Here is a 114,267-nt window from a genome sequence, read left to right as displayed (position 1 = left end):
ACGCCCCTGCCACGGCGCGCGGTCATGCCCGCGCGCCTGCTCCGTACCACCCCGGCGCGCTTGAGGCGCGGGTCGATCTGCATCAGATTACATCCCCTTACGATTATGTCGTTAGCAGATATATAGTGATGGCAGGCCCTGCCCCGTCTGCGCGATCCGCAGTCGGCGACCAGCGGGGCCCTCGATGCTCACCTTCGGGATGAGGAAGCCATGGCCATCTCTGACCCTGACCTTCGCCGCCCGCGCGGCTGGGCGCTGCTCACCTGGGAGCGCCCACGCCCCGACCTGATCCGCACCCGCCCCTGGGCCTGGCGCCTGGCCGTGGCCACCGTCTGCTTCGGCGCCTTCATGGGGCAGCTCGACGCCAGCATCGTCACCCTCACCTACCAGGCCCTGCGCGGCCAGTTCCACACCCCCCTGGCCGCCGTGCAGTGGGTCTCCCTGGCCTACATGCTCGCGCTGGTCGCGCTGCTCATCCCGGTCGGCCGCCTGTCCGACGCCCACGGCCGCAAGCTGATGTACCTCTACGGCTTCGCCCTGTTCACCGCCGCCTCCGCCGCCTGCGGACTGGCCCCCACCCTGACCCTGCTGATCGTCTTCCGGGTGCTCCAGGCGGCGGGCGCGGCCATGCTCCAGGCCAACAGCGTCGCCCTGGTCACCACCAGCGCCCCGCCGAACAAGATGCGCACCGCCCTGGGGATGCAGGCCGCCGGCCAGGCCATCGGCCTTGCCCTTGGCCCCACCATCGGCGGCGCCCTGGTCGACACCATCGGCTGGCGCTGGGTCTTCGGCATCAACGTCCCCGTCGGCATCATCGCCCTGATCGCCGGCCACTACCTGCTCCCCCGCACCCGCCAACGCTCCACCACCAACCGCGTCGACCTGCCCGGAATCCTCCTGCTCGCCACCTCCACCACCGCGCTTCTGCTCGGTCTGTCGGTGGCCTCCGGACTGGGCCTGCCCCAGTGGGCCACCGCCGTCCTGCTCACCCTGGCCGTGACCGCCGGCTGGGCCTTCGTCCGCCGCCAGGCCCGAACCACGAACCCCCTGGTCGACCTCGCCCTGCTGCGCAGCGGCGGGATATCGCCGGGGCTGTTCGGCGGACTGTGCGCCTACCTGGTGCTGTTCGGACCCCTGGTCCTGGTCCCGATCGGCCTGGCCCGCCAGGGCGTAGGCGCCCTGACCTCTGGATTGATCCTCACCGCCCTGCCGGTGGGCTTCGCGGTCGCGGCCACCCTGGCCGACCGCGTCCTGCCCCCGGGCTGGGGCAACCGCGCCCGCAGCCGCACAGGAGCCCTCGGCTGCGTCCTCGCCCTCGGCCTGATGGCCCTGCTCCCCCTGCGAGAGGCACTCCTGCCGGCACCGCTGGTACTCCTGGGCCTGTCGCTCGGAGTCTTCCTGCCCGCCAACAACACCGCCGTCATGCGGGCCATCCCCACCGCCGCCTCCGGCACCGGCGGCGGCATGGTCAACATGACCCGGGGCCTTGGCACCGCCCTCGGCGTCGCCGCCGTCACCCTCACGCTGCACCTCGCACCAGGCACCGCCGGGCTCACCGCCGCCTTCGCCGTCCTCGCCGCCTTCGCCCTGCTCGCCCTGGCCACCGTCGCCCGCCCGGCCAGCCCCGAGAGCGGCAGCGGCGGCAGCAGTGGCGGGGCAGACGCATCATTCGAGCTCTGACCGCACAGCCCCTGAGGCCACCTGCCCCGGATGGCCCGGGTGCGGAAGTCCGCCCGGCGCATATCGCATGCGTCTTCGCCAGTCGCTCAACCGCGGCACGACTGGATTCGCCGATCCCCTCCCAAGGGCGGTTTACCCAGATATCTCGCATACAGAGTAGTTGCCGATGGACATATATCTGCCAACGACCAGTTCATCGGGGTCGGATCAACAGAGCCAGCAGCCTCCTGCGGGGGCTGGGCCGAGAGGGGTACACATGTCCGTGTTCAAGTCGGCAAGCGTGCGTGCGACGAGGTGGGCGGCGCTGGCCGCCGGAGCCGGGGTACTGGTGGCGATGGGAGCGGGAACAGCCGCTGCCGACGACGGGCAGGTGGGCGTCGCCCCGTTCGGGGCGGTGACCGCGAGCGGGCAGGTGACGCTGAGCGGAACCTACACGTGCGACCCCTGGCAGGGGCCGTACGCCCAGATCGAGGTCTCCGTCTCCCAGCAGCAGTGGGACGGAACCCAGGTGGACGCCGTCACCTACGACCGCGTCGCGTGCACGGGTTCGCCGCAGCTGTGGCAGGAGACCGTGACCGCGCCCGCGGCGTCCGACGCCTTCACGCCCGGCCAGGTCCAGGCCGACGTCGCGGTCTGGACCGCCGGCAACTGGAACGGGCGGGTCGAGAGCTGGCAGCAGGTCGGCGTCTCCTGACCAGACAGCCGCCCCGGCGACTGGGCTGGGCCCCAGGGTCCACGCCGTGCCGCCGGGGCGGCACTGCCGGAAGTAGTGCGCCGCAGTCCGGGGCCGAGCCAACGCCGAGCCTTCGGCCCGCCACGCCCCGGCCACTCCTGCAGGCCCCGGGCCGCGTGAGCCCCGCTGCGGCATCGACGAAGGAGCCGACCCACGTGACAACCTTCTCCGTATCCGGCGTCGTCCTGCTCGCGATCCTGCTGACCATCGTCATCAGGAACAAGCGCATCACGTTCAGCTACGCGCTTCTGGCAGCCCTCTTCGGATTCCTGCTGGCGAAGACCTCCGCAGCCGCGCCCATCGGAAGCCTGCTCGACGAACTCGCCGGCACCGTCAACAGCATCGCCAGGTGAGCGGTCAAGCACTCGGTGCGGCAGAGCCACCGTCCTCGGCCCCGGGCGAGCCCTGCGGGTCGCCCGGCTTCCCCGTGGCGGGCAGCCGGGCGGAGTAGATGGAGTAGCCGTCGATGTGTCGGGCGACGGCGGTGGCGGTGACGGTCGCGGCGATCATGGGGATCATCAGGCCGAAGCTGGTGTGGGTCAGTTCCAGGACCAGGACCAGGCCGACCAGAGGGGCCTGCATGCCCGCGCCGATCATGGCGGCGGCGCCGACCATCGCGTAGGCCCCGGTCGGCGAGCCGGGCCACAGTTGCGACCAGGCCGCGCCGAGGAGGGCGCCGAACACCGCGCCGGTGCTCAGGACCGGGGTGAACAGGCCACCCGAGGCCCCACTGGCCAGACACAGCGAGGTCAGCAGCGGCTTGAGCACGAACAGCACAGCGAACAGGGACATGGTGCCGGTGCCGACGAAGGCGTCGTGGGCCATGTCCTTGCCGTTGCCGAACAGCTGCGGATACCAGATGCCGACCACGCCCAGGACAGCGAACGCGGCCAGCGGGGCCAGCAGGGCCCTGCGTCCGGCCGGCTGGTGGTGGGAGACCCAGCCGACCAGGCGGATGTAGCCGGCGGCGGCCAGTCCGATTACGGGCCCGGCCAGCAGCGCCCACACCAGTACCGCCGCGCCGACACGGTAGTCGGGCACGTCGAGGTAGGTGGCCTGGCGGGAGAGGTAGACCCACGCGGTGAGGGTGGCGATACCCGAGCAGGCCAGCGCGGGCAGGATGACAGGCAGGGTGATGGTGCCCAGCAGGATCTCGGCGGTGAACAGCGCCCCGCCCAGCGGGACGTTGTAGACCGCCGCCAGCCCCGCCCCGCCGCCGCAGGCGACCAGCAGCCGCCGCTGGGCGGTGCTCAGCCGCAGCCGGTCGGCGAACACGCTGGCGGCAGCGCCGCCCATGGTCTTGGGCGCGGCCTCACGCCCAAGGGAGGCTCCCATGCCGATGACGACCTCGGAGATCAGCGAAGTGCCCAGGCTGCGGCGGAACGCCAGCCGCCCGTCACCGCGCCAGATGGCGTCATCCACCTCGGAGTGCTCGCCCCTGGTCGCACGTCGCAGCAGGTACCAGGCGACGCCACCGAAAGCCCCGGCCACCAGCAGTGACAGGATCCGCCTGACTACCCCCGCAGCCTCCACTCCGGCCTGGAAGGTCCCGGAGTGGTAGCCGAACGCCGCGTACTGCACCTCGAACAGGATCAGCATCAGCAGCGCCCCGAGCAGCCCGGCGGCCACTCCGGTCGCGGCCAGGGCCAGCCAGAACGCGGGGGTGAGAGCCGTCTCGCCGTCCCCGGTGACATTGGGCTGCTCCGTGGCCCCGCGCCCCGAGGGGACCCGGCTGCGGATCAGCGGCTGCGGAACGCGCAACCGCTCACTGGGACGCTCGCCTTTGCCCATGCCGCCATTATCGACACAGCAGACCAAGAGTTGAGTCTGCTTCAGATCGTGGCGGCATGAACGGTTCCCGAGCTCCGCACGACGGTCAGAGCAGCGGTGATGCTCCGCAGTCGCGGCCGACTCGGCGGGTATCGGGTCCGGCCCGGCAACACCTACCTGCGATACGCAACGCCTTGGGTCGCGGGATGTGGTTGATCCCAGACCGCACGGTCGGAGTGCGTGGCACGGGTCCAGGTGATTCCCGCCAGCGCAAGCCTCTGAGCGGGAAGAACGGGCTCACCTACAGACCAGCCCAACCCCTCTGGAATCGAATAGATCTGTGTCCGATACATTTGTGCACGGGATCTGCGGAGTCGATCAGGGCACGGCACACGGCCCGCCGGACGGGTAGGGATGTGGGGCAGCGGTGATGCGCATGGAACTGGCAGCGGTCTACTGCGGACCTCCGCAGTGGACCTTGGGGCGGGCCTTCACCCTGTGGCAGGCCGACCCCGTGGTGCTGACGATCGTGGTTGCGGGGACGCTCGGCTACCTGTTCGGCCTGCTGCGGCTGCGCAGACGCGACGAGCGCTGGCCCATCGGGCGCACGGCCGCCTTCCTGCTCGGCATGGCCCTGTGGGTGTTCACCGTCTGCAGCGGACTGGGCGTGTACGAGCGGGTCCTGTTCACCGACCGGGCTGTGCAGGCCGTGCTGCTGCTCATGGTGGTACCGCTGCTGCTGGCGATGGGCGCCCCGGTGACGGTACTGGTGGAGGCCGCCCCCCAGCGCAGCCGCGAACGTCTGAGTGCTCTGCTGCGCGGACGCGTCTCGCAGGTGCTGATGTTCCCGCTGGTGTCCACAGTGCTGCTGATCGTGCCGCCGTGGCTGCTGTACTTCACCCGCTGGTACCAGCTCTCACTGGCTTCCGAGCACTACGACATCCTCTTCCACGTCTCCTTCGTGCTGTTCGGACTGGCGTACTTCTGGCCCCGCCTGCAGATCGACCCGGTCGGGCGCCACTACCACCCGATGATCGGCGTGGTGATCACCGTCACCGAGGTGATGTGCGACGCCGGCCTGGGCGCCATCCTCGTGTTCGGCGGGCACCTCCTGATACCCCACTACTGGGCCGCCCTCGACCGCCCCTGGGGCATGTCACCGCTCGCCGACCAGAAATGGGGCGGCGCGGTGCTGTGGGGGCTGGGCGACATCGCCGGAGTGCCGTTCATGGTCGCGCTGGTCGCCCGGGTGGTCAAGGAAGAGCGTGCGCGCACCGTCAAGGTCGACCAGGAACTGGACGAGCAGCAGGCGGCCCGCGAACTGGCACGGCTCGGCACGGCACACCAGCACCTGGCGGGCACGGGCGAGACTGCGGCAGCCAGTGCGAGGCCGACCCCCTCGGCCGCCGCCCTGCAGGAGGCCCAGGAACTCTCGGCTCCCTGGTGGGAGACCGACCCCCGGTTCGCGCACCTGCACCCGCGAAGCCGCACACCGGACTGATCCTCCCCCGTGGACCGTGATCTCCGCGGCTCAGCCCGAGACACGCCGCGTCAACGCGCCCCCGCCGTCCTGCCCGGCGACCGGCTCCGGAGCGGCCTCGCCGGTCGCGAGGCCAGTCGGCGGCTCGGCTGCCGACTGCTGGTGGCGGCGCTGGAGTACGGCGAACCAGACGAGCGCGGCCAGCGTGATCACTGAGGCGATGTAGAAGTTGAGCCGCAGGCCCAGGATGTACTGCGAGTAGTCGACCCGCAGCGTCTCCTCGAACATCCGGAACGCCGAGTACCCCGCGACGTACAGCGCGAACAGCCCGCCCGGGGCGATCCTGCCGCGACGCCCGAGCCACACCAGGAGGCCGGCCAGCAGCAGGTCCCAGATGAGCTCGTACAGGAACGTGGGGTGGAACGTGGTGTCCTGCAGATACCCCGGCGGACGGAACTGGGGAGCAATCCGCAGCCCCCAGGGCAGGCTGGTCGGGCCGCCGAACAGCTCCTGGTTGAAGTAGTTGCCGATCCGGCCGATCCCCGAGGCGACCAGCAGGCACGGCGCCAGGGCGTCCATCATGCCGGTGACGCTCGCACCTGCCCTGCGCAGCCGCCATACGCACACGGCAGTGGCTAGCGCCACGCCGCCCCAGATACCCAGGCCGCCGTCCCACACCGCCAGCGGCCCCCACCAGTGCGGCGGGATCTGCGCCGGGGTGGTCAGGTCGAAGTAGATACGGCCGCCGAGGATGCCGAAGGGCACCCCCCAGATGGCGACCTCCTCCACCATCGCCGGGTGGCCGCCGGCCGCACGCCAACGGCGCCGACCGATCATGACCGCGAGGCTGATCCCGACGATGTACATCAGCGCGTAGAAGTGGACGAACAACGGCCCCACATGGAAACCGTTCACCGACGGGGACGGTATGGAAGCGAGCAGCATACCCACGAGCGTACGCAACTCCGTCATGGTTTCTGATGCCCCAAGGCCGAGAATCGGGGCACAGCCGTGATCAGCAGGAGTCGCGCGGCACGCAGTGCTCCGGTGGCGGGCAGGGTGCGTCCCGCCGGGCACGTGCGAGCCGCTGCTCAGCCTCGGTGGCGAGGGTGCGCAGCCGTTCGGACTCGGCACGCAGGGTATCGCTGCCCAGGTCGGTCAGGCAGAACCGGCGATGGATGCGGCCGCGGACGGTCTCCTGGTGGGCGACGCGGACGAGTCCTCTGCCGACCAGTCGGTCGAGGAAGCCGTAGAGCGTGCTGGTGCTCACGAAGGCGGTGCTGCCGGGGACGGTGTCGATCTCGTCCATGAGGGACTGTCCGTCGAGGGTCGCGTCGGCCAGGGCTATGAGCAGGACAAGGGCGGGCTCCGGGAGGTTGGGCCTCGGCATAGGGCCTCCGCGGGGTCGGTGGGGGTCAGGCTGCCTGCGCCGGGTGTACTGCCAGCGCAGGCGAGGGCTATTCGGCGTGCCTGCGGGCGTAGGCGGAGATCGCCCGTCCGGCGAGAATGAGCAGCAGGACGAAGCACAGCAGGAGCAGGGCCGCGTCGTAGGACAGGGCGTGGGCGGAGGCGGAGGGCTGGTTGTAGAAGGTCCAGATCGGATAGGTCAGGTAGCCGACCGGTGAGTTGGTCAGTGCCCCGGTGGGTGCGGTGTCCGACCAGCCCGCGGTGAACAGCAGCGGGGCGGTTTCACCGACGGCCAGGGCCAGGGCGACCAGGACGCCGGTGACGATGCCGGGCAGGGCCGCTTTGAGGATGATCCGGCGCAGGGCCCAGCCGGCCGGGATGCCGAGGGCTTCGGCTCCCTCTCGGTAGGTGGTGGGGACCTGGGCCAGGGCGCTCTCGGTGGACTTGGTGATGTAGGGGATCGCCATCACCGACAGCACCAGGATCCCGGCGAGCAGGGAGAAGCCCCAGTGGAAGTCGACGACCAGGGCGATGTAGCCGACGTAGCCAAGGACGATCGAGGGGATGCCGGCCAGGACCTCGTAGGCGCCGCGCAGGATTCCCCGGGTGCGGCGCGGGGCGAACTCGGACAGGTAGACGCCGGTGGCGATGCTGACCGTGCCGCCGACGACCAGCACGCCTGCGGTCACGACGGCGGTGCCGATGATGGCGTTGGCCAGTCCGCCGCCGTTGCCGCTGGTGGAGTGGGTCAGGACGCTGAAGTGGAAGACGGGCACAGCGCGGGCCACCACGCCCGCGAGCATCCACACGGTGGGGATCACCACCAGTGCCAGGCACAGGTAGCAGGCACTCCAGAATGCGAGGTTGACGGCACGCCGGCGAAGCCCTGCACCGCCGCGCCCGCTGGTGGTCTGGATGGTCATCGCTCCTCCGGGGCGGGCATGGGGGCGGGTGTACGGGGTCGGGTCATCAGGTCACACTCCCCGGCCCACAGGCAGCGCGGTGCCCGAGACGCGGCGTACCAGGAGGCGGGCGACGATGTTGGTGGCCAGGGTGATCAGCATCAGGACCAGGCTGGCTTCGGCCAGGGTGCGGACCGCGAAGCCGGTGTAGTCGGTCAGGGCCGAGTCCAGGGTGGAGACGACGGTGGCGGCGATGGTGGTCATCGTGCCGTACAGGTTCCCGGGCATGGTGCCCAGGACCACGCCGGAGACCATCGCGACGGCCATGGTCTCCCCCAGTGCCCGCCCCAGCCCGAGGACGACGGCGCCGATGATGCCGGAGGCTACCCAGGGCAGGCTGACCCGCCGGGCGGTCTCCCACTCGGACATGCCCAGGGCCAGTGCACCCTCGCGGGGCAGCAGCGGGACCTGGCGCAGCAGGTCCCGGGTGGTGGCCGCGACGATGGGGATGACCATCACGGCCAGGATCAGGCCGGAGGTCAGCAGGCCCTCGCCGTTGCCGACCGGGCCCCGGAAGAAGTCCAGGACCGGCACGTTCGGGGCGTGGTCGGCCAGGAACGGGGCGATGTGCTTGGCGATGAAGGGGCCGAAGGTCAGCGCGCCCCACAGGCCGACGATCACACTCGGGATGCCCGCGAGGAGTTCCAGGAGCAGGCCGAGCAGGTCGGCGAGGCGCTTGGGCAGCCGTTCCACGATGATCAGCGCGGTGCCGATGGAGACGGGGACCGCGACCAGCAGGGCGATCGCGGAGGTGGCCAGGGTGCCGGTGATCAGCGGCAGCGCGCCGTAGTAGGCGCCCGGCGGGTGCAGGGTGCCGCTGGTGGTGACGCCGTCGCCGTAGAAGTTCCCGGGGCGCCAGGCGGTGCCGGTGAAGAAGTGGGTGCCGTTGGCCCCAAGGGCGGGCAGCGCCTCGATCAGCAGCGTGACCAGGATGAACAGCAGGGCGAGCAGGGGGATGGTGGCGACCGCGCCGCCCGACCAGCGGGCGAGGGTGCCGGAGCGCGGCAGGCGGCGGGCCTTGCCGGGGAGCGGGTTGTGTCCCGCTCCCCGGAGGTCCGCGGCCGACGGGGGTGGTGTCGGTGCGGAGGTGGTCATGGTCAGCCGGTGATCTTCGCGATCTGGGCGTCGGACAGCTGCACGATGGCCGACGGGAGCGGCTGGAAGTTCACCTTGTCCAGGTAGGTCGCGCTGTTGCCGGTGGTCAGGGCCCAGTTGAGGAACGCCTGGACGGCCTGGGCCTTGTCGGCGCTGGCCTGCTTGGCCTCGACGATGGCGTACTCGTAGTTGATGATCGGGTAGCCCTGGGCCGCAGGGCCGTTGATCAGCGACAGGGTCTCGTTGGCGGGGGTCTGCGCGGTCATGGCCTGGGCCTCCGCCGAGATGGTGGTGGCAGTGGGCAGCAGGTAGTTGCCCGAGGCGTTGGCCACCATCGCCTCGCCCAGGCCCTGGGCCTTGGTCTGGCTCAGGTAGCTGATGCCGATGTAGGCGACGCAGCCGGGGGTCTTGGCGCAGCCGCTGACCATGCCGCCATTGCCCTGCTCGCCCAGCGCGGCCGCCACCGACGGGAAGCTGATGGTGGTGCCGTAGCCGATCGAGTTGCCCCAGCCGCTGGCGTCCTGCTTGGACAGGTACTGGCTGAACAGGAAGGTGTCGCCGGAGCCGTCAGCGCGGTGCAGCGGCACGATCTTCAGGTTCGGCAGGGCGGCACCGGGGTTGAGCTTGGCGATGGCCGCGTCGTTCCAGTTGGTGATCTTGCCCTGGTAGATCTGTGACAGGAGCTGCCCGTTGAGCTTGAGGGCGCCCTTGTAGCCGGGGATGTTGTAGTTGATCTGCTGAGCGGAGATCGCCAGCGGGATGTTCAGCAGGCCGGGGGTCTTGGCGACCTGGCCCTGGGACAGGTAGGCGTCGGAGGCGCCGATGCTGACCGCCCCGGCAGCGGCCTGGGAGATGCCGGTGCCCGAGCCGGTGCCCTGGGCGGTGACCGTGATGTTGGAGTACTGCTGGTGGTAGGCCGGGTCCCACAGGTTGAACAGCGGGTACAGCAGCGTGCTGCCGGTCTCCGACAGCGAGACCGTCGAGGTCGGAGGGGCGGTCGCCACAGTGCCACTGGAGGCCGAGGAACTGGCGGGGCTTCCGGAGGCCGACGCACCGGCACCACTCGTCGAGGAGCTGCTGCAGGCGGAGGTCAGTGCGACGGGGACGAGCACGGCCGCTGCGAGCAGCGCGCGGAATTTGGTGGACACTGCGGATCTTCTTCCTGGAAACGGTGCATGGGATACGGCGGGCTGGTGCGGGTGAACCGCCGAACGGGCACACGGACATGGACCGGGCTCGCGGCGGGGTCAAAGGGGGCGGGGGCACAGCCCCGTGGGTTCGGCAGGCCGGTCAGCCGATCCGTCCGCTGAGGTAGCGGGCGGTCTCCTCCTGGGCGGGCGCGTCGAACATCTGGGCCGTGGACCCGTGCTCGACCAGGCGGCCCTGGTAGAAGAACGCGGTGCGGTCGGCCACCCGCGACGCCTGGGCCAGGTTGTGGGTGACCATCACGATCGTCAGCGCCGGGGCCAGCGCGCGGATCAACTCCTCGATTGCCTCGGTCGCCAGCGGGTCCAGCGAGGACGTCGGCTCGTCCAGCAGCAGCACCTGCGGATCGACCGCCAACGCCCGGGCTAGGCAGAGCAGTTGCTGCTGACCGCCCGAGAGCTGGAACGGCGAGCCGCCGAGCCGGTCCTTGACCGCGTCCCACAACCCGACCTCGCGCAGCCGGCGCTCGGCGATCTCCTTCAACTCCGAGCGGCGGGCCAGCCCATGGGCGCGCACACCGGCGACCACGTTCTCCTGGATCGACATCGGGAACGGATTGGGCCGCTGGAACAGCATCCCGACCCTGCGGCGCAGCACCATCAACTGCGCACCGCGGTCCCAGATGCTCGCGCCGTCCAGCAGCACCTCACCGCTGTGGCGGAACCCGGCCACCCGGTCGTTCATCCGGTTCAACGTGCGCAGGAACGTCGTCTTGCCCGAACCCGTCGGCCCCAGCAGCGCGTTCACGGTAAAGCGCGGGAAGTCCAGGCTGACCCCGGTCAGGATGTCGGCGTCGCGGAAGCCGACACTCAGCTGCCGTACCTCGATCGCGCTGTCGCCGGCCACGGCGGCGGCTGCGGGACCGGCCGTTCCAGTCTCCACGCTCATCGCCGCCGCCCGGATCCGCAGCGCCGTACCGCTCGTTGACTCATCATGGGACAGTTGTAGGAGTCAAGAGTGGCGTAGGCGTGTACCGCCAACCTCCTACAGCTGTAGGAGTTCAGTCGCGCAGATGAACAACGGGCAATCCTCTGGGAAAGACAGAACCGGCAACGCTCCGACGCCCGTCGGAATCCGCAGGTCGCGGGACCCCCTGTCAAGGATCCGAGCCATGGATGGTCCGCCTGCCAGGTGAACAACGGCGTGCAGCATCAAGCCGATTGGGACAGGCGCCCTGAACGCAGCCGTTCGCCCTTCACGCGTTTCGCGTGCCGGGTGGTGCGAGATCGCCTGCATCACCACCGACATCAGGCAGCCGGGCCCGACCTGGCAGGATGCCGCCATGACCACGACTCCATCCGCAGCATCCGCGGACACCGCCCGTCTGCTGCGGCGAGGCTTCGCCCTGGAATACACGACCCTGACCTGGAACGTCGTCGGTATCGTCGTGCTGGCCTTCGCCGCCCTCGCCGCGCGCTCGGTGGCCCTGGCCGGCTTCGGCCTGGACTCCCTGATCGAGATCGGCGCCTCCACGGTGGTGATCTGGGAGCTGTCGGGCACCGGTGAGGACCGCCAGCACCGGGCCATGCGGCTGATCGGCTGGGCGTTCACGGCGCTGGCGCTCTACCTGCTGGTGCAGTCGACCTGGGCCCTGTCCACCGGTTTCCACGCCCACCACAGCGCTACTGGGATCGTCTGGACCGCGGTCACCGCCCTGGTCATGTTCACTCTGGCCGCGGGCAAGGCCCGCACTGGCACGGCACTGGACAACCCGGTACTGAAGACCGAGGGCCGGGTGACGTTCATCGACGGCCTGCTGGCCACTGCCGTCCTGCTCGGCCTTGTGCTGAACGCCTGGGGCCTCTGGTGGGCCGATCCGCTGGCCGGATACGTGATCGTCTACTACGGCGTCAAGGAAGCACGAACCGCCCTGACTCACTGAAGCCGGGGCCAACGCTCAAAGTCCCGCCACACTCGCGGTCATCGGACCAGGTTCCCGCGCTCAGCCAATGACCGCGAAGCAGTGGGCCAGTGCGGATGTCACGTCGCTGAACAGGCACGCTGTCAGCAACAGCACGCCCAGGACCGGCCACACCGCACTCCAGCGGCTGACCGTACGCTCCGTGCGCAGGGCCTCGACACGGGCCGAGACCCGCAGCCCGACATAGGCCAGCGCCGGTCGGCCCGGCCCGTGCGCACCCCCATCTGGGGACTCGGCCACCGCCAGGGCAGCGCGGGCCAGCGCACGGGCAGCCAACGGCCGGTCCCCCACCACGTCCGCCGCATCCTCGTCCGCCCACCGCTCCAGGACAAACGCGATCCGCGTGGCCACCCGCCCCAGACAAGGGCACAGACACACCGCCATCTGTGCCACAGCGAGGTAGATATGGTGGCGGTGCGCGAGATGGGAGCGCTCGTGCGCAAGGACAGCCAGCCGCTCCTCCCCCTTCAAGCTGCCGAGCATCCCCGTGGTCACCACGATCCGGCCCGGACGCCGAAAACCACCGGGCACGGCGTAGGCGTCCGGAACCTGATCATCGAGGATCAGCAGGTCGCCAGCAGCCGTCAAGCCGACAACCACCCGGGCCACCGCCCGCACGCCACGAGCACGCCGCACCACGGCCACAGCCAGATGCAGCAGTACAAACCCGAGCAGGACGACCGCCAGGATCCCCACCTTGCGTGGCACCGGGTCGGATGCCGCCAGAGCCGTCTGGTTGCTGTGCAGCCAGTACTGCAACCCACTGGTTCGACTCAGGCCGCCCACACACAACACCACCAGCGCCCAGAGCACTGAGCAAGCCGCGAGGACGCTCAGCGCCGTCAGCGTGCGAGCCGCCGCCGCCGGACTCAGCCACCCCACCAGCGGCGGCCCCAGCCAGGCGAACAGCACCGGTGCAAGCAACAGCAGGTACACATCGATCCGCATGCCCGTCGCCCTCAGTCGCCGCGCTCAAGCAGGTCGCGCAGCACCGCCTGCTCGTCCGGCTCCAAGCGACCCACGAAGTGCTGCAACACCTCAGACCGCTGCGGACCGGCCCGAAGAGCGGCATCCATCCGCTCCGCCGCCAACTCCGCCGGATCCCGGCGAGGACTGTAGGCGTGCGACCGACCGACCGGCACTCGCTCCAGCAGTCCCTTCGCATGCAGCCGGGTCAGCACCGTCAGCACCGTCCGGTACGCCAGATCAGCGGACAGCGCCTGCTGCACCTCGCTAACCGACATCGCCTCCCCATGGCTCCACACGACCGTGAGCACCTCGGCCTCCAGCGCACCGGCCGGACGCCGGGAACCGCTGGAGCCGTCCGGCTTACCGGGCCCCGTGCCCCGGGACAACACCACGAGAACTCCCTCGCCCCACTCGGCCGGAAAGTCCGACGCGCCAGTTCGGGTTCATTTGTGCCACACCTATGGGCCCTGGCGCCAGCCCGCTGCCCTACTAAGAAAGCTCTAGGGAAGGTCCGCCAGACGCGCAAGAAGACCTGCTGAGGTGGCCACCGCAGCTACCGCGTCAGCACGCGTCCAGGTGAAGTGCTCGGTAGTGCCCTGGTCGTCGTGCGGCGCGCCGCTAAACAGCTGGTAGGCGCTCTGGATGAGAACCGCCCAACGCTCCTCCTGTGTACGCTCCTTCGCCTTACTGCCGCCGTTCATGACCCGGTTGTAGATGACCTCCGTGTTGCAGGCTGGCCGCACAGCATCCAACGCAGAGCGTGCCTCGCCCACTGCGCCTTCGTAGTCGCCATTGCGGATCGCCAACTGGGCCTCACGGATGCGCCGTGCTGCGATGGCACGTCCTTCAACCTGGGTGATGGGAACCAGGACATCCACGTATGCCCCGGCGTCAAGCTGTTCGACCTTCTTTGACCATTCGGCATGCGGAATCGAAACCCGGACCTGGCACTGACCAACCGGCCAGCTCGTGCCAGTTGCGTCGAGGCGTACCCCAACGAGATCTGCGCGAAGGGTCAGGTCCCGGCACGCGCGGGCCTGCTCCAGGCGCCGAAGCTGTTCGTCAGTCACACTAGCGTTCAGCCGCAAATTGTCGCCGCCGTAACGGGTATTCAGGGGCTCTGGCTGGGTGAGTGGGCTGATCCACCCGAGTGTGCCGGGGATGTCCTCCGCCCACAGTTCCCCAGAGAATGAGATGAGCGGTCCGTTGTCGCCCATCTCCCGTGTAGTGAAGCCCAGGGTCAGTCGGTGCACGCCGATGCTGGGAAACAGGTTGATGGGATCGCGCTGGGGCGTGATCGAGTGCATGAAGCCGTCGAGACCGATCGGCATGATTCTCCCCGCAAGGCTGGACTGACGCGGCAAGTCGTCCTCGCTTGAGGGTAGCCACAGCAAACGAGATACGTCCCCGGTTTTATGGGAACCCCCCAAAGTCGACCGGCGTCGGGCACCAACCGGACACTGGCTGGCTGTCTCCATCCGCCCCACCTCATCGCACCCAGCGCGAACCCTCCCAGTCCACGCTCTGCACGCTCTCTGCACGCTCGTCCACCGAATGTCCACCGGGGGAGATCATGTTGCCTGCAAAGCCCCTTATACGGCCACGAGATAGGTATCGGAATGGCAAAAGGCCCAGGTCACGGGCTATGTGACCTGGACCTGCCTGGAGCCGCCTTCGGGATTCGAACCCGAGACCTACGCATTACGAGTGCGTTGCTCTGGCCAACTGAGCTAAGGCGGCGAGCCGGTCTTGCGATCGGCAACGGTGGACAGTCTACACAGCTGGCGGGGGTGGTCGTGACGGGTGGGGTCAGCCGGCGGATGCGGTGGCGAGCTTGGCGGCGAAGCCTATGAAGAGGGCGGCGACGCCTGTGGTGAGGGCGGCGGAGAGGCGGCGACGGCGGCGGAAGGCGTTGGCGAGGTAGGTGCCGCCGAGGATGAGGGTGGTGAGGTAGAGCACGCTGAAGCTCTGCAGGGTGGCGCCGAGGATGGTGAAGGCGAGGGCCGGGGTGTGGTCGGCGGGGGCGACGAACTGCACGAAGAAGGAGAGCAGGAAGAGGATGGCCTTCGGGTTGAGCAGGCTGACCAGCAGGGCCCGGCGGAAGGGGCGCTCGCGTTCGTCGTCGGGGGTGGCGGCGGAGGCAGCGGAGGCAGCACCGGAGGAAGTAGCGGCGAAGGTGGCAGTGACGGGGGGGGTGTGCCAGAGGTGGCGGGCGGACTGGAGCATGCCGTAGCCGAGGAAGAGCAGGTAGCCCGCGCCGAGGAGCTTGACCGCGTCGAAGACCAGCGGGGTGGCGCGCAGCAGGGAGGCGGCGCCGAGCGAGGTGAGGACGATCAGGGTGGTGTCGCCGACGAAGACCCCGGTGGCGGCGCGGAAGCCGGTCCTGACCCCCTTGCGGGCGGCGACGGCGAGGACGTACATCGAGTTGGGACCGGGCAGCAGGATGATCAGCAGTGCGCCTGCCACATAGGTGCCGTAGTTGATGACGCCGAACATGCCACAATCCCTCCGCCGCACCAGCCATTGGTGCGATGGAAGGATTGTGGCACTTGTTCGGTCCTTACCGGAGGGCCCCTACCGGCAGACGGTCCCCTTGGGCGGGGTGCGTCCGGTCAGCAGGTAGGTGTTCACCGCCGTGTCCACGCAGGAGCTGCCCCGGGCGTAGGCGGTGTGCCCGTCGCCGTTGTAGGTGAGCAGGGTGCCGGAGTCGAGCTGGGCGGCCAGGGCCTGCGCCCAGGCGTAGGGGGTGGCCGGGTCGCGGGTGGTGCCGACCACCAGGATCGGGGCGGCGCCCCGGGCCGGGATGGTGTGCGGCTCGCCGGTGGCCTTGACCGGCCAGTACGCGCAGGTCAGGCCGGACCAGGCGAGCGAGGCGCCGAACTGGTGCGAGGCCGCCTGGTAGGCGGGCAGCTGCTGCTCGACCTGCTGCGGGTCGGTGGCGGCGGTGGGCAGGTCCAGGCAGTCCACGGCGGCGTTGGCGTACATCAGGTTGCTGTACTGGCCGGAGGGGTCGCGTTCGTAGTACTGGTCGGAGAGGGCCAGCAGGCCCGCGCCGTTGCCGCGCTCGGCCTGCGAGAGCGCTGCTCTCAACTGTGGCCACTGCTCCTGGTCGTACATGGCCGCGATCACCCCGGTCATGCCCAGGGCCTCGTCCAGCATTCGGGGCTGGCCGGTCGGCAGCGGACGGGCGCTGAGCGAGGTGAAGAGGGTGTCCAGGCCGGTGTCGGCCGCGGCGGCGGTGCGCCCCAGCGGGCAGCCGCTGTGGCTCACGCAGTCGCGGGCGAAGGCGTTGAACGCGGTCTCGAAGCCGCCCGCCTGCTGGCTGTCGAGCTGCAGCGCGCTGAGCGAGGGGTTCATCGCGCCGTCCAGCACCATGGTGCCGACCCGGCTCGGGAACAGGCCGGCGTAGGTGGCGCCGAGGAAGGTGCCGTAGGACTTGCCCAGGTAGTTGAGCCGGGGATCGCCCAGGAGCGCCCGCACCACGTCCATGTCCCGGGCCGCGTCGACGGTGCTGACGTGCGCGAGGAGCTTGCCGGACTTCTGCTCGCAGCCCTGGGCGAACTCCTTGTCGGCCGCGACCAGCCGGTCGATCTGCGCCTGCGTGGTCGGCGTGGTGTCCACCGCCGTGAACGCGTCCATCTGCCGGTTGGTCAGGCAGGTCACCGGCGTGCTGCGGCCGACCCCGCGCGGATCGACGCCGACGAAGTCGTAGGCGTCGCGGACCGGCGCGGGGTAGGTCTGGGCGGCGTACTCCGCGTACTCGACCGCCGAGCCGCCCGGGCCGCCCGGGTTGATCAGCAGCGAGCCGAGCCGCTTGTGACCGTTCCCGGCGGCCGGGCTCTTGGCCAGGCCGAGTGTGATGTCCCCGGCCGCCGGGTCGGCGTAGTCCAGCGGGACCTTCATCGTCGCGCACTGGAAGCCGCTGTCGCAGGGGCTCCATTGCAACTTCTGCGTGTAGTAGCGCTGGAGGTCCGCCGGGATGGCCGCGGGCAGCGGCTGAAGCACCGCGACCGAGGCCGAATCGCCCGAGGGCGGGGTGCCGCCGGACGTCGAACCCGAAGCGGCGGACGGGGCGGACGCGGAGCTGCAGCCGCTCAACGCCAGACCCGCGACCACCAGTACCGCCGTCGCGGCGCGCCGCAACCTGCTCATGGTTTCTCCCACTCCTTGAATACGCAGAGGGTATACAACGCTGCGGACAGTCACGGACGCGTGTCCGTGGCCATCTGCTCCGCGAGGTAGGCGGCAGACAGCCGCGCCAGCCGGACTCGTTCGCTCTGGTCGGTGAGGTCGCGCACGGTGTCCGACAACCGTACGTCGGCCTGCGGAACCGAGGTCAGCGCCCGGCGCAGCCGCGCCGCCGACTGCTGCCCGGCGGTGTCCCGCTGGGTGTCGGCCAGCAGCAGCCGCACCCCGGAACCGCCGGCGGACAGCAGCCCGGGCGGGAGGGCCTCGTAACGGCCGTCGACGCCCACGCCGGCCGCGTACCAGTCGGGGTGGGCCAGGTCGGCGGCGACCGCGCCGCGGGCGTCCGCATCCAGGCCGAGCACCGCCCAGCCGTGCGCGGAAGGTTCCACGTGAAACGCCTGCAGCATGGCGGCATGCAGGCGCGGGGCGTCCGGCTGCGCCGAGCCGTCGGCGGCCGGGGCGCTGCCCGGGGCGGATTCGGGCGCGACCACGACCAGCGGATTGGCCCGGCCCTCGTCCACCGCGGCGGCCAGCCCCGACAGCAGGTCGGGGAGGTCCTGCTGGTCGGCCAGGACGACCAGGGTCTGCAGCGGGTGGGTCCGGCGGGCGTACTGCGGCGGCAGCCAGATGCGCAGGCGTCCGGGGCAGCCGGGCAGGGTGCCCTCGAGCAGCTCGCCGCCGGCCGGGTGGCCGACCACGGTCGGCGGCGCGGAAGGAGCCGACAGCGCGGACGGCGCAGAAGGCGTCGAGGGCGCGGACGAGGCGGACGGCGGGACGGCGGTGGACGGGCGCGCGGAGCCGGGAAGCGAGCCGGGCCTGGCCGGGTCCGCGTCCTGGGCGACGCTTCGGCCTGCGGCCATGGCCGAGACCGCCGATCCGGTGCCGGGCTGGTGGCGGGCGTCCAGGTACTGCACCCCGCCGGTCAGCGCACACCCCACCGCCGCCAGCGCGGCGGTCAGCCGCACCGCGACGCCGGTGTAACGCGGCGTCAGTTCGTAGGCCAGCACGGCGCGCTGCTCCCGCCAGGAGCGCAGCGCGCGGACACCGAGCCAGACAGCCGCCGACACACCTGCCACCAGCAGGACCGCAGAGATCACTTCGGGGGCATCCCCGCACCGGCCCGCCGTGCCCACGTCGCAGGCCAAGTCTCACCCGATCGGGGGATCAACCGCTCCCCGGCGGCCACACCTCCGCACGCGGTTCACCCTGCGCGCAGGGCCACCGTCATCGCCTCCACCGCGAGCAGCGGGGCGACGTTGCGCTCCAGGGCCTCGCGGCAGCCGAGGACCGCCTCGATCCGCCGCAGGGTCGCTTCCGGGGTGGAGCCGGACGCCACCCGCTGCACCGACGGGCGCAGATCCTCGCAGGTCAGCTCGCCGGTGGAGCCGAACTGCAGGGCCAGCACATCGCGGTAGAAGGAGGACAGGTCGATCAGCGCCCGGTCCAGGCTGTCGCGCTGGGTACGGGTGGCCCGGCGCTTCTGCCGGTCCTCCAGCTCCTTCATCGCCCCGGCCGTACCGCGCGGCATCCGGCCGCCGACGCCCGCCGCCGCGCCCAGCGCCGCCCGCAACTCCTCGGTCTCCTTGGCGTCGACCTCCTCGGCGACCTGCTTGGCGTCGGCGCCGGCCGAGTCCACCAGGCTCTGCGCCCCGGCCAGGCAGGCGCCCAGGTCGGCGACGCGCAGCGGCAGGGCCAGCACCTCGGCGCGGCGCTCGCGGGCGGCCGCGTCGGTGGCCAGCCGCCGGGCCCGGCCGATGTGGCCCTGCGCGGCGCGGGCCGCGAAGGCCGCCGTCTCCGGGTCGATGCCGTCCCGGCGGACCAGGGCGTCCGCGACCGCCGCGACCGCCGGAGAGCGCAGCACCAGGAGTCGGCAGCGGGAGCGGATGGTCGGCAGGGCGTCCTCCACCGACGGCGCGCACAGCAGCCAGACCGTGCGCGGCGCGGGCTCCTCGATGGCCTTGAGCAGGACGTTGGCCGCGCCCTCGGTGAGCCGGTCGGCGTCCTCCAGGATGATCACCTGCCAGCGGCCCACGGCCGGGGACATGGACGCACTGCGGACCAGCTCGCGGGTCTCCTTGACGCCGATGCTGAGCCCGTCGGTGCGCACCGTCTCCACGTCCGCGTGGCTGCCGATCAGCGCGGTGTGGCAGCCCTCGCAGAAGCCGCAGCCGGGGACGCCGCCCAGCTCCAGGTCGGGCGAGGTGCACTGGAGCGCGGCGGCGAAGGCCCGGGCGGCCGTCGAGCACCCCGAGCCGGGCGGGCCGGTGAACAGCCAGGCATGGGTCATGGCGGAGGCGTCGCCGCCGTCATCGGACAGCACCGCCCGCGCCGACCTGGCGGCGGAGACCAGTGGCTCCACCACCGCGTCCTGGCCGATCAGCTCGTCCCACACGCTCACGTCGCCACTCCGGTTCTGCTTCTCTCCCTGCTGCCACCGACCCTAGCGGGCGGCACCGACAACGCGCGCCGGTCAGCGCCGCGAACGGCCCCGGCCCTCGGGCTCCGGGCCCTCCTCGCCGTTGTCGTGCCACTGCGCCCACTCGTCGCGGGAGCCCAGCAGTTCGTCGGTGAGGCTGGGCAGATTGTCCAGCGGGGTCTCCTCGGCCCAGTCGTAGCGGGCCCGGGGCAGCAGGGTGGTGGCGTCGGGATCACCGGCGGCCTGCGGGGCCGCGCCCTCCTGGGTGACCTTGGGCAGCTCCCGGGTGCGATCGACCGGGGGCGCGGCGGTCTCGACGGTCTCCTCCTGCGGCTCCTGCGGCCGGAACAGCCAGTCGGGGACCTTGTCCTGGACGCTCTCCTCACTGCGGGGCCTGGCGATCCGCCAGGACTTGGGCAGCTGCGGCAGCACCGCCGTCCGCTCGTTGGGCGACACCTGGGCGGACGCCGCGCCCGACGCCTGGGTGGACGCCGCGCCGGAGGACGCACCGGGGGCCGAACCGGAGGACGGGCCGGACGCGCCGGGCGGGGTCTTCGGCGCGTGGTCGGGCCTGGGCGGGACCGGCCGCCGCGACGGCTCGGCGGGAGCGACGGCGGGGATCACCTGGGTCGGGGCGTCCGGCGGCAGCGCGCCGCCGGGGCGGACCACCGGCGTCTCCACGGTCGGCGCGTCGGGTGCGACCGCGGGCATGACCGTGGTCTCGGCCAGGTCGGCGTCCGGGGAGTCGTCCGAGGCGCCGCCCGAGCGGTCGTCCGTGGCGTCGTGAGCGGCGTCGGCGGACGGCTCGTCCGTGGCGTCGTCCGTGGCGTCGGCGGACGACGCTGCCGCCGCCTGAGCCGCCGCCTCGGCGGCTGCGGCCTCGGCGAGCCGGGCCTGCTCGGCGCGGAGCAGCGCCTCCTCCGCGCGGCGGCGCTCCTCCAGCCGCCTGGCCTCGCGCTGGCGCTCCAGCTCGGCCAGCCGGGCCTGCTCCTCGGCGCGGTGGCGGCGCTCGGCGGCTTCGGCCTCGCGGCGCTCCCGCTCCTGCGCGGCCCGGCGGTCGGCCTCGGCCTCGGCGGCGAGCCGAGCCTCCTCGGCGGCCTGGCGGGCGGCTTCGGCGGCGCGCCGGTCCTCCTCGGCCTGTCGGGCCTTGGCCTGCTCCTCGGCCTCCAGCCGGAGCCGCTCCAGCAGCGCCTGCTTCTCCCGCTCGGCCTGCTCCGCTTCGGCCTTGGCCTTGGCCTCGGCGGCCAGCCGCGCGGCCTCGGCCTCGCGGGCGAGCCGTTCCTGCTCGGCCCGGGCCGCCTTCTCCTGCTCGGAGAGCGGCAGTTCGCGGTCGAGCCGGTGCCGGATGGCGGCGGTGACCTCGGCGACCGGCTGTCCGGCGTCCACGACCAGGTAGCGGAAGGGGTCGGCGGCGGCCAGCGCGAGGAACCCGGCGCGCACGCGGGCGTGGAACTCGACCGGCTCGGACTCCAGCCGGTCCAGGGCCTCGGTGAAGCGCTCGCGGGCGGCCTCGGGGGCGACGTCCAGCAGCACCGTCAGATCGGGGACCAGGCCGTCGGTGGCCCAGCGGGAGATCCGGCCGACCTCGGCGCCGGAGAGGTCGCGGCCGGCGCCCTGGTAGGCGACGGACGAGTCGATGTAGCGGTCGGTGATGACGACGGCCCCGCGCTCCAGCGCCGGGCGGATCACCGACTCGACGTGCTCGGCGCGGTCGGCCGCGTACAGCAGCGCCTCGGCACGGTCCGAGATGCCGGTGTTGCCGACGTCCAGCAGCATGGCGCGCAGCCGCTGGCCGACGGCGCTGCCGCCGGGCTCGCGGGTGACCACGACCTCGTGGCCCTTGCTGCGGATCCACTCGGCGAGGGCCTGGGCCTGGGTGGACTTGCCCGCGCCGTCGCCGCCCTCCAGGGCGATGAAGAAGCCGGTTCCGGCGCGGTGCGGGACGGGTCGGCCGCCGCCGCGCAGGGCGTCCCAGACGTCGCGGCTGAACGGCGCGACCCGGCGGCGGTCGTCGGAGCGCAGGAACACGACCACGGCGAGGACGAGCAGCAGCAGGCCGACGACGGCGACGGCCAGGCCCGCGCCGCCGTGGTCGAAGCTGACCGAGCCGTCCTGGTACTGCTGCCGGCCGATGCCCGCGCCCAGCAGCGGGGTGAGCACCAGCGCGGCGCCGACGGCGACCCGCAGCATGGCGTACAGGTGTTCGGCGACCTTGGGCTGTCGGGCCTCCTCGGTCTCCTGGTCGAGCAGGGTCCGGGCGGTCCGGGCGGCGACGCCGGCGGCGGTGCCCGCCACCGTGGCCAGGACCAGGGCCAGCACGAAGTCGACCACCAGGCCGCTGAGGATCAGCGCGACGGCGGCGGTGCCGAGGGCCAGCGGCAGCAGTCGGCGGCGGCCCAGCAGCGGCAGCACCGAGGGCGCGACGCGCAGGCCGAGCAGCGGACCGGCCACGGCGGCCAGCACCAGCAGGCCGAAGCCGACCGGCCCGGCGCCGAGGCTGTACGCGTGCGGCAGCGCCACGGCGGCGAACGCGGCCATGGCGGCGACGGCGCCGGTGGCGGCGAAGCTGAAGACGACGGACGTGCCGGTGCGGCCCCGGGGGCCGAGCCCCAGCGCGGTGTCGGCGGGGGCGCGCAGGTCGGCCAGCGGGGAGCGGGGGCCGGCGGCCACAGCCGGGGCGGCCGGCAGCTGCTGCCGGTACAGCAGGACGGCGGCGGCCAGGAACAGCCCGGCCGCGCCGAAGGCGGGGAGCGCGCCCAGATGGACGTTCAGCCAGCCGACGCCGGTGGCCAGTCCGTTCTCCACCAGCATCAGCACCACCAGCGCGGCGGCGGCCGACGGCACGGTGGCGTAACCGGTCCAGCGGTCGATATGGCGCAGCGCCGGGCGCTGGTCCGCGACCGGGCGGCCGAGCTCGGCGCCGGGCAGGAGTTGGACGCCCAGGGACTCGCGGACGACCGTGCCGACCCGCTCGGCGGCGGCCAGCACAAGGACGCTGACAAGCAGCCAGATCAGCGAGGCGGAGCCGGTCCAGCCGAGCCAGAAGGGGGCGACCGCGAGCAGCGCGGCCCGCAGCGCGTCCAGGCCGAGCAGGGTCCAGCGGCGGTCGAGCCGGTGGGCGAGCCGGGCGACCGGCCGCAGCAGCGCCACGCCGAACAGCGCGGTGCCGGCCAGCCGGACCGCGAACAGCGCGGCGATGGCGAGCAGCAGCCCGCGCTCCCCGCCGCCGAACGCGCCCGAGCTGCCCGCCGCCGTCCACACCAGGACCAGCAGCACCAGCAGCCCGAGCCGGTCGCCGACTCCGCCCAGCAGCTGCGTCCGCCAGATCCGCCGGTACGCGGGCACGCGCAGGAAAGCCTGCGCGCGCTCGGCGTCGGCTCGGGCGGCAGGCTGGGGGTGGTCGGGTCCGGGTCGCTCCGCACTCGTCATGCGGCCAGCCTAACCGGAGGGGCGGACATCGTAGGTGTCGTTCCACCTGTGGGCACAGCTCGTCCACACCCGTCCGAGCTCCGGCCGGGGCCAACACCCCACCGGCCCCGCCCGGTTGACCTGGGCGGGGCCGGTGGGACCGGTGGGGCCGCCGGGCCGCCGGGCCGCCGGGCCGCCGGGGGCGGACGCGACCGGCGGGCCGGATGCCACGGGTGCGGCAGGTGCTACTCCGCCGAGGCGGCGGCCTTGCTCGCGGCGGCCTTGGTGGCCGGGGCCTTCTTGGCGGCGGTCTTGGCCGCCGTCTTGGTGGCCGCGGTCTTGGCCGCTGACGTGGTGGCCGTCTTGGTGGCGGTGGTCTTCTTGGCCGCCGCCTTGGTCGCCGTCTTCTTCGCCGGGGTCGCCTTCTTGGCCGCCGCCTTCTTCGCGGGGGCCTTCTTGGCGACCTTCTTCGCCGGGCCCTTGGCCCGCTTCTCCGCGAGCAGCTCGTAGCCGCGCTCGGGCGTGATGTCCTCGACGCTGTCGTCCCGCCGCAGTGTGGCATTGGTCTCGCCGTCGGTGACGTAGGCGCCGAAGCGGCCGTCCTTGACCACCACCGGACGCTCACTGACCGGGTCGGTGCCCAGCTCCCTCAGCGGCGGCTTGGCAGCGGCCCGGCCACGCTGCTTGGGCGTGGCGTAGATCGCCAGCGCCTCCTCCAGGGTCACCGTGAACATCTGCTCCTCGCTCTCCAGCGAGCGCGAGTCGGTGCCCTTCTTGAGGTACGGGCCGTAGCGGCCGTTCTGCGCGGTGATCTCCACGCCGTCGGGGTCGGTGCCGACGACCCGGGGCAGGCCGAAGACCTTGAGCGCGTCCTCCAGCGTGACGGTGTCCAGGGACATGGTGGACAGCAGCGACTGGGTGCGCGGCTTCACCGCGTTCTTGCCGGTCTTGGGCGTGCCCTCGGGCAGCACCTCGGTGAAGTACGGCCCGTAGCGGCCGTCCTTGGCGACGATCTCGTTGCCGCTCTCCGGGTCCTTGCCCAGCTCGCGGACGCCGCTGGGCTTGGCCAGCAGCTCCTCGGCGAGGTCGACGGTCAGCTCGTCCGGCGCCAGCTCGTCCGGGACGTCGGCGCGCTGCTCGCCCTTCTCCACGTAGGGGCCGTAGCGGCCGACGCGCAGCACGATGCCGCTGTCGCCGAGCGGGAACGAGCTGATCTCGCGGGCATCGATCGCACCCAGGTCGGTGACCAGCTCCTTCAGGCCGCCGAGGTGGTCGCCGTCGCCGTTGCCGGCGTCGGCGGCCGAGGAGGCCGGGCTGCCCTCGCCGCCCTCGCCGTAGTAGAACCGGCGCAGCCACGGCACGGAGGCGCTCTCGCCGCGGGCGATGCCGTCGAGGTCGTTCTCCATCTTGGCGGTGAAGTCGTAGTCGACCAGCCGGCCGAAGTGCTCCTCCAGCAGCCGGACCACGGCCAGCGCCAGGAAGGAGGGGACCAGCGCGGTGCCCTTCTTGAAGACGTAGCGCCGGGCGACGATGGTGTCGATGATCGCGGCGTAGGTGGAGGGGCGGCCGATCTCGCGGTCCTCCAGGTCCTTGATCAGGGACGCCTCGGTGAAGCGGGCCGGGGGCTTGGTCGCGTGGCCGTCGGGGTTGATCTCCTCCGCGCCCAGGGCGTCGCCCTCGGCCACCGGCGGCAGCCGGCGCTCGCGGTCGTCCAGCTCGGCGTCGGGGTCGTCGCGGCCCTCGACGTACGCCTTGAGGAAGCCGTGGAAGGTGATGATCTTGCCGGTGGCCGAGAATTCAGCGTCTCGGCCGTCGGTGGAGGTGCCCGCGATCTTGACGGTCACGGACTGGCCGACGGCGTCCTTCATCTGCGAGGCGACCGTGCGCATCCAGATCAGCTCGTAGAGCCGGAACTCGTCGCCGCGCAGCCCGGTCTCGGCCGGGGTGCGGAAGCGGTCGCCGGACGGGCGGATCGCCTCGTGGGCCTCCTGGGCGTTCTTGACCTTGCCGGTGTACACCCGCGGCACGTCCGGCAGGTACTCGCGGCCGTACAGCTGCTCGACCTGGGCGCGGGCGGCGCTGATGGCCGTGTCCGACAGCGTGGTCGAGTCGGTGCGCATGTAGGTGATGAAGCCGTTCTCGTACAGCTTCTGCGCGACGTCCATGGCCCGCTTGGCGCCGAAGCCCAGCTTGCGCCCGGCCTCCTGCTGCATGGTCGTGGTGCGGAACGGCGCGTACGGGGAGCGGCGGTACGGCTTGGACTCGACGCTGCGGACCCGGAAGGTCGCCTCGGCCAGGCCCGCGGCCAGGGCCCGGGCGGCCTCCTCGTCCAGGTGCAGGGTCTGCGCGGACGCGGGCTTGAGCTGCCCGAGGGAGTCGAAGTCGCGGCCGGAGGCGACCCGGCGGCCGTCCACCGAGGAGAGCCGGGCGCCGAAGGTGCCGGGGTCGCCGTCGACGGCGGTGGCCGAGGCGAAGACCGCGGTCAGATCCCAGTAGGACGCGGAGCGGAACGCCATCCGCTCCCGCTCGCGCTCCACCACCAGGCGGGTCGCCACGGACTGCACCCGGCCCGCCGAGAGCTTCGGCATGACCTTCTTCCACAGCACCGGCGAGACCTCGTAGCCGTACAGCCGGTCCAGGATGCGGCGGGTCTCCTGGGCGTCGACCAAGCGCTTGTTCAGCTCGCGGGGGCTGTTGACGGCGGCCTGGATGGCGTCCTTGGTGATCTCGTGGAACACCATGCGGTGCACCGGCACCTTGGGGCGCAGCACCTCCTGGAGGTGCCAGGCGATGGCCTCCCCCTCGCGGTCCTCATCGGTGGCGAGGAAGAGTTCGTCGGCGTCCTTCAGCAGCGACTTCAGCTTGGCCACCTGGGACTTCTTGTCCGCGTTGACCACGTAGATCGGCTCGAAGTCGTGCTCGACGTCGATGCCGAGGCGGCGCACCTCGCCGGTGTAGCCCTCGGGCACCTCGGCGGCGGTGCCGGGGAGGTCGCGGATATGCCCGACGCTCGCCTCGACCACGTATCCGGGGCCGAGGTAGCCCTTGATCGTCTTCGCCTTGGCCGGCGACTCGACGATCACGAGTCGCCGTCCTTCGCGTGCGGTCTCGCTGGTCGGGGACACCTTCGCTCTTCTCTCCCGGTCGTGTGTGGGGTGGTCGGGCCGCTTCGCACGGAAACGACCCTGAAAGCGGAGTGTGACCGTACCCAGGTCCCCCTTGTCAAACGGACTGATGCCGCTCCGCCGTCAGCGGAACCTGCCCGACGCCACTCGAACGGTAACCCGACAGCGGACCTTCCCGCTGTGCAGACCGCTGTCGACGGCGACGGAGATGGCTCAGAAACACCAGGGAATGGCTGACCCCGGACAGGTGCACGTGCCGCCCGTACCGCTCTACTGCTTGCCCTCCCAGCGTCGCTCTGACGCCTTTGTTCTGCACTTTCCTTGATTCTCCGGGCCGCCGGGCCCGCTGCTGGGGGCGCACCGCGCCCCGAAAGGAAAGATCGACATAAGCCGGATAGTAGGACCGGCCGGGGTGGCGTGGGGCGAAGATACGACACATCGGGCGTGTCGGAAGCGGTCCGGAAGCGGTCCGGCGTCGGTCCGGACGTGATCCGTCGGCGGTCCGCCGGGCCGCAGCGGCCCGCTCCCGGGACGCTACACCGCTGCCACCAGCAGCAGCACGCCGCAGACGGTGAAGGCCGCGCCGAGCAGCAGCCAGAACACGTCGCTGCGCGCCTGGCGTACGCCGTGCACGGCCACCCGCTCCGGGCGCGCCGGATCGTAGGAGACGGGGACGAGCGCGTCCACGGCCAGCGCGGGCGTACGCCGTATCGTCGTCCAGCCGCGCGGCCGGGCGACGATCTCGCCGCGGCCCTCGACGTGGAACGCCAGCAGCGGGGAGGTGTCGGCGTGGTCCAGCGCGGGCCCCGGGCCGGCCACCACGCGCGCGGTGGCCGGCGTCCCGCTGCCGCGCAGCACGATCCGGGTCCGGACCTCGGTGACGCACCAGGTGAGCACGCCGAGCCCGAACAGGGTGAAGAACGCCCCGGTGAACAAGCCCAGTGGAGTGCCCACACCCGCCCCAACCGCACAGAGATCCGACCCGTAGGGCCGTCACCCTGTCAGTACCCACGGAACGGCGGGCGGCACCCAGGCGTCGGGCAGGTGAACAGCGCCTGCGGCGGGGCGGGACTGGGCGGGGCAGGGCGGCGTCAGTCGAGCGCCACCGGGACCAGGAAGCCCTGCTCGACCAGCATCCGGATCTGCTGCGGGGTGCGGTCGCGCAGCCCGACCGGGTCCTCCTGCACCAGTTGGGCGATGGCGTCCAGGATGGCCCCGGCCGGGAGGCTGCCGTCGCAGGCCCCGGCGAAGCCCGCGCCGACGGTGTCCACCTTGGTCGCCCGGCGCATGCCCCGGTTCTGACGCAGCACCACGTGCTCGGGATCCTCCGCGCCGGGCACGCCGATCTGCTCCTGGACCACCTCGTCGGCGAGCCGGTAGCGGGCGGCGAGCAGCGCGGCGTCGTCGTGGTCGCGCAGGAAGTCCTGCCGGGCGAACCAGCGCTCGACCTCCGGGCCGAGCGGCTGCTCGACCGGGTGCGGCCACTCCTCCGCCAGCACCACCGGCTCGCGGCCCTCGGGGGCGCGGCGCAGGGTGATCCAGCCGAAGCCGACGCCCTCGACCTTGGCGGCCTCGAAGGCGTCCAGCCACTCCTGGTAGCGGGCGTCGTAGTGGGCCCGGTCCTCGCGGTGGTCGCCGCCGTCCCGCAGCCACAACTCGGCGTACTGGAACACGTCCTGGACCTCGCGCTGGATCACCCAGGCGTCGCAGCCGGTGCCCTGGATCCAGCCCGACAGCCGGGCCCGCCAGTCCTCGCCGCGCACATGCTGCCAGTTGGCGAGCAACTGGCAGTAGCCGCCCGGCTCCAGGTGCCGCCCGGCCTCGGCCACCAGGGCCGCGCACAGGTCGTCGCCCGCCATGCCGCCGTCGCGATAGGTGAAGCGCCCGGCGGGGGAGATCACGAACGGCGGGTTGGACACGATCAGGTCGAAGGTCTCCTCGCCCACCGGCTCGAACAGGCTCCCCTGCCGGGTCTCGACGTTGGCCAGGCCGGACAGCGCCGCCGTCAGCCGGGTGAAGTGCAGGGCTCGGGCGTTGACGTCGGTGGCGACCACCTGCGCCCCGTGCCGGGCGGCGTGCAGGGCCTGCACGCCCGAGCCTGTGCCCACGTCCAGTACCCGGCGCACCGGGCGGCGCACGGTGATGTTGGCCAGCGTGGTGGACGCGCCGCCCACGCCCAGCACCAGCTCCGCGCGCGGCACCCCGCCGACCGAGCCGATGCCGCCGGCGCCGCCGACCGAGCAGCCGAGGTCGGACACGATCCAGGCGTCACCGGCGTCGTCGGTGCCGACGATGTCGTTGGCGTAGGGGCGGATGTCGACGGTGGCCCGCACCAGGCGCACAGCGGCGGGGTCGGCGTCGTCGGGCGCTGCGGCCTCGCCCGGGGCTGTGGTCAGCCAGCCGTCGGCCAGGCACTCCTGGACCGGCAGGCCCGCCGCCTCGGCCGCCGCGTACGGCACCGGGCGCTGCAGCAGGAACAGCCGCAGCAGGGTCTCCCGGGCGGTGCCGCCGCCGGTGGCCCGCAGCGCCGGGACCGTCTCGCTGCGGGCGAGGGCCGCGTAGGCGGGGGCGCCGAGCAGGTCGAGGCAGCCGTCGGCGGTGAAGTCGGCGGCGACGAAGGCCGCCCGCAGCCGGGCGGCGAGAGCGGCGTCGACGGCCGGGCGCAGGGGGGCGGGCGGGGGCGTGGGCGCGGTGCTGTTGGTCACCGGGACATTGTCCCCCGGCGGGCGTCAGTGCGCGGAAGCGGACGCGTCCGGTGCGGCGGAGCCGGAGCCGCCGGGCTTGGCGGACGCCGCGGCGCTGCTGCCCGTCCGGTAGCCGGTCGAGGCGGACGCGGAGCCGGTGGCCGCCGGGCCGCTCGCCGACGGCACCGGCGCGGCCGTGCCGGTGGCCGCGGCGGTGGTGCTCTTGCAGCCGGGCTGCTTGGCCAGCGCCGTCCCCAGCGCACCCGCCTGGAGCTTCTGCAGCGCGGAGGTGGACAGCTCGGCGAGCTGCTGCACCTTGTCGCCGACGCCCTTCAGGCCCGCCGCGAACTTCGCCTGGTCGTCCACCGGCAGCGCGGAGACGGCCTGCTGGACGGAGGTGTAGCCGCCGGCCGCCTGGTTCAGCTCGGTGACCGCCGCGGCCTGGGTCTGGGCGCCGTTGTCGACCTTGGGCGCACCGGCCTTCTGGACGGCCTGGGCGATCTGGGTGTTGGCGGTGGCCAGGGTGCCCAGGTCGGCGGCGAGCCGGGTCTGCAGGGCCGCCGGGGTCTCGCCGGGCTTGACCGTGCCGGTGTCGGCCAGGGCTGCGTTCGACTGCTGGACCGGGCCCTGCATGCTGCCGCACAGGGTGGTCGCCCAGGCGTCCAGCTGCTTGGTGTTGTCGCCGCTGCACGCCGTGGCTCCCAGGGCCACCAGCACGGCCGGAATCGCAAGCCTCAGCCACGTCTTCGACACCACGGATTCCTCTCCTCCACACGCGCCCGGCGTGCACCAGGTCCAGCCAGGGAACCTACAGGGCCGCCGGGCGGTGCCGGGCATCCGATGCGGAAAAGTGTCGTGGATGGGACGATTGACCCCGGTTTCGCACCCGGCTCGGCAGCCGGTCGTCGCGCCGGTCGTCGACGCCGTCGCGGCCGGTACCGCGCAGGCTTCGACGAACCGGGGCCGCCGGACCGCGTCCGGCCGGGGTCAGGCCGCCGGGGCCGGATGCGGCGACGCCTCGCCGGCCAGCGGGTCGCCGCCGGCGGTGGGCTCCGCGCCGACGGCGATGTCCCGGCGCTTGGACATCCACACCGCGGCGACGATCACCACGACGCAGCCGGCCCCGACGCCGACCCGCAGGCCGACGCTGGCGTCCGTACCGAAGCTGAACTTGACGATCGCGGGCGCCACCAGCAGCGACACCAGGTTCATCACCTTGAGCAGCGGGTTGATGGCCGGTCCGGCGGTGTCCTTGAACGGGTCGCCGACGGTGTCGCCGATGATGGTCGCCTCATGCGCGGCGCTGCCCTTGCCGCCGTGGTTGCCCTCCTCCACCAGCTTCTTGGCGTTGTCCCAGGCGCCGCCGGAGTTGGCCAGGAACACCGCCATCAGCGTGCCGGTGCCGATCGCCCCGGCCAGGTACGAGCCGAGCGAGCCGACGCCGAGCAGGAAGCCGACGGCGATCGGCGCCAGCACCGCCAGCAGCCCCGGGGTGGCCAGCTCGCGCAGCGCGTCGCGGGTGCAGATGTCCACGACCCGCTTGTAGTCCGGCAGTTCGGTGCCCTCCATGATGCCGGGACGGGTCCGGAACTGCTCCCGCACCTCGAACACCACCGAACCGGCCGAGCGGGAGACCGCGTTGATGGCGAGGCCGGAGAACAGGAACACCACGGCCGCCCCGAGCAGCAGCCCGACCAGGTTGTTCGGCTGCGATATGTCCAGGCTCAGGCTCAACCCGTGCGCAGCCGAACCGACTTGGGCCTCAGCCGTGTTGATGGCGTCGGTGTACGAGCCGAACAGCGCGGTGGCGGCCAGCACGGCCGTGGCGATGGCGATGCCCTTGGTGATCGCCTTGGTGGTGTTGCCGACGGCGTCCAGTTCGGTGAGCACCTGCGCGCCCGCGCCGGTGACGTCGCCGGACATCTCGGCGATGCCCTGGGCGTTGTCGGAGACCGGGCCGAAGGTGTCCATGGCCACGATCACGCCGACGGTGGTCAGCAGCCCCGTCCCGGCGAGCGCCACCGCGAACAGCGCCAGCGTCAGCGAGCCGCCGCCCAGCAGATAGGCCCCGTACACGGCCGCCCCGATGACAGCGGCGGAGTAGACGGCGGACTCCAGGCCCAGCGAGATCCCGGACAGCACCACGGTGGCCGGGCCGGTCAGCGAGGTCTTGCCGACATCCCGCACCGGACGCCGGTTGGTCTCGGTGAAGTAGCCGGTGAGCTGCTGGATCACCGCGGCCAGGACGATGCCGATGGCGACGGCCGCCAGCGCGAACACCCGCGGATCACCGCCGTGCCCGGTGATCGCCGCCGGGACGCCCTTGAGCTGCGAGAAGCGCGAGGGCAGGAAGACCAGCACCGCGACGACGACCAGGACCAGCGAGAACACCGCCGAGATGAAGAAGCCCCGGTTGATGGCGGTCATGCCGCTGCGGTCCCGCCGGCGCGGCGAGACGGCGAAGATGCCCAGCACGGCGGTGACCACGCCGATGGCGGGCACCAGCAGCGGAAAGGCCAGGCCGTCGTCGCCGAAGGCGGCCCTGCCCAGGATCAGCGCGGCGACCAGGGTGACGGCGTAGGACTCGAACAGGTCGGCGGCCATCCCGGCGCAGTCCCCCACGTTGTCGCCGACGTTGTCGGCGATGGTGGCGGCGTTGCGCGGATCGTCCTCGGGGATGCCCTGCTCGACCTTGCCGACCAGGTCGGCGCCGACGTCGGCGGCCTTGGTGAAGATGCCGCCGCCGACGCGCATGAACATGGCCAGCAGCGCCGCGCCGAAGCCGAAGCCCTCCAGCACCTTGGCGGCGTTCTCCCGGTAGATCAGCACCACCACGGAGGCCCCGAGCAGGCCGAGGCCGACGGTGAACATGCCGACGACACCGCCGGTACGGAAGGCGATCCGCATCGCTCGGTGGGAACTCACGGCCGGGTGGGATTCCGATGTTTCGACTGCGTCCGGTGTGGCAGGAATACCGGCAGTGGCATCTGTGGCCGCGCTGCCCGCACCGCCCGGATCGGCGGTCGCGGCGCGGGCGGCTGCGGCCACGCGGACGTTGCTGCGCACCGCGAGCTGCATGCCGACATAGCCGGTGATGGCCGAGAAGAGGGCCCCGACCAGGAAGAAGACCGAGCGGCCGATCCGCTGCGACCAGTCGTCGGCGGGGAGCAGCAGCAACAGGAACACCACGGCGACGGCGAAGCCGCCGAGGGTGCGGAACTGGCGTGCGAGATAGGCGTTCGCGCCCTGCTGGACGGCGGCGGCGATGCGCTTCATGCCCTCGGTGCCCTCGTCCGCGGCGAGGACCTGGCGGACGAGCACCCAGGCCACGCCGAGAGCGGCGAGGGCGACGGCTGCGACGATGACGACGACGGTCTGGTCGGTGCCGGTGAGCACGGCACCTGTGGTGGCTGGAGCACCGGTTGAGAAGAGCCCGGCCATTCGTCCTCCTTGACGTCTGGCTCGTGCGCCGGGCAGGCAGCAGGTGGTCGCCGCTCGGCAGCGCGGGCGAGGTTGTGCCGTGTCGCATCCCAGTGTTGCCAACACGACAGGCCGCGATTCTAGGAATCGCGGCCTGATCAAAACAGGGTATGCGCAGGGATGAGGGCGGTAACCGCCATGATTTTCTTGTGAGCTGACAGATCATCCGATCCTGGTGCCGATAGTGCCCAAACGGACGTTTACCGGCATGCGGAACGGGACAGCCATGACCGGATGGGCTCGGGCAGGACCGGGTGGGCTCAGGGCAGGACCGGGTGGACGGCCAGCGGCCAGCTCATCCGGATCAGCCCGCCGTCGTCGTCGCTGCCGATGTCCAGGTCGTCCACCAGGCCGCTGATCACGGCGAGGCCCATCGCGGCCTCGGCGGCGTCGTCCACGGCCGCGCCGTCGGCCGCGTGGCCGTCGTCCGCGGCGTGCTTGCCGCCGACGCCGTCGCCGACCTCGATCTGAAACCGCTTCTCCTGCTCGATGAGTTTCACCCGAACGGGTTCGTCGAGACTGTGGCGGCGGTGCAGTCCGACCGCGCGCGAGCATGCTTCGCCCACGGCGAGGCGGACCTCGTCGAGGACGGATTCGTCCACTCCCGCGCGCCGGGCTACGGCCGCGGCGACAAGCCGCGCGGTCCGCACGTGCTCCGGAAGCGCGCTGAATCGGAGTTCGACGGTGGCCATGGCTCCCCCTCGAAGGTTGCTTTCTCCGGACCGGCCCGGGGCCTCAACGGTCGGGGCCCCGGGTGCCGCAATGACTGGCTCCACCTGCGAGCGGGGTCAGTCGGTTGCGGCTACGGCCTCGTCCACGGAACCGTGGATGGGAAACACCTTGGTGAGCCCGGTGATACGGAAAATCTTGAGGATGCGCTCCTGGTTGCAGACCAGGCGGAGCGAACCCTCATGGGCGCGTACCCGCTTGAGCCCGCCGACGAGCACTCCCAGTCCGGTCGAGTCCAGGAAGTCCACGCCTTCCATGTCCACGATCAGGTGGTAGTGACCCTCGTTGACGAGTTCGACAAGCTGCTCGCGCAGCTTCGGGGCGGTGTACACATCGATCTCGCCCCCCACCTCGACAACCGTGCGGTCGCCAACGGTACGGGTCGACAGGGACAGGTCCACGGAACCTCCAGCACCTTGCTCTCGCGCCACCACGTCCCGCTGGTGCGGGGCACGCTGCCACGATGGCATTGTTGCGAATCTTGGCCGACGGTGGGGCGGATACCCCGATGTACGGCCGCGATGGCATTCAACCACTTACGACCAGGACAGCACGACGTCTTAGGACGAATCTCCATCGCTCTGATGACAGACTTGGTCCCGATGAAGCCGCTCCCGGACTCGCCCGCGACCGTCCTCTCCAGGCTAACGGAAGCCCGGGGGCGGCAAGATCGGCTCACCCATACGGAGCACATTCCGGCCAGGGCGGCCCGTTTCGCCGACTGGCCGTCGGGCATCAGGCCGGAAGTACTGGACGCGATCCTGGACACCGGCGTGTCCCGACCCTGGATACATCAGACAGAAGCCGCAAACCTCGCAATGGGCGGCAAAAGTGTGGTCATTGCCACAGGGACCGCCTCGGGCAAGTCCCTGGCCTACCTCGCTCCGGTGCTCAGTGCCCTGCTGGACGGCACCGAGGCCGCCAACGGCCGCGGCGCGACCTGCCTCTACCTGTCGCCGACCAAGGCCCTCGCCGCCGACCAGGTCCGCCGTGTCGGCGAGCTGCGCCGGGCGGCCGACGGCGCGCTCGGCCGGGTGCGGGCCGCCGCCTACGACGGCGACACCCCGTTCGAGGAACGCGAATGGGTACGCCAGTACGCCTCGCTGGTGCTGACCAACCCGGACATGCTGCACCGGGGCATCCTGCCCGCCCATGCCCGCTGGGCCTCCTTCCTGCGCGCCCTGCGCTACGTGGTCGTCGACGAGTGCCACACCTACCGCGGCGTCTTCGGCTCGCACGTCGCCCAGGTGCTGCGCCGGCTGCGCCGGATCTGCGCGCGCTACGGCGCCGAACCGGTGTTCCTGCTGGCCTCGGCCACCTCCGCCGAACCGGGGTCGGCCGCGGCCAGGCTCACCGGCCTCCCGGTCGCCGAGGTGACCGACGACGGCTCGCCGCGCGGCGAGACCGTCTTCGCCCTGTGGGAGCCCCCGCTCACCGAACTCCACGGCGAGCACGGAGCGCCCGTACGGCGCTCTGCGACCGCCGAGGCCGCCGACCTGCTGACCGACCTGGTCCTGGACCGGACCCGGACGGTGGCGTTCGTCCGCTCCCGGCGCGGTGCCGAGCTGCTGGCGGTGATCGCCCAGGAACGGCTGATGGAGGCCGCCGGATCGGCCACCGCCCGGCGGGTCGCCGCGTACCGGGGCGGCTACCTGCCGGAGGAGCGCCGGGCGATCGAGCGCGCCCTGCACACCGGCCAGCTGCTCGGGCTGGCCTCGACCAGCGCCCTGGAGCTGGGCGTGGACGTGTCCGGGCTGGACGCCGTCCTGCTGGCCGGGTACCCGGGCACCCGGGCATCCCTGTGGCAGCAGGCCGGACGGGCCGGGCGCGGGGCCCAGGGCGCGCTCGCGGTGCTCATCGCCCGGGACGACCCGCTCGACACGTACCTGGTGCACCACCCCGAGTCGCTCTTCCAGCAGCCGGTCGAGTCGACCGTGCTGGACCCGGACAACCCCCATGTGCTCGCCCCGCACCTGTGCGCGGCCGCCGCCGAGCTCCCGCTCACCGAACCCGACCTGGCCCTGTTCGGCCCGTCCGCGCCGCTGCTGCTGCCGCAGCTGGAGCGGCGCGGGCTGCTGCGGCGCCGGCAGACCGGCTCCGCCCGCAGCGAGGGATGGTTCTGGACCCGCCGTGAGCGGGCCGTGGACGCCGTGGACATCCGCGGGTCCGGCGGGAGCCCGGTACGCGTCGTAGAGGCCGACACAGGCCGTCTGCTGGGCACCGTGGACGCAGCCTCCGCCCACACCGCCGTCCACACCGGCGCGGTCCACCTGCACCAGGGCCGCAGCTACCTCGTCCGGGAACTCGATCTGGACGAGGCGGTGGCCCTGGTGGTGGAGGCGGACCCGGCCTACAGCACCGTCGCCCGCGACACCACCGCGATCAGCATCCTGACCACCGACAGCGAGGTGAAGTGGGGCGACGCCCGACTGTGCTTCGGCTCGGTCGAGGTCACCAACCAGGTCGTCTCCTTCCTGAAGCGCAGGCAGGTCACCGGGGAGATCCTCGGCGAGACCAAGCTCGACCTGCCGCCGCGCACGCTGCGGACCAGGGCCGTGTGGTGGTGCGTGACCGACGTCCAGCTGGACGAGGCCGGGCTGCTGCCGGAGGAGCTGCCCGGCGCCGCGCACGCCGCCGAGCACGCCTCCATCGGCCTGCTGCCGCTGTTCGCCACCTGCGACCGCTGGGACATCGGCGGGGTCTCGACCCCGCTGCACCCGGACACCGGCCTGCCCACCGTGTTCGTCTACGACGGCCACCCGGGCGGCGCGGGATTCGCCGAACGCGGCTTCCAGCGGGCCCGCGAATGGCTCACCGCGACCCTGGCCGCCATCTCCGCCTGCGAGTGCGAGCGCGGCTGCCCGTCCTGTATCCAGTCGCCCAAGTGCGGCAACGGCAATGATCCGCTGGACAAGGCCGGATCGGTCAGGCTGCTGGAGCTGCTGCTCGCCCCGCCACCGACCGGATAGCCGAGCGCCCGGCCGGAAGCCTGGCCGGAAGCCTGGCCGAAGTTCGGTCGGCGGCGGGGAGGGCGGCGAGCCCGGCGGGGACCACGTCGGGGGTCGAGAGCGGTCCGGCCCGGGCGCGGCCGTGGGCGGGCGGCAGCGCCGCGAACAGGGCCCCGCGGACGGACGACTGCACCGCCACGTCCACGGCGTCCAGCCGAGCATCGCTGTGCAGCACGCAGGAGGTCAGCAGCGACTGCTGGGCGGTGGCGACCCTGGCCGCCGCCGCGCAGGCCCCGGTCGGGTCCACCAGCATCCGGTCGGCCGCCGCCAGCGCGGCCAGATCCGCCGCCGCCTCGGCCCGGTGGCGTGCGGTGACGGCGGCCCCGATCCCGAACGCCGCGGCCAGGACGCATCCGGCCAGCATCAGCAGGGCGATCAGCCACACCGAGGCCGAGCCCGTCTCCGCGCCCCGGGCGCGCGGGGCCCCCCTGCCGCGCGGGCGCCTCACGGCCCCTCCGTCTCGCGCAGGGCCGAGGCGGAGCCGGAGACCCGCAGCGAGAGCAGCCCGCCCAGCACCCCCGGGCCCCGCGACTGCGCCGAGACCACGACCTGGACGCTGTCGCCGCGTGTGCTCACCGTCACCGCCGCGCCCTCGGGGGCGGTCGCCCGAGCGGCACCGGCCACCCGCTCCGGGGAGTCCCCGCGCGCCGCCGCGCGGGCCGCCTCGCGCGCCGCGTCCACGCAGCGGACCTGGGCCGCCGCCGCCAGCACTCCCCAGACCAACACGGCGACCAGCGCCACCAGGACCGGCAGCACCGCGGCCGTCTCCGCCGTCACGAACCCGCCCTCGGTGCCGCGCGCGGCACCGCGCGCGGCCGACGGGCGCGGGTCAGACCGCACCGAGGGCCCTGGTGATCAGGTCGGAGATCGCGGAGGACACCGCCCCACTGGTGACGATCTTGTAGAGCAGCGCCGCGAAACCGCAGGCGGCGACCGTCCCCACGGCGTACTCGGCGGTGGTCATCCCGGCGTCCACCGGGTGCCGGGCCAGCCGGCAGCGGACGAGGTGCCCGAGGTGCGCCAGCCAGGCGTACGCCACCGCCGCCACCAGCAGCGGAACGGACCTGGCCCGGCGCAGCAGCACCGCTCCGAACGGGAGGACACGGGACGAGGGCTTCAGGACGAGGGTGGTGCTCATGATCACTCCAAGGACGGGTCGGAAAGGCGGAAAGGGATGATGGGTGGGTACGTGGGTACGGGGTCGGCTCAGGTGTGGACGAGGAAGGTGCCGGCCAGGCCGGTGACCACCGGAACCACGCCGATCAGCACGAAGGCGGGCAGGAAGCACAGGCCCAGCGGGGCCGTGGCCAGCACCCCGGCCCGCCGTGCCCGCTGCTGGGCGGCGGCCGCCGCCGAGGCCCTGCTGCCCTCGGCCAGGCGGGCCAGGCCCGCCGCCGGGGGCGCGCCGCTGGCGCAGGCCCGGGCCAGGCAGCGGCCCAGCGGCGCCAGCGCCGGATCGCTGCCGAACCGGGCCCAGCTCTCCTCGGCGTCGCCGCCCATCCGCAGGTCGGCGGCGGCCTCGGCGAGCCGTGTCGCCATCGGCTCGGCGACGGCTCCGGCGACCGCTTCGGCGGCCGTGGCCGGGGCGCACCACGACGCCAGGCAGCCCGCCAGCAGATCGGCGGTCAGCGGCAGCTGGGCCCGCAGCGCGGCGCTCTCGGCCTGCGCCCGACGCTCCTCGGCCGTGGGACGCTCCGGCAGCCAGCGGCAGCAGGCCGCTGCCACCAGCACACCGGCGAGGAGCGCCCGCAGGCCGTGGAACGAGACCGCGACCCCGGTACCCAGCAGCAGGCCCGCGCCGTACCGGCCGAAGCCCGGCGGCAGCCGGAGTCGGCCACCGGGCCGCCCGAACGACCAGGAGCCCCGCCGGCCGCCGCGCCGAGGTCGGTGCACGGGCATGCCGACCGCCCGCGCGCGGCCCCGGAGCACGCAGCGTGCCCTCAGCGCTCGCACCGCGCCGCCCAGCAGGGCTGTGAGCGCCCCGCCCGCCGACGCCGTCGTCCACTCTGTCGTGTGCACCCGCCCGCCTCCTCCGCGTCGCTTGCCTCGCCCGCTTCGTCCGCACGGCCCTGGCCCGGGCGTCGGCCCGGGCGCTACCCGGCCTGCTCCGCGCCGCGGGCGATGCGGGCCGTCCAGGTGATCCCGGCGGCCTCCAGCAGCCCGCCCAGGAGCAGGCAGACCAGTCCGCTGGGGGTGTGCAGCAGCACCCGCAGCGGGTCCGCGCCCAGCCCGGCACCGAGCAGCAGGCCGAACAGCGGCAGGGCGGCCAGCAACGCCGCCGTGGACCGCGGACCGGCCAGCTCCGCCCGCAGCGTCTCGTGCAGGGCACGCTCCGCCCGCAGCCCCTCGGCCACCCGGTCCAGCCCGGCCGCCAGCCCGGCACCGGTCGCCGAGGCCACCTGCCAGCAGGCCGCGATCCCCGCCGCGCCCTCGGCGCCGGGCAGCTCCGCCATGGCCAGGAACGCCTCCGGTACCGACCCGCCGTAGCGCACAGCGGCCAGCAGCGCCGTGCCGTCCAGCGGCCCCGACTCGCTGCCCGTCGGCCCCCCGCGCGTCACCCACGGGAGCGTCGGCCCCGGGGCGGCCAGCTCGGCGCCGACCAGCTCCGCCGCCTGCTGCGGCGTCGCGCCCGTGCGCAGTTCCCCCGCCAGGGCAGCGCACAGGGCCACCACGGCCTGTCGGCGCTGCTCCGCGGCCCGCGCCCGCCGTCGTCGGCCGCGCAACCGTATGACCGGGACGACCGCGCCCGCGCCGACGGCGGCCACCAGCGGGGAGTGCGTCGGCCAGGCGGCCAGCAGCCCCAGCGGCAGCAACAGCAGCTCGGGCGGCGGCTTCAGGCGGCCGTGCCCGAACCTCCCCGGCAGGGCACGGCGCAGACCGCGCCTCAGCCGCCGACCCAGCTCCCGTTCCGGCCCACGCTCCCGCTCCCGGTCCCGCTCGGGAAAGAGCCGGCTCCGGCGGCGGACCGTCGTGTCCAGGCTGCTCAGGTGCCAGGCTGCCCAACCGAGCAGTCCCAGCAGCACGCCCGTCGCCGCCACCTGGAGCACCTGCTCCGGCGCCCCCATCAGCTGCCGCGCTCCGATCATCACGCCCACCCCTCTCGTTCCCACTCCGACAACCGCACCTGCTCAAGCCCCTGCACCCGTGCCCGCACTCGCACGCCGCCCATGGCACGGACCACGGCCGCGCCGCCACGGCCCCGGCTCATGAGGCCGCCCACCGCTCGGCCCGGCCGCACATGGCGACCAGGCGCTCCCAGCCGCTGCCGCGCCGTACCTCGCCGCCGGGCAGGAAGCGCGCCGCCGGTTCCGTGCCGACCAGGCCGCCCTCGCCCCGGCGCAGCAGGGCGACCTCCGCCACCCGGCGCCGACCGTCGGCCTCCCGCACGAGGTGGACCACGGCGTCCAGCGCGGAGGCGAGCTGGCTGTGCAGCGCGGCCCGGTCGAGACCGGCGGACGAGGCCAGTGCCTCCAGCCGGGCCGGGACGTCCGCGGCGGCGTTGGCGTGGACCGTTCCGCAGCCGCCCTCGTGACCGGTGTTCAGCGCGGCCAGGAACTCGGCCACTTCCGCGCCCCTGACCTCGCCGATCACCAGCCGGTCCGGCCGTATCCGCAGTGCCTGCCGGACGAGCTCGCGCAGGCCGACGTGCCCGGCGCCCTCCTGGTTGGGCGAGCGGCCCTCCAGCCGGACGACATGCGGGTGGTCGGGGCGAAGCTCCGCCGAGTCCTCGACCACGACCAGCCGCTCCGCCGGACCGGCCAGGCCGAGCAGCGCCGCCAGCAGGGTGGTCTTGCCGGTGCCCGTGCCCCCGCTCACCACGTAGGACAGCCGGGCCCTGACCATGGCGCGGAGCAGCAGGGCGCCGGACTCCGGCAGGGAACCGGCCCTGACCAGCTCCGGCAGGGTGAACGGCCGGGCCCGGCTGACCCGCAGCGAGATGTGGGTGCAGCCGACGGCGACCGGCGGGAGCACCGCGTGCAGCCGGGTGCCGTCGGGCAGCCGGGCGTCCGTCCACGGGCGGGCGTCGTCCAGGCGGCGGCCGGCCGCGGTGGCCAGGCGCTGGGCCAGCCGACGTACCGCCTGCCGGTCGGCGAAGCGCACCCCGGTGGCCCGCTCCAGGCCGCCGCCCCGGTCCATCCAGACCTCGTCGGGGCCGTTCACCAGGACGTCGGTGACGGCGGGGTCGGCCAGCAACGGGTCGAGCGGGCCCGCGCCGACCATCTCCGAGCGGAGCCGGCGGACCAGCTCCACGACCTCGGTCGAGCCGTACGGGTGTCCCTGGGCGCGCAGCGCCGCGGCGACCTCGGTGGCGCCGGGGGCGGCCCCGGCCTCGGCGAGCCGCAGCCGCACCGCGTCCACCAGGGCGTCCCGCACCGGAACGTCGCGGACCAGGGCATGGTGGATCGGGGCATCGCGGACCGGAAGGACGCGCCGGTCGGCGCGGTTCATACGCCCACCCCCGCGCTGGGCAGGGCCTTGGTCAGGAAGGCGGAGCAGAAGCGGCCGAGCGGGCCTCTGGGCCGAGCCCCGGGCGGTCTGCCGCGCTCCAGATCGGTCGCCAGGCCGGGCTCGGCGAGGAGCTCCCCGGCGAGTGGCAGCCGCAGCCCGCGGGCGACCTCCTCTCCGGTGACGCCGCTGGGGGCGGGGCCGCGGACCACTGCCCGCAGGTCGGACAGGCGCATCCGGGCGGCGGAGGCGACCCGCCCGGACGCGGTCATGGCGCGCAGCTCCGCCGGGACCACCAGCAGCCCCAGATCGGCCTGTTCCAGGGCTTCACCCGCGGTGTCGTCGATGCACCGGGGCAGGTCGAGGACGACCACGCCGCCGCGCCTGCGGGCGGCTCCCAGGACCGTCCGCATGGCCTCCAGCGGGATGCTGAGGACGTCCCCGCGGTCCCAGCTGAGGGCGGTCAGCCGGTGCAGCCGGGGCAGGGAGCGCTCCAGCTCGACGGCGTTGACCCGGCCCCGGGAGCCGGCCAGGTCGGGCCAGCGCAGCCCGGCGGCCGACTCGCCGCCGAGCAGGAGATCCAGCCCGCCGCCCATCGGATCGCCGTCTACGAGGACGGTCCGGTGGCCCTCCCTGGCGGCGGTGACCGCCAGGGCACAGGCCAGTGTCGAGGCGCCCGCGCCGCCCCGGCCGCCGAGCACGGCGATGGTGAGTGCCTGGGGCCCGACGCCTTCGGTCGCGTCCGCGATGCGGTCGCGCAACCAGGGCTCGCCGTCAGGCAGGAACACCACCTGCCGTGCGCCCACCAGCACGGCCCGGCGCCAGACGTCCACGTCGTCGAGATCCCGGCCGACGAGCAGCACCTGGGCGCGCGGGGCCAGCCCGGCCAGACGGTCGGCGACGTCGTCGCCGACGACCACCAGCGAGGCCTGCGCCCACTCCTGACGGCCCGGCGGCGCGCCGCTCACCAGCCGCGGCACGGCGCCGACGGCGGCACAGATCCGCAGCAGCTGCTCGGTGAGCTGGGCGTCCTCGGTGACCAGCAGCGGGCCCTCGAGCGGTGACCCCTCGGGCGGTACTGCGGACGACGTCCCGATACCTGTGCCGGACATGGCTTTCCCCCCGTGCGACGAACGCGAGAACGCGCTGAGTGGACGCGCTGAGTAGACGCGCTGAGTGAACGTGTTGAGTGAGCGCGATGGGTGATGGGTGGGGAAACTCCGCACGCGGTGCTCGCTGCGGTCGGGGTTTCCTGAGGTATCAGCAACCCTGCCGCTTTTCAGAAGCCGCCGAGGACGCGGGAACGCAATCTGTGGACAAGCCGGGGGGTGTGGAAAACCTGGCCACCCTAAAGGGGCGCCTGCGTGTCATCGGATTGACGTGCCCGGCCGGATCAGCCGATCAAGGAGCTTTCGGCGGAGCGGTTCGCCGAGCGGCCGGAGCGTCGCAACGGGCTCCGGGCCGACGCGTCGGCCATGGCTTCGGACCCGAACGAACCGCTGTCCACACCGTGGAAGCCGCCGACCTGCGGACATGCGACGACCCCCGCCGGGGGGAGAGCGGGGGTCGTCCTCCACGGTCCGACTCGGGGGGGAGGAGCCAGACCGGGGTGGCACGGTCGCGAACGAGCCGTGACTTTCATGGTGTACCCGAGGCCCTTCTGGAGCAAACCCACGCGCCTGCCCTTGGGCCGAATGGTGGGCGCATATCCTCGTGTTCGTGGATAACCACCTCCAGCAGTTCCCAGCCGCCCTGTCGCCGCACTCCCGGCCGCCGCGAACAGCCGCGTTCTTCGACCTCGACAAGACGGTGATCGCCAAGTCCAGCGCGCTCGCCTTCAGCCGCCCGCTGTACCGGGGCGGGCTGATCAACCGCCGCGCCGTCCTGAAGAGCGCGTACGCCCAGTTCGTCTTCCTGGCCGGTGGCGCGGACCACGACCAGATGGAGAAGATGCGCGAGTACCTCTCCTCGCTCTGCCGGGGCTGGAATGTCCAGCTGGTCCGCGAGATCGTGGCCGAGACGCTGCACGAGCTGATCGATCCGCTGATCTACGACGAGGCGGCCTCGCTGATCGAGGAGCACCACACCGCCGGGCGGGACGTGGTGATCGTCAGCAGCTCCGGCTCGGAGATCGTGGAGCCCATCGGCCGGATGCTCGGCGCCGACCATGTGATCGCCACCCGGATGGCCGAGGCTGACGGGTGCTACACCGGCGAGATCGACTTCTACGCCTATGCCGGGAACAAGGCGATCGCCATTCGCCAGCTGGCCGGGATCGAGGGCTACGACCTGGAGCGCAGCTTCGCCTACAGCGACTCGGTGACGGACGTCCCGCTGCTGGAGGCGGTCGGTCACCCCTACGCGGTCAATCCGGACCGGGGGCTGCGCCGCGAGGCGCAGGCGCGGGACTGGCCGGTGCTGGTGTTCAACCGTCCGGTCCGGCTGAAGCAGCGCAGTGCCTCGCTGACGGCCGTCAGCAGCCGTCCGGTCCTGGCCGCCGCCGCGGTGGGTGCGGCCGCCGCCACGGCAGGCCTGGTCTGGTACGCCGCCAAGCGGCGCACCACAGCGGGCTGAGTCCGGGGCGCATTCCCGCTTTCCGGGCCGGAAAAGGTAAAGAAATGCGTCCCCCGGTTCCGCTTCGGTCGGATCCGAGATACAAAGGAAAGCAGACGGCCCGCGAGACCGGGTGGTCCCAGAACACCGGGACCACGGACGTTTGTGGCCCCACGGACCGAGCACAGCGACCGAGCACCCACGTGCAGCCGACCCGCGATAGGGCCGCCGCACCCGGCAACGGGCCAGATCCCAGCCGGATGGGCACTCACTGGCGCACGCATGGTCACTTGGGAACCTGTGCCAGCGGCGGCACCGAGAGGTGCCGCCGCATCTTTTCTCTCCGCAGCTTCCGGAGCCCTTCCCTTCGGGCGTCAGACCATCCCGCGCTGCATCGCCTCGCACACCGCCGTGCTCTCCCGCACGCCCAGCCGCAGCGCCGAGGCGCAGTGGGTGATCCACAGTGCCATGCCGTCGGCGGTGCCCGAGGCGTAGCCGCCCAAAGCGTTGCGGTAGGCGTCGGTGCCCAGCTCCACCAGGCCGACCTCCAGCGGGCAGATGGCCTGCGGGTCCAGCCCCTCCGCGATCAGCACCACCCGCTGCGCGGCGCGTGCCACCAGCCCGTTGTGCGTGCCGAAGGGGCGCAGGGTCATCAGCTCGCCGTGCACGACGGCGGCCACGACCAGCGCCGGGGCGGTGCGCTCGTTGGGGTGCTTCTTGCCGCCGCGGGCGGCCAGCAGCTGGGCCAGCCCGTCCAGGCGCGCGGCCGCCTCGTCCGCGCCGGGGGCGGGCGGCAGCTCGAACACCGGCGTCGCGGCAGCCGTGGCGCCGTCGGACGCGGCGGACGTCGAGGCGGACGTCAGGGCGTCCGCCCCGGCCACGCCCTCCACGGCCGGGAGGTCCGGGCCGAACAGCGGGCCGGGCTGCTCGCCGGCCCGGCGCGGACGCCCGGCGCCGTCGGCCGCTCCCCCGACACCCGCACCCGCACCCGCACCCGCACCCGCACCCGGCGTGCCCGACTCGCCGGCGGCGAGCAGGTGCAGTCGGGCCAGTACCTGCAGCGGCGAATGCCGCCAGGTGCCGAGCAGCTGTCCGGCCTCGGCGTTGAGGCGCAGCGCGCCGCCGACGGTACGGGCCTGCGGGTCGCCGCCGAAGTCGGTGCGGCGGCGGACCTCCTCCAGCGGCCAGTCCGCGCCGTCCAGCGCGGCGGAGGCGCGGGCTCCGCGCAGCGCGGACTCGGAGGTGACCTCGGCGGCGCGGCGGCGCATCACCCGGTGGCCGTAGAGGCGGTCCACGGCGCGACGGGCCTCGGCCACGGCCACGGGGACGCCGGGCAGCTGGGCGAGTGGTTCGAGGGGGTCCACGGAAGGAGTGCTCACGCCCCGAGCGTACGTAACGCGCGGGCGCGGGCGGCGCTCCGGGTGGACCGGAAGGCGGTGGGGGGCGGTACAGGACGGTCCTGCGGCTGCCGGGGCCCGCTCACTCGAAAGGGTCAAAGGTACGTCAAACCTGATCACCGGCTGCTTTTTGATCGCTACCATGACCACTATCGGTGACGATAACGCTTTTCAGTAAGCGACGGCATCAGCCCGCGCACGCAGCAGGCGCCAGTCCCGGCCAGCGGGTCGTCCGCCCGCTCCAGCAAGCACTCCGGAGTTCCCATGAAGATCGCCATCGTCGGCAAGGGCGGCAGCGGCAAGACCACGCTCTCCTCCCTCCTCGTCCGACACCTCGCCGCCACCGGGGCACCGGTGATCGCGGTGGACGCCGACATCAACCAGCACCTGGGGACGACGCTCGGGCTGACGGAGGAGCAGTCGGCCGCGCTGCCCTCCATGGGGGCGCACCTGCCGCAGATCAAGGAGTACCTGCGCGGCGGGAACCCGCGCATCGCCGACGCCGCCTCGATGATCAAGACCACGCCCCCGGGCAGCGGCTCCCGGCTGCTGCGCATCCCGGAGAACAACCCGGTGTACGCGCTGTGCGCGCGCGAATTCACCGTCGACGGCGCGCCGCTGCGGCTGATGGCCACCGGCGCGTTCACCGAGGAGGACCTGGGCGTCGCCTGCTACCACTCCAAGGTCGGCGCGGTCGAGCTGTGCCTGAACCACCTGGTGGACGGCCCGGGCGAGTACCTGGTGGTGGACATGACGGCCGGTTCGGACTCCTTCGCCTCCGGCCTGTTCACCCGTTTCGACCTGACCTTCCTGGTCTCCGAGCCCACCCGCAAGGGCGTCTCGGTGTACCGCCAGTACCAGGAGTACGCCGCCGACTTCGGGGTGGAGCTGCGGGTCGTCGGCAACAAGGTGCAGCACGAGGACGACATCGCCTACCTGCGCGAGAACGTCGGCGACGACCTCATCGGCTGGCTCGGCCAGTCGGCCTGGGTGCGCCGCGCCGAGCAGGGGCGCGGGCCCGCGCTGGCCGAGCTGGAGCCGGAGAACCGGGCCACGCTCCGGCTGCTGCACAGCGCGGTGGACGCCTCCTACGACCGCCGGGACTGGGCCCGCTACACCGAGCAGATGGTGCGGTTCCACCTGCGCAACGCCGAGAGCTGGGGCAACGCCAAGACCGGGATGGACCTCGCCGGGCAGGTCGACCCGGGCTTCGTGCTGGGCGAGGAGCTCGCGGCCGGTGCGCCGCTGGCGGTCTGACCGGGCGTCCGCAGCCGGGCGGGGGCCGTCCGCAGCAGGCGTCCGCAGCCGGGTCCGCCGCCGGTCGGGTGAACTTGGCGGGCCTGGACTGCCCTGAAGGTAAAGGATTCATTACTCTCCATTTACCGACACTTGGTTCACCGTGGCCCACCCCGCCGCGCTCATGTCGCCACGCCGTCCTTGCCCCAGGAGACGCGACCCATGCAGAGCACCGGCCTCACCCCCGACACCCCCGCCCGCCCCGACCAGCCGTGCGAGGAACTGCTCGGCGGGGTGCGCGCGTTCCAGCAGCACACCGCCCCCGGCCTGCGCCCGGAGCTGGCACGGCTGGCCCGCGAGGGCCAGTCGCCCTCCCAGCTGTTCATCACCTGCGCGGACTCCCGGCTCGTGCCCAATGTGATGACCAGCAGCGGCCCCGGCGAGCTGTTCACCGTCCGCAACATCGGCAATCTGGTCCCGCCGCCGGACGACTCGATGGCGGCCGCCATCGAGTACGCCGTCGACGTGCTCGCGGTGCGCACCATCACCGTCTGCGGCCACTCCGGTTGCGGCGCGATGCAGTCCCTGCTGCACGGCGCGCACCGCCGCGAGGGCATGGCGCGCACCCCGCTGACCCGCTGGCTGCGGCACGGCCAGGACTCGCTGCAGCGGGCGCGGCACGCGCCGGCCCGGATCACCGACGACCAGCCCCCGGCGGACGCGCTGGCGCGGCTGTGCCTGACCAATGTCGTCCAGCAGCTCGACAACCTCCGGGCGCACCCCTCGGTACGGCGGCGCTCGGCCGACGGCAGCCTGCGGCTCACCGGCCTGTACTTCGACTTCGCCGCTGCTCAGACGTACCTCCTGGGCCCCAACGGGCGTACCTTCGAAGCTGTCCGGCCTCACCTGGAGTCGGCCGCCTGACCTGGTCCGACGATCGGACGAGAGACGAGGAGACAGGTCTACACCAATTCGCCGACGAGACTTGTCAGCGCGGCCCCATCCTGGTGAGCTAGGTGACAACCACACTGGGACGGCGGGACAGCACGGGACGCCCGCACCCAAAACTCGATTGAGGAGTGCGCGTTGAGCAGCAATGAGAGCCTGGCCAACCTGCTCAAGGAAGAGCGTCGATTCACCCCGCCCGCTGAGCTCGCCGCCGCCGCCAATGTCACTGCCGATGCCTATGCTGCGGCCAAGGAGGACCGCCTCGGCTTCTGGGCCGCCCAGGCGCGCCGCCTGAGCTGGGCCACCGAGCCCACCGAGACACTCGACTGGTCCAACCCGCCGTTTGCGAAGTGGTTCGCCGACGGCGAGCTCAACGTCGCGTACAACTGCGTGGACCGCCACGTCGAAGCCGGCAACGGCGACCGGGTGGCCATCCACTTCGAGGGCGAGCCCGGCGACAGCCGCGCCATCACCTACGCGGAGCTGAAGGACGAGGTCTCCCGGGCCGCCAACGCCCTCACCGAGCTGGGCGTGGAGAAGGGCGACCGGGTCGCCATCTACCTGCCGATGATCCCCGAGGCAGCGGTGGCCATGCTCGCCTGCGCCCGCATCGGCGCCGCGCACTCCGTGGTCTTCGGCGGCTTCTCCGCGGAGGCCGTCGCCTCCCGCGTACAGGACGCCGACGCCAAGCTGGTCATCACCGCGGACGGCGGCTACCGCCGCGGCAAGCCCGCCGCGCTCAAGCCCGCCATCGACGAGGCCGTGCTCAGCTGCCCGACCGTCGAGCACGTGCTGGTGGTCCGCCGCACCGGCCAGGAGACCGCCTGGAACGACAGCCTGGACGTCTGGTGGCACGAGATCACCGAGCGCCAGTCCGCCGAGCACACGCCGCAGCCGATGAACGCCGAGCACCCGCTGTTCATCCTGTACACCAGCGGCACCACCGGTAAGCCCAAGGGCATCCTGCACACCACCGGCGGCTACCTCACCCAGGCCAGCTACACCCACCACGCGGTCTTCGACCTCAAGCCGGAGACCGACGTCTACTGGTGCACCGCCGACATCGGCTGGGTCACCGGGCACTCCTACATCGTCTACGGGCCGCTCTCCAACGGCGCCACCCAGGTCATGTACGAGGGCACCCCGGACACCCCGCACCAGGGCCGGTTCTGGGAGATCGTCCAGAAGTACGGCGTGACCCTGCTCTACACGGCGCCCACCGCCATCCGCACGTTCATGAAGTGGGGCGACGACATCCCCGCCAAGTTCGACCTGTCCTCGCTGCGCATCCTGGGCAGCGTCGGCGAGCCGATCAACCCCGAGGCGTGGATCTGGTACCGCGAGCACATCGGCGCCGGCAGCACGCCGATCGTGGACACCTGGTGGCAGACCGAGACCGGCGCCATGATGATCAGCCCGCTGCCCGGCGTCACCGCCACCAAGCCCGGCTCCGCGCAGACCCCGCTGCCCGGCATCTCGGCGACCGTGGTCGACGACGAGGGCCACGAGGTGCCCAACGGCGGCGGCGGCTACCTGGTGCTGACCGAGCCCTGGCCGTCGATGCTGCGCACCATCTGGGGCGACGACCAGCGCTACCTGGACACCTACTGGTCCCGCTTCGGCGCAGGCCACGACCCGTCCGAGAGCAAGTGGACCTACTTCGCCGGCGACGGCGCCAAGAAGGACGACGACGGCGACCTGTGGCTGCTCGGCCGCGTGGACGACGTGATGCTGGTCTCCGGCCACAACATCTCCACCACCGAGGTCGAGTCGGCGCTGGTGTCGCACCCGAAGGTGGCCGAGGCGGCCGTCGTCGGCGCCACCGACGCCACCACCGGGCAGGCCATCGCCGCCTTCGTCATCCTGCGCGGCACCGCGCACGACGACACCGAGCTGGTCAACGACCTGCGCAACCACGTGGCCAAGGTGCTCGGCCCGATCGCCAAGCCGAAGATCATCAAGGTGGTCACCGAGCTGCCGAAGACCCGCTCCGGCAAGATCATGCGCCGCCTGCTGCGCGACATCGCCGAGGGCCGCGCGATCGGCGACACCACCACCCTGGCCGACTCCTCGGTGATGGACCTGATCCAGAGCCAGCTGCCGAGCGGCGGCAGCGAGGACTGACCGCAGGGCTCCGCCGCCGGGCCCCGTCCGGGGCCGGTACGGAGCCGGTACGACCTGGCACGGCCCGGAGGCCGCTTCCGCAGCACGCGGGGGCGGCCTTCCGTCACCTGCCGACCACGCTCCGTACGGATACGATCGGACAAACGCGGCCGTACCAGGACGGAGGTCGCGCCGCAGCCGCCCCGGAGGAGCCGAGCGTGAGCGACAGCCGCCCGCCCCGCCGCCAGTTCCTGGGCCGACTGCCGCTGCCCGAGCGCGCCGTCGTCGCCGACGCGCTGCGCGCCGAGACCGTCGGCGGCGTGCTGCTGCTGGCCGCCGCCGTCACCGCACTCGTCTGGGCCAACGTCTGGCCGCACAGCTACACGCGGGTGCTGGACGTCGCGGTCGGCCCGAGCGCCCCGCTGCACCTGCACCTGTCGCTGGAGACCTGGGCCAACGACGGACTGCTCTCGGTCTTCTTCTTCGTCGCCGGGATCGAGCTCAAGCGCGAACTGGTCGCCGGGGAGCTGCGCGACCCCAGGGCGGCCGCGCTGCCGGTCGCGGCGGCCGTCTGCGGCGTCGCCCTGCCGGCCGTGGTCTACGCCGCGGTCAACGCCCTGGCGAGCGGCCAGGCGTCCGGCTGGGCCATCCCCACGGCCACCGACATCGCCTTCGCCCTGGGCGTGCTCGCGGTCGTCGGCACGCACCTGCCCTCGGCGCTGCGGGCCTTCCTGCTCACCCTCGCCGTCGTCGACGACCTGATCGCCATCCTGATCATCGCCGTCTTCTACAGCCACGGCATCCGGCTCTGGGCGCTGGGCCTGGCCTTCCTCGGCCTGGCCCTGTTCTACCTGCTGCACCGGGCCCGGATCCACGGCTGGTACCTCTACCTGCCGCTGGCCCTGGTGATCTGGGCGCTGATGCACGAGAGCGGGGTGCACGCCACCGTCGCCGGGGTGGCCCTGGGGCTGATGCTGCGCTGCACCGTCGACCCGGGCGAGCGGCACTCCCCCGCCGAGCACATCGAGCACCTGGTCAGGCCGTTCTCGGCGGGCTTCTGCGTCCCGGTGTTCGCGCTGTTCGCGGCCGGTGTCTCGATCACGCCCAGCTCGCTGGCGCATGTGGTCACCCGGGCCGCGCCGCTCGGGGTGGTGCTCGGCCTGCTGCTGGGCAAGCCGCTGGGCGTCTTCGGCGGCAGCTGGCTGACCGCGCGGTTCACCCGGGCCGAGCTCAACCCGGAGCTGGAGTGGAGCGACCTGTTCGCGGTCTCGGTCCTCTCCGGGATCGGCTTCACCGTCTCGCTGCTGATCGCCGAGCTGGCCTTCGAGGACGAGCCGCCGCTGGCGCAGGAGGCCAAGTCCGCCGTCCTGCTCGGCTCGCTGGTCTGCGCCCTGGTCGCGGCCGTGCTGCTGCGCCGGCGCAATCGGACGTACCAGCGGCTGTGCGCGCAGGAGGAGGCCCCGGACCAGCCGCTCGGGGCCGCCGCCGGGCCGGGCCGAAACGGCAGGCCGAGTGGTGGCATCCGTCCCTGAGGGGCATGATCTGAGAAAGTGCTCTGACGATGTGACAGGAAGACCCGAGGAGAAGACCGGATGTCCACCGCTTACAGGTCCCAGGACGGCAGCACCACCGACCGGGGCGAACGCACGGTCGGTCAACTGTTCGCGGCCGCCACCACGGACCTGTCCGCGCTGGTCCACGACGAGATCGCGCTCGCCAAGCAAGAGATCATGAAGGACGTCAAGCGCGGCGCCGTCGGCGGCGGCGCGGGGGCGATCGCGGCGGTGATCGCCCTGGCGTCCATCCCGATGTTCAGCTTCGCCGGCGCGTACGGGCTGCACACCACCGGGCTAGGCCTGGCCTGGTGCTTCCTGATCATGGGCGGCGCGTTCGTGGCGATCGCGGCCATTGCCGGGCTGCTGGCCGTCCGCTTCTTCAAGAAGATCTCCCCGCCGGACCGGACCATCGCCTCGTCCAAGGCCACCGTGGACGTCCTGAAGAACGCGAAGCCGCGCCCGGCACCGACCATGAAGCAGATGTGACACGCTTCCTTCATGGCGTCTGACAGTTTTCCCGGTTCCGGCTCCGCTGCCGGCTCCACCGACTTCTCCTTCGAGCCCCGGCTCGACGGGCCCTGGACCCACCGGGACGTGGCCGCCAACGGTGGCCGCTTCCACGTCGCCGAGATGGGCGAGGGGCCGCTGGTGCTGCTGGTCCACGGCTGGCCGCAGTTCTGGTGGACCTGGCGGCACCAGCTGGTCGCCCTGGCCGAGGGCGGCTTCCGGGCCGTCGCGGTGGACCTGCGCGGCGTCGGCGGCAGCGACCGCACCCCGCGCGGCTACGACCCGGCCAACATGGCGCTGGACCTCACCGGGGTGATCCGGTCGCTCGGCGCCTCCGACGCGGCGCTGGTCGGCCACGACTGGGGCGGCTTCCTCGGTTGGACGGCGGCGGTGATGCGCCCGGCGCTGATCCGGCGGCTGGCCGTGGCGTCCAGCGCGCACCCGCGCCGCCTGCGCCGGTCGCTGATGACCGACCGCAGGCAGATCGCGGCCGCCGACCACCTGTTCGGCTTCCAGCGGCCGTGGGTGCCCGAGCGCCGGCTGGCGGCGGACGACGCCCGGCTGGTGGCCGACTACCTCACCGACTGGACCGCGCCCGGGCACCGACCCGACGAGAAGGCACTGCTGACCTACCGGCAGGCCATGCTGCTGTCCAACACCCGGCACTGCTCCATCGAGCCGTACCGCTGGCTGATGCGCTCCATGGGCCGCCCGGACGGCTTCCAGTACGCACGCCGGATGAACCGCCCGGTGCGGGTGCCGACGCTGCACCTGCAGGGGGCGCTCGATCCGGTCCTGCTCAGCCGGACGGCGGCCGGCTCGGCCGAGTACGTGGAGGCGCCGTACCGGTGGCGGCTGCTGGACGGGATCGGGCACTACCCGCAGGAGGAGGATCCGGAAGGCTTCTCCCAGGAGCTGCTGAACTGGCTGCGCGACCCCGAGCCCGACCGCTGAGACGTCGGTTTCCGGCCAGTCGTCGTGACCATGACCATGCTGCTCGATCAAAGCAAAAGTTAAAATAGGACAACTGCATAGGCCAGTTGGCGGCATTCCACGGGATTACCGGTCGCCTCGCGCGGGCACTGGTTTCTCATGAGCCGGATGCACGATCGCGCCCTCGCGCCCCTGTCCCGTCGCCGCTCGCCGCAGCAGACTGCGACTTTGCGTGCCACCCTGGACGGCCCCGGAGCCGCCCCCGAGGAGGCGTACGCGGGCGTGGCCCTGCTGGACCACGCCGGCCTCCCCCGCATCCTCAGCCGCCGGGCCCGGTGGATGACCTCACGGCTGCGCCAGCGCTGACGCCGGCGCGGGCCGCCCGCCGATCACTGTCGGGGACGGCCTGGCACGCTCAGATCGCGTGCGGCGAGAGCGCGGTGAACCACAGCAGCGCGACGGTGGCCAGGCCCATCAGCGGGACCAGGATCTCCGTCTCCAGCTTGTTGCCGCTGCTCTTGATCACCACGATCTCGTAGCGGGACTTGAGCGGCCACAGCCACGGCGCCCCCATCTTGGTGATGGAGTCGCCGAGGAGGTGCGCCACGCAGCCGAGGCCGACCGCGTACGGCAGCCAACCCGGCGCCGAGGGGATGAACTTGGCGATTATGCCGGTGCCGAGCGCGGCCAGGGCCACGATCGTCCCCCAGGCGGAGAAGCCGTGCCCGGGCGGGCACAGGTTGAGCGCCCGCACGGCCAGCGCCAGCAGGAAGAAGGTCATGCCCAGGGTGAAGCCCCGCCCCAGGTAGGTCACTCCGGCCCAGGTGCCGAGCGACATCACGGCGACGAAGAGCAGCGAGTGCGTGGCGTGCCGGTGACCGCCGGAGATCCAGGCCACGAAGCGGCAGAGCAGCTTCGAGAACGGGCCCAGGAAGTTGGCGATCGTCCCGTCGTGGTGGTCCAGGTCGGGCAGGAGCGCGGCGCCGGCGCAGAGCGCCGTGCCCATCAGTATCTCCGCAGGCTGGAGGTGACGGTGCATCACCTCCTCCGGCAGGAAGGGCGCGGTGGCTGCGAACAGCAGCGCGCCACTGACCGCGTGCGAGTGACCCATCATGGCGTGTCGTCCTCCCCCTCGTCGCAACCGCCCCGGCCCCACGGAACCTTGATCCGATCGGGTGAGCGACCCAGACGCTACCAGTAGGCACCGACAATCCCCGCGTCACCTGCCCCGGCACCGGTCCTGGCACCGTTCCTGACAGCCGGTCAGCGCGGGCGTGCCCGGGCGTGCTCAGAGCGCGCAGGACTCCGTGCCCACCGGGGCGGTGTCCGCGATGCCCTGGGCGGCGTCCGCCTGGACCTCGCCCGCCGTCAGCGCGTAGCCGGTCTGGGAGTCGTCCAGCGACTTGGCGAAGACCACCCCGTACACCTGCCCGGTGGGGGTGAGCAGCGGGCCGCCGGAGTTGCCCTGCCGGACGGTCGAGCGGATCGAGTACACCTCGCGGGTGACCGTGCCCCGGTGGTAGATGTCCGGGCCCTCGGCGTCGATCTGCTGCCGGATACGGGCGGCCTGGACGTTGAAGGGGCCGTTCTCGGGGAACCCGGCGACGATCGCGCCGGCGCTGTCCTGGGCGGTGCCGGCGAAGCTGAGCACCGGGGCGTTCAGGTGCGGCACGTCCAGCACGGCGACATCGCGCTTCCAGTCGTACAGGACGACCGTCGCACTGTACGTCCGGCCGTTCACCGTGACCGTGGGCGCGCTGACCCCGCCCACCACGTGAGCGTTGGTCATCACCCGGTGCGGGGCGTAGACGAAGCCGCTGCCCTCGATGACCTTCCCGCAGCCCGCTGCGGTACCGACGACCTTGACGATGCTGCCCCGGGCGCCGCGCACGGCGGCGCTGGCCACCAGCGCCGGATCGGGCGGCGGGACGTCCGCGATGGGCTCGTTCTGGAACGGGTTGAAGACCTGCGGGAAGCCGTTGCGGGAGAGCGCCGAGGTGAAGTTGGAGAACCAGGTGGGCGCGTCCGCGGGCAGGGCCCGCTGCACCGTGCTCAGCACCTCGGATGTCCTGACCTGCTGGGCGACGGTCGGCAGCGAGGTCCCGGCCAGGGCCGAGCCGATCAGCCAGGCCACCAGCAGCATGGCGACGATGTTGACCAGCGCGCCGCCGACGGCGTCCAGCACCCGTATCCGGCTGCGGTCGATCGGGCCGCGCAGCTTCCAGCCCCAGTGGGTGGTGAACGCCTGTCCGACCGAGGCGAAGACGATCACCACCACGACCGCGACGATCGAGGAGGTGGTGCCCGCCGGGAGGTGCTTCAGCAGGTAGGGCAGCAGCTGGACGGCCACCACCCCGCCGCCGAGGAACCCGACGACCGAGAGCACGCCGACGACGAAGCCCTGCCGGTAGCCGGACACGGCGAACCCGCAGGCAGCGAGGATGAGCAGAATGTCGAGGACGTTCACGGCGGCTTCCTGGACGGGGTGGAGCGCTCCCCCGACAGGAGGTGCACCGGCCAACCTTCCCATGCGGGGTCGCGGCGCCGGAGCCCGAGTGGCAGAGCTTGTCTTCTTCTCACGTTCCACCGGCCCGCCCCGGTTCCCGGACGGCTCCGCGCGCCGCCCCGGCCGGCCCTGCGGGGTGCGCCGCGACTAGCCCTGCGCGTAGCTGGACAGCTCGATCTCCCGGGTGGTGTCCCAGGGCCGCTCCAGGCCGCTGTAGTGCAGGATCCGGTCGATGACCCCGGCCGTGAAGCCCCACACCAGGCGGTCCTCGACCAGGAACGCCGGGCCCCGGAAGCCGCTGGGGTGCCGTATCCGGGCCCGCCGCTCGGGCGCGGTCAGCTCGGCGACCGGCACCCGGAACACCGCCGCGACCTCCCCCGGATCCACCGGCCCGACCGGGCTCGGCTCCCGCCACCAGCCGAGGACCGGGGTGACCACGAAGTCGCTGACCGGGATGTAGAGGTCCGGCAGCACGCCGAAGACCTGCACCCCGGCCGGGTCCAGGCCGGTCTCCTCCCGGGCCTCGCGGAGCGCGGCGTTGACCGGGCCCGGCCCGAGCGGATCACCGTCCTCCGGGTCCAGCGCTCCGCCGGGGAACGACGGCTGCCCGGCGTGCGACCGCAGCGACCGGGAGCGTTCGATCAGCAGCAGGTCGGGGCCGTGCGGCCCCTCGCCGAACAGCACCAGCACGGCCGAGCGCCGACCGCCCTCGGCGGGCGGCAGGAACCGGCTGAGCTGGTGCGGCTGCACCCGCTCCGCCGCGTCCCGGACCGGCGCCAGCCAGTCCGGCAGCCCCTCCCGGATCACCTGCGCGGCGCTGGTCACCGGGCCGCCCCGGAGGCCGGTGCGGGCGCGGACGCCGGTGCGGGGGCGGCCGGTTGGCCCGGGTAATCGGCCGGGGGCTTCAGCCGCTGGCCGGGCTGGCCGCCCTTCTCGTACTTCAGCAGCTTCTCGGCCTTGACCGGATCGGTCTCGCCCTCGCCGTACGAGGGGCACAGCTCGGCGATGGGGCACGCCCCGCAGGCGGGCCTGCGGGAGTGGCAGATCCGGCGCCCGTGGAAGACCACCCGGTGCGAGAGCATGGTCCACTCGCTCTTCGGGAAGATCGCGGCGACCTCCAGCTCGACCTTCACCGGATCCTCGGAGTCGGTCCAGCCGAACCGCCGCGCCAGCCGCCCGAAATGGGTGTCCACGGTGATCCCGGGCACGCCGAAGGCGTTGCCCAGCACGACGTTGGCGGTCTTGCGGCCGACGCCGGGCAGGGTCACCAGATCCTCCAGCCGCCCCGGCACCTCGCCGCCGAAGTTGTCGCGCAGCGCGGTGGACAGGCCGATCAGCGACTTCGCCTTGGCCCGGAAGAAACCGGTCGGCCGGATCGCCTCCTCCAACTCCTCCGGGGCGGCCGCGGCCATGTCCTCCGGCGTCGGATACCTGGCGAACAGCGCCGGCGTCGTCTGGTTCACCCGCAGGTCGGTCGTCTGCGCCGACAGCACCGTGGCCACCAGCAGCTCGAACGGATTCTCGAAATCCAGCTCCGGGTGCGCGTACGGATACACCTCCGCCAGCGCCCGGTTGATCTTCCGCGCCTGCCGCACCACCCGCGCGTGCGTCTCCGGCCGCTTCGCCTTCTTGAAACCCGGCCGCGCCCCCACAGCCTCACCCACGCCACTCTTCGCCATACCGATCAGCCTACGGCTCGGGACCGACACCGCACCGCAGATCCGCTGGGCTCGTACTTCACCCGGCGGCTAGCGTGTCAATCAGCCGACCAGGCGGCGTCGCCAGTCCAGCGGGGTGATGGTGATGGCCCGCTCGGGATCGCCGTCCCACTCGACCGGCAGCCCGGTCGCCTCGATGGCGGCCACGGCCTCTCGGCCGATCGCCGTCGTGGTGGCGGTGGAGACGTCGAACCCGCCGTGGAGGAGCATCAGGCCGTGGCCGGACACGGCCCCCTCTGTGCACTACTGGTGGAAGTAGACGAAGCCGCGCGCGCCAGGCTCGGCCTCTGCGCCGATCTTCGCCTGTCCACAGCTGCGGCAGCAGGTGAAGTTCTCCCTGGCCGTGACCCCCTCCGCCTCCAGTGCTGCGAAGGCACGGGTGAGTCGCTCGGGGTCCGTTTCGCCGTTCCAGTCGGCCTGCTCCTCGACTCGTTCCAACCACAGCCGGCGGACCAACTGCTCTGCCTGCGCAGGTGAGACCGGCCGACGGTCCTTGGTGACGAGGTACTCCTCGGCGAGCTCGGCCAATTCCGCTCGGGTCGTGTACCCGCCGAGAATCACCTCACGAACACGGGACTCAACCTGCTCGCGCTCTTCGTCGTCCAGTTCCAACGGGGCTACGGGGACGGGGCCGGTCCCAGATCCAGTAGCCCCCAATCGATCCCGGCATCCCAGTCGTCGTTCAGACGAGCCCAGCCGGTCATCGCCGTGATCACGGGCTCTGGTCCGTCCAGCCTCGTCTGGAAGTGCCTGTCCGGCGCCCCGTCCCGGTGCTCCAGGGCGTAGCCCTCCCCGGGGCGGTGCAGCACCTCCATGTAGACGTCAGACAGGTCGGGTATGCGCTGGACGACGTAATGTCAACGGCCCGTGAGGGCAAGAAGATGGTCCAGGACTTCTCGAAGTTGATGCTGCGGGCCTACAACGCGGAAGCGGACCAGGCGGTACGGACAATGCGCCCCCATCGGGTCAATCCTCTGGTCGATCGCCTGTACAAGACCCGCGAGACCATCGCCAAGCTCGGCCTGACCATGCGCATTCGGATCGCCGACGACTACCACGACGCCCGCGTCCGCGAACTGCGGCTCACCGCCGACTATCTCCAGAAGAAAGAGGAGGAGAAGGAGGCTCAACGCGAACTGCGGTCCCGGCAGAGGGAGGAGGAACGGGCACAGCGAGACTTCGACCGCGAACGCGAGAAGCTGAACAAGGAACTCCACCATGTGCAGTCCGCCCTGCAAAGGCTGCGTGAACGAGGCGATCACGCAGGCACATCGGACCTGGAAGGCAAGCTGGTCGAGATCGAGCGCGCTCTGCGGAACGTCGAGGCCAGAGCGGCCAACATCCGGACCGGCTATGTCTACGTGATCTCCAATATCGGCGCCTTCGGTGATCGTATGGTCAAGATCGGCCTCACTCGCCGCCTGGAGCCGCTGGACCGCATCTACGAACTCAGCGGCGCTGCGGTGCCGTTCCGCTTCGACGTACACGCGCTGATCTTCAGCGAGGACGCCGTGGGGGCTGGAAACGAAGCTCCATCAGCACTTCGCCGACCGCAGAGTGAACCACGTCAACACCCGCCGCGAGTTCTTCTACGTCACACCGACCGAAGTCCGTGACGCTCTCCAGATGTTCGTCGGCCAGCACCTCGTCGAATTCGTTGATGAGCCGGAGGCGCTCGAATGGCGTGCCAGCAGTCCGCAGCAGCAAGGGTCAGCCAACCATGATCGGCAGAGCCCGGGCGGGCACCTCCCGGCCTGAAATTTCCTACCGCCGGTGCTACCATTTGCCCTATGAGTAACCACGCGCAGTCACCGATGCCGGAGCGGGCTACGAAGCGGTCGATCTCGCTGGCATCCTCGCTCGTGGACGAGGTTGAGGAGCGTACGGGGAAGACCGGGTTCTCCGCTGTCATCGCCGAAGCCCTTGAGCAGTGGCTCGCCATGGCCAAGCTACGCGAGGTGGTGATCGCCGACCGGTCTGAGTTCGGCGCGGTTTCGGACGATGCCTTGCGCCGGGCGGAGGAGGAATGGTCAGCAAGCGCCTGAAGACCCGGGTGCAGCATGGCGGAACCCTGGTGCTGGATGCTCAGGGCTTGTCCCTGCACGTCGATGGCGACGAGGGGATGCGAGCCCGGATCGAGGTGGCTGAGCGGAACGGCAGCCGCGTCGTCTACTCGGCAGTCACTCCGCTGGAGGTCAGGCGGACCGGCAAGGCGGCCGACCGTCTCGCCTACCTGCTCTCCCGCTTCGACAAGAAGCCGGTCACCGACGACGTGGTGGCCGCGGCCCGGACGCTCCTGGACGCCGCTGGGCTGGACGGTCACGAATGCTTGGTCGACGCCCTGGTTGTGGCGACGGCCGCGCTGGCTACACCGCCCGTCCTGCTGGTCACCTCCGACAAGTCCCACGTTCCAGCCCTGTGCAAGGCGGCCGAGGCACTGCCTGGGTCGCCGAAGGTCAAGCCGATCGTGGTCTGACCACCCGCCTGTCGTGCCTAAGTGAGAGAAGCGAAGGCGTTGCCCAGCACGACGTTGGCGGTCTTGCGGCCGACGCCGGGCAGGGTCACCAGATCCTCCAGCCGCCCCGAGCCGGTACGCCCGGGTGTCCAACCCCGCTCCGAGCAGGACCACTTGGCGCGCCCCGGCCTGCACCGACCGGAGCAGGAAGTCGTCCAGGACCCTGGTCCGCAGCCCGAAGTAGCGCGCGAACCGCCCCCACAGCGGGTTCGCCTCGCCGTCCGGGACCTGGTGCAGGCGCACCGGCCACCCGGCGGACGCCGGTGCGGCGCGCACGAAGTGCTCCGCGTAGACGTCCCGGGCCAGGCTGTCGTGCCGGTGGGTCTCGATCGCCCGCGCGGCGGCGACCAGGAGAGCGGTCCGGCCGATCCCCCCGTCCACACCCTCCACACCGGCGTCCAGTGGTGCTGTGCCGACCATGAGCCCTCCCTGGGGGCGAGTTGGGACTCCGAGCAGCGAAAAGGCAGTGGTGTCGTCAGTCGTTGTCCGTTGTCGGCCTGGCGCGGCCGGCGACTCGGCGGAGTCGCTGATCGTCTCGTCGGTACGCTCCGGTACGGCACTGGGGTGCGTACCCGTCGACGGCGCAGAATGCTCGGGAGGCAGAAAGCTCGGGAATCCGGAGCCGGATGCCCTGCAGCACCCTCACTATCCGGCCGACGGCCGCCCGGCGCAGGCAAAGTCACGTCGATTCATCCGAACGGGCGAACGGGGTCAGGCCACGACGGTTCGGCCGACTCCGGGGTCAGCCTACTGCCCGGACCGACGCCCCGCCCGCCGGGCCCCACGCCCGGACTGCACCTGTTGCGCCGACTCCCGCCACGGGAACGCTGGTCGGCCTATCTGGAGCTGCGGCTGGCCGTCAAGGAGCAGGAGTTCGGCCTGGCCGGGCACGGGGCTCACCGGTTGGCGTCACGGCTGCGGATCCTGCTGGTGCTGCTGTACATCGTGGGTATCCTCTTCGCCGCCCTGAGCATGTTCCACCGCGATCTGGACATCGGCTTCCTCGGCGTGGTCTCCACCTTCCTCACCGGGCGGGCCTCCGCGCTGGCCGCGCGCCGCCCGGACGCGGCCCGCCGCGCGTACGCCGATGCCGCCGGGGGCCTGGCCGTCATCCGGCTCACCCCCATCGACGCCGACGACGTCGACCGGCTCGGCGCGGAGGCCCGCGTCCGGCAGCGGGTGGTCGACACGGAGAAGATCATCATGGGTGTGCCGCCGAGAACCGGTTTCTTCGCCTTCCGCAGTCCCGCCGGAACCCTCTGCGGTTCGCTCCGGCACTGACATCCGCCGCTGCTGCGCGGGTCAGCGAACCGCAGCGAGCCGGCCGAGGCGGGCCAGGGCGTCGGGGTCGGGTCCGGCGGGGTCGGCCGTGTAGACGAACAGCTGTTGCCCGGGAGCGTCGGTGACCGCGAAGGACTGATAGTCCAGCCGCACCTCGCCCAGCTGCGGGTGGCGCAGCGCCTTGTGCTCCTGGGTGCGCGGCCTGGCCTCGCGGCGGACCCAGATCGCGCTGAAGGCCGGGCTGCGGACGGTCAGTTCGCCGACGACGGCGGTCACCGAGGGGTCGTCGGCGAAGGCGGCCGAGCCGGCCCGGAAGTTGCTGACGACTCCGCGCGCGGCCCGGTCCCAGTCGACGTAGAAGTCCAGGGCCGCCGGGTCAAGGAAGATCATCCGCAGCAGGTTGTCCATCCGGGCGAAGCCGCTGTAGAGCGTCTCGGCCAGGCGGTTGGCGGCCAGGATGTCCAGCGCCGGGCCGGTGAGCACGGCCGGGGCGTCGAGGTGGGCGTCCATCAGGCGCAGCAGCGCGCGGCCGGGCGTGCGCGGCGAGACGGTCTCGGCGGCGCGGGGTTCGGGGCGGGCCAGCCGGAACAGGTACCGGGACTCGTGCGCGTCCAGGCGCAGGGCGGCCGCGATGGCGTCCATCACCTGCTCGGACGGGTGGCGTTCGCGCCCCTGCTCCAGGCGGGTGTAGTAGTCGGTGCTCACCCCGGCGAGCAGCGCGACCTCCTCGCGGCGCAGCCCGGCGACGCGGCGCTCGCCGTACTCCGGGAGCCCGGCCTGGCGCGGCGTGATCAGGTCGCGCCGGGCCCGGAGGAACTCGCCGAGCCGGTTGCTGCTGCTCACGCCGCTGTCCATGGCTCCGACCCTATCGCCGCAGCGCCGGGGGCTGCCTGGGTGCGGCGCACCCTGGTGCGGTGCGGCGGCGCCTCCTAGCGTCGGGGGCAACCGATCGAAGGAGCAGGCGATGACCACCAGTGCGATGACGTCCCCGGAACGCTTCTGGGAGCAGGGTCCGGCCCGGACCTCGCGGCGGGGCTGCTTCTGGATTCCCGGCGAGCGCGTCACCCGCGACGCCCGGGAGTTCCAGCACGGCCCGATGTACGTGGCCTGGGAGGCGCCGGAGCACCCGACCGGCCGCGCCCCGGTCGTCCTGGTGCACGGCGGCGCGATCCAGGGTACCGAGTGGCTGGACACCCCGGACGGGCGGCCCGGCTGGGCCCAGCGGCTGGTGGAGGCCGGGTACCCGGTGTTCGTCGTGGACCGGCCGACGCAGGGCCGCTCCCCGTACCACCCGCTGGTGGACGGCCCGATGGGACCGGCGTTCGACTACGAGGAGGGGGAGAGCGTCTTCTTCCCGCCGCAGTGGCGCGACCGGCACACCCAGTGGCCGTTCGAGCTGGACGACGAGGCCGCCCTGGACGCCTTCATCGCCCCCTTCGGGCCGCTGCCGCGGGACCTGGCCGGCGCCGAGGAGATGGACGCCGACCGGCTGGCCGCGCTGCTGGACCGGATCGGCCCGGCGATCGTGGTGACGCACTCCGCGTCCGGCCCGGACGGGTGGCTGGTGGCCGACCGGCGGCCGCACCTGGTCCGGGCGATCGTCTCGGTCGAGCCGATGGGGCCCGCGTTCGCCGACATCCCCCGGATCGGCTCGCTGGACTGGGGCCTGACCGCCGCGCCGCTGCGCTACGACCCGCCGCTGGACACCCCGGCGCAGGCCCGCGCCGCCGACCCGGCCACGCTCCGGATCCCGGCGCTGGCCGGGATTCCGGTGGCCGTGGTCACCGGCGGGGCCTCACCGTTCGCGGCCAACGGCCCGGCCGTCGTCCGCTCGCTGCTGACCGCCGGGGCCGCCGCCGAGCAGTTGCACCTGCCCGACCACGGGGTGCACGGCAACGGCCACGGGCTGATCTACGAACGCAACTCCGACCAGGCCCTGGCGCCGGTGCTGGCCTGGCTGGAGCGGCACGCGCCCCGGGCCGACGGCGACGCCGCCGCCCGGAGCGGGGGCGTCAACGCCCGAACGCCCAGCCGCCGTTGACGTGGAGCACCTGGCCGGTGACGAAGGACGCCCCGGCCGAGGCCAGGTAGCGGACGGCGGCCGCCACGTCGTCGGTGTGGCCGGGACGCCCGACGGGGGTCTGCGCGACGATGCTGCGGATCCGCTCCTCGGGCCAGTCGCCGGTGAAGCCGGTGTCGGCGACGAAACCCGGGGCGATGGCGTTGACGGTGATCCCGGCCGGTCCCAGCCCCCGGGCCTGCGCGTAGGTCAGGCCCACCATCCCGGCCTTGGCGGCGGCGTAGGCGATGGCCGCGCTGCCGCTGCCGCCGGTGACCGCGGCGATGGAACTGACGTTGATGATCCTCCCGCCGGGGCTGGCGAGCAGCGGCATGAGCGCCTGGCCGACCAGGAAGGCCCCCTTGAGGTTGGCGTCGATCACGGCGTCCCACGCCTGCTCGGCCTCCGGCAGCGGGGTGGCCGGTGAGACGGCCTTCAGGAACCCCGCGCAGTTCACCAGGACGTCGAGCCGCCCGTAGTCCTGGCGGACCTGCCCCGCCAGCCGTTCCACGTCGGCGCGCACGCCCACGTCGGCGGCCACGCCCTTGGCGCCGAGATCCGCGCATGCGGTGGCGACCCGCTCAGGGTCGCGTCCGACGATGACCACGTCCGAGTCGACGGCGAGGTCGGCGGCTATCGAGCGTCCGATGCCGCTGCTGCCGCCGGTGACGACGACGACTCGGCGGTCCTGCGACTGCTCATCCATCTTCGGCTGCTCCTTGGGGAGTTCGTCGGTCGGTGCTCGGGGTGCAACGACGTCAGCCGGATCTTTGCCGCAATGATCGGGGGCGAACCACCCGGATGCAGCGGAGATTGATGGTGTTCGGCTTATTCTGCATGCAGCGAAGGCAGATTGACGGTGCGACAGATAGCGCTGTGCAGACCGCCCCCGCTGCGTCGGGGGTGGTTCAGGCGGCCGGGGTGTGGGCGACGACGGCGACCGGGCACGGCGCGTAGTGCAGCATGGCGTGGTTGACCGGGCCGAGTTGCAGACCGAGGTGGCCCCGTCGGCGGTGGGCGCCGACGACCACCAGGTCCGCCTCCTGAGCGGCCTCCAGCAGCACCGAGGCGGGGGTGCCCGGGGCGGTCCGGCGCTCCACCCGGACCGGCGCGCCGCCCCGGGCGTCCAGCTCCGCCCGCACCCGGGCCGCGGTGGCGTCCATGGCGGCGAAGGCCTCGGCCGGTTCGGGCGCGCCGGCGTGTCGGTGCGGCGGCCAGGCGTGGACGAGGTCCAGTGCGGCCCCGCGCAGCTGCGCCTCGGCCGCGGCGAAGCCGATCGCCTCGTCGTTGGGCCCGGTCCCGACACCGAGCACCACCCGGCCGCGGCCGTGCGCCCGGTCGTGCGAGGTGTCGCGGACCACCAGCACCGGGTAGGCGGCCCGGGCGGCGACCCGCAGGCTCACCGAGCCCAGCAGCAGGCCGTGGAAGCCGCCCCGCCCGCGCGAGCCCAGGACCAGCAGCGGGTCCAGCCGCTCCAGGCCCAGCAGGGCGGAGACCGGGTCGTCGGCGAGCACCTCGGTCCGCAGCGGCAGGCCGGGACGCCGCACCTCGGCGCGTTCGGCGGCCCGGGAGAGCATCTGCCGCACGGCCTGCCGCTCGGAGTGCGGATCCTCGTCCGGGATGCCCCGCTCGTACCGTTCGCGCGGGTCGGCGTGGACCAGCCGCAGGGCGATGCCGCGCTGATGGGCGGTGTCGGCGGCGCGGTCCACGGCCAGCAGGCTGCTGGGCGAGCCGTCGACGGCGGCCACCACGCATGCGATCTTCATCGGCTCCTCCGGGCGGTAGCGGGACACGGGCGGGGCGGTCGAGGTCAGGACGGTCGAGGTCAGGGTAGCGGGACACGGGCGGGGCGGTCGAGGTCAGGACGGTCGAGGTCAGGGCAGCGGGACGACGGCGACCGGGCAGCGGGCGTGGTGGACCACGGCCTGGCTGACCGATCCGAGCCGGCCCAATGGTCCATCCGGGTTGCCCCGGCGGCCGACGACGATCAGTTGCGAGGTCGTGGACAGCGCCACCAGCCGCTTGGCCGGGCCGGAGCGGACGACGTCCTGTTCGACGGCCACCTCCGGGTACCGCTGCCGCCAGCCGGCCAGGACCTCGGCGACCAGCCGCTCCTCCTCCGCCGCGATGTGCCCCTCCTCGTACACCGGCGGGACGGCGCGGCCGTGGCCCACCAGCGGGTAGCTCCAGGCGTGCACCACCCGCAGCGGCGACTGCCGCCGCTGGGCCGCCTCGAAGGCGAAGCGCAGCAGCTCCTCCTCGGCCTCGCGTCCGTGCACCCCGACCGCCACGCTGCCGGTCGCACCGCCGGTACCGGGGGCGTACGCCACGGTACCGGGCACCACCACCGCCGGACAGACCGCGTCGGCGGCGACGTGCAGCGCGGTCGAGCCGGTGAGCAGGTCGGGGAAGCCCCCGGTGCCGCGCGAGCCGACCACGACCAGCTGCCCCTCGGCGCTGAGCGCGACCAGGGCGTCGCGCGGGACCTGGTCCAGGCCGACGCTGTCGACCGGCAGGCCCGGATGGCGCCGGACGGCCCGCTCCACCAGCTCGGCGACGGCCTGCTCGCCGACGCCTGCGCCCTGCGGGGCGTGCTCGGGCGTCCGGTGCGGCTCCCACAGCCGGGCGTGCACCAGCAGCAGCCGCGCACCCCGCAGCCGGGCCTCGTCGGCGGCCCAGTCCACGGCGGCCCCGCTGCCCGCGACGTCATCGACTCCGACAACCACCGGGTTCGGCATGGTCAGCTCCTCTGCTGCGCGGAGGCCCTCCGGCCCCGGACGCAGGCGACTGCCTGCCCCATGGCGATCGTGAAACGCCCCCCGCCCCACGGCAACCGAACCGGGCCCGGCGCGGGCGTCCCACGGACGGCGGACGGCTGACGAGCTTGCAGCGGAGCAGGCCGCAGGCGCCGGGGTCAGGCGGCGAGTGGACGGCGGGCCGCCCGGGGCGCGAGCGGCAGGCAGGCGGCGGGGGTGGGCGGCAGGCGGCGAGCCGGAGAACAAGCGGCGGACGAGCAGGCGGCAGGCGGCGGGCGGGCAGCGAGGGACGGCGGATAGGCCGGGGCGCGGGCGGTAGGCGGCGGCGGGCGGCGGTCAGGGGCGGTGGTGGGTGAGGTGGGCGAGGACGTGGGGGGTGATCTGCTCCGGGACCTCCTCGGGCAGCCAGTGGCCGGCGCCTTCGAGGACCTCGAAGCGGTAGTCGGCGTCCACCCAGTCGGCGGTGGCCTCGGCGGCGCCCCGGCCGAGCGCGACGTCCTCGCTGCCCCACAGGAACAGCGTGGGCACGGCGATCCGTCCGGCCCGGACGTCGATCGCCGCCTCCGGCGCGCGGTACCAGTTGAGGGTGGCGGTGAGCGCGCCGGGCTCGCTCAGCCGCCGGACGTTGGCGTCCACCAGCTCCGGGGCGAGCCGGCCGCCGTAGACGGCGCGCAGCCGCGCGGCGCCGTCGGCGAGCAGCGCCGCCTCGGCCGCTCCGCCCGGTCGGCGGAAGGCGCGCACGTAGCTGAGCCGTCGGCGCTGCTCCGGGTCGGCGGCGTCGGCGGCGGCCAGCGCGGCCGGGTGCGGGGTGGCGAGCACGGTCAGCGACCGCAGCCGCTCGGGGTGGTCGGCGGCGAGCGTCCAGGCGACCATGCCGCCCCAGTCGTGGGCGAGCAGGTGGAACCGCCCGAAGCCGAGGGCGTCGGCGAAGCCCAGCGCGTCGGCCACCAGCGCGGGCACGGCGTAGTCGCCGACTCCGCCCGGTCGCGCGCCGGGGGCGTAGCCGCGCTGGTCGACGGCGACGGCGCGGGCTCCGGCCGCGCCGAGGGCGGCCAGCACCGGCGTCCAGCAGTCGGCGAACTCGGGCCAGCCGTGCAGCAGCAGCACCGGATCGCCGTCGGCGGGGCCCGCCGCCAGCGCGCCGTGGGTGTGCGTGCCGACCGTCAGGGTCAGCTGTTCCAGCGCGGGCACGGCCGCTCCTCTCGGCGGGATCTCCGGACGGACGCCCCCACTCTGCCCGACCGGGGCCGCGCGGTCACCAGCCCGGACGACGCAGCCCCGGACGACACAGCCCAGACGCGGCGCTGCCCCCGCGCCCGGGGGTTCCGGATGCGGGGGCAGCGTTCCAGCAGTCGTGCGTTCCAGCAGGGGTGGTGGCCGTCCTGCGGACTACCAGCGGGCGCGGAGCCAGAGGTAGGCCGGGGAGGGCGTGCCGACGCCGGTGGCGTCGTCGTAGCCCTTGGCCGCCTTGAGCAGGCCGTCGTCACCGAAGTTGAAGACGATGGCCGGGTAGCCGTTGTAGGCCGGGAGCAGGTTGACGGCCTTGGCGCCGGCGCCGCCGGAGGTGACGTCGGTGTACGCCTTGGTGCCCGCGGAGCGGTAGATCGCCGGGTTGGCGAAGCCGATCGGACGGCCGCCCTGCGACTGCATGGCGTCCGCCTGCAGGCCGACGAAGAGCGGGCAGGCGAGGCTGGTGCCGCCGATGGCGCTCTCGGCGTAGCCGGTGCCGCCGTTGGGCAGCGTCTGGGTCATGCCGAAGAGGAAGCCGGTGGTCGGGTCGGCGTCCATGGAGACGTCGGGGGCGACGCGCATGGGCGAGGCGACCTTGACGCCGTCGGGGAGGGTCTCGGAGACCTTCTTGGAGACCACGCCCTTCTGGTACCAGGGCTGGGCGAAGGAGGCGCTGGTGCCACCGCCGCCGCCGTACTGCCAACCGGCCGACTGCCAGGTCTTGGTGGCCGACAGGACCCAGGCGTCGGTGCCCCAGACGGTGTTCCACTCGGCCTGGTTGTTCTTGCCGATGGCGAGGCTGGTGCCGCCGACGGAGGTGGCGTACACGTCCGAGGTCGGGAAGTCGGCCTGCGGGGTGGTGGAGGTGTCCGACGAGCCGCACGCGGTGGACGGGTCCTCGGCGCCGCAGTCACCGGCGGAGAAGTTGAAGCCGATGCCCTCGATCGCGCCCTGCTCGAAGACCTGGGTGTACTCGGCCAGCACCGAGGCGTCCTCGTCACCGGTCGTGGAGTAGATCACGCCGCCCCACGAGTCGGAGACCAGGTCCGCCGAGTGGTTGTCGACGATGGAGGTGAAGTCCGCGAGGAAGTCGGGGTCGTTGCAGGAGTTGGCGCCGTAGTAGTGGATCTTCGCGCCGGGCGCCATGGAGTGCACCGACTCGACGTCCAGGGACTCCTCGCCGGCCCAGCCCGCGGGGCCCTCGCAGGCGGACTCGTCGGTCCACTGCGCGGGGGTGACCGTCTCGGTGTACTGGCCCTTGGAGAACGCCTTGTCACCGTGGTTGACGGCGTACTGGTTGGCGTCGGCCTCCATCGTCGGCGAGCCGTAGGCGTCGACGATGGCGACCGTGACGCCCTTGCCGGTCAGGCCGGTGCCGGTGACGCCGTACGCGCCGCGCAGCTGCGTGGGGACGTAGCCGCAGACCGCGTACGGGTTGTCGGCCTTGCCGTTGAAGGCCGGGTCGGTCTTGTCCTTGAGCTGGCCGTAGTAGGCCGAGCAGGAGGTCGGGCCGAGGAAGACCGAGCCGTCGGAGCCCTTGGTCTGCGTGGCCTTGACGCCGCTGATGCCGGGGACGGAGGGCGTGGTGACCTGGCCGACCAGCGAGGCGGGCTTGACCGTCTCGGGCATGTTGGCCAGGCCGGTGACCGCGAGCACGGCGCCGCCGACGGTGCTGGGCACGCGGACGTCACCGGTGGGCGCGCGGAACTCCTTGCCCTTGACCGAGAACTCGTCCAGCTTGGTGCTGTACGCCTTCTCGGTGGCGGCGGCGGTGCCGCGCGCGGTGATCGCGTGCTGGTCCACCGAGGTGACCGTCAGCCCGGAGGAGCGCAGCCAGGACTCGACCGCGGCGACCTGCGCCGGGGTGGCGCCGTAACGGGCCGTGAACTGTGCCGGGGTGAGGTACTTCTGGTAGTTCGCGCTGGACGGGTCGGAGACCTCGGCCGCGTAGGCGTTGAGCCCGGCGGCGTCCTTGCCGGCCAGGTACACGGTGCTGTCCACGGTGCTGGTCGCGGCGACCGCGCCCCGGTCGGCCGACGCGGCGGCCCAGTCCGGGTGGGTACCGGCGACGGTGATCGTCGCGGCGGAGGCCGTGGCCGCCGGGCCGGCGATGGCGAATGCTCCGGCGAGGGCGAGGGCGGTCGGCAGAGCCGCCACCGCACGCAGCCCGGGACGCGCGGATATCTTGGGAACTACGAGCATGGAAACGGGTCCTTCCCCCAGGTGTGCGGCCGGGTCTGCGGCCGCTCCCGACAGCTCAGCGGCATCATGTGCCACAGGCGTCTACAAGCAGCAATGACTACTGAAGATCAGTTGTCTGCACAAGAGCTGTGGGCAAAACTTGCATTCGAAAGTGCCGTACATGTGTCAACTGTTGTGCGTTCGTGACCAATTGAAAGGGACAAAAACCCTTATAGGACGCGCACGCGACACCGCCCCGCAGCCGTCTCGGCCTGCGGGGCGGAGCGCTTTCAGCAGGGGTTCAGCTGGCGGCCTTCCAGGTGTCCGAGAAGGTGCCGCCGGAGATCGACCCGGGCTGGGCCTTGACGTCGCCGCTGCTGCCCTCCATCACGATCTCGTTGGGGGACAAGCTGCCGAGGGCGGTGCCGCCCGCGGTGCTGCCGGTGAAGGTCACCGAGCCGAAGTTGGAGAGCTTGGCTATCGAGCCGTTGACCTCGGTGGCCTCGGCGATGACCTCGGCGGAGCTGTCCTGGTAGCCGGAGGATCCCGCGTGGGTGGTGGTCTTGGTCCACCCCTCGGTGCTGTCCGCCAGGGTCATGGTGAAGGTGCCGTTGCCGTTGTCCACGACACTGGCGGTCAGGTGGTCGCCGGCCTTGACCGTCACCGAGTAGGCGCTCTCCGACGCGGGCAGCACCTCCCACCAGGCACCGTAGGTGGCCCGGCCGCTGATGCAGTCGGCCTCGGTGCCGGTCTGCTCCAGGGCGGAGTTGCTGTATCCGTCCAGGCCCACCCAGAACGAGGAGTAGGTGTTCTTGGATGTGCAGCTCACCGCGGGCTGGACCCAGGAGGACGACACGGACTTGAAGGCGCCGTTGGAGCCGGTCGCAGCGTAGCCGGACCAGTTGGTGGAGGACACCGTGGTGTTCTTCGAACCGTGCCGCAGGGCCTGCAGGCCGTGGCTCTCGTGGCTGGCCGCAGCCGCGGTGATCTGCGCCGGAGCAGCGTGGGCCGCCGGGGCGACCGGAGCGGCGAACGCCGAGGGGGAGGCGAACGCGGCTGCTGCGACACCCGCCGCGACGACGGCGAAGAGGCGCACGGAGGAACGCTGGGACATGGGGAACTCCCTCATGCTGGGGGACGTGGCCGTGCGGCGGCGAGCGCCTGCCGCGCGGTGGAGAGGGATGCCGACCGGGGCGGGCCCGCGAACCAGGTCGACGTACGAAAGCTTGCGCGGCACGGCATGCCCGCGACAAGGAGTCCCGCCCCGTTCAGGCTTGCGGGAATTGACGTTCCGCCACGATAAGAAGGGACATGTCCGGCATATACCTGCGGCCAACTGCCGTTTAACAACAACGTAATGAGCCGCACGGCCGGTTCACGGCAGTGCGGCCCTAAAGTCAATACGAAGTGAAGATCATGAAAATAGCGGGACAGGCATGGCCGTCCCGGCGCCCGCCGTAGCAAGCTGTCCCCGCAGTGGTGTCAGGGCGGCGCAGCGGTCGGGGCGCGGCCCGCTCCCGGAAGGGCAGGACGTCCCATGCTGTCCAGGTCAGTCACCCACCCCACCCCCTGTCCCTCCGTCACCCCCGCGCCGCCGCCGTCGCGGCGCCCGCCCTCGCCGAACCGGCCGTCACGGAGGCCGCCGTCGCGGCGCCGCAGGAGCTGGGGACGCTGCTGGCCGACGGCCCGTTCCACGAGGCGCTGCGCGCCGCCATCGCCGCCAGCGGGCTGAGCCTGGACCGGATCCGGGAGCGGCTGCGGCACCGCGGCACCACCGTCTCCGCCGCCACCCTCAGCTCCTGGCAGTCCGGCCGCTACCGCCCCGAGCGCCCGCACGCGCTGGCCGCCCTCGCCGTCCTGGAGGACGTGGTGCAGCTCCCGCCGGGCGCCCTCGGCGGACTGCTCGGACCGCCCAGACCGCGCGGACGCTGGCTCCCCACCGCAGCCGGCCGCCCCGGGATCGCCGACGTCTGGTCCGACCGGGGCGACATCGACGGCGCGCTCAGCCGGGTGGACACCCGCTGGGACCACGCACTCACCCGGATCAGCTGCCACACCCGGCTGGAGCTGAACGCCCGGGGGCGCGAGCTGAGCGTCTGGAACCGGCGGCTGCTGCGCGCCGAGTGCGACGGCCCGGACCGCTGGATCACCGTCTTCCAGCTCGACAACCCCGGCCCGCTCCCCCGGCTGCGCACCGCCGCCCCCTTCCGCACCGGCCGGGTGGCCGAGTCGCCGCAGGACCGGCTGCTGGTGGCCGAGGTGCTGTTCGACCGGCCGCTGGCCCGCGGCGAGACCGTGATCGTGGAGTACTCGCTGGAGCACCGGGCGCCGCTGCCGCACACCGCCCAGGTCGAGGCCACCCTGCACGTACCGGTGCGCGAGTACGTGGTGGAGGTCCGGTTCGACCCCGCCGCGCTGCCCGCCAGCTGCCACTCGTTCCGTTCGGCGGATCTCGACTCCCCCGCCCAGGAGCGGCTGATCCGCCCGGACACGGTCGGCTCGGTGCACGCGGTCGCGCTGGCCGCCGGGCCCTGCCGCTTCGGCATCCGCTGGGCCTGGGACTGAGCCCGCGCCCGACCCCGCGCCCGGCCGTCCCGGCGTGCTCCCCGCGCGCCCCCGGCGTGCTCCCCGGAAAGGGGCCGCGCCCAGGCCCGGCATGCCCGATCATGGCTGCTGAGTACCCCCGTACGGAGCACAGGTTTCCATAAGCCACACTTGTTGTGATTGATCGCACTGTTTCCCGGTCGGGCATGATGGGGATCGCACCTCAAGCCTGCACGGCCGACAAGGAGGACCGAGTGGACGACGTACTGCGGCGTGCCCCGCTCTTCACCGCACTGGACGACGAGCAGGCTGCGGAGCTGCGTGCCTCCATGACGGAGACCACGCTGGCCCGGGGCGAGTCCCTCTTCCACGAAGGTGATCCGGGCGACCGCCTCTACGTCATCGTCGAGGGCAAGGTGAAGCTGCACCGCACCTCCCCCGACGGGCGCGAGAACATGCTGGCCGTCGTCGGCCCCAGCGAGATGATCGGCGAGCTGTCGCTGTTCGATCCGGGACCGCGCACCGCCACCGCCTCGGCACTGACCGAGGTCAAGCTGCTGGGCCTGGGCCACGGGGATCTCCAGCCCTGGCTGATGACCCGCCCCGAGGTGGCCATCTCGCTGCTCCGGGCGATCGCCCGGCGGATGCGCCGGACCAACGACGTCATGTCCGACCTGGTCTTCTCGGACGTCCCCGGCCGCGTCGCCAAGGCGCTGCTCGACCTCTCCCGCCGCTTCGGCGTGCCCTCGGACGAGGGCATCCACGTGGTCCACGACCTCACCCAGGAGGAGCTGGCCCAGCTGGTCGGCGCCTCCCGGGAGACCGTCAACAAGGCGCTGGCCGACTTCGCCGGGCGCGGCTGGCTCCGGCTGGAGGCCCGCGCGGTCATCCTGCTGGACGTCGAGCGCCTGGCGCGCCGCTCGCGCTGACCCGGGCGGGCCGCAGACAGGGGTTTACGGGACAGGGGTGCGGCCGGGCGGCCGTGCCCCTCACTCGTACGGGGTACAGATCAGCCCGTGCTCGGCCAGGTAGTCCAGCTGCGCCCGCACCGACCACTCCGCCGCCGGCCACAGCGAGCGGTCCACGTCGGCGTACACCCGGGCGACGACCTCGGCCGGGGTGCGCAGCCCCGCCTCCACTGCGGTCTCCACCTGCGCCAGCCGCGAGGCCCGGTGGGCCAGGTAGTACTCGACGGTGGCCAGCGCGTCCTCCAGCACCGGGCCGTGGCCGGGCAGCACGGTGTGCACGCCCTGCTCGGCGGCCAGCGTGCGCAGCAGCCGCAGCGAGTCCAGGTAGTCGCCGAGGCGGCCGTCCGGGTGCGCCACCACGGTCGTCCCCCGGCCGAGGACGGTGTCGCCGGTCAGCAGCGCGCCGTCGGCCGGGAGCTGGAAGCTCAGCGAGTCGGAGGTGTGCCCGGGGGTGCCGACGACGCGCAGTTCCAGGCCGCCGATCTCCAGTACCTGGCCGTCGCCGAGGCCCTCGTCGCCCAGTCGCAGCGCCGGGTCCAGCGCCCGCACCCCGCTGCCGGACAGCTCGGCGAAGCGGGCCGCGCCCTCGGCGTGGTCCGGGTGGCCGTGGGTGAGCAGGGTGGCCGCGACCCGGCGGCCCTGCCCGGTGACGTGGTCCAGCACGGCCCGCAGATGGCCCTCGTCCAGCGGCCCTGGGTCGACCACCACGGCCAGCTCGGAGCCGGGCTCGGCCAGCACCCAGGTGTTGGTGCCGTCCAGGGTCATCGGCGAGGCGTTGGGCGCCAGCACGCAGAAGGCCCGCTCGGTGGCCTGCCCGGCGATCCCGCTCATCGGCCCGCCCCCGCCCCGGCCTCGTCCGTTCCCGGTACGTCCGGCCCCGGCTCGATCGGGCCCGGACGGCCGCTGCCCGCGTCCTCCGTTCCGGGCGAGGCCATGGTCAGCTCCGGGTGGCCCGGCCAGCTGACCGACACCTCGCCGTCGTCGGTGATCCGCGCCCGGGCCAGGATCGGGCTGACCGTGCGCGCCCCGGCGGCGGCCAGCGCCTCGGCCGGAGTGCCGTACGGCAGCAGCTCGCGCAGCGTGGTCAGGGTCGGCGGCAGCATCAGGAACTCGCCGCTGTCGGCGCGCTTCACCGCCTCGGCGGGCGCCAGCCACACCACCCGGTCGGCCTCGCCCGGGACCTCGGCGGTGCGCTGCCCCTGCGGCAGGACCGCGACAAAGAACCAGGTGTCGTAGCGGCGCTCCTCGAACTCCGGGGTGATCCAGCGCGCCCAGGCGCCCAGCAGGTCGCTGCGCAGCACCAGCCCGCGTCCGGCCAGGAACTCGGCGAAGGACAGCTCGTGCGCCTCCAGCGCCGCCCGGGCGGCGCGCCACTCCGCGCCGCTGACGTCCGCCACGACCGAGTGCGCGTCCGGCCCGGCCAGCAGCACCCCGGACTCCTCGAAGGTCTCCCGGACCGCCGCGCAGACGACCGCCCGCGCGGTCTCCGGCGGGCAGCCCAGCCGCCGCGCCCACTCCTGCGGGCTCGGCCCGGCCCAGCCGGCCTCGCCGACGGCCCCGCCGTCGCCGGGCGCCGCACCGTCGCGCGGATCGACCCCGCCGCCCGGATAGGCGTACATGCCTCCGGCGAAGGCCATCGAGGCGCGCCGCCGCAGCAGGTACGCCTGCGGCCCGCCGTCGTGCTCGCGCAGCAGGACGACGGTGGCCGCGAGTCGCGGCTGCACCGGCGTGTACTCGCCGTTCGCCAGCCCGCGCAGGCGCTCCACCCAAGCTGGCGGCACCGGCCTGGTCCGCGCTTCGACCCGCTGATCACCCATGCCCGGATCGTACGGTGCGCGGGGACGCGAGTGAACGGGTGGGGAACACCCGTTCACATCATTCGGCGGTATCAGGCCGCGGAGACGCGGACCTGGAGCTCGACCTCGACCGGCGCGTCCAGCGGCAGCACCGCCACCCCGACCGCGCTGCGCGCGTGCACGCCCGCGTCGCCGAGGACCTCGCCCAGCAGCTCGCTGGCCCCGTTGACGACGCCCGGCTGGCCGGTGAAGTCGGGCGCGGAGGCGACGAAGCCGACGACCTTGACCACCCGCTCGATCCGGTCCAGGTCGCCGATCACGGACTTCACCGCAGCCAGGGCGTTCAGCGCGCAGATCCGCGCCTGGGCCTTGGCCTCCTCGGCGGTGACCTCGGCGCCGACCTTGCCGGTCAGGCCCAGCTTGCCGTCCACCATCGGCAGCTGGCCGGAGGTGAAGACGTACTCGCCCGAGGGCACGGCCGGGACGTACGAGGCCAGCGGCGGCACGACCTCGGGCAGCCGCAGCCCCAGCTCGGCCAGCTTGCTCTCGACCTTGCCCATCAGGACTTCTCCCGCTTCAGATAGGCGACGAGCTGCTCCGGGTTGTTCGGCCCGGGGACGACCTGGACGAGCTCCCAGCCGTCCTCGCCCCAGGTGTCCAGAATCTGCTTGGTCGCGTGGACCAGCAACGGCACGGTCACGTATTCCCACTTGGTCATGGGTGGACTCTAACCGCTCGCGCGCGACCCCCTGCGAAGCACTCGGCGTTTGTGTGATCTGCGCCACAATGGCGGGCAAAGCCCTCCGACAGGGGAGATGACTTCCGACGGCGGAGCTGCGCCCTGGTTACGCTCGCGGCAGGAGTCGGCACCGACGTCGGCGCCGGAGTCGATGCTCGATCTGCGGACGGAGAGGCACATGCCGGACTGGGAGGGAGCGCGGCTGCACGTCGTCAGCGGCAAGGGCGGCACCGGCAAGACGACCGTGGCCGCCGCGCTGGCCATGGCCCTGGCCGCCGAGGGGCGGCGCACGCTGCTGGTCGAGGTCGAGGAGCGGCAGGGCATCGCCGAGCTGTTCGGCCTGGCCGCGCTGCCCTACGAGGAGCGCAAGATCGCCGGGGTCGCCCCCGGCGCGCTCGGAGCCCTGGGGGCGCGCGGCGCCCGGCAGGAGGGGGAGGTCTTTGCCCTCGCCATCGACATCGAACAGGCCCTGCTGGAGTACCTGGAGATGTTCTACAAGCTCGGCCGCGCCGGAAAGGCCCTGCGCAAGGTCGGCTTCATCGACTTCGCCACCACCATCGCGCCCGGCCTGCGGGACGTCCTACTGACCGGCAAGGCGTGCGAGGCCGTCCGCCGCAAGGGCCCGGACGGACGCCGGCTCTACGACGCGGTGGTCATGGACGCGCCGCCGACCGGGCGGGTCAGCCGCTTCCTCAACATCAACACCGAGGTGGCCGGGCTGGCCAGGTTCGGGCCGATCTTCACCCAGTCGCAGGCGGTCATGCGGGTGATCCGCTCCCCGGAGACCGTGGTGCACCTGGTCACGCTGCTGGAGGAGATGCCGGTGCAGGAGACCGTCGACGGCGTCGCGGACCTGCGCGCCGCCGGGCTGCCCGTGGGCGGCGTCTTCGTCAACATGGTCCGCCCGCCGGTCCTGGACGAGGCCGCCGTCCTCGCCGCCGAGGGCGACCACACCGAGGAGCTGGCCCTGGCCCTGGCGGACGCCGGGGTCGGCGCCCGGCCGGGGCGCGGCGGAACCCGCCGGGCCGTCCCGGCCGCCACCCGGAAGCTGGTCGAACCCCTGCTGGCGCAGGGGCGCGAACACGCGGCGCGGGTGGTGCTGGAACGCGACCAGCGGGCCGACGTCCAGGCGCTGAAGCTGCCGACGTACGAGCTGCCGCTGCTCAACGGCGGTGTGGACCTGGGCGGTCTGTACCGGCTGGCGGCGGCGCTGAAGGAACAGGGGGCGGCATGAGCACCTCGAACACACCCAAGAAGGCAGGCCCGGCGGCCAAGCCGGAGCGGCACGACCCGCTGGCCGGGCGGCGGCTGGACGTCGACGCGCTGATCGACGACCCGCAGACCGCGATCGTGGTCTGCTGCGGCTCGGGCGGCGTCGGCAAGACCACCACCGCCGCCGCGCTCGGGCTGCGCGCCGCCGAGCGCGGCCGCAAGGTCGTGGTGCTCACCATCGACCCGGCCCGGCGGCTGGCCCAGTCCATGGGCCTGACCGAGCTCGACAACACCCCGCGGGTGGTCAAGGGCGTCAACGGCCCGGGCGAGCTGCAAGCCATGATGCTGGACATGAAGCGGACCTTCGACGAGGTCGTGCTGGCGCACGCCGACCCGGAACGGGCCCGGCAGATCATGGACAACGCGTTCTACCAGTCGCTCTCCTCCGGCTTCGCGGGCACCCAGGAGTACATGGCGATGGAGAAGCTGGGCCAGCTCCAGGCCGAGGGCGCCTGGGACCTGATCGTGGTGGACACCCCGCCCAGCCGCTCCGCGCTGGACTTCCTGGACGCCCCCAACCGGCTCGGCTCGTTCCTGGACGGGCGGCTGATCCGGATACTGATGGCCCCCGCCAAGGTCGGCGGCCGCAGCGCGATGAAGTTCCTCAACGTCGGGATGAACATGTTCACCGGCATCCTGGGGAAGGTCCTCGGCGCCAACGTGCTCCAGGACGTCTCGACCTTCGTCACCGCCATGGACTCCATGTTCGGCGGCTTCCGCGAGCGCGCCGACCGCACCTACCGGCTGCTGCAGGCGCCGGGCACGGCGTTCCTGGTGGTCGCCGCCCCGGAACGGGACGCGCTGCGCGAGGCGGCGTACTTCGTCGACCGGCTGGAGACGGACCGGATGCCGCTGGCGGGGCTGGTCCTGAACCGGGTGCACAGCACGGGCGCGCCGCAGCTCACCGCCGAGCGGGCGCTGGCGGCGGCGGAGACCCTGGAGAGCCCGGACCAGCCGGACCAGGAGGAGGCGACCGCGACCGCGCCGGAGACCGAGGTGCTGGCCGCCGGACTGCTGCGGCTGCACGCCGAACTGGTGCAGCGGATCACCAGGGAGCGGCGGATGCGGGACCGCTTCGTCTCGGTCTACCCGGACGTGCCGGTGGTGGAGGTGCCGGCACTGGCAGGGGACGTCCACGACCTGGAGGGGCTGCGGGAGATCGGCGAACGCCTCAACCATCACGGCTGAACCGGACGCACGGCTGAACCGGACCCACGGCTGACCGCGCAGCGCGGCTGAGCCGGACGCGTACGCGCGGCAGCGGGCCTCCGGCGGCCTGCGGCTCCGACCAGGTAGGGCCGGAAGTCGCAGGGCATGCGGAAGACCTGGGTGTCACCTGTGCCGACCGACCCCGGGGGTCGTGGGGTCAGCCCGCCTCTGCGTAGTCGGGGTCGCCGATGGAGTAGGTCTGCTCGTACTCACTACGAGCGGTCTCCAGCAGGCGACGCCACGAGATCACCGTCGGGCGGCGGCGCAGCAGAGCCCTGCGCTCGCGCTCCGTCATGCCCCCCCAGACGCCGAACTCGACACGATTGTCGAGGGCGTCTGCCAGGCACTCGGTGCGCACCGGGCATCCCGTGCACACCGCCTTGGCGCGGTTCTGGGCCGCCCCCTGTACGAACAGTTCATCCGGATCGCTGGTGCGGCAGGCCGCCTGCGCACTCCAGTCGTCAACCCAGCTCATGCTGGTGCCGTCCTCTCCCGAATCGAGGCTCCCCCACGGCGGTAACGGCATATGCACCGTTGCCAGTTGAGGACGTTACGGAAGAACGACGGGATGCAACAGCCCCTTGGGGCCCAATCCTGCATGGCCCATTCGGACTATGCGTAGAGGGGAGATCACCCTCGGGAGTGACCGCAGGTAAGAAGGCCATTCAGGCTTCGGGGACCTGGACGACCCGACCCTTGCGGCTCTATATGGGGGCACATGCCAGCAAAACGGACAGATCTCATCACCCACACGAGTGAAATCAGGGGGTGCACAGCAACTTGTCGCAAGCTTGTGACAAGAGTAGGCGAACAACTGCCCGCCTGTACCGGAAACGGCCACGTATGGTTCTGCCATGGCAGTGAAGCGCTCTGGTTCTCCCCTCAACAAGGTCGGTCTCGGTGTACGCCTCCTCGGCGCCAGTGTGCTGGCCGGCGCACTCGTCGCCGGTCTTGGCCTCCCCGCGGTCGGCGCGGTCGGACTGGGGGCCAAGGCGGCTGTCAAGGACTTCAACACCATCCCGGACAACCTCAAGATCCCGACCCTGTCCCAGGCGTCGACAATCTACGACGCCGACGGCGGCGTGATCGCCAAGGTGTTCTCCGAGGACCGCACCTCCGTGCCGCTCAGCAAGATCGCCCCGATCATGCAGAACGCGCTGATCGACATCGAGGACCACCGCTTCTACCAGCACGGCGCCATCGACCTCGAGGGCACGCTGCGCGCCCTGCTGAAGAACTCCAGCTCCGGCGACGTCAGCCAGGGCGGCTCGACGCTGACCCAGCAGTACGTCAAGAACGTCTTCATCAACAACGCCGGCGACGCCAACTCCGCCGGCTTCGCCGAGGCCACCCGGCAGACCACCGGCCGCAAGATCCAGGAACTGCGCTACGCCATCAAGCTGGAGGAGACCCTCTCCAAGCAGCAGATCCTCGACGACTACCTCAACATCACCTATTTCGGTGAAGGCGCGTACGGCATCGAGGCGGCCGCGGAGCTGTACTTCAGCGTCCACGCCAGCCAGCTCAGCATCCCGCAGGCGGCCATGCTGGCCGGCCTGGAGCAGTCCCCCTCGGCCTACGACCCGACGGTGAACCCCCAGGCTGCCACCCAGCGCCGCAACACCGTGCTCGCCGCCATGGCCACCTACGGCACCATCACCCAGGCCCAGGCCGCCAAGGCCGAGGCCGCCCCGCTGGGCCTCAAGGTCACCTGGCCGAAGACCGGCTGCATCACCGCCCAGAAGGGCGAGGGCTTCTTCTGCAACTACGTGAAGAACATCGTCCTGCAGGACCCGGCCTTCGGCGCCACCTCCGACGCCCGCGAGGCCCTGTGGAACGCCGGCGGCCTGCAGATCCACACCACGCTCAACCCGAAGGACCAGGCAGCCGAGGAGAAGGCGGTCTCCGACCACGCCTACCCGAGCGACGCCGCGGCCGCCGCGACCAGCATGGTCCAGCCCGGCACCGGCGACATCCTGGCCATGGCCCAGAGCCGTCCGTACGGCACCGGGAAGAACGAGACCGAGATCAACTACAACGTCAACGCGTTGTACGGCGGCGCCCAGGGCTTCCAGACCGGCTCGGTCTTCAAGGCCATCACCGCCGCCACCGCCCTCTCCCAGGGCATCCCGCTGAGCTACGAGATCAACTCGGTCGTCTCCGGCGACTACCCGGAGATGACCGACTGCAGCGGACACGTCATGCCCGAGCAGCCCGGCATGGAGAACGACGACGACACCAAGTACGGCAACATCAACATGGTCAAGGCCATGGCCGACTCGGTGAACACCTACTTCGTCCCGCTGGAGCAGCAGGTCGGCCTGTGCAACGTGGTGCACATGGCGCAGTCCTTCGGCCTCGGCTACCAGGGCACGCTGAACAAGTCGGGCACCGGGCTGCTCCCGATCTCGCAGACGCAGACGCTCACCCTCGGCGTCAACAGCCTCACCCCGCTGCAGATCGCCAACGCCTACGCAGCCTTCGCCGCCGACGGCATGTACTGCAACGCCACCGCGATCACCCGGGTCACCAACGCCGCCGGCAAGAACCTGCCGGTGCCGTCCCCCGACTGCCACCAGGCGGTCACACCGTCCGTCGCCGAGGGCGTGAACACGCTGCTCGCCTCGGTCGTCTCGGACGAGGGCACCGGCGCCACCGTCGGCATCCCGTGGTCCGACGCCGGTAAGACCGGTACCACCAACAGCGAGAACCAGGCCTGGTTCGCCGGTTACACCAAGCAGATCTCCGACGCCACGGTAATGACCAACCCGAACTACCCGACCAGCTACTCGCTCGACCACACCACCATCGGCGGCGTCTACTACGACACCGCTTACGGCTACCTCACCTCCGGGCCGATCTGGAAGCAGGCGATGATGGCGGCCATGTCCGGCCTGCCGGACATCACCCTGGACTTCGCCCCCTCCCCGGGCGGCGGCGGCTCGCAGTCGTCCACCACGGGCGGCACCACCGGCGGCACCACCACCTCCACCGGCGGGAACGGCAACAACACCGGGGGCAACGGCAACACCGGCGGGAACACCGGCGGCAACAGCAACGGCAACAACGGTGGCACCAACGGCACGACCACCGGCTTCACCGGCGGCGGTGGTGCCGGGGGCACCAACGGCGGCACGGTGGGTGCGGCAGGCGGCACCGGCGGCGGTGGCAGGAACGGCGGCGCGGGCGGCGCCCCCGGCGGCCTGACCGGCCTCATCGGCGGCGCCCAGGGCGCCACCGGCCACTGACCCCAGGCTCACGTACGCACGAGGGCGGGCTGCCCCGGTTCACCACCGGACCAGCCCGCCCTCGCCACACCCAGCCCCCTACGGGCCCCACGTGCGCGGACCCGCCCGGCTGAAGTCCGGGCCCGGTGCCTCCGCCCCCGGCCCGCTCCCCCGTCGCTTCCCTGCCCGGATGGCCATCGGCCCCGCCCCCGCCGAGGCTCCCCGCACCTTCCGGATCCCTCGCGCCGACCGCCGCCCCCGCGTCCCCGCTGGCCTGCGGACCCACCGCCCCCGCGGCCAGGCCCCCGCGCCCGCTGCCCCTCGGGGCGCCCCCGCGCCCCGGCGAGCGGTTCAGCCCGCCAAAGCCTGCTTGACCGCGGCGGCAACCCGGCCGCCCTCGGCCAGCCCGGCCACCTTCGGGTTCACCAGCTTCATCACCGCGCCCATCGCCCGCGGTCCCTCGGCCCCGCCCGCCCGGGCCTCCGCCACGGCTCCGGCGACGATCGCCGTCAGCTCCTCGTCCGAGAGCTGCTTGGGCAGGTAGGCCGCCAGGATCTCGCCCTCGGCCCGCTCCCGCGCCGCCGACTCCGTCCGGCCGCCGGCCTCGAACGCCTCGGCGGCCTCGCGGCGCTTCTTCGCTTCGCGGGTGATCACCTTGAGCACCTCCTCGTCGGAGAGCTCGCGGGCCACCTTCCCGGCCACCTCCTCGTTGGTGATGGCGGACAGGGTGAGCCGGATCGTGCCGGAACGCAGCTCGTCCCTGGCCCGGATCGAGGCGGTCAGGTCCTCCTGCAGCTGCTTCTTGAGCGTCGTGGTCATGCGGCCCAGTCTCCCACCCCGAACAGGCGGCTGCCCCCCATTAACCGCGCGTCCGCCCTCTGCGACCATGGACGGATGCGACCCCTTTACGCCGTACCCCTGGGAATCGCCGCGACCGGCGCGGCCTGCGTGGCCTACGCCGCCGGAGTCGAGGTGCGTTCGTTCCGGCTGCGCCGGGTGACCGTGCCCGTCCTGCCGAGCGGGACGCGACCGCTGCGGGTGCTTCAGCTGTCGGACATTCATATGGTCAACGGGCAGCGGAAGAAGCAGCAGTGGCTGCGGGACCTGGCCGGGCTCAAGCCGGACTTCGTCGTCAACACCGGCGACAACCTGTCCGACCCGGAGGCGGTCCCGCAGACCCTGGACGCCCTCGGCCCGCTGCTCGACTACCCCGGCGTGTACGTCTTCGGGTCCAACGACTACTACGGGCCGGTCCCGAAGAGCCCCACCCGCTACCTCGGGGCCATGCTCACCGGCGACCACGGCCTGAACCGCTCCGACGGCTCGGCCCGGCGCGGCACCTTCGGCGCCGTCCACAACCCGTGGACCGACCTGCGGGACGGCTTCGACAGCGCGGGCTGGGTGGACCTCACCAACACCCGCGGGCGGCTCAAGGTCGAGGGCCTGGAGCTGGAGTTCACCGGCCTGGACGACCCGCACATCCGCCGCGACCGCTACAGCGAGGTCGAGGGCGGCCCTTCCGAGGACGCCGACGTGTCCATCGGCGTCGTCCACGCCCCCTACCTGCGGGCCCTGGACGCCTTCACCGCCGACCGCTACCCGCTGATCCTGGCCGGCCACACCCACGGCGGACAGCTGTGCATCCCCTTCTACGGGGCCCTGGTCACCAACTGCGACCTGGACCGCAAGCGGGTCAAGGGGCTGTCCCGGCACTCGGCCGGGGGCCACCGCGCCTACCTGCACGTATCGGCGGGCTGCGGCACCAACCGCTACACCCCGGTCCGCTTCGCCTGCCCGCCCGAGGCAACCCTGCTGACCCTCACCCCGCGCGCCTGACCCACACCGGGCCGCGGGGCCCCACAGGCCGACCCCCGGCCCGTCCGGCCACCCGTCCGCAGCCGCACCCGGCTGAGGCCGCAGCCCGTCCAGGCTGCCCCCGCCCAGGCAGCACCGCTCAGGACTGCCCCTGGTTCAGGACTGCACTCGGCTCAGGGCTGCACCCAGCCATGCTGCCGCGAGGTCTCCACGGCCACCTTGACCAGCCGCTCGATCGCCGGGGAGCGGTTCTGGCCGTGAGTGATCAGGTGGATCTCCACCGCCTCGGCGGGCTCCAGCGGCAGCCACACCAGCCCGGCCGGGAGGCCGACCCGGCCGGTCTCGCCGACGACCGTCACCGCCGCGCCGGACGCCACCGGCGTGTACGCGGCGTCGAAGTCCAGGCCGCGCACCAGCACCTCGGGCTTGGAACCGGCGCGGGCGCAGATGTCCAGGATCTGGTCGTAGTGGCCCGGGTTGTGGTCGCGGGCGTGCAGCAGCAGCTTCAGCCCGTCCAGATCGGCCGGGTCGAAGGACTCGCCGCGGGCCAGCGGATGGTCCCGGCTGATGATCACGCCCTGGCGCTCCAGCCGCAGCAGGGTCAGCACCAGTTCCTGCTGCGGCGGCGCGCAGCGCACCAGTCCGACGTCCAGCGTCCCGGCGGCGACGCCGTCGACGATGTCGGCGAAGACCATCACCCGGGCCGACACCTCGATCCCCGGGGCCTCCTCGCTCATGGCCAGCAGCAGCTGCGGCGCGGTCTCGTAGCCGGCGCTCATCCCGTACCCGAGGGTGATGCTGCCGAGCCGCCCGTCGGCGAAGCCCCGGACCCCGCGCCACAGGCTCTCGGCGGCCTCCAGCAGCCCCGGGCCCCGCTCCATCAGCATCCGCCCGGCCTCGGTGGGGACCACCTGGTGCGTGGTCCGGCTGAGCAGCTCGACGCCCAACTCCCGCTCCAGCTCGCGTACCTGGCGGCTGAGGGCGGGCTGGGCTATGTGCAGCCGCTCGGCGGCACGGGTGAAGTTCCGCTCCTCGGCGACAGCAAGGAAGTAACGCAGGCGACGCAGCTCGGACATGCCCTCATCCTAGGCGCGCGGCCATGCCGGGACGGCATGGAGCCAGGGAAAACAAGTCTTTCCCGCATCCCGGGCGGCCCTCCTACGATTTATCCGGGAATTCAGGGGGACAGCCGGATATCCGGCACGTGAATTCCCCGGACACCGCCGCCCCGGCGCACCTCCGCGCCCCGGCCGACCGGCCCGTCCCCGCCCCGAGCCCACCCGGACGCCGTCCTGCACCGACCCCGCCCGGGCCGCCGCGCCGGACGAATTCCCCGACGCCCACGGTGCGAAAGGAGCCGTCATGAAGGCCATGCTGCCGACCGGGGCCATCGAAAAGGCCGTGGAATTCGGCGAGACCGGGGAGCCCGAGCCGGGCGCCGACGAAGCAGTGGTGGCGGTGGAGGCGTACTCGGTCAACCGGGGCGAGACCTTCTGCCCGGAGGACCCGAACCGCCGCCGTCAGCGCCACCGAGGAACGCGGCCGACGCCTGCTGGAGCTGGGCGCGGCCGAGGTCCTGCCGGACGCCGGGAAGGCCACCGGCAGCTACGACGTGGTCCTGGAATCCGACGGAGGCGACTCTCTGCCCGCCGCCCTGGCCCGGCTCGCCCCAAAGGGCCTGCTGATCTGGTTCGGCCAGGCCAGCCGGCCCCGGTCACCCTCGACTTCTTCGACTTCTTCGCCGCGGGCGTTTGGCGGCTCGATCAAGCACTTGGACTACACCCGCAGCGACCGCAGCTACGGCCAGGACCTCGCTGTCCTGGTCCACCTGGTCGAGACCGGCCGGCTGCACCCGGAGGTCGGCCTGCGCCAGAACTGGTCCCGCACCGCCGAAGCGATCCCCGCCCTCCGCGCCCGCCGCATCCGCGCCCGCCGCCCCCGCGGCAACGCCATCCTCCAGCTCCCCTGACCTGCACCCCGGCCACCCCCACCCGACAACCGGATTTCGTCCCACGGCCCAGGTCCGCTAGAGTAATCCTCGTTGCACCGGGGTGTGGCGCAGCTTGGTAGCGCGCTTCGTTCGGGACGAAGAGGCCGTGGGTTCAAATCCCGCCACCCCGACCCAGGTCAGGGCCCCTGTCGAGATCATCGGCAGGGGCCCTGATGCGTTCCCGGAGCTGCTCTGGGGGAAAATGGGGAGACGATCTCTCCCTGTTCGACGTGACCGCCACGTCGAACGCGACCAGTCGGCATGACACGTGGCAGCTGTGGTCGACGTCGACTGCGGCGGCACCTCCCGCTCAGATGTCGATGCGGGAGCGGTCCAGCAGGGCGGCGGAGTCGACGATGAACTCCTTGCGGGGTGCCACGTCGTTGCCCATCAGCAGGTCGAAGACGCGCTCGGCAGCCTCCAGGTCGCCCATGTTGATCCGGCGCAGGGTGCGGTGCCGGGGGTCCAGGGTGGTCTCCGCGAGCTGGTCGGCGTCCATCTCGCCCAGGCCCTTGTAGCGCTGCACCGGCTCCTTCCAGCGCTGGCCCTTGCGCTGGAGTTCCAGCAGCGTGTTGCGCAGTTCGCTGTCCGAGTAGGTGTAGAGGTACTTCTCCTGGCCCTTGCGGGGGTTGGTGAGCTCGATCCGGTGCAGTGGCGGCACGGCCGAGAACACCCGACCGGCCTCGACCATGGGCCGCATGTAGCGCTGGAACAGGGTGAGCAGCAGGATCCGGATGTGCGCGCCGTCGACGTCGGCGTCGGCCAGCAGCACGATGCGGCCGTAGCGGGCCTGGTCGATGTCGAAGGTGCAGCCCGAGCCGGCTCCTATGACCTGGATGATCGCGGCGCACTCGGCGTTCTTCAGCATGTCCGAGACGGAGGCCTTCTGGACGTTGAGGATCTTGCCGCGGATCGGCAGCAGCGCCTGGAACTCGGAGTTGCGGGCGACTTTGGCGGTGCCCAGGGCCGAGTCGCCCTCGACGATGAACAGTTCGCTGCGGTCGACGTCGTCGCTGCGGCAGTCGGCGAGCTTGGCCGGCAGCGAGCTGGTCTCCAGCGCGGTCTTGCGGCGCTGGGCCTCCTTGTGCTGGCGGGCGGCGACCCGGGTGCGGGCGGCGGCGACGACCTTGTCCATGACCGCGCGGGCCTGGGCCTTGTCGTCGCGCTTGGTCGAGGTGAGGAAGGCCTTGAGCTCGCGGGCGACGACGGCCGAGACGATCCTGGTGGCGGCGGAGGTGCCCAGGACCTCCTTGGTCTGGCCTTCGAACTGCGGCTCGGCCAGGCGGACGGTGACCACGGCGGTCAGGCCCTCGGTGGCGTCGTCCTTGGTGATGTCGTCCTCGGCGACGCGCAGCAGTTTGGCGGTGCGCAGCGCCTCGCCGAGGGTCTTGGTCAGCGAGCGCTCGAAGCCGGAGACGTGGGTGCCGCCTTTGGGGGTGGCGATGATGTTGACGAAGGAGCGCAGGGTGGTGTCGTAGCCGGTGCCCCAGCGCAGCGCGATGTCGACCCCGAGTTCCCGGGTGACCTCGGTCGGGGTCATGTGGCCGAGCTCGTCCAGGACCGGCACGGTCTCCTTGAAGCTGCCGGTGCCCGACAGCCGCAGGGTGTCGCAGACGGCCTTGTCGGGCGCGAGGTAGTCGCAGAACTCGGCGATGCCGCCGTCGAAGCGGAAGGTCTGCTCGTCGGCGGCGGCGCCGTCGACGCCGCGCTCGTCACGGACCACGATGGTCAGCCCCGGCACCAGGAACGCCGTCTGCCGGGCCCGCGCGTGCAGGTTCTCCAGCGAGAGCCGGGCGTCCTTCAGGAAGATCTGCCGGTCCGCCCAGTAGCGGATGCGGGTACCGGTCCTGTGCTTGGGCACCCTTCCCCCGGTGGTCATGCCGGCGGCAGCCCGGAACGGAGCATCGGGCCCGTCGCCGTCGAAGGTTCCGGCGATGCCGCGGCGAAAGCTGATGGCGTGGGTGGCACCGTGCCGGTCGACCTCCACGTCGAGGCGGGCGGACAGGGCGTTGACCACGGAAGCGCCGACGCCGTGCAGACCGCCGGAGGCGGCGTAGGAGCCACCGCCGAACTTTCCGCCCGCGTGCAGCTTGGTGTAGGCGATCTCAACGCCGGACAGCCCGGACTTGGGCTCGATGTCCACCGGGATGCCGCGGCCGTTGTCACGGACCTCGAAGGAGGCGTCCGCGCCGAGGACGACTTCGATCCGGTGGCAGGCGCGGGCCAGGGCCTCGTCCACGGCGTTGTCGATGATCTCCCACAGGCAGTGCGTCAGGCCCCGGCTGTCGGTGGAGCCGATGTACATGCCGGGGCGCTTGCGGACCGCCTCCATGCCTTCAAGGACAAGGAGATGTTTCGCGGTGTAGTCCGAGTGGTCCTCCGCCGGAAGCATGAGCGGGCGACTAGAGGGGGTGATCACGCGGTTCTCCTCGGAACTCGGGCTGAGGGCTGCGGGCTTGGTACTGCGGGTCTGCGTTGCGCGGCTGGGGGCGCGGGTGGGGGAAGGCTCACCGGTGGGTCAGCTGATGCCTGCTCATGCCGGCCGGTGCTGCCGCTCCTTGTCGGAATGCGCGCACAGTACAGGTGTTCACCTGGTCCAGGCGGGATATGGCGGACAGCCGGAACGGCCACAGGGGCCGTGCGCGGCTGGTGCACCCCTGGCCAGGACGTCTCCCGTTCGCCAGGGGGTGAGATCGCCGCAGACCCCCCACCGAGGGCCTGCGCGGGGCCTTCCAGCGCTGCGCGCGGGTCACCTTTTCCGTCCGCCGGCGGCGGACGGGCGAAAAAGCCCCTGAAGGGCCCATGGTGGACCTGACAGGCCCATCACGTAGGGGGATGTGTCGAGTAGGTAGTTCGTGGCTTCTGGGATCTTCCAGGTACCTTTTTGCCATACTCGCAGGCACGATCCAATGTATGCTCAACCGCATCACGGCTCAGGATGGATGGCCCGCCGGACGCGGGTCGGCCAGAGCCAGGATCCCGAGCCGACAGACACCACACGACGCGTCAACGCCCGCTGCAACATGGCGTGAACGCCCCGCCGCAGTGAGACGGGGGCGGGGCCGCGTTGTGCCAGAAAGGGTGCACCGTGACTGAGACCGACCACCCCGCCCCGTCCGAAGCCGAGGGTGCGGAGACGGCGTCCGCGCCCGCGTACGACGGCGGCGCCATTCAGGTACTGGAGGGACTTGAGGCCGTCCGCAAGCGCCCTGGCATGTACATCGGCTCGACCGGCGCGCGTGGCCTGCACCACCTGGTGCAGGAGATCGTCGACAACTCCGTCGATGAGGCCCTTGCGGGTGTCTGCGACACCATCGACGTCACCATCCTGGCCGACGGCGCGGTCCGTGTCATCGACAACGGCCGGGGCATCCCGGCCGACATCGTCCCCGGCCAGGGCAAGCCCGCGGTCGAGGTCGTGCTGACCGTGCTGCACGCGGGCGGCAAGTTCGGCGGCGGCGGGTATGCCGTCTCCGGCGGCCTGCACGGGGTCGGGCTCTCGGTCGTCAACGCGCTCTCCACACGCCTCACAGTCGAGATCAAGACCGGCGGCTTCCGCTGGTCGCAGGAGTACAAGGCCAGCGTGCCGGTGGCGCCACTGGCCAGGCACGAGGAGGCCGGCGAGACCGGTACCACGATCACGTTCTGGGCCGATCCGGAAATCTTCGAGACGACGGACTACTCTTTCGACACGCTCTCCCGGCGGTTCCAGGAAATGGCCTTCCTGAACAAGGGACTGACCATCTCGCTGACCGACGAGCGTCCGGACCACACCGACGACGAGGGGCGGCCGAATGCGGTCCGGTACTGCTACGCGGGTGGCATCTCCGACTTCGTGACCTACCTGAACTCCCGCAAGGGCGAGGTCGTTCACCCCTCGGTCGTCGACTTCGAGGCGGAGGACAAGGAGAAGGCGATCTCCGTGGAGGTCGCAATGCAGTGGAACGCCTCCTACAACGAGGGCATCTACTCCTTCGCGAACACGATCCACACCCATGAAGGCGGCACCCATGAGGAGGGCTTCCGCGCCGCGCTGACGGGCCTGGTCAACCGCTACGCGCGCGACAAGAAGCTGCTGCGGGAGAAGGACGACAATCTTACCGGCGAGGACATCCGCGAGGGTCTGACCGCGATCATCTCGGTGAAGCTGGGCGAGCCGCAGTTCGAGGGCCAGACCAAGACGAAGCTCGGCAACACCGAGGCGCGGGCGTTCCTGCAACGCATCGTGACCGAGCACTTCGGGGACTGGCTGGACCGCAACCCGGTGGAGGCGGCGGACATCGTCCGCAAGTCGCTCACCGCCGCCACCGCCCGCGTCGCCGCGCGCAAGGTGCGCGACCTGACCCGCCGCAAGGGCCTGCTCGAATCCGCGGCTCTGCCGGGGAAGTTGGCCGACTGCCAGTCGAAGGACCCGTCCGAGTGCGAGATCTTCATCGTCGAGGGTGACTCGGCCGGCGGCTCGGCCAAGCAAGGCCGGGACCCGCGGGTCCAGGCGATTCTGCCGATCCGCGGCAAGATCCTCAACGTGGAGAAGGCCCGGATCGACAAGGTCCTTCAGAACGCCGAGGTGCAGGCGCTGATCTCGGCCTTCGGTACCGGTGTGCATGACGACTTCGACCTGCAGAAGCTTCGCTATCACAAGATCATCTTGATGGCCGACGCCGATGTGGACGGTCAGCACATCTCCACCCTGCTGCTGACCCTGCTGTTCCGGTTCATGCGGCCGCTGATCGAGGCCGGCCATGTCTTCCTGGCCCGCCCGCCGCTGTACAAGATCAAGTGGGCCCGGGACGACATCGAGTACGTCTACTCCGACCGTGAGAAGGAAGCGGCCCTCGCGGCCGGCCGCACGGCAGGGCGCAAGCTCCCCAAGGACGACGCGATCCAGCGGTTCAAGGGTCTCGGCGAGATGAACGCCGAGGAGCTCCGGGTGACCACCATGGACCGGGACCACCGGCTGCTCTCCCAGGTCACCCTGGAGGACGCCGCCCGCGCCGACGACCTGTTCTCGATCCTGATGGGCGAGGACGTCGAGGCCCGCCGCTCCTTCATCCAGCGCAATGCCAAGGACGTCCGGTTCCTGGACGTCTAGCCTCCGCGCTTCAGGTCGGTACGGTCGGATTCACGGAGTGCACTTTCCGCACGACCGAAGCACCCGAGGGCCAGGGCGGGGATCAACCGCCCGGCCCACGTGGGGCGGTGTGGATGCTGGTGAGGGTCCGGGGACTGCGGGCGGCGGGGACCGGAGGTCACGCGTCGGCGCCGATCCCCGCGATCATGGTGGTCACCTTCGGGTTCAGCCGGAGCCCTTCTTCTTCCCCAGTTGGGGACGGGGCAGACCGGTCGGGCCTACCGGGGCACGCAGCAATGACCATCGCGTCGGCCGCCATGGCCGACGCGATGGTCATTGGGGGAGGCATCCCCTTACGTTCAGGCGGGATGAGCCGTGAACCACGCCCGGTTGTCCCTGAGCCACTCACCGAACCGCAGGCCTGCCGCGGCGAGATCGCCGACCAGCGCCTCGTCGGTGAGCATGTAGCTGCTCCAGGCATGGGACCAGGTGTTCTCGCCGACCTGGTATTCGACCTCGGCGCGCATGCGCGGAGGTTCCCAGCGGGCTAGGCGTATGGTGCGCCGTATACCCGCCGTCTCCACAACCGGCTCCGCATGCTCGAGTTTCTCGAACCAGGTCGGTGGACTCTGCTGGAAGACAGCGATTCCACCGTCGCGCAGATGGTGCCGAACGGTGGCGAGGAAATCCTGACGGGTGACCGGATCAGAATTGATCATCTGGCTGGCCAGGAGCACCACGTCGAACGAGCGGTTCAGTCGCAACGACTGGATCGGTGAGCACACCGTCTCCAGGTCCGGACTTTTGGCGAGCATATCCGAGGAGTGGTCGACTCCGGTCACCGGGTGCCCCCAGGCCGCGAGTGGCCGCAGAATTCGACCTGTGCCGCAGCCGAGTTCGAGAATCGAAGCGCCGGGCGGCACGGCTGCATGCACAATCTCCGGCTCGCCGACTGTCGGCAGCAATCCGTAGAACTCGACCGCGCATCCGTCATTCGTTATCGCACCAGGTCCGGTGCCTATGGGGTCATCAGTCACGAGAGCGATTGTGTAGGAGAGAGCATGCGCCATCAACCCTGATCCCGCTCGTGTGTGACACGCCCGGAGTCGGCAGAGGGCGAAGGCAATCCGGCGAGGGATCGTCCGATGGCCCTCTGAATACGGATATCAGCGAGCAATCCCTCCGAAGACCGGAGGTGTCACCGGGCTTCTCGCCAGGATTCGTCCCCGCGTTCGCTCTGCTGCATCTCGACAGCAAGCTGCTCCCAGTGCCTGGCATAGTGACCCACTACTTCAGCGAGCATGCCGACGCAGTGCGGCGGCACTTGCGCGAACAGTTGCTCGGCGGCCGCGAGCCCCCGGGCCTGGCTGTTGAGCCAGCGCAGCAGGGTGCGACCACTGTCCGTGAAGCGGATCGATGGGTCGTTGGCGAGGGTGTCCAGGGCCTTGATGCGGGTACGGGCGACCTCCCCCGACGAGGAGTCGTCCGGGTGCGGAACCGTGGTCAGTCCGGGCTCCCTTCGGGATCCGGAGATGACGAGCCCGGACGGCCACGCGGAGTCCTCCCGCACGCGGATGTTCACCGGGGCCGGTCGCTGCCCCCCAGGGGTGGGCGCGGTGGGACGGGACCGCAGCTCCTGCCGCAGTCGGTGCGCGGTGCTGATGGAGACACCGGCCGCCTCGGACACTTCGCGCAGGGACGCCTTGGGCTGCTCCGCCAGCAGGCCGAGTGCCTTCTCGCGCCGTTCCCGTATGTCGACCGGACGCACCCGACCGTCCTTGCCCAGGCGCGCGACCGACGGATTCGAGTGAGGAGATTCCTCAGTCGAAAGCCTCCCTCGGGCCGCACCGACGGTCTTCGGCGACACCCCGGCCGCCGTGGCGATGGCGCGGTCCGACCAGTGCGGATGGGTGGTCAGGATGCGTACGACCGCGGTTTTGCGGTCCCTGAGAGTCAGCGGCAGGCCGTGGTTGACGTTGGCCTGGACCGAGCGGATGAACAGATCGGCCGATGACCCGTCGACGTATCGCACCGCGATGTCGTGCTCACCGCGCAGGATCGTGGCCTGGAGCCGGTGCATCCCGTCGACCACGCGTCCCTCCTCCCGGTGCACGAGGATCGGTTCGAACTCGGTCCCGCTGTCGGCCAGAATCTTCACGTGATCCTCGTTCAGCCCCTCCACGCGGGGCGAGTCCGCCGGGAGCAGGGATCCGACCGGCACCGTGTGGATCGGCCTCTGAGCTTCCTCGAACATCTGACCTGCCCTTTCCATCCGCGGCATCCGAGCGTGGCCGAGCTCCGTGAACCGGATGAGCGCCGGCTGGGCGACAGGGGTGCCTCATGCTCCTGCGGGCAAAGGTTCCGCACCCACCTACCGCATGGCTCACTGGTTGCTACCGAGAACTGCCTCGCCGTCCCAGGTCGTGTCGCGGAGAACTCCGACGGACGGTCAGTGCGTCCGCGCGGTGGCCTAAGTGACCAGGACGGCCGGGCCCGGGGTGCGGGTTCCATTTCGAGTTGCGGAATACCTCGGATCCTGCTTGCAGGCGTTCCCGACCTGTTCCCGCGCTGCCCCATACATGAAGCACCGCTGCTTGTGCATATTCCCTCTTTCCGACGCGACCGCCGTTGACAGCCTTCCCGTCCGCTCATTAGCTTCTCCTCGGAATTACTCAAACCAAAGGAGGTGTTCGGACATGGCTCAAATCCTTGAGCTCACGCGGACCCAGGCTGAGTCCGCAATGCGGGCGGCCATGACGATCGACGCGATCGTCGGCCGGCTCACCTACGACGAGGAGTTCGCCAAGAACCTCTCGGTCGACCCGCGTGGAACCATGGAGGCGGCTGGCCTGTCGTTCGACAAGGAGGGCATGGACAGCCTCATGCTGGCCGATGCCAAGCGTTTCGACGGTGCGTGCGAGGCGCTCTTCAACCTCGTTGACGCGGAGTTCCTGTACCGTGTCGCCGCGCCGTCCTGCGACCCGCTCTAAACAGCATCCGGGCATTCGTCGGCCTGCCGACCGGACGGATATTCCGTCCTGCGGCAGTCCGCGAGTCTCAGTAGGATTCTGCGTCATCAGCAGTACGTCCGCGTGATCTCCTGATCCCTGAAGGAGTCGCCGGGCACTGTGGCCTGATAGCCGGCCCCGAGTCGGCTGGCGCAACGCTCAGGAACGGCAAGGGGTCGGCATCAGGCCACAGCACGTTCACAAGCTCATCCCGGCTACGAATTCCTGCAGTCAGGGCGGCGGCGAGCCGCCTCCGCACAACAGGGCAAGGGTTACAGATCCGTCCAGAGCCCGATCACGGCTCCTGGAACACGCTCCGGGTCTGGAACCCGCTGTCCAGCCAGGCGTCGCAGCAGCCCTTGACGAGGATTCGTGCCGCTACGGCGGTCCGACTGCCATCCACGGTTGCCGCCCCATGGATTCACTGTTCCGTATGACGCCAACCGGATCCGCCGATCAGCGATTCCACTGAAGGAAAGCCATGACCGCCGTTTTGCTCGTCAATCTCGCCAGCCTCCCCATGCCCGGAAACGATCCCATCTTCCCCATCGGGATCAGGTGCATACAGGACGCGCTGGAGCGGGAGAACCACAGGACACGGCTGATCGATTTCATCGAGGACCCCTCGGCCTCCACGGACCTGTCATGGGCCGCAGAGCCATGGGACGTCATCGGCTTCACCATCAGGAACATCGATCCGGTGGACCTGTCCTGCGACGGGCACGTGACACACTACGAGACCTTTCTCGCCCGGATCCGCGAGGCGCTGGGCCACCGTCGTCCGCTGCTGGTGGGCGGCGGCCCCGGCTACAGCCTGTTCGGGCCGGAGCTGATCAGCCGACTCGGATTCGACGTCGGGGTGGTGGGGCCCGGCGAGCAGTCCATGCTCGAGATCGTCGCGGATCCCCGGAAGTACCTCGGGTTCGGGCAGAACCTGTCCGGCGATCGCTATCCGGGATTCATCGCCAACAGCCTGGACCACCCCGAGCGGCTGCTGTCGGCCTATGCCTCCCGGGGCGGCTCGATCGGCGTGGAGACCAAGCGCAAGACCTGCTACCAGGGATGCGTCTACTGCCCCTACGCCTACATCAGTGGTGACAACGGCGGCGATCACAAGCCGACGGGGGCGATAGTCGAAGAACTGCGGACCGCCTACGGGAGCGGGATCCGGGATGTCTTCTTCACCGACGGTATCTTCAACAGCGAACTGAGTTTCGCCAAGAACGTGGTCCGCGCGGTGACTGCCGCAGACCTGTCAGGGCTGACCTGGTCCGCATACTTCACGCCCAAGCCGTTCGATGACGAGTTCGCTGACCTCCTCTCCGTCAGCAACGTCGGCCCGGTCATCATTTCACCCGACAGCCTGGACGACCGGGTGATGCGGGCGCTCGGCAAGAGCTTCGACACCCGGCATGTGGAGAGGTTCATCGAACGATGCCGGCCCCGTGGCATCAAGTTCAAGGTCAGTGTGGTGCTCGGTGGCCCGGGTGAGACCCGGGAGAGCGTCCGGGCCACGGCCCAGTGGATCAACGACAACCTCGACTCGGAGGAACTGACGCTGAATGTCGGCTACCGCGTCCTGCCCGAGACCGAGCTGGCCCGCCAACTGGGCCTGGAGAACGCCGAGATACTGGACCCGACATTCCATCCACTGGACCCGGACCTGTTCTCGTGGGTCATCGGTGACCTGGACAGCCGCTTCCTCACCACGGGCCGGATGCTCAATCTCATGGCCGGCCGGACCTCCAGTCGGAAGATGCTGAAGATCCCCCTCACCCCCGGCGGCTCCCCGGCGCCCCAGGAGGGCCGGGAATTCGTCGCGCTCACGCGTCGCATGCTGCCCATAGCGGAAGTACGGAATGGTGGAACGGAGAACCGTGCCCGGTGTTGATGGCGTGGTGCGCCAGTTGGGACCGGCGGATGCCGAGCACGTGTACCGGCTGTCCGGCGGATTCGGCCTCACGTCGGCACGCCTGCGGCAGGAGCTGGCCGCCACGGACGACTTCCGCTGGGTGGGGCTGAACGACTCGGACGGGCGGCTGTACGCGGTTCACCGGAGCATGCGGTGGGGCCCCTATCTCTTTCTCAAGGGTGTGTACGTCAGCGAGGACATGCGCGGCTCGACTGCCGCGCTGCGACTGGCGTTCGCACTGCGGGACACGGCCAAGCAGGAAGGCCTGTTCGGGATCGCCGCGTGGTTCGAACCAGGCATGCAGGAGTCGGGCATCGCCGAAGTCCTGGGCATGAGCCCTCGGCGGCCGCTGATCTACCGCGTCGGTCTCCCCTTGCCGTCGGACGACCACGCGGAGGACAAGACGTCCCAGCCGACCACCAGTACCGATCGGCCGAGGTTCCGGGGAGAGATCATGCTGCCACGCGACGAGCGCTCGGCGGCACCGACCGTGGATCTGTTCGGCCGGGCCGACCGGTCCGACGGCGAAGGGTCTCCCGCGGACGAGTCAGCAACGCGTGTCCACTGGGTGCTGGACGGCAGCCGACTGGTGTCGAGCGTGAGTCTCGGGACAGACGGCAACGGGCTCAGGGCGTTGGTCGACCTGCTCCGGCCGGCCGCACGGGCGAACGGCGCCGACACGCTGGAGTTCCCGGTCCTGGCCGCTGACATCCTGGGCGCACTCCAACTGTCGCAGGCCAAGGTGCGCCGAAGGAACCGGGTACCCATCTGTCTGGGTTCCCGGCACTTCGCAGGGCCTTTCCCGGCGAGCCTCCCGCCCCGTCCTACCGGGGTGACGCCGTGCTGACCGACCTACGCCCGCACGAGCTGCGCACGCTCTGCGCCGACGGTGACCCGGCCGAGCTGATGCGGCGGTTCCGTCGGTCCAACCTGGACGTGGCCGAGCTGAGACGCCGGCTGTGCAGCCGTGAGGGGTCCCCGACGGCCGAGCCCGGTACCCGCACCGTGGTCCTGACGGACGTCACTGGCAGGACCACCGACATGGCGGTGTACGTCCCCAGCGGCACGGACAGCAGCCAGCTCGGCGCCCTGGTACTCCTGCACGGCGTCGGCGGCAGCGGCCCGAGTCTGCTGCCGCGGTTCCAGGCGCTCGCACGGCTGTTGAACGTCGCCCTGCTCTGCCCCACGGCGCGGCCCGTGGAGAAGCGGTCCAACCGCCTCGACATGGCCGGGTTGTTCGGCAACCGGTTCGACGCGCCGTGCTGGGATCTCGACGGCGACGACTTTCCGCTTGCCGCGCTGTACTGGGCACGGACGACGCTGAACGTCCATCCGGACCGTTGCATGGTTGTTGGCGTTTCGATGGGGGCGCTGGCCACCTGGAACCTGGCGATGCGGTTCTGGGGGCGCTTCTGCGCCGCGGTGCCGATCAACGGGGCCCTGTCGATGTGGGAGGCGTTCGGGACGGATCTCAGAAAGCGCGCGCTGCTGCGGAACCTGCTGCCGCTTCCCCTGTTCGTCGTGCACGGTGCCGAGGACACGCAGATCCTGCCCAGATTCGACCGGGAGTCCGTGGCAGGTCTGCGGGAGCTCGGGCACGGGGAGCTGCGGTACAGCGAAGTCGCAGGCGGCCGGCACGCTCTGGGGACTCTCGACCTGGAGCGTGGGGAGTCTCCGCGTTTTCGCGAGCTGGCAGGCTGGCTGGCCGGTCGGCACCGGTCAGGCGCGGTGACCGAGATCCGGCACCGTGCCCTGGACCACGGTCACGCCCGGGCCTACTGGGTCGAGCTGGACCGGCTCGTGCCCCAGTCGATCGCGGAGGTCCACGCCGAGCGGATGTCCGGGGACGCGATCCGGATCCGGGTGAGCGGGGCTCAGCAGGTGCGCCTCCACCTGCGCAGTGACCTGTTCGCCCCGGGAGACGTCAGCGTGGAGGTCAACGGAGTCCTGCACACCGTCGAGTTCCGCCCGGAAACGAGCAGGCTGTTGCAGTCGTACCGCGAAACCGGTGATCCCGAGCTGCTCGATGAGCAGGTAACCGTGCTGTCAGCCGGCGGAGACGGGCCGTTGGACAGGGGGGAACCGCGGTGAGCGAAGACCGCCGTTCCCTGGCGTCACTGATCATCTCCCGCGGCTCCCGGGTCGACGGGCGGCCGATCATCGACAGCCGGGGCCGTATCCAGCTCGCCAGGGCAGGGCTCATGAACGCGAGCGTCCAACCTGGCGATGTCGTTCTGCTGATCGATCTGAGTGCGGCCGACACCATCACAGCGATGCTGGCGGTTTGGCTGCTCGACGCCGTTCCCCTGATCGCGCCAGGCATCCAGGATCTGCCTGAAGACCTGCAGCGGGTGTGTCGGCTGCACCAGGACCTGGTCGTCACGCCGGCCACGAACCGCACCGTCGTCCCCGGGCTGGGCCGGACGGCCGTGCTGATGCCGACCTCAGGCAGCACCGGAAAGCCCAAGACGGCCCGTCGCGGGATTGCCGGCGTGCGCGTCGAAGCCGCCGGTTACCGGGACTACCTGGAGTTGGTGCCGGCCGATCGGGTCGCCGTACCGGTGCCGATCACCCACTCCTACGGCTGGGGCCTGGTCATGGCCGCCCTCCTGACAGGCTGCGACATCGACACGACGCCCACCAGCAGGCTGCGGACACTGGCCAATCTGATGGACTCGGGGGCGGTCTCGGTGGTGGTGCTGACACCGGCGCTCGCCAGGCTCCTGCTGGATGTGAAGCGCAGCGGGGACCAGAGCGTGCGTTGCGCGCTGGTGGGGGCCGGTGGCGTGCCGGACGCGCTGGACGCGGCGTTCCAGGAGCGCTTTCGCCGGCCACTGCACCGCGGTTACGGATCCACCGAGACCGGCGGAATGTTTCTCGGGCCCCGGGGCATCGGCCGGCCGATCGCCGGTATCCAGGTCCGGAGGCCTGTGGGACGCGGACGGGGTGAACTCGTCCTGGAGATGTCGGCACCGGTGGAGGGAACCCTCGGCCGCACCCCTAGTGACGTCTGGCATACCGGCGACATCGTCGAGTGCGACGCGGACGGCATCTACCACCACATCGAACGCGTCCGCTCGGCTGTCCGGCTCAACAGCCGGTTCGTCGACCCGGAGCCGCTCACCCGCGGGTTGCGCGAGATATCCGGCGCCACCGACGTTCAGATCCTGGTTCTGGGACGCGATGGGACTCCAGAAATCGAGGACCTCTATGCCGTGGTGGAGACCCGGTCCACCATTGCCGAACGCACGCTGGAGAGTTACTTCTCGCAGCTGCCCGATTCGATTCCAAGACCGCTGGTCCTACAGTTCAGTGGATTTCCGCGCAATATTCTGGGAAAACTCGACCGGGATGCACTGACCACCCTCGTAAGAAAGGAGTCCCGCCATGGGCGATAACGGGACCGCCGGTCGGGCGGATACCGGCACGGACTTCGCCGCCCTGATCGCCGGACTGCTAGTGGAGATGCTGGGCGAACTCGGCACGGCGCCATTCCCTCTCGATGAGGTCAGGACCGAAGGCAGTATCCGGAACCGGGATCTGGTGGAGCTCGGGCTGGGGTCGTTGGACTGGATCAGGCTGGCGCTGCGGGTCGGCGAGGAAACCGGCCTCGAGCTGCCGGAAGAGGTCCTGGTCGACGCCGGGCGCCGCACCGTGGCCAGCTGGGCCGAAGCGCTCCTGCTTGCGTCGTGCCCGACTCCCGGGACAAACCCGGCAGAACCGCTCGATCAGGAATGAGAACCGGCCAGGACCGCGGCTCTGTGCACACGCGCAAGCACGGCACGCGCAATTCGTGCGATCACAACGGAGGGGAACACCGAGATCATGCAGGTCACGCACCGGGGAGACCGGTTCGTCATCATCGATGACTTTCTCGACGAGGCGATGCTGACGGAGATGCGCACACTGATGGCCCGCGCCACCTTCTCGGAGGTGCAGAGCGTCATCCACCCGGAAACCGACGGCAGGGCCTTCCGGTCTCGAGGCACCTATCTCAAGGGTGACGCCCTCGGCCAGGAGGACAGCGCGGGCCGGCCGAAGGCGTACGAGAAGATCCTCAGGGCGGTGGCGGCCGAGCCAGGGATCTTCGGTACCCGCGGGGACGGCTGGGACCAGGCCGGCTTCACGTTCTGGCGGTACCCCGCCGGAAGCAGGCTGAGCTGGCACAACGATGCCGGGGGTGGCCGCAGGGGCGAGTTCATCGTTTTCCTGCATGACACCTGGAATGCCTCGTGGGGCGGCGAGCTGATGGTACTGAACGAGGAACCTGCGGCGTCGGCCGATGGCACCGGGAGTTTTATCGCGCAAATGGAGAAGCAGGTCAGACAGTCCACGGGCAGCCCCGTCGCGATCCTTCCCAGACCCAATCGGCTGGTGCTCGTGAAAGCCGGAACGACGCACCAGATCAACCGGGTGGATTCCACCGCGGAGGCACCCAGGTGCACGCTGACCGGCTTCATATCGAAGAAGACCACGGAGACGACCGGCACGGAAGCCCGGGAAACACTCCTGCGATTGATGGGCGAGTCGGCCAGGAAAGCCTCGTAGGCCGAGCTGGAAGCCCGGCGGTCCATAACGCCAAGGCGGACCCCGGCCGAACCGGAATCATCGAGCAGGCGTCCGAGAGCAGGAAACGGAGTACATCATGCAGGTGACGCAGCGCGGACGGCGCTATACCGTCCTCGACGACTTTCTCGACGGCCCCGCGCTGGCGGAAATCCGCCGGGTCATGACCCACAGCACATTCGCTCCGGCGCAGGGCCCCATCCAGAAAGCGGAGGACGGTACGCCGTACAAGTCGCGGACTACCGTCGTCCGGAACGGGACATCCGATCGGCGCACGGCCGGAGGACCCGATACGTACGACCGCGTCCTTGATGTCATCACCGCGGCTCCGGCTCTGTTCGGGGACCTCGGCAGCGACTGGGACCGGGTGGGCTTCACTTTCTGGAAATATCCGGTGGGATCCCGCTACGGATGGCACAGTGACGCGGGCGGCGGACGAACGGGCGCCTACATCCTGTTCCTGCACGATGAATGGCGCGCCTCCTGGGGCGGTGAGCTGCTGATCCTGGACGAGGGCGTGGGAGAACCGGGCGAAAGCACCGACACGGCGGAGGTCGGGGCAGCGGTCCAGCGGTCCGCACTGAGCCCGGTCGCCGTCCTTCCCAGGCCCAACCGGCTGGTCCTGCTCAGCGCGGGAACCCCGCACCAGGTCAACCGGGTGGATCCGACCGCGGTTCGGGAGCGGTGCACCCTCACCGGCTTCGTGACGAGGAGGTCCGACGGCGCCGGAGCAGAAGCGCGGGACGGACTCCGCAGGTTCCTGACCTCTCTGGAAGGCGCTCCCGCGCAGCCAGGTGTGCATAGCGGGACGTCCGGGCCAGGGGACTGAGTGCCCGTCCGCGGGCGCGCGGACCGGCCGATCGGGTCACTTGGTAGGGGAGAGGGCAGTGCAGTAATGACAGTGGAAGCGGAGCGGCGCCCGCGGCTCCTCGCCCGGATCTTCCGGGCCGCCTCCTGGCGCGAGGAGGTTCAGGGCCCGGTCGAGAGGCGACTTGCCGCGGCCATGGTCACGCTGTACGTGGCTACGGGTCTTTCGTTCTCGTCCCTGGCCGTGTACATGCTTCGGCAGGAGCATCTGAGCCCGGCCGTGTACGGAGCAGGGGCAAGTGTCGCGGCGGTCCTGGGACTTCTCGCGGGCCCGGCGATCGGTGGGCTCGCGGACCGGCTCAGCGGATACGTCCTCTACGCCTGCCTCATGTGGACGATGGCGGCAGTGACGCTGTGCCTCACCGTCTCACCGGCGCTGGTCGCTCTCGGGCTGCTCAGCGTCCTGGTGATGTGTGCACGGGGGAGCGCCGCCGTACAGGGGGCGCTTGTCGGGAGCGCGGTCGGCCGAGACCGCCGGCTGCGTTTCCGGGCGGTTGTCCGGTCGATGGCCAACGTCGCGATGGTGGTGGGGCTGGGCCTCGGTGCCGTCGTACTGGCCGCGGGGTCGCGGGCGGCCTTCGACGCGTCGTTCGTGGCGGAGGCTGTGATGCTCTCCGCCACCGGAGGCATGTTCTGGCAGGCGCGGGGATTCGTGGATCCCGGTGCGGTCGGAGGCAGGTCGGCCGCGGAGCAAGAACGGACCGCATCCACGTCCGGGATCCTGCGGGACAGGCACGTCGTGGCGCTGGTGCTGCTCAATTGGCTCTTCTGCCTGGCAGAGCCGATGCTGACGATCGCTCTGCCGCTCTGGGTGGGCGCACGCATGCACGTGCCCATGTGGATCATCTCCGCCACGCTCGTCGTGAACACGATCGGTGTGGTGCTGCTACAGGTCCCGGTGGCGCGTCGAGTCACGACAGATCGCCGGGCGGCCCGGTCCGCCCGGATCGGGGCATTGCTTTTCGCGATCTCCGCGCTTACGTTTCCGGTCGCGGCGGAACTGTCCCGCCGCGTTGGTGTCACGGCCGCGCTCGCCGCGCTGATGTTCCTCGCAGTCTCTCTGGTCTGCGGCGACATCCTCTACTCGATCGGCTCGACGATCCTGATGTACGGGCTCGTCCCACAACAGTCGTACGGAAAATCCCAGGGAATCTTCGGAATGGGATTCGATGTGGCGAGTCTTTCAGCGCCGGCGCTCTTCGGATGGTTCGCCGGCGGCGGGGGCCCACTGGGCTGGTACGTGCTCGGCCTGGTATTCGCGGTCAGCACGATTCCGCTGGGGTGGATACAGAACCGTGTTGCCTGCGGCCGGCCGGCAGGCGCCGACTCATGACCCGGTGCGGCCCAGGAGCCTACCGGAACCCGCGGTCAAGAAGACCGTCGTGCTCGACCAGGAAAGGTGGTAGGGAAATGCTTGACGAGCAGGATGTCACAGAACTTCTGCAACTTCGTGGAAAGGACCAGGAGGAGCTCTTCGCGCAGGCCAGGGCGAAGCGCCTGGAGGCCTTCGGGAGCGAGGTGGTGGTCCGCGGCGTCACCGAGATCACCAACCAGTGTCGGGTCAACTGCGAGTTCTGCCCCATGCGGCGGGACAACACACGGGAGAACAGCGACTTCCGGCTCCAGTCGGAGCTGCTGATCGATACCGCCGCCTCCGTCAAAGCGAGCGGCATCAACGTGGTGTTCTTCCAGGCAGGTGAGATACCGCAGACCACGCGGGTCGTGGGTGAGGCGATTCCGGGCATCCGCAGGCTGTATGACGACAACGTCGAGATCCTGTTGAACCTGGGCAACAAACGCCGCAGCGAGTACGAGTACCTCCGGGAGCAGGGCGCGACGAGCTACATTCTCAAGTTCGAGACGAGTGATCCGCGGATGAACGAGCAGATGCGGCACGAAACTCTGGAGTCCCGCCTGAAGTGCCTCCAGGACCTGCTCGATCTCGGCTATCGCGTCGGGACCGGATCCATCGTCGGGCTGCCCGGTCAGGATGTGGCCAGTGTGGCGAGGGACCTCCTGTTCGCCCGCGACCTCGGTGTCCACATGTGCAGCGTGGCACCGTTCATCCCGGCACCGAACACGCCGTTGGCGAACCATCCGGCCGGCGATGTGGAATTGGCGCTCAATGCCATCGCGGTTTCGCGGCTCCTGGGACCTGAGTGGCTGGTACCGGCGGTGAGCGCACTGTCGAAGCGGGCCGGCGAGGGCCAGTACCGCGGGCTCATGGCCGGGGCGAACGTCATCACCGTGAATTTCACACCGGACGAGCAGCGTGACCGCTACCTCATCTACGGGCGTGACCGCTTCGTGGTGAAGCGCGACTACGCCAGCCGGATGATCGCCCGAACGGGGCTCAAGCCGCGCGGTTCGGTGTTCCTCGAGCCCACGACGGTGTGACCGCACCGGGCCCGCAGATCTGACTCCCCGGATGTGCGGACCGGAAACGACCGCGCATCGAGCCTGCCCTGTTGTGCCGCCGCATCCTGAGAGTCATCACCCGCGCTCCCCGATGCACATCCCGTGATTGGTCTGACATGCGTCCTGTCTCACGAAACATCCGCACCGTGGATGACGTCCTTGACCTCTTGGACGGGCTGTTCCCCGTCACGGCCGACCGCTGGACTCCGGCGGGCGGAGCCGAGTTCTGGGACCAGTACTACGCCGACCGGGACCGTCCGGTGCCCTTCTTCGTCAACAAGCCCGACGAGCATCTGGCGGAGTACGTGGAGTCCGGGCGACTCGCTTCCGGCCGTGTCCTGGATCTGGGCTGCGGGCCCGGCCGGAATGCCGTCTTCCTGGCGTCCCGCGGATTCCAGGTGGATGCCGTCGACCTGTCCCCCGACGCGATCGCCTGGACCCGCGACCGTGCCGAAGAAGCGGGCGTGGAAGTGGACCTCCACTGTGGAGACGCGTTCAAGCTCACCCGGAACGAGCTGTCCGGCCCGTACGATCTGGTAGTCGACTCCGGGTTCTTCCACCATCTGCCGCCGCACCGCCGCATCAGCTACCTGCGCTTGCTGGAGCGGGTACTGGCCGTCGGCGGGCACCTGGTGCTCGCCGCCTTCGCCGCGTGGGCGCCTGGTTCCGGTTCGCCGGTGCCCGATGCCCACCTGTACCGAGACGGCAAACTCTACGGCGGGCTGGCCTACACCCCTCAGGAGTTGCGGTGGATCTTCTCCGATCTCACCGAGGTGGAGATCCGGTCCATGCGGCAACAGCCGCCGGCCTCCCCGTACTACGGTCCGCCGTTCCTGCTCGCCTCCCTGTTCCGGCGTGACGCGGACCTCCTGGGCACCAGGCAGTGAGCAGTCAGCTGGAACCCACCGCAACGCACCGCCAGCAGGTCGCAGCGCGGTCGTGCGGTGCGGCAAGGTGGCGCGCGGCTCCCGTGGCGTCGACGAGGCCGCCCGGGTGGGTCGACAACGCGGCTTCCCAGTGCTCCACGGCCTGGGCAGGTTTATCACGCAGAGCCGCGACGTGGGCCAGCCCCTCGTGGGCACGCGCGACATAGCGGGTGGAGTCGCGAGCTGCGGCCGCCTTCAGGCACTGCTGGAAGACCTGCTCGGCCAGGGCCAGTTCACCGTCGCAGGCATGGATGTCACCGAGCGCGTTGAGGGCCTGGGCTTCGCCTTCGTACATGCTGGTGCGGCGCGCTATCTCGAGCGCCGCGCGTCCGTACATCATCGCCTCGGAGCTCAGACCCATGCCTCGACGCACGATGCACAGCCCGACCAACGCAAGTACTTCGCTCTGCTCGGTGCCCGCCGCCCGGCTCAGTTCGAGCGACTGCTGGTAGACGGCGGCCGCCCCCTCCCAGTCGCCGAGCACCACCGAGACGAGGCCGGTGTTGTTCAGGATGGATGCTTCAGCGCCGGGAGACAGGGACGTCTCGCCGAGCGAGCGAGCCTCGAGGAAGTAGCGCAGTGCCTCTTCGTTGCGCCCCAGTTCCCGGCTGATGATCGCGAGGTTGTTGGTGAGCCCAGCCTGCAACTGTCCGTCCCCGAGCTCATGCGCCACGCGCAGGGCTTCCTCGTAACGCGTCCCCGCCCGGTCCAGGTCGTGGGTCGTCCAGTGGATGCGGCCGAGACTGTTCAGCTGCGAGATCTCGCCGGTGCGGTCCCCGGCCTGGCGGCTCAACGCCAGCGCGCGCTCACTCAGCTTCTCAGCCTCCGCCGGAGTCCCGTGGGCGAGTTGGGCCTCGGCCAGTCCGGCCAGGCAGGCGGCTTCACCGACGAGGCTCCCGTCGGCTCGCGCCGCGAGCCGACCCAACTCGAACATCGGCCCCGAGTCCGCTGGATGGTTCAACGCGCTGAGGTACGGCCGAAGAGTGCTCATGGTCTGCCAGACACGGTGGTGCTGCCCGAGATCCGCAGTCAGCCGGAGCGTCGCGACGATACAGCGGAACTCGGCCTCCAGCAGCCGCATCGCGTGCTTGACGTCCGAGGCGCTCCGGGTCGCCTCCGGGCGGTGGTCGATCTTCGGGACGGATGGCAGCGAGGTCTTGGTCAGCAGACGGCACCAGCTGTCGGCCGACCAGAGGTAGTAGTCCGCCAACCGCCCCACTGCCTCGGCCGCCTCGGCACGATCGACCGTGGCGTCGAGCAGCCTCCGTGCACAGTCACGGACTATGTCGTGCAGGTGGTAACGGTCGGCGGCATGCTGCTTGAGCAGGTTCAGCTCGAACAGTTTGTCCAGGTCTGCCTCGACCTGGTGGAGCGGAAGGCTGGCCAGAGCCGCAGTCGCATACGAGTCGAAGTCCGGCCCGGTATGCAGGCTCAGCAGACCCAGGAGCCGCTGCTGCCGCTTGGTGAGGTGGTGGTAGGACCACGCGACGATGTTCATCACGTCGCGGTCCCCGGCAGCCAGGATGCGTGCCCGCGACTCGTTGTCGCGCAACTGTCCGACCAGGAACGACACCCGCCAACTGCTCCGCTCGCGCAGTCGAGCGGCCGCGATCTGGATGGCCAGGGGGAGGTACCCGCACAGCTCCACTGCGGAGCGCACCTCGTCCGGCTCTCCCGCAACCCTCTCGGGCCCGGCGACCCGGCAGAAGAGCGCGATCGCGTCCGCCTCGGTCATCACGTCGAGCGACAGGGAGGCGGCGCCCTCCAGCTCGGCCATGCGCCGTCGGCTCGAGATCAGCACCAGGCTTCCCGCCGAACCGGGCAGCAGGGACCGGAGTTGGGTGGGGTCGGCGGCGTTGTCCAGCAGGATGAGTACCCGGCGACCGACCAGACACGACCGCCATTGGGCGCTGCGCGCCTCCAGGTCCGGCGCGATCAGCTCGGGGGCCATCCCGTCAAAACGCAGCAGCAGGTTCAGCGCCTGCAGTGGGCTCATCGGCTCGGCCTGCTGGCTGAAGCCGGCCAAGTCGACGAAGTACTGCCCGTCCGGGTAGTACGCGGCGAGGAGGTGGGCCATGTGCACGGCGAGTGAGGTCTTGCCCACGCCCCCCATCCCGTCGATCACCGAGATCGCGGGCGCGTTCGACTCCAAAGGCCGGGTGCGCAGCCGGCGCAGTTCCTCCTCACGGCCGGTGAACTCCGGGATGTCCCGGGGAAGGAAGGAACGGGAGTCGGCGCCCTGACCGGGCGACTGCTCCGGCGGGCGCTCGGCCCTGGGCTCGGAGGCACTCGGCTTCGCTGGTTCCTGGGTCTCTCCGAGCAGGATCTGCTGATGGGCTTCCCGCAGTTGCGGCCCCGGATCCAGGCCGAGTTCCTCCGCCAGCAGCCGCCGTCCCTCCTCGAACACGGCCATCGCCTCGGACTGCCGACCGCACTGGTAGAGGGCGGTCATCAGCAGTGCGCGCAGGGGCTCGCGCAAGGGGTGTTCGGCCATCATCCCGGCCAGGCCCTCAAGCGCCAGGCCGGCTTTCCCCATGCGCAGGCGCAGTTCCGCCAACCGCTCGACCGCGGCGAGCCGTTGCGCGTCGAGCTGGGTGGCGGCGTTCGTCAGTACCCACCCGTCCAGTCCGCCCAGGGCATTGCCCCGCCACAGGCCCAGGGCCTCATCGAGCAACCAGGTGGCGTCCTCGAGTCGGCCCTGCTGCTCAGCGTTGGCCGCCTCCTCGACGGTGGAGCGGAACTGGAGCGCGTCCATCGCCTCGGTCGGCACATTGAGCTGATAGCCGCTGCTGTCTGTGACCAGTTCCACGCCGACGGCTGGCATCAGCGTGCGACGCAGCGCCCCCACCACGTTGTGTATCTGCTGGCGCGCCGAGTGCGGCGGGCTCTCCCACAGGGCGTCCACGATCCGCTCGGTCGCGACGATCGAATTGGCGTTCAACGCCAGGAGGGCGAGCAACTTGCGTTCCCTGGCTCCGCGCGGTGTCGCCTGCCTGCCCCCGACCGACAGGACCAGCGGGCCCAGAACCTTGATGGACGGCACCGCATCGTCGTCCTGTCCCGGCGGAACGACAAATGCGGTGTCTTCTCGCGGTTTCCCAGAACTACTCGCCACAGACCCATACCCCGATCCAGTCCTGGCCACGTGCATCGCAGATCGCCCCCTGTCTCGAATGTTACAGGCCCTTCGAAACGGACCCCGGATGGCCTCTCGGTAGCAGGTCAGTAGTCAGGTGGTAGTGCGGGCCATGACCATTCAGTGCGCACACCCCCGGTAGCGTGACCAGATGGCACTACCGGCCGAAGAACAGGAGATTGAGCATGAAAAGGACGATTCTGGCCGGAATACTCGCGGCACTGGCCGTGCTCACGGTCGTCACCGTTTCCGGTGCTTCGCAGGCGCCGGCCGGCCACGCGGTCCCGCAGAGCGGCGACCACCCGATCGTGATCTGACCCGATGGCGCTCGCGCAGGGCGACGCCGCGGAGGAGGCCGCGACGGCATCGGTCCGCCAGGGGTTCGCGCTGACCCTCGCCGTGTTCGGCACCCTCTTCGTCGTTACGCTTTGCGCGCAGCTGCCCGCCCTCTGGATGCCGTCCTGGCTGGGAACGCAACGCACGACCTACTCCGAGGTCTGGCCGCAGGACTGGGCCTTCTTCGCGTCCCAGCCGGACGCGCCGGCGGTCTCCGCCTACCGGATCGGTCCTGCGGGCACCCCGGCCTCGGTACTGACACCGCAGATGTCCGCAGCGAATCTGTGGGGTCTGGGGAGGACCAGCACTGTGAAGTTCAACGAGACGCACGCTTTGGCGGCCGAAGTCCCGGCGAAGGACTGGATCGTCTGCACTGACACGCGATCGGCGGAGTGTGTGGACAAAGCACCGGTCGTGTATCTGCAGAACGGATTCTCCCCAGGTACCGTCTGCGGCCGGCTCATCCTGGTCCGGACTCGGCCGGCGGTCACCGCCCCGAAGTCCGGATCAGTGGCCTCGGTCGGAGTGGGCTGCCGTTGAACCGCCTATGGCAGGCCGCCCAGTCCTTCGAACCGCGTGGCCTTCCGCTCGGGCTCGCGCGGTCGCTACTGGCGTTCGCACAGTTGACGACCCTCCTGTTGACGTCCGACCGGACGCTCTTCGCGGACCCCCCTGGGGTGACGGCGAGCACACGTTGCGCAGGGCTCAAAGGGGTGTCGCTCTGGTGCGTCTCCGGTGGCGACGCCCGTACCTACACGCTGGGGCGCGTCCTCGCGATCACCGTACTGCTCGTCGTCATCGTCGGCTACCGGCCACGGTGGTCCTGCATCGCACACTATTACGTCACGTTCAGCATCGCCGTGGATGTGACCGCCACAAACGGCGGGGACAATGTGGCTGAGATCTTCGCCATGCTGCTCATCCCCATCTGCCTCGACGATCGGCGGACCTGGGCCTGGCAGAAGCCGGCCGGGCCACTGCGGCCCGCCTGGCGCGGAGGTGCCTTCGCCGCGCACGCCGCGCTGCGTTGCCAGATCGCGATCATCTACCTGGCCGCGATAGCGTCCAAACTGGCCTTTCCCTCGTGGCGCGACGGCGCCGCACTGGGTGTCCTCGCCCACGACCCGGAGTTCGGCTTCCCCGGCGTGGTGCAGCCGTACGCACAACAACTGCTGTCCCACGCCTGGGCCACGGACACGCTCACCTGGTCCGTCCTGGTAGTCGAGACCCTGATCGCCCTCTCGATGGCCTTCCGCCGCAGGACTCGGAGTTACGGGGTGGTCCTCGCGATCCTGCTGCACGGGGCCATCATCGTGCTCATGGGTCTGTTCAGCTTCGGACTGATCATGATCGCCGTTGTGCTGGCCGCCTGCACCGACATGCCAACGCCCCGCCGGGCCAGTGATCAGACTCGACAGGAAGCCGTCATAGCGGTCTAGGAAGGGAAAACCGTCATGCGCCTGGAGACAGCACCGTTCGATCCCGGACTTGCCTCACCGGAAGAACTGCGGGCCTGGCATGAGATATTCGTCGCGGTATCCACGGACTTCGCAAACACCCCGGTGCCTCCATATGAATCCTATGTACAGCAGCTGTGTGCACCCATGCCTCACTATGGCTTGCAACGGCGCTGGGACGCACGCGCCGACGGCCGAGTGATCGGGACCGCAAGTGCCATGTTTCCGACGCATGAGAACCGCGAACTCGCCATCATCACCGTGCGTGTGCCGTCCCGGAATCGCAGGCAAGGAGTCGGGACACGGCTGCTCCGGGCGATACTGCCGGAGGTCGGCGAACTCGGCCGCCGGACGATCACCGGTACGGTCAAGGCCGACGCGGACGGCGAGAAGTGGGCCAACGCCCTCGGCCTGCGCTCGGTCCTTCGCCGCTCCTCACAGCACCTGGACATCCCGGGCACGGACCCGTCGCTCTGGCAGGTGCGGCCGGCGCCCGGATTCCGGCTCCACCAGTGGCTGGACACCGCGCCGAGCGCACTGGTGCATGGACTGGCTCGGGCACGCGACGCGATGGCGGACCGGCCGATGGGCGACGCGACCTACGAGCATCCCAGTTGGACCGCGGAGCGAGTGCGGCAGTACGAGGCCAAGACCCTCGAAAGCGGGGATTCACACCGTTACGTCGTGGCCGTCGACGAGCGCAGCGGGGCGGTAGCGGGCTTCACCGAGATCGCCGTCACCCCCGGGCAGCTGAGCTACTGCCGTCAGGAGGACACGGCTGTGCTGCCGGAGTACCGCGGGCTCGGACTCGGCCGGGCCATGAAGGCCGCGATGATGCGGTGGCTCACCGCCGACCTGCCCCGGATGGAGCAGGTGCGCACGATGACGGCATCCGAAAACCTCCACATGATCCGCGTCAACACCCAGCTCGGCTACCGAATCGACTCGGCTCTGGCCTACGTCGAGGCTGAGGTCGGTGGGCTCTCGACCGCGCTGGACTCCTCAGTCCGGCTTCCCGTCGAGGACTGACTCCTCCGTTCAAGCTCCTGGGTCGGTCACGGAAGCAGTACGGGCCAGCGGGATCAGGCGAGCGGTTTGCCACGGGGTGATTCTGCGGTGGCGAGGTGGTCGACGATCCGGCATAGGACCGTTCGTCAATCGACCTGCCGGCAGTAGGGCGTGCACGGGGGTGAATCAGGAAGACCTGGCCTGGCGAGGCCCACACAGACCGACACCCACCGAGGCATTCTGAACAGGAGTGCTCAGGTGGGCTCGTCTTTTCCGGTGGCGCGGTGGATGGCGCGGCGGGTGACGGTGGCGCCGCTGACGGTGGCACGGCGCCAGGGTGGGATGCCTTCGATCTCGATTTCCAAGGAGAAGCTGAGGAAGGTGCGGATCAGGACGATGAGGCCGAGGACTCCGACGTTCTCGATGGTCGGTGCCACGGCCACGGTTCGGATGAGGTCAGCGGCGACCAGGATCTCCAGGCCGAGCAACAGGGTTCCGCCGAAGCAGGCGCGAAGGGCTTCGTAGCCTGCGGTGGCCTTTCCGGAGCGGTGCCATGCCCGTACGGCGACGCCCAGGGAGAAGACGAAGCCGATGCCCAGGACCGCGACGCCGGCGGCTTCGAATGCCTGGGCAGCGTGGTCCATGGTCTCGGTGAATGTCACGACGGCCTCCGGATCGTACGGGCCTGCGGGTTGGGGGCTGAGTGGGGTGGTGCCGGGCGGGGATGTCAGCCACTCGACGTCGGTGGAGCCCCGGCGGCTTCGCGCCAGAGCGTGGGGAAGCGGGCGGCGAGTTCGGTTTCGACCCAGGACAGCCGGGTGGCCAGCAGCGGGCTGTGGCGCTCGTGCCCGCCTGTACCCAGGCGGGTGAGCAGGGCCCGCAGATGGAGCAGGACCATGGGGGAGCCGGTGGCCGCCGCGATCACGTCGTCCAGGCCGGTGCGCAGGTAGTCGGCCCAGGCGGGAAGCTCGATCAGCAGACGTACGGTGCCGTCGGGGCCGGTCAGGTGCAGGGTGCTGCCGGCCCGGGTGGCGGCGGGGTCGGCGAGGAGGTCCTCCAGGCAGTCCAGGGCCTGGACGGCGGTGGCGGGGTCGTTGACGGCCGGGGACAGGGCGCGCAGGGCGATGTCGGCCAGCAGCCGGAAGGCCAGGAGCGGGTCCTGGTCGAAGGCCCGCTCGTCGCCGGTCACCAGCGCGTCCAGGACAGCGGTGGCGGGCAGGTCGGCGCCGTGCACGTCCGCCAGGGGGCGCCGGTGCGCAGGGTGGTGCCCGGGGTGGCGTGCAGGACGATGACCGCGCGGGCGGTGTGAGCGGCGGCGAGCAACCGGTCGGTGTCGACCTGTTGCAGCACCGCCAGCGGCTCGGGCCAGGTGACGGTGCGCGTCGGCGGCGGCAGGGGCGCGTCGGCTGCCTGGTGCTGGGCGGTGGTGTGGAGGGTGTCCAGGATGCCGCGTCCGCGGGTGGTGATCGATTGCAGGACGGGGGCGAGCTGGATGGCGGCGAAGGCCCGCAGTTGCAGGGTCCGCAGCAGCGCCAGCATGGCGAGCAGCAGGACCCCGGCGGCCACCGGGACCGCCAGCGAGGCGTGGGGGGCGGTGCCGACGGTCAGAGCGGCGGTGAAGCAGTAGGCGGCCAGGCCGACGGCGAAGGCGACGGTGCGCCAGACGACCGGCGCTTCGCGGAAGAGGGTCAGGCGCGGGGTGAAGGAGGTGTGGGCCCACTGCACCACCAGGAACAGCATCGAGAAGATCACGACGGTCGCGCCCAGGACCCCGAACCCGAGCGCCACCAGCATGTCGGTGACCTGCCGACCGGGCACCCGGGGGCCGTGGCCGATGTGCGGCAGGCCCAGGCCCAGGCCCACCCCGGCCACGGTGAACAGCAGCTGGACGCTTCCGGCGCGCAGCCGGCGCCTGCGGCGCAGCGGGGGCGCGGGCGCCATCAGCGCACGTCCACTTCCGGCACCGGAAACGGGCCGCTCATCCGCGCGCGCCTGTCGGCCGGGGCGGCGATCTCGATCCGCGCGTCACCCTCGACCGCGAAGGGCACTACCAGGACCTCTCGGCCCAGGCGCTTCACCTCGCCCGGAGCAGCCGCCCGGACCGGGCCCGCCACGTCCAGGGTCAGGACGAACTCGCTGCGCAGCAGCAGCGGGGCCCGTTCCCACAGCAGGACGTCGCGCACCCAGCGGCCGTACCCGCGCCGCCAGTACTCCCCCAGCCCCGGCACCTGCCCCCGCACGACCCGGACGGCTCCCTTGAAGGCACCGGGCTGCCGGCTGACCCAGCGGCGGCGCAGCAGCACGACGGCCGCCAGGACGACGATGACGATCAGGTCGACGCCCAGCACGGCCAGCAGCGCGATCAGCATGGAACAAGCCTCTCCCGGACCCGGCCCAACCGCCTGGTCACCCGCCCCCTCGAACTCCCCGGCCGCCGACCGGGTCGGCGCCGGGCGCGCCGCAGGGCAGGCGCGCGACCGTGCCCATAGTCTTCGCTCACGCGGTGGTCAGGGGCACGGGCGATCCTGGAAAGGTGGAACGCGAGCACCCCATCGAGTGACCTGCGGACGTTGAGCCGCGAGGCTTACGGTGGGCGGCCAGCCGGGCCCTGAAGGAACTCGCCGCGCGGGCGGGGACGGCACACCGCCGGACGAGCCCGATCCCCTGTCCGGCAGCAGCGGCAAGGGCGACAGCCCGGCAGCCCAGGCGGTCGCCCTGCTGTACCGGGCGATCCGCCCCGAGCCGCACCTCCGCCTCGGCGCGGGCGAGGCGACGGCGCTGACGCCGCTGGTCGCGGCGTGGCTGGAGCGCGGCTGTACGCAGCAGGGCCCCGTCCAGTCCTGCGGCCCGGCCGCCGGTACGCCTCCACTCCGCCGCCGCGCTGCCCGGCGACCGCCCGCCCCGCACACTGCCCCGTCGCCACACCACCGCTGCCGCCGTCCGAGCAACGCGCCGCACCGGTCGCACCGGTCGCCCGCAGCCGGTACGAGCGCGCGGCCTGCACCGACCCGGTGACCCGTCCCGACATCCACCACGCCCGCGCGGGCCCGGGCAGCCGCCCCTCCGCCGTCGGACGCAGCGAAGCCGCCCCCGCCCGCAGCGCGGTACGCGTCCGAGCCGTCCCGCGGACCCAACGGCCGGGCCTGTGGTTCCGGCGAACAGAGCCTATGCGGACGTCAACTGGCCTGCGTTCAGTGGCTGCGCCAGGCACTGAGGAGGTCGTCGGGGCCGTACGTTGCCTCTAGGCCGGGGCAGGTGACGCCGCTTCGGGAAACGGCGACGAGGGGGATCGGATCGTCGGTGAGGGCGGCTCTGTGCTTCTGCAGGGCAGCCAGGTCGTGGGCGTCGAAGGGCGCCCTCTCCAGCCACTTGACGGACCCCAGGAACAGCAGGCGCTTGGCGACGGGCTCGCGGTCGGCGCCCACGAGGTCGATCTCGACGTCGTTGCTCCGCGTCCAGTAGCCGCCGACGACGGGGGCGGCGGGAAGTTCGCCGTCCGGCAGGACGCGCGCCAGGGCTTCGCGGATAAGGGGCTCGACGGCGCGGCCGCGCCAGCTCGTCCAGCGCTCTCTGATCCGGGCCAGGGTGAGGTCGCCGCGCATGCGTTCGATCTCTGCCATATGCGGGTCGAGGAAGGCCAGCCAGAAGCGGAGGTAGGGGTCGGCCACCCGGTAGCGCCGCTCTTTGGAAGGGTGCAGCGAGACGGGGAGTTCGGCCGCCACCACGCGCTTGTCGATCAACAGGTCCGCCGCCCTGGTGAGTGTGGAATGGGCGATACCGCCCGCCGCCCGGGCGATATTGGTGAACGTGCGCTCGCCGGTCCCGATGGCCCGTAGGACCTCTCGGCCCATGGCCTGCGGGGGAACTCGGCGGCCAGCGATCGCTCGGCGGAGACCAGCAGGGCGGAGATCGGGTTTTCCAGTGCGCTGCCCAGGAACTCCCACAGCGAGGCGCCGACCGGCCACTCCCGGCAGATCAGCGGCAGGCCACCGGTGACGAGGGCGGCGTCGAAGGCGGCCGCAGGCTCCAGTTCGAGCATCTCGCCGAGGTCCGCCGGATTGAGCGGTCCGACGACCATCTCCCGCCCGCGCTGGTGGAACGGCCGGTCGTAACTGTTGAGCGCCTTCATCATGGACAGGTCCGAGCCGACCAACAGCAGCAGGACGGGCCTGCGGCTGAGCAGACGGTCCCACGCCCGCTGGAGCATGCCTTCGAAGGCGTCGACGCGCTCCATGAGGTAGGGGATCTCATCGATCACCACAACGCTCGGCTCGTCGTCCGGCAGCGCTTCCGCCAGCAGCCGGAAGGCAGCGTTCCACTGGTCCGGCGCCTCCTCCGCGAAGAGCGAGCGCTCGGGCAGGGTGGAAGTGGCGACCGCGTCGAGGAGTTCCGCCAACTCGTCGGCGGCGGAGCCGCCACCGGCCGTGAAGAACAGCTGGGGGACGCCCGCCTGCCGGAGGAACTCCTCCACCAGAGTCGACTTCCCGACCCGCCGCCGGCCACGGATCAGCAGACACTGGCCGGGCTGCGCGGCACCGTTACCCGCTCCGGCGCGGACGTCGTCGAGCGCGCCCCGGAGAGCACGCAGCTCACGATCCCGACCGATGAACCGATGCATGTGCGGGCTCCCAGGAGGATGGATAGATGGTTCCTCCTGAGATAGTAGCGCAGGCGATAGTATCTCAAGCGCAACTATCAAGAGCGGGGCGGTGGAGGCGGGGCGTGATGTCGCGCCGGGCCGGGCCGGGGCATCCGAATGACGCGCGGCCGGGTTGTCAGTGGGGGTGGTTAGGGTCGGTGGGGTGGGCGCTCGTGGGGGCTGCCTGCGGCGGGCGGGGCCCGTCCGGGACGTTCGAGGGGGTGGCGGCGTGACCGGGGATGAGAGCGGGCTCGTCCAGCGGGTACGGGTGCGGGCCGAGCAGGAGGCGGGGCCGTTGCCGCCGCGGCTGGGCGGTGACGAGGTGGCGGCGGCCGAGCGGGAGCTCGGGTTCACGCTCCCGCCGCTGCTGCGCAGCCTGTACTGCGAGATCGCCAACGGCGGCTACGGCCCCGAGTACCAGCTGCTGCCGCTGACCGGCGGCGGGCGTACCGCCGTCGGCGAGTACCGCGCGGAGTACGAGCGGGAGGACCCCGACGGACCGCGCTGGCCGCGCGGGGTGCTGCCGGTGCTCGACTGGGGCTGCGGCATGTACGCCGCCGTCGACTGCACCCGCCCCGAGGCGCCCGTCCTGCTGTTCGAGCCGAACGGCTTCAGCGGCAACTGGGCGCACGCCTGGTACCAGGACGCCCCCTCCCTCGACCGCTGGCTCACCGCCTGGCTGGACGGGAACGGCTGGTGGGAGGAGGACGTCGTGGCCGACGGCGACACCGCGGAGCCGGAGCCGTGGGCTCAGGCCGCGGAGCGGATAGCCCGGCGGGGCTGAGGGGCGGGCGGAACCCGGCCGAGCAAGACCGGGGCCGGGCCGGGGGCAGGGGTGCGTCAGGCGGGGGTGTGCCAGCGGGGTGGGGGTGGGGCGGTCCAGGAGCCGGGCTGATGGGACCAGGCCGTGGACCACAGGGCGCGGCGCAGGGCGGCCTGGGGCGGCTCGGTGGCGCGGGCGCGGGCCAGTAGGACGACGGCGAGGGCGACCAGCTCCTCCGGGGAGGGGTTGCCGTGCTCGACCCGGAGCAGCGCCGGGCTCTGCTCGCTCACTGGGGCTGGTTCCCGTGCTTGCGGCTGGGCACCGAGGCGGCCTTGGTGCGCAGCATGGCCAGCGCGCCGATCAGCCGGCTGCGGGTCTCGGCCGGGTCGATGACGTCGTCCACCAGGCCGCGTT

100 protein-coding genes, 2 tRNA genes and 5 pseudogenes (1 of these 107 cut by a window edge) are annotated in these 114,267 nt (G+C 71.6%); 45 read left to right on the top strand and 62 right to left on the bottom strand.

All coding sequences use genetic code 11. The features are described 5' to 3' along the window. The first annotated feature begins 210 nt into the window (after nt 1-210). The 3 genes from GXW83_RS01805 to GXW83_RS01795 all read left to right on the top strand — a co-directional run bounded on the left by GXW83_RS01805 (nt 211) and on the right by GXW83_RS01795 (nt 2,766). Nucleotides 211-1,680, top strand: a complete 1,470-nt coding sequence (locus GXW83_RS01805) for an MFS transporter (protein WP_182441115.1) — start codon at nt 211-213, stop codon at nt 1,678-1,680. Between the two features lie 280 nt (nt 1,681-1,960). Then, a complete protein-coding gene (locus GXW83_RS01800; protein ID WP_182441114.1) occupies nt 1,961-2,374 on the top strand; it encodes a DUF6299 family protein in 414 nt (137 codons plus the stop codon). A gap of 194 nt (nt 2,375-2,568) precedes the next feature. Beyond that, on the top strand, nt 2,569-2,766 hold the full coding sequence (locus GXW83_RS01795; RefSeq protein WP_182441113.1) for a hypothetical protein: 198 nt from the start codon (nt 2,569-2,571) through the stop codon (nt 2,764-2,766). Nucleotides 2,767-2,770: 4 nt separating this feature from the next. Here GXW83_RS01795 and GXW83_RS01790 read toward each other — a convergent pair whose 3' ends face one another. After that, entirely contained in the window at nt 2,771-4,204 is a 1,434-nt protein-coding gene (locus GXW83_RS01790; protein ID WP_182441112.1) for a chloride channel protein, read from the bottom strand. Nucleotides 4,205-4,619: 415 nt separating this feature from the next. Between GXW83_RS01790 and GXW83_RS01785 the strand changes: the two genes are divergently transcribed. Beyond that, nucleotides 4,620-5,684 carry a cytochrome c oxidase assembly protein gene (locus GXW83_RS01785; protein WP_182441111.1) on the top strand — a complete coding sequence of 355 codons (1,065 nt, stop codon included), beginning with the start codon at nt 4,620-4,622 and terminating at the stop codon, nt 5,682-5,684. Between the two features lie 30 nt (nt 5,685-5,714). Here GXW83_RS01785 and lgt read toward each other — a convergent pair whose 3' ends face one another. From lgt to GXW83_RS01755, 6 genes are all read right to left on the bottom strand, one after another. Beyond that, nucleotides 5,715-6,608 carry a prolipoprotein diacylglyceryl transferase gene (gene lgt, locus GXW83_RS01780; protein ID WP_182441110.1) on the bottom strand — a complete coding sequence of 298 codons (894 nt, stop codon included), beginning with the start codon at nt 6,606-6,608 and terminating at the stop codon, nt 5,715-5,717. A gap of 70 nt (nt 6,609-6,678) precedes the next feature. Continuing rightward, nucleotides 6,679-7,053, bottom strand: coding sequence for a PadR family transcriptional regulator (locus GXW83_RS01775; protein ID WP_182441109.1), 375 nt, complete (start codon nt 7,051-7,053; stop codon nt 6,679-6,681). 67 nt (nt 7,054-7,120) lie between these two features. After that, entirely contained in the window at nt 7,121-7,993 is an 873-nt protein-coding gene (pstA, locus tag GXW83_RS01770; RefSeq protein WP_182441108.1) for a phosphate ABC transporter permease PstA, read from the bottom strand. A 51-nt stretch (nt 7,994-8,044) separates the two neighbouring features. After that, nucleotides 8,045-9,127 (bottom strand): phosphate ABC transporter permease subunit PstC, encoded by a 1,083-nt coding sequence (gene pstC / locus GXW83_RS01765; RefSeq protein WP_182441107.1) that lies wholly within the window; start codon nt 9,125-9,127, stop codon nt 8,045-8,047. A 2-nt stretch (nt 9,128-9,129) separates the two neighbouring features. Then, nucleotides 9,130-10,275 (bottom strand): phosphate ABC transporter substrate-binding protein PstS, encoded by a 1,146-nt coding sequence (gene pstS, locus GXW83_RS01760; protein WP_225446686.1) that lies wholly within the window; start codon nt 10,273-10,275, stop codon nt 9,130-9,132. 142 nt (nt 10,276-10,417) lie between these two features. Further along, complete coding sequence (locus GXW83_RS01755; protein WP_182441106.1) at nt 10,418-11,221, bottom strand: phosphate ABC transporter ATP-binding protein; 804 nt, start codon at nt 11,219-11,221, stop codon at nt 10,418-10,420. A gap of 394 nt (nt 11,222-11,615) precedes the next feature. On the opposite strand from GXW83_RS01755, the gene GXW83_RS01750 reads away from it, so the two are divergent. Continuing rightward, nucleotides 11,616-12,215, top strand: a complete 600-nt coding sequence (locus GXW83_RS01750; protein WP_182441105.1) for a cation transporter — start codon at nt 11,616-11,618, stop codon at nt 12,213-12,215. A gap of 60 nt (nt 12,216-12,275) precedes the next feature. On the opposite strand, the gene GXW83_RS01745 is transcribed toward GXW83_RS01750, so the two are convergent. From GXW83_RS01745 to bldG, 16 genes are all read right to left on the bottom strand, one after another. Next, nucleotides 12,276-13,202: a M56 family metallopeptidase gene (locus GXW83_RS01745; RefSeq protein ID WP_182441104.1), complete on the bottom strand. Its 927-nt coding sequence runs from the start codon at nt 13,200-13,202 to the stop codon at nt 12,276-12,278. Nucleotides 13,203-13,213: 11 nt separating this feature from the next. Continuing rightward, on the bottom strand, nt 13,214-13,612 hold the full coding sequence (locus GXW83_RS01740; RefSeq protein ID WP_225447411.1) for a BlaI/MecI/CopY family transcriptional regulator: 399 nt from the start codon (nt 13,610-13,612) through the stop codon (nt 13,214-13,216). Between the two features lie 111 nt (nt 13,613-13,723). After that, nucleotides 13,724-14,554 carry a hypothetical protein gene (locus GXW83_RS01735; protein WP_182441103.1) on the bottom strand — a complete coding sequence of 277 codons (831 nt, stop codon included), beginning with the start codon at nt 14,552-14,554 and terminating at the stop codon, nt 13,724-13,726. A 332-nt stretch (nt 14,555-14,886) separates the two neighbouring features. After that, a tRNA-Thr gene (locus GXW83_RS01730) sits at nt 14,887-14,963 on the bottom strand. 69 nt (nt 14,964-15,032) lie between these two features. After that, nucleotides 15,033-15,719 (bottom strand): leucine efflux protein LeuE, encoded by a 687-nt coding sequence (gene leuE, locus GXW83_RS01725; RefSeq protein ID WP_182441102.1) that lies wholly within the window; start codon nt 15,717-15,719, stop codon nt 15,033-15,035. 78 nt (nt 15,720-15,797) lie between these two features. Beyond that, nucleotides 15,798-17,375 (bottom strand): alpha/beta hydrolase, encoded by a 1,578-nt coding sequence (locus GXW83_RS01720; protein ID WP_182441101.1) that lies wholly within the window; start codon nt 17,373-17,375, stop codon nt 15,798-15,800. A 50-nt stretch (nt 17,376-17,425) separates the two neighbouring features. After that, nucleotides 17,426-18,508 carry a hypothetical protein gene (locus GXW83_RS01715; RefSeq protein WP_182441100.1) on the bottom strand — a complete coding sequence of 361 codons (1,083 nt, stop codon included), beginning with the start codon at nt 18,506-18,508 and terminating at the stop codon, nt 17,426-17,428. 104 nt (nt 18,509-18,612) lie between these two features. After that, nucleotides 18,613-19,809 carry a DNA polymerase III subunit delta' gene (locus tag GXW83_RS01710; RefSeq protein ID WP_182441099.1) on the bottom strand — a complete coding sequence of 399 codons (1,197 nt, stop codon included), beginning with the start codon at nt 19,807-19,809 and terminating at the stop codon, nt 18,613-18,615. A 72-nt stretch (nt 19,810-19,881) separates the two neighbouring features. Further along, nucleotides 19,882-23,256 carry a dTMP kinase gene (gene tmk, locus GXW83_RS01705; RefSeq protein ID WP_182441098.1) on the bottom strand — a complete coding sequence of 1,125 codons (3,375 nt, stop codon included), beginning with the start codon at nt 23,254-23,256 and terminating at the stop codon, nt 19,882-19,884. A gap of 224 nt (nt 23,257-23,480) precedes the next feature. Next, a complete protein-coding gene (topA, locus tag GXW83_RS01700; RefSeq protein ID WP_182441097.1) occupies nt 23,481-26,360 on the bottom strand; it encodes a type I DNA topoisomerase in 2,880 nt (959 codons plus the stop codon). Between the two features lie 534 nt (nt 26,361-26,894). After that, on the bottom strand, nt 26,895-27,314 hold the full coding sequence (locus GXW83_RS01695) for a DUF3592 domain-containing protein (RefSeq protein ID WP_182441096.1): 420 nt from the start codon (nt 27,312-27,314) through the stop codon (nt 26,895-26,897). A 137-nt stretch (nt 27,315-27,451) separates the two neighbouring features. Next, the gene (locus tag GXW83_RS01690) at nt 27,452-29,065 is read right to left on the bottom strand and encodes a methyltransferase (protein WP_370466532.1); all 1,614 of its coding nucleotides are present in this window, start codon (nt 29,063-29,065) and stop codon (nt 27,452-27,454) included. A 24-nt stretch (nt 29,066-29,089) separates the two neighbouring features. Next, nucleotides 29,090-29,800 carry a small secreted protein gene (locus GXW83_RS01685; RefSeq protein ID WP_182441095.1) on the bottom strand — a complete coding sequence of 237 codons (711 nt, stop codon included), beginning with the start codon at nt 29,798-29,800 and terminating at the stop codon, nt 29,090-29,092. A 231-nt stretch (nt 29,801-30,031) separates the two neighbouring features. Further along, nucleotides 30,032-32,485, bottom strand: coding sequence for a sodium-translocating pyrophosphatase (locus tag GXW83_RS01680; RefSeq protein ID WP_182441094.1), 2,454 nt, complete (start codon nt 32,483-32,485; stop codon nt 30,032-30,034). 299 nt (nt 32,486-32,784) lie between these two features. Further along, entirely contained in the window at nt 32,785-33,216 is a 432-nt protein-coding gene (locus GXW83_RS01675; RefSeq protein WP_182441093.1) for an ATP-binding protein, read from the bottom strand. A 96-nt stretch (nt 33,217-33,312) separates the two neighbouring features. Next, nucleotides 33,313-33,654 carry an anti-sigma factor antagonist BldG gene (gene bldG / locus GXW83_RS01670; protein ID WP_123497656.1) on the bottom strand — a complete coding sequence of 114 codons (342 nt, stop codon included), beginning with the start codon at nt 33,652-33,654 and terminating at the stop codon, nt 33,313-33,315. Between the two features lie 120 nt (nt 33,655-33,774). On the opposite strand from bldG, the gene GXW83_RS01665 reads away from it, so the two are divergent. Further along, complete coding sequence (locus GXW83_RS01665) at nt 33,775-36,222, top strand: DEAD/DEAH box helicase (RefSeq protein ID WP_182441092.1); 2,448 nt, start codon at nt 33,775-33,777, stop codon at nt 36,220-36,222. Here GXW83_RS01665 and GXW83_RS01660 read toward each other — a convergent pair. From GXW83_RS01660 to ssd, 7 genes are all read right to left on the bottom strand, one after another. Then, entirely contained in the window at nt 36,179-36,709 is a 531-nt protein-coding gene (locus GXW83_RS01660) for an Rv3654c family TadE-like protein (protein ID WP_225446685.1), read from the bottom strand. The two genes, GXW83_RS01665 and GXW83_RS01660, sit on opposite strands and share 44 nt — an antisense overlap. Continuing rightward, nucleotides 36,706-37,038, bottom strand: a complete 333-nt coding sequence (locus GXW83_RS01655; protein WP_182441091.1) for a TadE family type IV pilus minor pilin — start codon at nt 37,036-37,038, stop codon at nt 36,706-36,708. Before GXW83_RS01655 ends, GXW83_RS01660 begins: the two co-directional genes overlap by 4 nt. A 52-nt stretch (nt 37,039-37,090) precedes the next feature. Continuing rightward, nucleotides 37,091-37,399 (bottom strand): DUF4244 domain-containing protein, encoded by a 309-nt coding sequence (locus tag GXW83_RS35210; protein ID WP_182441090.1) that lies wholly within the window; start codon nt 37,397-37,399, stop codon nt 37,091-37,093. Between the two features lie 68 nt (nt 37,400-37,467). Beyond that, nucleotides 37,468-38,280 carry a type II secretion system F family protein gene (locus tag GXW83_RS01645; protein WP_182441089.1) on the bottom strand — a complete coding sequence of 271 codons (813 nt, stop codon included), beginning with the start codon at nt 38,278-38,280 and terminating at the stop codon, nt 37,468-37,470. Nucleotides 38,281-38,354: 74 nt separating this feature from the next. Further along, nucleotides 38,355-39,347, bottom strand: a complete 993-nt coding sequence (locus GXW83_RS01640; protein WP_225447409.1) for a type II secretion system F family protein — start codon at nt 39,345-39,347, stop codon at nt 38,355-38,357. Between the two features lie 118 nt (nt 39,348-39,465). Further along, nucleotides 39,466-40,635, bottom strand: coding sequence for a TadA family conjugal transfer-associated ATPase (locus tag GXW83_RS01635; protein ID WP_225447408.1), 1,170 nt, complete (start codon nt 40,633-40,635; stop codon nt 39,466-39,468). Between the two features lie 71 nt (nt 40,636-40,706). Beyond that, a complete protein-coding gene (ssd, locus tag GXW83_RS01630) occupies nt 40,707-41,819 on the bottom strand; it encodes a septum site-determining protein Ssd (protein ID WP_182441087.1) in 1,113 nt (370 codons plus the stop codon). A gap of 607 nt (nt 41,820-42,426) precedes the next feature. Between ssd and GXW83_RS01625 the strand changes: the two genes are divergently transcribed. Continuing rightward, on the top strand, nt 42,427-43,281 hold the full coding sequence (locus GXW83_RS01625; protein WP_225446684.1) for an HAD family phosphatase: 855 nt from the start codon (nt 42,427-42,429) through the stop codon (nt 43,279-43,281). A 353-nt stretch (nt 43,282-43,634) separates the two neighbouring features. Here GXW83_RS01625 and GXW83_RS01620 read toward each other — a convergent pair whose 3' ends face one another. Further along, nucleotides 43,635-44,639, bottom strand: coding sequence for an oxidoreductase (locus GXW83_RS01620; protein ID WP_182441086.1), 1,005 nt, complete (start codon nt 44,637-44,639; stop codon nt 43,635-43,637). A 282-nt stretch (nt 44,640-44,921) separates the two neighbouring features. On the opposite strand from GXW83_RS01620, the gene GXW83_RS01615 reads away from it, so the two are divergent. The 7 genes from GXW83_RS01615 (at nt 44,922) to GXW83_RS01585 (ending at nt 52,306) form a co-directional block, all read left to right on the top strand. Beyond that, nucleotides 44,922-45,914: an ATP-binding protein gene (locus GXW83_RS01615; RefSeq protein WP_182441085.1), complete on the top strand. Its 993-nt coding sequence runs from the start codon at nt 44,922-44,924 to the stop codon at nt 45,912-45,914. A gap of 201 nt (nt 45,915-46,115) precedes the next feature. Continuing rightward, nucleotides 46,116-46,817 carry a carbonic anhydrase gene (locus GXW83_RS01610; RefSeq protein ID WP_182441084.1) on the top strand — a complete coding sequence of 234 codons (702 nt, stop codon included), beginning with the start codon at nt 46,116-46,118 and terminating at the stop codon, nt 46,815-46,817. 162 nt (nt 46,818-46,979) lie between these two features. After that, entirely contained in the window at nt 46,980-48,965 is a 1,986-nt protein-coding gene (gene acs / locus GXW83_RS01605) for an acetate--CoA ligase (RefSeq protein WP_182441083.1), read from the top strand. Between the two features lie 197 nt (nt 48,966-49,162). After that, nucleotides 49,163-50,476, top strand: a complete 1,314-nt coding sequence (gene nhaA, locus GXW83_RS01600) for a Na+/H+ antiporter NhaA (RefSeq protein ID WP_225446683.1) — start codon at nt 49,163-49,165, stop codon at nt 50,474-50,476. A 60-nt stretch (nt 50,477-50,536) separates the two neighbouring features. Beyond that, a complete protein-coding gene (locus GXW83_RS01595; RefSeq protein ID WP_182441082.1) occupies nt 50,537-50,986 on the top strand; it encodes a phage holin family protein in 450 nt (149 codons plus the stop codon). Nucleotides 50,987-50,998: 12 nt separating this feature from the next. After that, complete coding sequence (locus tag GXW83_RS01590; protein WP_182441081.1) at nt 50,999-51,961, top strand: alpha/beta fold hydrolase; 963 nt, start codon at nt 50,999-51,001, stop codon at nt 51,959-51,961. A 147-nt stretch (nt 51,962-52,108) separates the two neighbouring features. After that, nucleotides 52,109-52,306 (top strand): hypothetical protein, encoded by a 198-nt coding sequence (locus GXW83_RS01585; RefSeq protein WP_182441080.1) that lies wholly within the window; start codon nt 52,109-52,111, stop codon nt 52,304-52,306. A gap of 49 nt (nt 52,307-52,355) precedes the next feature. On the opposite strand, the gene GXW83_RS01580 is transcribed toward GXW83_RS01585, so the two are convergent. The 5 genes and pseudogenes from GXW83_RS01580 to GXW83_RS33660 all read right to left on the bottom strand — a co-directional run. After that, nucleotides 52,356-53,054, bottom strand: a complete 699-nt coding sequence (locus tag GXW83_RS01580; protein WP_182441079.1) for a metal-dependent hydrolase — start codon at nt 53,052-53,054, stop codon at nt 52,356-52,358. 174 nt (nt 53,055-53,228) lie between these two features. Further along, nucleotides 53,229-54,407 carry a MarP family serine protease gene (locus GXW83_RS01575; protein ID WP_182441078.1) on the bottom strand — a complete coding sequence of 393 codons (1,179 nt, stop codon included), beginning with the start codon at nt 54,405-54,407 and terminating at the stop codon, nt 53,229-53,231. A gap of 186 nt (nt 54,408-54,593) precedes the next feature. After that, nucleotides 54,594-55,271, bottom strand: coding sequence for a CoA pyrophosphatase (locus tag GXW83_RS01570; RefSeq protein ID WP_182441077.1), 678 nt, complete (start codon nt 55,269-55,271; stop codon nt 54,594-54,596). After that, nucleotides 55,268-56,125 (bottom strand): endonuclease III, encoded by an 858-nt coding sequence (nth, locus tag GXW83_RS01565; RefSeq protein ID WP_182441076.1) that lies wholly within the window; start codon nt 56,123-56,125, stop codon nt 55,268-55,270. The genes GXW83_RS01570 and nth overlap by 4 nt, the downstream gene beginning before the upstream one ends. Nucleotides 56,126-56,206: 81 nt before the next feature. Continuing rightward, nucleotides 56,207-57,015, bottom strand: a pseudogene (locus GXW83_RS33660) (hypothetical protein); the annotation flags it as partial. Between the two features lie 30 nt (nt 57,016-57,045). Here GXW83_RS33660 and GXW83_RS01550 point away from each other — a divergent pair. From GXW83_RS01550 to GXW83_RS01540, 4 genes are read left to right on the top strand one after another with little or no spacing between them, the layout of a single operon-like run. Next, a complete protein-coding gene (locus GXW83_RS01550) occupies nt 57,046-57,780 on the top strand; it encodes a DUF4041 domain-containing protein (protein WP_225446682.1) in 735 nt (244 codons plus the stop codon). Continuing rightward, nucleotides 57,722-57,922, top strand: coding sequence for a hypothetical protein (locus GXW83_RS34735; protein ID WP_370466530.1), 201 nt, complete (start codon nt 57,722-57,724; stop codon nt 57,920-57,922). The genes GXW83_RS01550 and GXW83_RS34735 overlap by 59 nt, the downstream gene beginning before the upstream one ends. A gap of 32 nt (nt 57,923-57,954) precedes the next feature. Next, on the top strand, nt 57,955-58,209 hold the full coding sequence (locus tag GXW83_RS01545; protein WP_182441073.1) for a hypothetical protein: 255 nt from the start codon (nt 57,955-57,957) through the stop codon (nt 58,207-58,209). Then, nucleotides 58,191-58,640 (top strand): hypothetical protein, encoded by a 450-nt coding sequence (locus GXW83_RS01540; protein WP_182441072.1) that lies wholly within the window; start codon nt 58,191-58,193, stop codon nt 58,638-58,640. The genes GXW83_RS01545 and GXW83_RS01540 overlap by 19 nt, the downstream gene beginning before the upstream one ends. Before the next feature lie 32 nt (nt 58,641-58,672). Here GXW83_RS01540 and GXW83_RS01535 read toward each other — a convergent pair. Both GXW83_RS01535 and GXW83_RS01530 read right to left on the bottom strand, forming a co-directional pair. Further along, nucleotides 58,673-58,747 (bottom strand): annotated as a pseudogene (locus GXW83_RS01535) (endonuclease III); the annotation flags it as partial. A gap of 1 nt (nt 58,748) precedes the next feature. Continuing rightward, a pseudogene (locus GXW83_RS01530) lies at nt 58,749-59,099 on the bottom strand (SAM-dependent methyltransferase); the annotation flags it as partial. A gap of 381 nt (nt 59,100-59,480) precedes the next feature. On the opposite strand from GXW83_RS01530, the gene GXW83_RS01525 reads away from it, so the two are divergent. After that, nucleotides 59,481-59,960 (top strand): hypothetical protein, encoded by a 480-nt coding sequence (locus GXW83_RS01525; protein ID WP_182441071.1) that lies wholly within the window; start codon nt 59,481-59,483, stop codon nt 59,958-59,960. Nucleotides 59,961-59,981: 21 nt separating this feature from the next. On the opposite strand, the gene GXW83_RS01520 is transcribed toward GXW83_RS01525, so the two are convergent. Then, nucleotides 59,982-60,815, bottom strand: coding sequence for a helix-turn-helix domain-containing protein (locus GXW83_RS01520; RefSeq protein WP_182441070.1), 834 nt, complete (start codon nt 60,813-60,815; stop codon nt 59,982-59,984). Nucleotides 60,816-60,924: 109 nt separating this feature from the next. On the opposite strand from GXW83_RS01520, the gene GXW83_RS01515 reads away from it, so the two are divergent. Next, entirely contained in the window at nt 60,925-62,001 is a 1,077-nt protein-coding gene (locus GXW83_RS01515) for an alpha/beta hydrolase (RefSeq protein ID WP_225446681.1), read from the top strand. Here GXW83_RS01515 and GXW83_RS01510 read toward each other — a convergent pair. The 6 genes from GXW83_RS01510 to GXW83_RS01485 all read right to left on the bottom strand — a co-directional run bounded on the left by GXW83_RS01510 (nt 61,973) and on the right by GXW83_RS01485 (nt 69,300). After that, nucleotides 61,973-62,725 (bottom strand): SDR family NAD(P)-dependent oxidoreductase, encoded by a 753-nt coding sequence (locus GXW83_RS01510; protein WP_182441069.1) that lies wholly within the window; start codon nt 62,723-62,725, stop codon nt 61,973-61,975. The genes GXW83_RS01515 and GXW83_RS01510 overlap by 29 nt on opposite strands. A 202-nt stretch (nt 62,726-62,927) precedes the next feature. Beyond that, nucleotides 62,928-63,785: a universal stress protein gene (locus tag GXW83_RS01505; protein WP_182441068.1), complete on the bottom strand. Its 858-nt coding sequence runs from the start codon at nt 63,783-63,785 to the stop codon at nt 62,928-62,930. Nucleotides 63,786-63,893: 108 nt separating this feature from the next. Next, complete coding sequence (locus tag GXW83_RS01500) at nt 63,894-64,757, bottom strand: universal stress protein (RefSeq protein ID WP_182441067.1); 864 nt, start codon at nt 64,755-64,757, stop codon at nt 63,894-63,896. A gap of 354 nt (nt 64,758-65,111) precedes the next feature. Continuing rightward, nucleotides 65,112-65,966: an alpha/beta fold hydrolase gene (locus tag GXW83_RS01495; RefSeq protein WP_225446680.1), complete on the bottom strand. Its 855-nt coding sequence runs from the start codon at nt 65,964-65,966 to the stop codon at nt 65,112-65,114. Nucleotides 65,967-66,164: 198 nt separating this feature from the next. Then, nucleotides 66,165-68,207: a protease pro-enzyme activation domain-containing protein gene (locus tag GXW83_RS01490; RefSeq protein WP_182441066.1), complete on the bottom strand. Its 2,043-nt coding sequence runs from the start codon at nt 68,205-68,207 to the stop codon at nt 66,165-66,167. Nucleotides 68,208-68,487: 280 nt separating this feature from the next. Next, entirely contained in the window at nt 68,488-69,300 is an 813-nt protein-coding gene (locus GXW83_RS01485; protein ID WP_182441065.1) for a G1 family glutamic endopeptidase, read from the bottom strand. A gap of 362 nt (nt 69,301-69,662) precedes the next feature. Between GXW83_RS01485 and GXW83_RS01480 the strand changes: the two genes are divergently transcribed. Further along, nucleotides 69,663-70,751, top strand: a complete 1,089-nt coding sequence (locus GXW83_RS01480; protein ID WP_225446679.1) for a hypothetical protein — start codon at nt 69,663-69,665, stop codon at nt 70,749-70,751. A gap of 233 nt (nt 70,752-70,984) precedes the next feature. Then, nucleotides 70,985-71,659 (top strand): Crp/Fnr family transcriptional regulator, encoded by a 675-nt coding sequence (locus GXW83_RS01475; protein WP_182441064.1) that lies wholly within the window; start codon nt 70,985-70,987, stop codon nt 71,657-71,659. Nucleotides 71,660-71,719: 60 nt separating this feature from the next. Here GXW83_RS01475 and GXW83_RS01470 read toward each other — a convergent pair whose 3' ends face one another. The 4 genes from GXW83_RS01470 to GXW83_RS01455 all read right to left on the bottom strand — a co-directional run bounded on the left by GXW83_RS01470 (nt 71,720) and on the right by GXW83_RS01455 (nt 74,212). Next, nucleotides 71,720-72,529: an MBL fold metallo-hydrolase gene (locus GXW83_RS01470; protein WP_182441063.1), complete on the bottom strand. Its 810-nt coding sequence runs from the start codon at nt 72,527-72,529 to the stop codon at nt 71,720-71,722. Further along, nucleotides 72,526-73,515, bottom strand: a complete 990-nt coding sequence (locus GXW83_RS01465) for an NUDIX hydrolase (RefSeq protein WP_182441062.1) — start codon at nt 73,513-73,515, stop codon at nt 72,526-72,528. The genes GXW83_RS01470 and GXW83_RS01465 overlap by 4 nt, the downstream gene beginning before the upstream one ends. Nucleotides 73,516-73,586: 71 nt before the next feature. Beyond that, nucleotides 73,587-74,054 carry a RidA family protein gene (locus tag GXW83_RS01460; protein WP_182441061.1) on the bottom strand — a complete coding sequence of 156 codons (468 nt, stop codon included), beginning with the start codon at nt 74,052-74,054 and terminating at the stop codon, nt 73,587-73,589. Next, complete coding sequence (locus GXW83_RS01455; protein WP_095874066.1) at nt 74,054-74,212, bottom strand: DUF4177 domain-containing protein; 159 nt, start codon at nt 74,210-74,212, stop codon at nt 74,054-74,056. The genes GXW83_RS01460 and GXW83_RS01455 overlap by 1 nt, the downstream gene beginning before the upstream one ends. A gap of 199 nt (nt 74,213-74,411) precedes the next feature. On the opposite strand from GXW83_RS01455, the gene GXW83_RS01450 reads away from it, so the two are divergent. After that, on the top strand, nt 74,412-75,467 hold the full coding sequence (locus tag GXW83_RS01450; protein WP_182441060.1) for an ArsA-related P-loop ATPase: 1,056 nt from the start codon (nt 74,412-74,414) through the stop codon (nt 75,465-75,467). Further along, nucleotides 75,464-76,693, top strand: coding sequence for an ArsA family ATPase (locus tag GXW83_RS01445; protein ID WP_182441059.1), 1,230 nt, complete (start codon nt 75,464-75,466; stop codon nt 76,691-76,693). Before GXW83_RS01450 ends, GXW83_RS01445 begins: the two co-directional genes overlap by 4 nt. A 178-nt stretch (nt 76,694-76,871) precedes the next feature. Here GXW83_RS01445 and GXW83_RS01440 read toward each other — a convergent pair whose 3' ends face one another. Beyond that, complete coding sequence (locus tag GXW83_RS01440) at nt 76,872-77,189, bottom strand: WhiB family transcriptional regulator (protein ID WP_182441058.1); 318 nt, start codon at nt 77,187-77,189, stop codon at nt 76,872-76,874. A gap of 379 nt (nt 77,190-77,568) precedes the next feature. Between GXW83_RS01440 and GXW83_RS01435 the strand changes: the two genes are divergently transcribed. After that, nucleotides 77,569-79,962, top strand: coding sequence for a transglycosylase domain-containing protein (locus tag GXW83_RS01435; protein ID WP_182441057.1), 2,394 nt, complete (start codon nt 77,569-77,571; stop codon nt 79,960-79,962). A gap of 330 nt (nt 79,963-80,292) precedes the next feature. Here GXW83_RS01435 and GXW83_RS01430 read toward each other — a convergent pair whose 3' ends face one another. Further along, complete coding sequence (locus GXW83_RS01430; protein WP_182441056.1) at nt 80,293-80,760, bottom strand: GatB/YqeY domain-containing protein; 468 nt, start codon at nt 80,758-80,760, stop codon at nt 80,293-80,295. A 75-nt stretch (nt 80,761-80,835) separates the two neighbouring features. On the opposite strand from GXW83_RS01430, the gene GXW83_RS01425 reads away from it, so the two are divergent. Next, nucleotides 80,836-81,777 (top strand): metallophosphoesterase, encoded by a 942-nt coding sequence (locus GXW83_RS01425; protein ID WP_182441055.1) that lies wholly within the window; start codon nt 80,836-80,838, stop codon nt 81,775-81,777. 152 nt (nt 81,778-81,929) lie between these two features. Here the strand turns inward: GXW83_RS01425 and GXW83_RS01420 are convergent, their stop codons facing one another. Then, entirely contained in the window at nt 81,930-82,832 is a 903-nt protein-coding gene (locus tag GXW83_RS01420) for a LysR family transcriptional regulator (RefSeq protein WP_182441054.1), read from the bottom strand. Between the two features lie 473 nt (nt 82,833-83,305). Between GXW83_RS01420 and GXW83_RS33650 the strand changes: the two genes are divergently transcribed. Both GXW83_RS33650 and GXW83_RS01410 read left to right on the top strand, forming a co-directional pair. After that, nucleotides 83,306-83,725, top strand: a complete 420-nt coding sequence (locus GXW83_RS33650) for a zinc-binding dehydrogenase (protein ID WP_370466851.1) — start codon at nt 83,306-83,308, stop codon at nt 83,723-83,725. 78 nt (nt 83,726-83,803) lie between these two features. Continuing rightward, nucleotides 83,804-83,877: transfer RNA gene (locus GXW83_RS01410), tRNA-Pro, on the top strand. Nucleotides 83,878-84,056: 179 nt separating this feature from the next. On the opposite strand, the gene GXW83_RS01405 is transcribed toward GXW83_RS01410, so the two are convergent. Continuing rightward, the gene (locus tag GXW83_RS01405; protein ID WP_182446965.1) at nt 84,057-86,138 is read right to left on the bottom strand and encodes a type IIA DNA topoisomerase subunit B; all 2,082 of its coding nucleotides are present in this window, start codon (nt 86,136-86,138) and stop codon (nt 84,057-84,059) included. A 696-nt stretch (nt 86,139-86,834) separates the two neighbouring features. Between GXW83_RS01405 and gyrB the strand changes: the two genes are divergently transcribed. Further along, a complete protein-coding gene (gene gyrB, locus GXW83_RS01400) occupies nt 86,835-88,838 on the top strand; it encodes a DNA topoisomerase (ATP-hydrolyzing) subunit B (protein ID WP_182441053.1) in 2,004 nt (667 codons plus the stop codon). A gap of 338 nt (nt 88,839-89,176) precedes the next feature. On the opposite strand, the gene GXW83_RS01395 is transcribed toward gyrB, so the two are convergent. Both GXW83_RS01395 and GXW83_RS01390 read right to left on the bottom strand, forming a co-directional pair. After that, entirely contained in the window at nt 89,177-89,854 is a 678-nt protein-coding gene (locus GXW83_RS01395) for a bifunctional 2-polyprenyl-6-hydroxyphenol methylase/3-demethylubiquinol 3-O-methyltransferase UbiG (protein ID WP_182441052.1), read from the bottom strand. 161 nt (nt 89,855-90,015) lie between these two features. Further along, nucleotides 90,016-91,071: a helix-turn-helix domain-containing protein gene (locus GXW83_RS01390; RefSeq protein WP_182441051.1), complete on the bottom strand. Its 1,056-nt coding sequence runs from the start codon at nt 91,069-91,071 to the stop codon at nt 90,016-90,018. A 442-nt stretch (nt 91,072-91,513) separates the two neighbouring features. On the opposite strand from GXW83_RS01390, the gene GXW83_RS01385 reads away from it, so the two are divergent. The 11 genes from GXW83_RS01385 (at nt 91,514) to GXW83_RS01335 (ending at nt 102,475) form a co-directional block, all read left to right on the top strand. Then, on the top strand, nt 91,514-91,807 hold the full coding sequence (locus GXW83_RS01385) for a hypothetical protein (protein ID WP_182441050.1): 294 nt from the start codon (nt 91,514-91,516) through the stop codon (nt 91,805-91,807). Between the two features lie 499 nt (nt 91,808-92,306). Next, on the top strand, nt 92,307-93,716 hold the full coding sequence (locus GXW83_RS01380) for a B12-binding domain-containing radical SAM protein (RefSeq protein WP_182441049.1): 1,410 nt from the start codon (nt 92,307-92,309) through the stop codon (nt 93,714-93,716). Continuing rightward, complete coding sequence (locus GXW83_RS01375) at nt 93,703-94,584, top strand: hypothetical protein (RefSeq protein ID WP_182441048.1); 882 nt, start codon at nt 93,703-93,705, stop codon at nt 94,582-94,584. The genes GXW83_RS01380 and GXW83_RS01375 overlap by 14 nt, the downstream gene beginning before the upstream one ends. A 194-nt stretch (nt 94,585-94,778) precedes the next feature. Continuing rightward, entirely contained in the window at nt 94,779-95,828 is a 1,050-nt protein-coding gene (locus GXW83_RS01370) for an alpha/beta fold hydrolase (RefSeq protein WP_182441047.1), read from the top strand. Next, complete coding sequence (locus GXW83_RS01365) at nt 95,825-97,135, top strand: AMP-binding protein (protein WP_182441046.1); 1,311 nt, start codon at nt 95,825-95,827, stop codon at nt 97,133-97,135. The genes GXW83_RS01370 and GXW83_RS01365 overlap by 4 nt, the downstream gene beginning before the upstream one ends. Then, the gene (locus GXW83_RS01360; RefSeq protein WP_182441045.1) at nt 97,125-97,475 is read left to right on the top strand and encodes an acyl carrier protein; all 351 of its coding nucleotides are present in this window, start codon (nt 97,125-97,127) and stop codon (nt 97,473-97,475) included. Before GXW83_RS01365 ends, GXW83_RS01360 begins: the two co-directional genes overlap by 11 nt. 87 nt (nt 97,476-97,562) lie before the next feature. Further along, nucleotides 97,563-98,285, top strand: a complete 723-nt coding sequence (locus tag GXW83_RS01355) for a 2OG-Fe(II) oxygenase (protein WP_182441044.1) — start codon at nt 97,563-97,565, stop codon at nt 98,283-98,285. A 97-nt stretch (nt 98,286-98,382) separates the two neighbouring features. After that, the gene (locus tag GXW83_RS01350; protein WP_182441043.1) at nt 98,383-99,132 is read left to right on the top strand and encodes a 2OG-Fe(II) oxygenase; all 750 of its coding nucleotides are present in this window, start codon (nt 98,383-98,385) and stop codon (nt 99,130-99,132) included. 66 nt (nt 99,133-99,198) lie between these two features. After that, nucleotides 99,199-100,503 carry an MFS transporter gene (locus GXW83_RS01345; protein WP_182441042.1) on the top strand — a complete coding sequence of 435 codons (1,305 nt, stop codon included), beginning with the start codon at nt 99,199-99,201 and terminating at the stop codon, nt 100,501-100,503. 77 nt (nt 100,504-100,580) lie between these two features. Beyond that, nucleotides 100,581-101,567, top strand: a complete 987-nt coding sequence (locus tag GXW83_RS01340; RefSeq protein ID WP_182441041.1) for a radical SAM protein — start codon at nt 100,581-100,583, stop codon at nt 101,565-101,567. Between the two features lie 137 nt (nt 101,568-101,704). Continuing rightward, a complete protein-coding gene (locus tag GXW83_RS01335; protein WP_182441040.1) occupies nt 101,705-102,475 on the top strand; it encodes a class I SAM-dependent methyltransferase in 771 nt (256 codons plus the stop codon). 4 nt (nt 102,476-102,479) lie between these two features. Here the strand turns inward: GXW83_RS01335 and GXW83_RS01330 are convergent, their stop codons facing one another. Next, complete coding sequence (locus GXW83_RS01330; RefSeq protein ID WP_182441039.1) at nt 102,480-105,557, bottom strand: BTAD domain-containing putative transcriptional regulator; 3,078 nt, start codon at nt 105,555-105,557, stop codon at nt 102,480-102,482. Nucleotides 105,558-105,835: 278 nt separating this feature from the next. Here GXW83_RS01330 and GXW83_RS34730 point away from each other — a divergent pair, with 278 nt between their 5' ends. Genes GXW83_RS34730 through GXW83_RS01315 form a run of 4 tightly spaced genes read left to right on the top strand, consistent with a single transcriptional unit; the run spans nt 105,836 to nt 108,472 of the window. Continuing rightward, nucleotides 105,836-105,967: a hypothetical protein gene (locus GXW83_RS34730; protein WP_255431245.1), complete on the top strand. Its 132-nt coding sequence runs from the start codon at nt 105,836-105,838 to the stop codon at nt 105,965-105,967. A 4-nt stretch (nt 105,968-105,971) separates the two neighbouring features. Continuing rightward, nucleotides 105,972-106,526, top strand: a complete 555-nt coding sequence (locus GXW83_RS01325; protein WP_182441038.1) for an SdpA family antimicrobial peptide system protein — start codon at nt 105,972-105,974, stop codon at nt 106,524-106,526. Then, nucleotides 106,523-107,425, top strand: a complete 903-nt coding sequence (locus GXW83_RS01320) for a sporulation-delaying protein SdpB family protein (protein WP_182441037.1) — start codon at nt 106,523-106,525, stop codon at nt 107,423-107,425. The genes GXW83_RS01325 and GXW83_RS01320 overlap by 4 nt, the downstream gene beginning before the upstream one ends. Nucleotides 107,426-107,440: 15 nt before the next feature. Continuing rightward, nucleotides 107,441-108,472, top strand: a complete 1,032-nt coding sequence (locus tag GXW83_RS01315) for a GNAT family N-acetyltransferase (RefSeq protein WP_182441036.1) — start codon at nt 107,441-107,443, stop codon at nt 108,470-108,472. 233 nt (nt 108,473-108,705) lie between these two features. Here the strand turns inward: GXW83_RS01315 and GXW83_RS01310 are convergent, their stop codons facing one another. The 4 genes and pseudogenes from GXW83_RS01310 to GXW83_RS01295 all read right to left on the bottom strand — a co-directional run bounded on the left by GXW83_RS01310 (nt 108,706) and on the right by GXW83_RS01295 (nt 113,069). Next, the gene (locus tag GXW83_RS01310) at nt 108,706-109,113 is read right to left on the bottom strand and encodes a DUF1622 domain-containing protein (protein ID WP_182441035.1); all 408 of its coding nucleotides are present in this window, start codon (nt 109,111-109,113) and stop codon (nt 108,706-108,708) included. 65 nt (nt 109,114-109,178) lie between these two features. Continuing rightward, nucleotides 109,179-110,392, bottom strand: a pseudogene (locus GXW83_RS01305) (DUF2254 family protein). Continuing rightward, nucleotides 110,392-110,820, bottom strand: a complete 429-nt coding sequence (locus tag GXW83_RS01300) for a DUF2550 family protein (protein ID WP_182441034.1) — start codon at nt 110,818-110,820, stop codon at nt 110,392-110,394. The pseudogene GXW83_RS01305 and the gene GXW83_RS01300 overlap by 1 nt, the downstream one beginning before the upstream one ends. Before the next feature lie 822 nt (nt 110,821-111,642). Further along, a pseudogene (locus GXW83_RS01295) lies at nt 111,643-113,069 on the bottom strand (ATP-binding protein). Nucleotides 113,070-113,319: 250 nt separating this feature from the next. Here GXW83_RS01295 and GXW83_RS01290 point away from each other — a divergent pair. Continuing rightward, the gene (locus GXW83_RS01290; protein WP_182441033.1) at nt 113,320-113,874 is read left to right on the top strand and encodes an SMI1/KNR4 family protein; all 555 of its coding nucleotides are present in this window, start codon (nt 113,320-113,322) and stop codon (nt 113,872-113,874) included. Between the two features lie 56 nt (nt 113,875-113,930). Here the strand turns inward: GXW83_RS01290 and GXW83_RS34995 are convergent, their stop codons facing one another. Together GXW83_RS34995 and GXW83_RS01280 are read right to left on the bottom strand one after the other, a co-directional pair. After that, nucleotides 113,931-114,143: an acyl-CoA carboxylase epsilon subunit gene (locus GXW83_RS34995; RefSeq protein ID WP_182441032.1), complete on the bottom strand. Its 213-nt coding sequence runs from the start codon at nt 114,141-114,143 to the stop codon at nt 113,931-113,933. Then, nucleotides 114,140-114,267, bottom strand: the 3' end of a protein-coding gene (locus tag GXW83_RS01280) for an acyl-CoA carboxylase subunit beta (RefSeq protein ID WP_225446678.1). The gene runs 1,672 nt beyond the window's last position; 128 of the gene's 1,800 nt are visible here — the last part of the coding sequence; its start codon lies off the right edge, out of view; it ends in the stop codon at nt 114,140-114,142. Before GXW83_RS01280 ends, GXW83_RS34995 begins: the two co-directional genes overlap by 4 nt.

The sequence above is a fragment of the Streptacidiphilus sp. PB12-B1b genome (genome assembly GCF_014084125.1).
In the GTDB taxonomy this organism is placed as follows: domain Bacteria; phylum Actinomycetota; class Actinomycetes; order Streptomycetales; family Streptomycetaceae; genus Streptacidiphilus.
This window is presented reverse-complemented; position numbering and strand designations above follow the sequence as displayed.

Excerpts from the sequence above, each read along its gene's own strand:
- GXW83_RS01540 (WP_182441072.1), top strand. The coding sequence starts at position 58,191 with ATGGTCAGCAAGCGCCTGAAGACCCGGGTGCAGCATGGCGGAACCCTG.
- GXW83_RS01355 (WP_182441044.1), top strand. The coding sequence starts at position 97,563 with ATGCAGGTCACGCACCGGGGAGACCGGTTCGTCATCATCGATGACTTT.
- GXW83_RS01360 (WP_182441045.1), top strand. The coding sequence starts at position 97,125 with ATGGGCGATAACGGGACCGCCGGTCGGGCGGATACCGGCACGGACTTC.
- GXW83_RS01755 (WP_182441106.1), bottom strand. The coding sequence starts at position 11,221 with ATGAGCGTGGAGACTGGAACGGCCGGTCCCGCAGCCGCCGCCGTGGCC.
- GXW83_RS01370 (WP_182441047.1), top strand. The coding sequence starts at position 94,779 with ATGGCGGTGTACGTCCCCAGCGGCACGGACAGCAGCCAGCTCGGCGCC.
- GXW83_RS01405 (WP_182446965.1), bottom strand. The coding sequence starts at position 86,138 with ATGCTTCCGGCGGAGGACCACTCGGACTACACCGCGAAACATCTCCTT.
- GXW83_RS01595 (WP_182441082.1), top strand. The coding sequence starts at position 50,537 with ATGTCCACCGCTTACAGGTCCCAGGACGGCAGCACCACCGACCGGGGC.
- tmk (WP_182441098.1), bottom strand. The coding sequence starts at position 23,256 with ATGACGAGTGCGGAGCGACCCGGACCCGACCACCCCCAGCCTGCCGCC.
- GXW83_RS01580 (WP_182441079.1), bottom strand. The coding sequence starts at position 53,054 with ATGATGGGTCACTCGCACGCGGTCAGTGGCGCGCTGCTGTTCGCAGCC.
- GXW83_RS01385 (WP_182441050.1), top strand. The coding sequence starts at position 91,514 with ATGGCTCAAATCCTTGAGCTCACGCGGACCCAGGCTGAGTCCGCAATG.
- GXW83_RS01315 (WP_182441036.1), top strand. The coding sequence starts at position 107,441 with ATGCGCCTGGAGACAGCACCGTTCGATCCCGGACTTGCCTCACCGGAA.
- GXW83_RS01455 (WP_095874066.1), bottom strand. The coding sequence starts at position 74,212 with ATGACCAAGTGGGAATACGTGACCGTGCCGTTGCTGGTCCACGCGACC.
- GXW83_RS01350 (WP_182441043.1), top strand. The coding sequence starts at position 98,383 with ATGCAGGTGACGCAGCGCGGACGGCGCTATACCGTCCTCGACGACTTT.
- GXW83_RS01515 (WP_225446681.1), top strand. The coding sequence starts at position 60,925 with ATGACCACCAGTGCGATGACGTCCCCGGAACGCTTCTGGGAGCAGGGT.
- GXW83_RS01590 (WP_182441081.1), top strand. The coding sequence starts at position 50,999 with ATGGCGTCTGACAGTTTTCCCGGTTCCGGCTCCGCTGCCGGCTCCACC.
- GXW83_RS01545 (WP_182441073.1), top strand. The coding sequence starts at position 57,955 with ATGAGTAACCACGCGCAGTCACCGATGCCGGAGCGGGCTACGAAGCGG.
- GXW83_RS01805 (WP_182441115.1), top strand. The coding sequence starts at position 211 with ATGGCCATCTCTGACCCTGACCTTCGCCGCCCGCGCGGCTGGGCGCTG.
- GXW83_RS01665 (WP_182441092.1), top strand. The coding sequence starts at position 33,775 with ATGGCATTCAACCACTTACGACCAGGACAGCACGACGTCTTAGGACGA.
- GXW83_RS01610 (WP_182441084.1), top strand. The coding sequence starts at position 46,116 with ATGCAGAGCACCGGCCTCACCCCCGACACCCCCGCCCGCCCCGACCAG.
- pstA (WP_182441108.1), bottom strand. The coding sequence starts at position 7,993 with ATGACCATCCAGACCACCAGCGGGCGCGGCGGTGCAGGGCTTCGCCGG.
- GXW83_RS01460 (WP_182441061.1), bottom strand. The coding sequence starts at position 74,054 with ATGGGCAAGGTCGAGAGCAAGCTGGCCGAGCTGGGGCTGCGGCTGCCC.
- GXW83_RS01505 (WP_182441068.1), bottom strand. The coding sequence starts at position 63,785 with ATGAAGATCGCATGCGTGGTGGCCGCCGTCGACGGCTCGCCCAGCAGC.
- GXW83_RS01585 (WP_182441080.1), top strand. The coding sequence starts at position 52,109 with ATGCACGATCGCGCCCTCGCGCCCCTGTCCCGTCGCCGCTCGCCGCAG.
- GXW83_RS01445 (WP_182441059.1), top strand. The coding sequence starts at position 75,464 with ATGAGCACCTCGAACACACCCAAGAAGGCAGGCCCGGCGGCCAAGCCG.
- GXW83_RS01450 (WP_182441060.1), top strand. The coding sequence starts at position 74,412 with ATGCCGGACTGGGAGGGAGCGCGGCTGCACGTCGTCAGCGGCAAGGGC.
- GXW83_RS01345 (WP_182441042.1), top strand. The coding sequence starts at position 99,199 with ATGACAGTGGAAGCGGAGCGGCGCCCGCGGCTCCTCGCCCGGATCTTC.
- GXW83_RS01510 (WP_182441069.1), bottom strand. The coding sequence starts at position 62,725 with ATGGATGAGCAGTCGCAGGACCGCCGAGTCGTCGTCGTCACCGGCGGC.
- GXW83_RS01465 (WP_182441062.1), bottom strand. The coding sequence starts at position 73,515 with ATGGGTGATCAGCGGGTCGAAGCGCGGACCAGGCCGGTGCCGCCAGCT.
- GXW83_RS01325 (WP_182441038.1), top strand. The coding sequence starts at position 105,972 with ATGGCGCTCGCGCAGGGCGACGCCGCGGAGGAGGCCGCGACGGCATCG.
- GXW83_RS34730 (WP_255431245.1), top strand. The coding sequence starts at position 105,836 with ATGAAAAGGACGATTCTGGCCGGAATACTCGCGGCACTGGCCGTGCTC.
- GXW83_RS01680 (WP_182441094.1), bottom strand. The coding sequence starts at position 32,485 with ATGGCCGGGCTCTTCTCAACCGGTGCTCCAGCCACCACAGGTGCCGTG.
- GXW83_RS01720 (WP_182441101.1), bottom strand. The coding sequence starts at position 17,375 with ATGAGCAGGTTGCGGCGCGCCGCGACGGCGGTACTGGTGGTCGCGGGT.
- leuE (WP_182441102.1), bottom strand. The coding sequence starts at position 15,719 with ATGTTCGGCGTCATCAACTACGGCACCTATGTGGCAGGCGCACTGCTG.
- GXW83_RS01615 (WP_182441085.1), top strand. The coding sequence starts at position 44,922 with ATGAAGATCGCCATCGTCGGCAAGGGCGGCAGCGGCAAGACCACGCTC.
- GXW83_RS01640 (WP_225447409.1), bottom strand. The coding sequence starts at position 39,347 with ATGATCGGAGCGCGGCAGCTGATGGGGGCGCCGGAGCAGGTGCTCCAG.
- GXW83_RS01790 (WP_182441112.1), bottom strand. The coding sequence starts at position 4,204 with ATGGGCAAAGGCGAGCGTCCCAGTGAGCGGTTGCGCGTTCCGCAGCCG.
- GXW83_RS01785 (WP_182441111.1), top strand. The coding sequence starts at position 4,620 with ATGGAACTGGCAGCGGTCTACTGCGGACCTCCGCAGTGGACCTTGGGG.
- GXW83_RS01490 (WP_182441066.1), bottom strand. The coding sequence starts at position 68,207 with ATGCTCGTAGTTCCCAAGATATCCGCGCGTCCCGGGCTGCGTGCGGTG.
- GXW83_RS01335 (WP_182441040.1), top strand. The coding sequence starts at position 101,705 with ATGCGTCCTGTCTCACGAAACATCCGCACCGTGGATGACGTCCTTGAC.
- lgt (WP_182441110.1), bottom strand. The coding sequence starts at position 6,608 with ATGCTGCTCGCTTCCATACCGTCCCCGTCGGTGAACGGTTTCCATGTG.
- GXW83_RS01390 (WP_182441051.1), bottom strand. The coding sequence starts at position 91,071 with ATGTTCGAGGAAGCTCAGAGGCCGATCCACACGGTGCCGGTCGGATCC.
- nth (WP_182441076.1), bottom strand. The coding sequence starts at position 56,125 with ATGGCGAAGAGTGGCGTGGGTGAGGCTGTGGGGGCGCGGCCGGGTTTC.
- GXW83_RS01420 (WP_182441054.1), bottom strand. The coding sequence starts at position 82,832 with ATGTCCGAGCTGCGTCGCCTGCGTTACTTCCTTGCTGTCGCCGAGGAG.
- GXW83_RS01425 (WP_182441055.1), top strand. The coding sequence starts at position 80,836 with ATGCGACCCCTTTACGCCGTACCCCTGGGAATCGCCGCGACCGGCGCG.
- GXW83_RS35210 (WP_182441090.1), bottom strand. The coding sequence starts at position 37,399 with ATGAGCACCACCCTCGTCCTGAAGCCCTCGTCCCGTGTCCTCCCGTTC.
- GXW83_RS01775 (WP_182441109.1), bottom strand. The coding sequence starts at position 7,053 with ATGCCGAGGCCCAACCTCCCGGAGCCCGCCCTTGTCCTGCTCATAGCC.
- GXW83_RS01340 (WP_182441041.1), top strand. The coding sequence starts at position 100,581 with ATGCTTGACGAGCAGGATGTCACAGAACTTCTGCAACTTCGTGGAAAG.
- GXW83_RS01675 (WP_182441093.1), bottom strand. The coding sequence starts at position 33,216 with ATGGCCACCGTCGAACTCCGATTCAGCGCGCTTCCGGAGCACGTGCGG.
- GXW83_RS01470 (WP_182441063.1), bottom strand. The coding sequence starts at position 72,529 with ATGAGCGGGATCGCCGGGCAGGCCACCGAGCGGGCCTTCTGCGTGCTG.
- GXW83_RS01440 (WP_182441058.1), bottom strand. The coding sequence starts at position 77,189 with ATGAGCTGGGTTGACGACTGGAGTGCGCAGGCGGCCTGCCGCACCAGC.
- GXW83_RS01750 (WP_182441105.1), top strand. The coding sequence starts at position 11,616 with ATGACCACGACTCCATCCGCAGCATCCGCGGACACCGCCCGTCTGCTG.
- GXW83_RS01300 (WP_182441034.1), bottom strand. The coding sequence starts at position 110,820 with ATGCTGATCGCGCTGCTGGCCGTGCTGGGCGTCGACCTGATCGTCATC.
- ssd (WP_182441087.1), bottom strand. The coding sequence starts at position 41,819 with ATGTCCGGCACAGGTATCGGGACGTCGTCCGCAGTACCGCCCGAGGGG.
- pstC (WP_182441107.1), bottom strand. The coding sequence starts at position 9,127 with ATGACCACCTCCGCACCGACACCACCCCCGTCGGCCGCGGACCTCCGG.
- GXW83_RS01430 (WP_182441056.1), bottom strand. The coding sequence starts at position 80,760 with ATGACCACGACGCTCAAGAAGCAGCTGCAGGAGGACCTGACCGCCTCG.
- GXW83_RS01745 (WP_182441104.1), bottom strand. The coding sequence starts at position 13,202 with ATGCGGATCGATGTGTACCTGCTGTTGCTTGCACCGGTGCTGTTCGCC.
- GXW83_RS01520 (WP_182441070.1), bottom strand. The coding sequence starts at position 60,815 with ATGGACAGCGGCGTGAGCAGCAGCAACCGGCTCGGCGAGTTCCTCCGG.
- GXW83_RS01380 (WP_182441049.1), top strand. The coding sequence starts at position 92,307 with ATGACCGCCGTTTTGCTCGTCAATCTCGCCAGCCTCCCCATGCCCGGA.
- GXW83_RS01735 (WP_182441103.1), bottom strand. The coding sequence starts at position 14,554 with ATGCCGATCGGTCTCGACGGCTTCATGCACTCGATCACGCCCCAGCGC.
- GXW83_RS01500 (WP_182441067.1), bottom strand. The coding sequence starts at position 64,757 with ATGCCGAACCCGGTGGTTGTCGGAGTCGATGACGTCGCGGGCAGCGGG.
- GXW83_RS01485 (WP_182441065.1), bottom strand. The coding sequence starts at position 69,300 with ATGTCCCAGCGTTCCTCCGTGCGCCTCTTCGCCGTCGTCGCGGCGGGT.
- GXW83_RS01435 (WP_182441057.1), top strand. The coding sequence starts at position 77,569 with ATGGCAGTGAAGCGCTCTGGTTCTCCCCTCAACAAGGTCGGTCTCGGT.
- GXW83_RS01550 (WP_225446682.1), top strand. The coding sequence starts at position 57,046 with ATGGTCCAGGACTTCTCGAAGTTGATGCTGCGGGCCTACAACGCGGAA.